The 115,343-nt window shown below is 49.9% G+C and carries 128 protein-coding genes and 3 pseudogenes (1 of these 131 only partly in view); 118 read left to right on the top strand and 13 right to left on the bottom strand.

Translation table 11 applies throughout. The features are described from left to right. Positions 1-111: 111 nt before the first annotated feature. The 14 genes from INF30_RS02555 (at position 112) to INF30_RS02490 (ending at position 16,943) form a co-directional block, all read left to right on the top strand. Positions 112-354, top strand: a complete 243-nt coding sequence (locus INF30_RS02555) for a hypothetical protein (protein WP_076777298.1) — start codon at positions 112-114, stop codon at positions 352-354. A gap of 153 nt (positions 355-507) precedes the next feature. After that, positions 508-1,407: a tyrosine-type recombinase/integrase gene (locus tag INF30_RS02550; RefSeq protein WP_226394132.1), complete on the top strand. Its 900-nt coding sequence runs from the start codon at positions 508-510 to the stop codon at positions 1,405-1,407. Between the two features lie 85 nt (positions 1,408-1,492). After that, on the top strand, positions 1,493-2,515 hold the full coding sequence (gene plsX / locus INF30_RS02545) for a phosphate acyltransferase PlsX (RefSeq protein WP_076777300.1): 1,023 nt from the start codon (positions 1,493-1,495) through the stop codon (positions 2,513-2,515). Positions 2,516-2,546: 31 nt separating this feature from the next. Next, entirely contained in the window at positions 2,547-2,777 is a 231-nt protein-coding gene (gene acpP, locus INF30_RS02540) for an acyl carrier protein (protein WP_033124620.1), read from the top strand. A 51-nt stretch (positions 2,778-2,828) separates the two neighbouring features. Continuing rightward, positions 2,829-3,524, top strand: a complete 696-nt coding sequence (gene rnc, locus INF30_RS02535; protein WP_076780815.1) for a ribonuclease III — start codon at positions 2,829-2,831, stop codon at positions 3,522-3,524. 7 nt (positions 3,525-3,531) lie between these two features. Then, positions 3,532-7,113 carry a chromosome segregation protein SMC gene (gene smc, locus INF30_RS02530; RefSeq protein ID WP_226394131.1) on the top strand — a complete coding sequence of 1,194 codons (3,582 nt, stop codon included), beginning with the start codon at positions 3,532-3,534 and terminating at the stop codon, positions 7,111-7,113. A gap of 15 nt (positions 7,114-7,128) precedes the next feature. After that, positions 7,129-8,070 carry a signal recognition particle-docking protein FtsY gene (ftsY, locus tag INF30_RS02525; protein WP_076777302.1) on the top strand — a complete coding sequence of 314 codons (942 nt, stop codon included), beginning with the start codon at positions 7,129-7,131 and terminating at the stop codon, positions 8,068-8,070. A gap of 30 nt (positions 8,071-8,100) precedes the next feature. Further along, a complete protein-coding gene (gene ilvA, locus INF30_RS02520; protein WP_076777303.1) occupies positions 8,101-9,321 on the top strand; it encodes a threonine ammonia-lyase in 1,221 nt (406 codons plus the stop codon). Positions 9,322-9,486: 165 nt separating this feature from the next. Further along, positions 9,487-10,890 carry a beta/alpha barrel domain-containing protein gene (locus tag INF30_RS02515; protein WP_076777304.1) on the top strand — a complete coding sequence of 468 codons (1,404 nt, stop codon included), beginning with the start codon at positions 9,487-9,489 and terminating at the stop codon, positions 10,888-10,890. Positions 10,891-10,895: 5 nt separating this feature from the next. Further along, positions 10,896-11,564 (top strand): GntR family transcriptional regulator, encoded by a 669-nt coding sequence (locus INF30_RS02510; RefSeq protein WP_226394130.1) that lies wholly within the window; start codon positions 10,896-10,898, stop codon positions 11,562-11,564. Between the two features lie 60 nt (positions 11,565-11,624). Then, positions 11,625-12,824, top strand: a complete 1,200-nt coding sequence (locus INF30_RS02505) for an NADP-dependent isocitrate dehydrogenase (RefSeq protein ID WP_226394129.1) — start codon at positions 11,625-11,627, stop codon at positions 12,822-12,824. Between the two features lie 205 nt (positions 12,825-13,029). Beyond that, complete coding sequence (locus INF30_RS02500) at positions 13,030-13,920, top strand: substrate-binding domain-containing protein (protein ID WP_226394128.1); 891 nt, start codon at positions 13,030-13,032, stop codon at positions 13,918-13,920. 14 nt (positions 13,921-13,934) lie between these two features. Next, positions 13,935-16,007 (top strand): polyphosphate kinase 1, encoded by a 2,073-nt coding sequence (gene ppk1, locus INF30_RS02495; RefSeq protein WP_226394127.1) that lies wholly within the window; start codon positions 13,935-13,937, stop codon positions 16,005-16,007. Positions 16,008-16,031: 24 nt separating this feature from the next. Then, the gene (locus INF30_RS02490) at positions 16,032-16,943 is read left to right on the top strand and encodes a magnesium transporter CorA family protein (RefSeq protein ID WP_226394126.1); all 912 of its coding nucleotides are present in this window, start codon (positions 16,032-16,034) and stop codon (positions 16,941-16,943) included. A gap of 36 nt (positions 16,944-16,979) precedes the next feature. Here the strand turns inward: INF30_RS02490 and abc-f are convergent, their stop codons facing one another. Continuing rightward, entirely contained in the window at positions 16,980-18,899 is a 1,920-nt protein-coding gene (abc-f, locus tag INF30_RS02485; RefSeq protein WP_226394125.1) for a ribosomal protection-like ABC-F family protein, read from the bottom strand. Between the two features lie 185 nt (positions 18,900-19,084). Here abc-f and INF30_RS02480 point away from each other — a divergent pair, with 185 nt between their 5' ends. The 51 genes from INF30_RS02480 to INF30_RS02230 all read left to right on the top strand — a co-directional run bounded on the left by INF30_RS02480 (position 19,085) and on the right by INF30_RS02230 (position 59,673). Further along, positions 19,085-19,738, top strand: coding sequence for a redox-sensing transcriptional repressor Rex (locus INF30_RS02480; protein ID WP_226394124.1), 654 nt, complete (start codon positions 19,085-19,087; stop codon positions 19,736-19,738). 134 nt (positions 19,739-19,872) lie between these two features. Further along, positions 19,873-21,369 (top strand): NAD(P)H-hydrate dehydratase, encoded by a 1,497-nt coding sequence (locus tag INF30_RS02475; protein WP_226394123.1) that lies wholly within the window; start codon positions 19,873-19,875, stop codon positions 21,367-21,369. A 3-nt stretch (positions 21,370-21,372) separates the two neighbouring features. Beyond that, positions 21,373-22,542: an alanine racemase gene (alr, locus tag INF30_RS02470; RefSeq protein WP_226394122.1), complete on the top strand. Its 1,170-nt coding sequence runs from the start codon at positions 21,373-21,375 to the stop codon at positions 22,540-22,542. A gap of 80 nt (positions 22,543-22,622) precedes the next feature. Further along, positions 22,623-22,970: a type II toxin-antitoxin system PemK/MazF family toxin gene (locus tag INF30_RS02465; RefSeq protein ID WP_076777313.1), complete on the top strand. Its 348-nt coding sequence runs from the start codon at positions 22,623-22,625 to the stop codon at positions 22,968-22,970. Between the two features lie 30 nt (positions 22,971-23,000). Further along, positions 23,001-23,801: a hemolysin family protein gene (locus INF30_RS02460; protein ID WP_226394121.1), complete on the top strand. Its 801-nt coding sequence runs from the start codon at positions 23,001-23,003 to the stop codon at positions 23,799-23,801. A 47-nt stretch (positions 23,802-23,848) separates the two neighbouring features. Next, positions 23,849-24,580, top strand: a complete 732-nt coding sequence (locus tag INF30_RS02455) for a YebC/PmpR family DNA-binding transcriptional regulator (protein ID WP_076777315.1) — start codon at positions 23,849-23,851, stop codon at positions 24,578-24,580. Positions 24,581-24,592: 12 nt separating this feature from the next. Further along, positions 24,593-25,357, top strand: a complete 765-nt coding sequence (locus tag INF30_RS02450; protein ID WP_226394120.1) for a CFI-box-CTERM domain-containing protein — start codon at positions 24,593-24,595, stop codon at positions 25,355-25,357. A 22-nt stretch (positions 25,358-25,379) separates the two neighbouring features. Continuing rightward, positions 25,380-26,660, top strand: a complete 1,281-nt coding sequence (locus INF30_RS02445) for an O-acetylhomoserine aminocarboxypropyltransferase/cysteine synthase family protein (RefSeq protein ID WP_076777316.1) — start codon at positions 25,380-25,382, stop codon at positions 26,658-26,660. Between the two features lie 53 nt (positions 26,661-26,713). Further along, positions 26,714-27,442 (top strand): ClpP family protease, encoded by a 729-nt coding sequence (locus INF30_RS02440; RefSeq protein WP_076777317.1) that lies wholly within the window; start codon positions 26,714-26,716, stop codon positions 27,440-27,442. Positions 27,443-27,608: 166 nt separating this feature from the next. Continuing rightward, on the top strand, positions 27,609-30,104 hold the full coding sequence (locus INF30_RS02435) for an FtsK/SpoIIIE family DNA translocase (protein WP_226394119.1): 2,496 nt from the start codon (positions 27,609-27,611) through the stop codon (positions 30,102-30,104). 55 nt (positions 30,105-30,159) lie between these two features. Beyond that, positions 30,160-31,830, top strand: coding sequence for a formate--tetrahydrofolate ligase (locus tag INF30_RS02430; protein WP_076777319.1), 1,671 nt, complete (start codon positions 30,160-30,162; stop codon positions 31,828-31,830). A gap of 56 nt (positions 31,831-31,886) precedes the next feature. Then, a complete protein-coding gene (locus tag INF30_RS02425; protein WP_226394118.1) occupies positions 31,887-33,209 on the top strand; it encodes a chitobiase/beta-hexosaminidase C-terminal domain-containing protein in 1,323 nt (440 codons plus the stop codon). Positions 33,210-33,308: 99 nt separating this feature from the next. After that, positions 33,309-34,322, top strand: a complete 1,014-nt coding sequence (locus tag INF30_RS02420; protein WP_076777321.1) for a GH25 family lysozyme — start codon at positions 33,309-33,311, stop codon at positions 34,320-34,322. A gap of 322 nt (positions 34,323-34,644) precedes the next feature. Continuing rightward, positions 34,645-35,682: a recombinase RecA gene (gene recA / locus INF30_RS02415; protein ID WP_226394117.1), complete on the top strand. Its 1,038-nt coding sequence runs from the start codon at positions 34,645-34,647 to the stop codon at positions 35,680-35,682. A 3-nt stretch (positions 35,683-35,685) separates the two neighbouring features. Next, positions 35,686-36,303: a regulatory protein RecX gene (locus INF30_RS02410; protein WP_226394116.1), complete on the top strand. Its 618-nt coding sequence runs from the start codon at positions 35,686-35,688 to the stop codon at positions 36,301-36,303. A gap of 72 nt (positions 36,304-36,375) precedes the next feature. Beyond that, the gene (gene rny, locus INF30_RS02405) at positions 36,376-37,929 is read left to right on the top strand and encodes a ribonuclease Y (RefSeq protein WP_076777324.1); all 1,554 of its coding nucleotides are present in this window, start codon (positions 36,376-36,378) and stop codon (positions 37,927-37,929) included. Between the two features lie 91 nt (positions 37,930-38,020). Then, a complete protein-coding gene (locus INF30_RS02400) occupies positions 38,021-38,563 on the top strand; it encodes an NUDIX domain-containing protein (protein ID WP_076777325.1) in 543 nt (180 codons plus the stop codon). 66 nt (positions 38,564-38,629) lie between these two features. Continuing rightward, a complete protein-coding gene (locus INF30_RS02395) occupies positions 38,630-39,172 on the top strand; it encodes a stage II sporulation protein M (protein ID WP_226394115.1) in 543 nt (180 codons plus the stop codon). 53 nt (positions 39,173-39,225) lie between these two features. After that, positions 39,226-39,963: a tyrosine-type recombinase/integrase gene (locus INF30_RS02390; RefSeq protein WP_076777327.1), complete on the top strand. Its 738-nt coding sequence runs from the start codon at positions 39,226-39,228 to the stop codon at positions 39,961-39,963. Between the two features lie 192 nt (positions 39,964-40,155). Continuing rightward, complete coding sequence (locus INF30_RS02385) at positions 40,156-41,337, top strand: iron-containing alcohol dehydrogenase (RefSeq protein WP_226394114.1); 1,182 nt, start codon at positions 40,156-40,158, stop codon at positions 41,335-41,337. Between the two features lie 159 nt (positions 41,338-41,496). Continuing rightward, entirely contained in the window at positions 41,497-42,384 is an 888-nt protein-coding gene (locus INF30_RS02380) for a sulfide/dihydroorotate dehydrogenase-like FAD/NAD-binding protein (RefSeq protein ID WP_226394113.1), read from the top strand. Continuing rightward, a complete protein-coding gene (gene gltA / locus INF30_RS02375) occupies positions 42,384-43,772 on the top strand; it encodes an NADPH-dependent glutamate synthase (protein WP_226394112.1) in 1,389 nt (462 codons plus the stop codon). Before INF30_RS02380 ends, gltA begins: the two co-directional genes overlap by 1 nt. 132 nt (positions 43,773-43,904) lie before the next feature. Next, positions 43,905-44,384, top strand: a complete 480-nt coding sequence (rlmH, locus tag INF30_RS02370; RefSeq protein ID WP_076777331.1) for a 23S rRNA (pseudouridine(1915)-N(3))-methyltransferase RlmH — start codon at positions 43,905-43,907, stop codon at positions 44,382-44,384. A gap of 186 nt (positions 44,385-44,570) precedes the next feature. Further along, positions 44,571-45,080, top strand: a complete 510-nt coding sequence (locus INF30_RS02365) for a GNAT family N-acetyltransferase (protein WP_226394111.1) — start codon at positions 44,571-44,573, stop codon at positions 45,078-45,080. A gap of 52 nt (positions 45,081-45,132) precedes the next feature. Then, positions 45,133-45,585 (top strand): DUF3990 domain-containing protein, encoded by a 453-nt coding sequence (locus tag INF30_RS02360; protein ID WP_226394110.1) that lies wholly within the window; start codon positions 45,133-45,135, stop codon positions 45,583-45,585. Beyond that, complete coding sequence (locus INF30_RS02355) at positions 45,582-46,052, top strand: hypothetical protein (protein ID WP_076777334.1); 471 nt, start codon at positions 45,582-45,584, stop codon at positions 46,050-46,052. Before INF30_RS02360 ends, INF30_RS02355 begins: the two co-directional genes overlap by 4 nt. A 185-nt stretch (positions 46,053-46,237) precedes the next feature. Then, positions 46,238-46,432: a hypothetical protein gene (locus tag INF30_RS02350; protein WP_226394109.1), complete on the top strand. Its 195-nt coding sequence runs from the start codon at positions 46,238-46,240 to the stop codon at positions 46,430-46,432. A gap of 239 nt (positions 46,433-46,671) precedes the next feature. Next, positions 46,672-47,256, top strand: coding sequence for a GNAT family N-acetyltransferase (locus tag INF30_RS02345; protein WP_226394108.1), 585 nt, complete (start codon positions 46,672-46,674; stop codon positions 47,254-47,256). Between the two features lie 35 nt (positions 47,257-47,291). Then, complete coding sequence (locus tag INF30_RS02340) at positions 47,292-47,675, top strand: GNAT family N-acetyltransferase (protein ID WP_226394107.1); 384 nt, start codon at positions 47,292-47,294, stop codon at positions 47,673-47,675. Between the two features lie 3 nt (positions 47,676-47,678). Continuing rightward, a complete protein-coding gene (locus tag INF30_RS02335) occupies positions 47,679-48,137 on the top strand; it encodes a dihydrofolate reductase family protein (RefSeq protein ID WP_408639744.1) in 459 nt (152 codons plus the stop codon). Beyond that, a complete protein-coding gene (locus INF30_RS02330; protein WP_330601209.1) occupies positions 48,115-48,381 on the top strand; it encodes a GyrI-like domain-containing protein in 267 nt (88 codons plus the stop codon). The genes INF30_RS02335 and INF30_RS02330 overlap by 23 nt, the downstream gene beginning before the upstream one ends. A gap of 40 nt (positions 48,382-48,421) precedes the next feature. Beyond that, on the top strand, positions 48,422-49,822 hold the full coding sequence (locus tag INF30_RS02325) for an MATE family efflux transporter (protein WP_226394106.1): 1,401 nt from the start codon (positions 48,422-48,424) through the stop codon (positions 49,820-49,822). A gap of 67 nt (positions 49,823-49,889) precedes the next feature. Further along, positions 49,890-50,300: a hypothetical protein gene (locus tag INF30_RS02320; RefSeq protein WP_226394105.1), complete on the top strand. Its 411-nt coding sequence runs from the start codon at positions 49,890-49,892 to the stop codon at positions 50,298-50,300. A 20-nt stretch (positions 50,301-50,320) separates the two neighbouring features. After that, positions 50,321-50,677, top strand: a complete 357-nt coding sequence (locus INF30_RS02315) for a DUF4299 domain-containing protein (protein ID WP_226394104.1) — start codon at positions 50,321-50,323, stop codon at positions 50,675-50,677. Positions 50,678-50,813: 136 nt separating this feature from the next. Further along, entirely contained in the window at positions 50,814-51,092 is a 279-nt protein-coding gene (locus INF30_RS02310; protein ID WP_070088316.1) for a hypothetical protein, read from the top strand. A gap of 22 nt (positions 51,093-51,114) precedes the next feature. Next, positions 51,115-51,567, top strand: a complete 453-nt coding sequence (locus INF30_RS02305; protein WP_226394103.1) for a GNAT family N-acetyltransferase — start codon at positions 51,115-51,117, stop codon at positions 51,565-51,567. Positions 51,568-51,649: 82 nt separating this feature from the next. Beyond that, positions 51,650-52,207, top strand: a complete 558-nt coding sequence (locus INF30_RS02300; RefSeq protein WP_226394102.1) for a hypothetical protein — start codon at positions 51,650-51,652, stop codon at positions 52,205-52,207. Positions 52,208-52,334: 127 nt separating this feature from the next. After that, a complete protein-coding gene (locus INF30_RS02295; RefSeq protein ID WP_226394101.1) occupies positions 52,335-53,060 on the top strand; it encodes an AAA family ATPase in 726 nt (241 codons plus the stop codon). 38 nt (positions 53,061-53,098) lie between these two features. Then, positions 53,099-53,287, top strand: coding sequence for a DUF6019 family protein (locus INF30_RS02290; RefSeq protein WP_076777336.1), 189 nt, complete (start codon positions 53,099-53,101; stop codon positions 53,285-53,287). Beyond that, positions 53,280-53,612, top strand: coding sequence for a DUF3795 domain-containing protein (locus tag INF30_RS02285; RefSeq protein ID WP_226394100.1), 333 nt, complete (start codon positions 53,280-53,282; stop codon positions 53,610-53,612). The genes INF30_RS02290 and INF30_RS02285 overlap by 8 nt, the downstream gene beginning before the upstream one ends. Positions 53,613-53,648: 36 nt before the next feature. Next, positions 53,649-54,356: a GNAT family N-acetyltransferase gene (locus INF30_RS02280; RefSeq protein ID WP_076780825.1), complete on the top strand. Its 708-nt coding sequence runs from the start codon at positions 53,649-53,651 to the stop codon at positions 54,354-54,356. Positions 54,357-54,395: 39 nt separating this feature from the next. Further along, positions 54,396-54,770, top strand: coding sequence for a DUF3795 domain-containing protein (locus tag INF30_RS02275; protein ID WP_226394099.1), 375 nt, complete (start codon positions 54,396-54,398; stop codon positions 54,768-54,770). Positions 54,771-55,242: 472 nt separating this feature from the next. Then, complete coding sequence (locus tag INF30_RS02270) at positions 55,243-55,725, top strand: GNAT family N-acetyltransferase (protein WP_226394098.1); 483 nt, start codon at positions 55,243-55,245, stop codon at positions 55,723-55,725. Positions 55,726-55,959: 234 nt separating this feature from the next. Further along, a complete protein-coding gene (locus INF30_RS02265) occupies positions 55,960-56,286 on the top strand; it encodes a hypothetical protein (RefSeq protein ID WP_226394097.1) in 327 nt (108 codons plus the stop codon). A gap of 130 nt (positions 56,287-56,416) precedes the next feature. Further along, positions 56,417-56,521 carry a helix-turn-helix transcriptional regulator gene (locus INF30_RS02260; protein ID WP_083582498.1) on the top strand — a complete coding sequence of 35 codons (105 nt, stop codon included), beginning with the start codon at positions 56,417-56,419 and terminating at the stop codon, positions 56,519-56,521. A gap of 132 nt (positions 56,522-56,653) precedes the next feature. Further along, a complete protein-coding gene (locus INF30_RS02255) occupies positions 56,654-57,097 on the top strand; it encodes a hypothetical protein (RefSeq protein ID WP_226394096.1) in 444 nt (147 codons plus the stop codon). Positions 57,098-57,170: 73 nt separating this feature from the next. Next, complete coding sequence (locus INF30_RS02250; protein WP_226394095.1) at positions 57,171-57,878, top strand: hypothetical protein; 708 nt, start codon at positions 57,171-57,173, stop codon at positions 57,876-57,878. A 29-nt stretch (positions 57,879-57,907) separates the two neighbouring features. Then, complete coding sequence (locus INF30_RS02245) at positions 57,908-58,183, top strand: aminoglycoside 6-adenylyltransferase (protein WP_226394094.1); 276 nt, start codon at positions 57,908-57,910, stop codon at positions 58,181-58,183. Next, on the top strand, positions 58,176-58,478 hold the full coding sequence (locus tag INF30_RS02240) for an aminoglycoside 6-adenylyltransferase (RefSeq protein ID WP_264176826.1): 303 nt from the start codon (positions 58,176-58,178) through the stop codon (positions 58,476-58,478). The genes INF30_RS02245 and INF30_RS02240 overlap by 8 nt, the downstream gene beginning before the upstream one ends. Positions 58,479-58,516: 38 nt before the next feature. Then, on the top strand, positions 58,517-58,669 hold the full coding sequence (locus INF30_RS02235) for a hypothetical protein (protein WP_226394093.1): 153 nt from the start codon (positions 58,517-58,519) through the stop codon (positions 58,667-58,669). A gap of 26 nt (positions 58,670-58,695) precedes the next feature. Continuing rightward, the gene (locus INF30_RS02230) at positions 58,696-59,673 is read left to right on the top strand and encodes an AAA family ATPase (protein WP_226394092.1); all 978 of its coding nucleotides are present in this window, start codon (positions 58,696-58,698) and stop codon (positions 59,671-59,673) included. An 85-nt stretch (positions 59,674-59,758) separates the two neighbouring features. Here INF30_RS02230 and INF30_RS02225 read toward each other — a convergent pair whose 3' ends face one another. The 3 genes from INF30_RS02225 to istA form a co-directional block, all read right to left on the bottom strand. Further along, positions 59,759-60,295 carry an FKBP-type peptidyl-prolyl cis-trans isomerase gene (locus tag INF30_RS02225; RefSeq protein WP_226394091.1) on the bottom strand — a complete coding sequence of 179 codons (537 nt, stop codon included), beginning with the start codon at positions 60,293-60,295 and terminating at the stop codon, positions 59,759-59,761. A 308-nt stretch (positions 60,296-60,603) separates the two neighbouring features. Then, positions 60,604-61,407: an ATP-binding protein gene (locus INF30_RS02220; RefSeq protein ID WP_076776416.1), complete on the bottom strand. Its 804-nt coding sequence runs from the start codon at positions 61,405-61,407 to the stop codon at positions 60,604-60,606. Next, on the bottom strand, positions 61,400-62,719 hold the full coding sequence (istA, locus tag INF30_RS02215) for an IS21 family transposase (RefSeq protein WP_226394090.1): 1,320 nt from the start codon (positions 62,717-62,719) through the stop codon (positions 61,400-61,402). Before istA ends, INF30_RS02220 begins: the two co-directional genes overlap by 8 nt. A gap of 339 nt (positions 62,720-63,058) precedes the next feature. On the opposite strand from istA, the gene INF30_RS02210 reads away from it, so the two are divergent. The 23 genes and pseudogenes from INF30_RS02210 (at position 63,059) to INF30_RS02100 (ending at position 80,118) form a co-directional block, all read left to right on the top strand. Further along, entirely contained in the window at positions 63,059-63,457 is a 399-nt protein-coding gene (locus INF30_RS02210; protein ID WP_226394089.1) for an RNHCP domain-containing protein, read from the top strand. After that, positions 63,441-63,851: an RNHCP domain-containing protein gene (locus INF30_RS02205; protein WP_087173878.1), complete on the top strand. Its 411-nt coding sequence runs from the start codon at positions 63,441-63,443 to the stop codon at positions 63,849-63,851. Before INF30_RS02210 ends, INF30_RS02205 begins: the two co-directional genes overlap by 17 nt. Before the next feature lie 99 nt (positions 63,852-63,950). After that, a complete protein-coding gene (locus INF30_RS02200; protein ID WP_226394088.1) occupies positions 63,951-64,691 on the top strand; it encodes an HAD family hydrolase in 741 nt (246 codons plus the stop codon). Positions 64,692-64,709: 18 nt separating this feature from the next. Next, positions 64,710-65,381 (top strand): annotated as a pseudogene (locus tag INF30_RS02195) (formate/nitrite transporter family protein); the annotation flags it as partial. Between the two features lie 47 nt (positions 65,382-65,428). Beyond that, positions 65,429-66,445 carry an aldo/keto reductase gene (locus INF30_RS02190; protein WP_226394086.1) on the top strand — a complete coding sequence of 339 codons (1,017 nt, stop codon included), beginning with the start codon at positions 65,429-65,431 and terminating at the stop codon, positions 66,443-66,445. A gap of 23 nt (positions 66,446-66,468) precedes the next feature. After that, entirely contained in the window at positions 66,469-66,846 is a 378-nt protein-coding gene (locus INF30_RS02185) for a DUF5655 domain-containing protein (protein WP_226394085.1), read from the top strand. 171 nt (positions 66,847-67,017) lie between these two features. Continuing rightward, the gene (locus tag INF30_RS02180) at positions 67,018-68,181 is read left to right on the top strand and encodes an iron-containing alcohol dehydrogenase (RefSeq protein ID WP_226394084.1); all 1,164 of its coding nucleotides are present in this window, start codon (positions 67,018-67,020) and stop codon (positions 68,179-68,181) included. A gap of 115 nt (positions 68,182-68,296) precedes the next feature. After that, positions 68,297-68,731, top strand: coding sequence for a GNAT family N-acetyltransferase (locus tag INF30_RS02175; protein WP_226394083.1), 435 nt, complete (start codon positions 68,297-68,299; stop codon positions 68,729-68,731). Beyond that, on the top strand, positions 68,731-69,147 hold the full coding sequence (locus tag INF30_RS02170) for a pyridoxamine 5'-phosphate oxidase family protein (protein WP_076780828.1): 417 nt from the start codon (positions 68,731-68,733) through the stop codon (positions 69,145-69,147). The genes INF30_RS02175 and INF30_RS02170 overlap by 1 nt, the downstream gene beginning before the upstream one ends. A 236-nt stretch (positions 69,148-69,383) precedes the next feature. Then, positions 69,384-69,874: pseudogene (locus INF30_RS02165) on the top strand (hydrolase). A 30-nt stretch (positions 69,875-69,904) separates the two neighbouring features. After that, positions 69,905-71,962, top strand: a complete 2,058-nt coding sequence (locus INF30_RS02160) for a HelD family protein (protein WP_226394082.1) — start codon at positions 69,905-69,907, stop codon at positions 71,960-71,962. Between the two features lie 76 nt (positions 71,963-72,038). Further along, on the top strand, positions 72,039-72,578 hold the full coding sequence (locus tag INF30_RS02155; protein ID WP_226394081.1) for a DUF4854 domain-containing protein: 540 nt from the start codon (positions 72,039-72,041) through the stop codon (positions 72,576-72,578). Positions 72,579-72,616: 38 nt separating this feature from the next. After that, positions 72,617-73,216, top strand: a complete 600-nt coding sequence (locus INF30_RS02150; RefSeq protein WP_076780830.1) for an HD domain-containing protein — start codon at positions 72,617-72,619, stop codon at positions 73,214-73,216. 2 nt (positions 73,217-73,218) lie between these two features. After that, a complete protein-coding gene (locus tag INF30_RS02145; RefSeq protein WP_076777356.1) occupies positions 73,219-73,821 on the top strand; it encodes a flavin reductase in 603 nt (200 codons plus the stop codon). Between the two features lie 73 nt (positions 73,822-73,894). Beyond that, on the top strand, positions 73,895-74,182 hold the full coding sequence (locus tag INF30_RS02140; RefSeq protein ID WP_076777357.1) for a YabP/YqfC family sporulation protein: 288 nt from the start codon (positions 73,895-73,897) through the stop codon (positions 74,180-74,182). A gap of 19 nt (positions 74,183-74,201) precedes the next feature. Beyond that, a complete protein-coding gene (locus INF30_RS02135) occupies positions 74,202-75,482 on the top strand; it encodes a sporulation protein YqfD (RefSeq protein WP_226394080.1) in 1,281 nt (426 codons plus the stop codon). Further along, entirely contained in the window at positions 75,469-76,467 is a 999-nt protein-coding gene (locus tag INF30_RS02130) for a PhoH family protein (protein WP_076777358.1), read from the top strand. Before INF30_RS02135 ends, INF30_RS02130 begins: the two co-directional genes overlap by 14 nt. Further along, complete coding sequence (gene ybeY, locus INF30_RS02125) at positions 76,468-76,962, top strand: rRNA maturation RNase YbeY (protein ID WP_226394079.1); 495 nt, start codon at positions 76,468-76,470, stop codon at positions 76,960-76,962. A 21-nt stretch (positions 76,963-76,983) separates the two neighbouring features. Then, positions 76,984-78,645, top strand: a complete 1,662-nt coding sequence (locus tag INF30_RS02120; RefSeq protein ID WP_226394078.1) for a putative polysaccharide biosynthesis protein — start codon at positions 76,984-76,986, stop codon at positions 78,643-78,645. 61 nt (positions 78,646-78,706) lie between these two features. Beyond that, positions 78,707-79,093 carry a hypothetical protein gene (locus INF30_RS02115; RefSeq protein WP_076777361.1) on the top strand — a complete coding sequence of 129 codons (387 nt, stop codon included), beginning with the start codon at positions 78,707-78,709 and terminating at the stop codon, positions 79,091-79,093. 47 nt (positions 79,094-79,140) lie between these two features. Continuing rightward, a complete protein-coding gene (locus INF30_RS02110; RefSeq protein WP_076777362.1) occupies positions 79,141-79,362 on the top strand; it encodes a DUF896 domain-containing protein in 222 nt (73 codons plus the stop codon). Next, the gene (locus INF30_RS02105; protein WP_226394077.1) at positions 79,340-79,900 is read left to right on the top strand and encodes a 5-formyltetrahydrofolate cyclo-ligase; all 561 of its coding nucleotides are present in this window, start codon (positions 79,340-79,342) and stop codon (positions 79,898-79,900) included. Before INF30_RS02110 ends, INF30_RS02105 begins: the two co-directional genes overlap by 23 nt. Positions 79,901-79,935: 35 nt before the next feature. Next, entirely contained in the window at positions 79,936-80,118 is a 183-nt protein-coding gene (locus INF30_RS02100) for a DUF4250 domain-containing protein (RefSeq protein ID WP_076780834.1), read from the top strand. A 59-nt stretch (positions 80,119-80,177) separates the two neighbouring features. On the opposite strand, the gene INF30_RS02095 is transcribed toward INF30_RS02100, so the two are convergent. Continuing rightward, complete coding sequence (locus INF30_RS02095; protein ID WP_226394189.1) at positions 80,178-80,396, bottom strand: hypothetical protein; 219 nt, start codon at positions 80,394-80,396, stop codon at positions 80,178-80,180. Continuing rightward, positions 80,327-80,482 (bottom strand): annotated as a pseudogene (locus INF30_RS14830) (alanine/glycine:cation symporter family protein); the annotation flags it as partial. The pseudogene INF30_RS14830 and the gene INF30_RS02095, both read right to left, overlap by 70 nt. A gap of 257 nt (positions 80,483-80,739) precedes the next feature. Between INF30_RS14830 and miaB the strand changes: the two are divergent. The 21 genes from miaB (at position 80,740) to INF30_RS01985 (ending at position 103,498) form a co-directional block, all read left to right on the top strand. Continuing rightward, positions 80,740-82,194, top strand: coding sequence for a tRNA (N6-isopentenyl adenosine(37)-C2)-methylthiotransferase MiaB (gene miaB, locus INF30_RS02085; RefSeq protein ID WP_076777365.1), 1,455 nt, complete (start codon positions 80,740-80,742; stop codon positions 82,192-82,194). A gap of 70 nt (positions 82,195-82,264) precedes the next feature. Beyond that, on the top strand, positions 82,265-82,693 hold the full coding sequence (locus tag INF30_RS02080) for a putative ABC transporter permease (protein ID WP_076777366.1): 429 nt from the start codon (positions 82,265-82,267) through the stop codon (positions 82,691-82,693). Positions 82,694-82,775: 82 nt separating this feature from the next. Further along, entirely contained in the window at positions 82,776-85,421 is a 2,646-nt protein-coding gene (mutS, locus tag INF30_RS02075) for a DNA mismatch repair protein MutS (RefSeq protein ID WP_226394076.1), read from the top strand. Between the two features lies 1 nt (position 85,422). Further along, on the top strand, positions 85,423-87,423 hold the full coding sequence (mutL, locus tag INF30_RS02070; protein ID WP_226394075.1) for a DNA mismatch repair endonuclease MutL: 2,001 nt from the start codon (positions 85,423-85,425) through the stop codon (positions 87,421-87,423). Beyond that, the gene (gene miaA / locus INF30_RS02065) at positions 87,423-88,403 is read left to right on the top strand and encodes a tRNA (adenosine(37)-N6)-dimethylallyltransferase MiaA (RefSeq protein WP_226394074.1); all 981 of its coding nucleotides are present in this window, start codon (positions 87,423-87,425) and stop codon (positions 88,401-88,403) included. Before mutL ends, miaA begins: the two co-directional genes overlap by 1 nt. Continuing rightward, positions 88,367-88,678: a hypothetical protein gene (locus INF30_RS02060; protein ID WP_226394073.1), complete on the top strand. Its 312-nt coding sequence runs from the start codon at positions 88,367-88,369 to the stop codon at positions 88,676-88,678. The genes miaA and INF30_RS02060 overlap by 37 nt, the downstream gene beginning before the upstream one ends. 53 nt (positions 88,679-88,731) lie before the next feature. Beyond that, positions 88,732-90,021, top strand: a complete 1,290-nt coding sequence (locus INF30_RS02055; protein WP_226394072.1) for a methionine gamma-lyase family protein — start codon at positions 88,732-88,734, stop codon at positions 90,019-90,021. After that, on the top strand, positions 90,018-91,277 hold the full coding sequence (locus tag INF30_RS02050; RefSeq protein WP_226394071.1) for a BaiN/RdsA family NAD(P)/FAD-dependent oxidoreductase: 1,260 nt from the start codon (positions 90,018-90,020) through the stop codon (positions 91,275-91,277). Before INF30_RS02055 ends, INF30_RS02050 begins: the two co-directional genes overlap by 4 nt. A 14-nt stretch (positions 91,278-91,291) precedes the next feature. After that, a complete protein-coding gene (locus tag INF30_RS02045) occupies positions 91,292-92,947 on the top strand; it encodes an NAD(P)/FAD-dependent oxidoreductase (RefSeq protein ID WP_226394070.1) in 1,656 nt (551 codons plus the stop codon). A gap of 101 nt (positions 92,948-93,048) precedes the next feature. After that, positions 93,049-93,309, top strand: a complete 261-nt coding sequence (locus tag INF30_RS02040; protein WP_076777373.1) for a DUF4321 domain-containing protein — start codon at positions 93,049-93,051, stop codon at positions 93,307-93,309. A gap of 38 nt (positions 93,310-93,347) precedes the next feature. After that, positions 93,348-94,055 (top strand): RadC family protein, encoded by a 708-nt coding sequence (gene radC, locus INF30_RS02035; RefSeq protein WP_226394069.1) that lies wholly within the window; start codon positions 93,348-93,350, stop codon positions 94,053-94,055. Between the two features lie 8 nt (positions 94,056-94,063). Further along, entirely contained in the window at positions 94,064-95,086 is a 1,023-nt protein-coding gene (locus INF30_RS02030; RefSeq protein WP_076777375.1) for a rod shape-determining protein, read from the top strand. A 1-nt stretch (position 95,087) separates the two neighbouring features. Continuing rightward, the gene (gene mreC, locus INF30_RS02025) at positions 95,088-95,966 is read left to right on the top strand and encodes a rod shape-determining protein MreC (protein ID WP_076777376.1); all 879 of its coding nucleotides are present in this window, start codon (positions 95,088-95,090) and stop codon (positions 95,964-95,966) included. Between the two features lie 3 nt (positions 95,967-95,969). Next, positions 95,970-96,488 carry a rod shape-determining protein MreD gene (gene mreD, locus INF30_RS02020; RefSeq protein WP_076777377.1) on the top strand — a complete coding sequence of 173 codons (519 nt, stop codon included), beginning with the start codon at positions 95,970-95,972 and terminating at the stop codon, positions 96,486-96,488. A 1-nt stretch (position 96,489) separates the two neighbouring features. Next, a complete protein-coding gene (locus tag INF30_RS02015; RefSeq protein ID WP_408639746.1) occupies positions 96,490-99,366 on the top strand; it encodes a penicillin-binding transpeptidase domain-containing protein in 2,877 nt (958 codons plus the stop codon). 30 nt (positions 99,367-99,396) lie between these two features. After that, complete coding sequence (locus INF30_RS02010; RefSeq protein WP_226394067.1) at positions 99,397-99,987, top strand: septum site-determining protein MinC; 591 nt, start codon at positions 99,397-99,399, stop codon at positions 99,985-99,987. Next, entirely contained in the window at positions 99,969-100,760 is a 792-nt protein-coding gene (gene minD / locus INF30_RS02005; RefSeq protein ID WP_226394066.1) for a septum site-determining protein MinD, read from the top strand. The genes INF30_RS02010 and minD overlap by 19 nt, the downstream gene beginning before the upstream one ends. A gap of 15 nt (positions 100,761-100,775) precedes the next feature. Next, positions 100,776-100,988, top strand: a complete 213-nt coding sequence (locus tag INF30_RS02000) for a cell division topological specificity factor MinE (RefSeq protein WP_076777380.1) — start codon at positions 100,776-100,778, stop codon at positions 100,986-100,988. Continuing rightward, positions 100,985-102,127, top strand: coding sequence for an FtsW/RodA/SpoVE family cell cycle protein (locus INF30_RS01995; RefSeq protein WP_226394065.1), 1,143 nt, complete (start codon positions 100,985-100,987; stop codon positions 102,125-102,127). The genes INF30_RS02000 and INF30_RS01995 overlap by 4 nt, the downstream gene beginning before the upstream one ends. A gap of 17 nt (positions 102,128-102,144) precedes the next feature. Then, positions 102,145-102,540, top strand: coding sequence for a methylglyoxal synthase (locus INF30_RS01990; RefSeq protein WP_226394064.1), 396 nt, complete (start codon positions 102,145-102,147; stop codon positions 102,538-102,540). Further along, positions 102,524-103,498 (top strand): D-alanyl-D-alanine carboxypeptidase family protein, encoded by a 975-nt coding sequence (locus INF30_RS01985; RefSeq protein ID WP_226394063.1) that lies wholly within the window; start codon positions 102,524-102,526, stop codon positions 103,496-103,498. The genes INF30_RS01990 and INF30_RS01985 overlap by 17 nt, the downstream gene beginning before the upstream one ends. Positions 103,499-103,623: 125 nt before the next feature. Here INF30_RS01985 and INF30_RS01980 read toward each other — a convergent pair whose 3' ends face one another. After that, on the bottom strand, positions 103,624-103,836 hold the full coding sequence (locus INF30_RS01980) for a DUF378 domain-containing protein (protein ID WP_076777383.1): 213 nt from the start codon (positions 103,834-103,836) through the stop codon (positions 103,624-103,626). 61 nt (positions 103,837-103,897) lie between these two features. On the opposite strand from INF30_RS01980, the gene INF30_RS01975 reads away from it, so the two are divergent. The 8 genes from INF30_RS01975 to INF30_RS01940 all read left to right on the top strand — a co-directional run bounded on the left by INF30_RS01975 (position 103,898) and on the right by INF30_RS01940 (position 110,580). Further along, positions 103,898-104,842, top strand: a complete 945-nt coding sequence (locus tag INF30_RS01975; RefSeq protein ID WP_226394062.1) for a TIGR01212 family radical SAM protein — start codon at positions 103,898-103,900, stop codon at positions 104,840-104,842. A gap of 16 nt (positions 104,843-104,858) precedes the next feature. Then, positions 104,859-106,250: an HlyD family efflux transporter periplasmic adaptor subunit gene (locus INF30_RS01970; RefSeq protein WP_226394061.1), complete on the top strand. Its 1,392-nt coding sequence runs from the start codon at positions 104,859-104,861 to the stop codon at positions 106,248-106,250. Between the two features lie 17 nt (positions 106,251-106,267). After that, positions 106,268-106,963, top strand: coding sequence for a YggS family pyridoxal phosphate-dependent enzyme (locus INF30_RS01965; protein ID WP_226394060.1), 696 nt, complete (start codon positions 106,268-106,270; stop codon positions 106,961-106,963). 30 nt (positions 106,964-106,993) lie between these two features. Next, complete coding sequence (locus INF30_RS01960; RefSeq protein WP_226394059.1) at positions 106,994-107,599, top strand: cell division protein SepF; 606 nt, start codon at positions 106,994-106,996, stop codon at positions 107,597-107,599. Positions 107,600-107,616: 17 nt separating this feature from the next. Further along, positions 107,617-108,372, top strand: coding sequence for a YlmH family RNA-binding protein (locus tag INF30_RS01955; RefSeq protein ID WP_226394058.1), 756 nt, complete (start codon positions 107,617-107,619; stop codon positions 108,370-108,372). 24 nt (positions 108,373-108,396) lie between these two features. Beyond that, complete coding sequence (gene lspA / locus INF30_RS01950; protein ID WP_076777389.1) at positions 108,397-108,915, top strand: signal peptidase II; 519 nt, start codon at positions 108,397-108,399, stop codon at positions 108,913-108,915. Then, complete coding sequence (locus tag INF30_RS01945; RefSeq protein ID WP_226394057.1) at positions 108,887-109,807, top strand: RluA family pseudouridine synthase; 921 nt, start codon at positions 108,887-108,889, stop codon at positions 109,805-109,807. The genes lspA and INF30_RS01945 overlap by 29 nt, the downstream gene beginning before the upstream one ends. Positions 109,808-109,935: 128 nt before the next feature. After that, positions 109,936-110,580 (top strand): cytidylate kinase-like family protein, encoded by a 645-nt coding sequence (locus INF30_RS01940; protein ID WP_076777391.1) that lies wholly within the window; start codon positions 109,936-109,938, stop codon positions 110,578-110,580. A 94-nt stretch (positions 110,581-110,674) separates the two neighbouring features. On the opposite strand, the gene INF30_RS01935 is transcribed toward INF30_RS01940, so the two are convergent. The 3 genes from INF30_RS01935 to INF30_RS01925 all read right to left on the bottom strand — a co-directional run bounded on the left by INF30_RS01935 (position 110,675) and on the right by INF30_RS01925 (position 113,223). Further along, on the bottom strand, positions 110,675-111,409 hold the full coding sequence (locus INF30_RS01935) for a tRNA lysidine(34) synthetase (RefSeq protein WP_076777392.1): 735 nt from the start codon (positions 111,407-111,409) through the stop codon (positions 110,675-110,677). 68 nt (positions 111,410-111,477) lie between these two features. Further along, on the bottom strand, positions 111,478-112,539 hold the full coding sequence (locus INF30_RS01930; RefSeq protein WP_226394056.1) for a tyrosine-type recombinase/integrase: 1,062 nt from the start codon (positions 112,537-112,539) through the stop codon (positions 111,478-111,480). Between the two features lie 315 nt (positions 112,540-112,854). Then, the gene (locus INF30_RS01925) at positions 112,855-113,223 is read right to left on the bottom strand and encodes a LysM peptidoglycan-binding domain-containing protein (protein WP_076777394.1); all 369 of its coding nucleotides are present in this window, start codon (positions 113,221-113,223) and stop codon (positions 112,855-112,857) included. 253 nt (positions 113,224-113,476) lie between these two features. Here INF30_RS01925 and lexA point away from each other — a divergent pair, with 253 nt between their 5' ends. After that, a complete protein-coding gene (gene lexA, locus INF30_RS01920; protein WP_226394055.1) occupies positions 113,477-114,091 on the top strand; it encodes a transcriptional repressor LexA in 615 nt (204 codons plus the stop codon). A 134-nt stretch (positions 114,092-114,225) separates the two neighbouring features. Here lexA and INF30_RS01915 read toward each other — a convergent pair whose 3' ends face one another. From INF30_RS01915 to yqeK, 3 genes are all read right to left on the bottom strand, one after another. Then, the gene (locus tag INF30_RS01915) at positions 114,226-114,414 is read right to left on the bottom strand and encodes a hypothetical protein (protein WP_226394054.1); all 189 of its coding nucleotides are present in this window, start codon (positions 114,412-114,414) and stop codon (positions 114,226-114,228) included. 172 nt (positions 114,415-114,586) lie between these two features. After that, positions 114,587-114,943, bottom strand: a complete 357-nt coding sequence (gene rsfS / locus INF30_RS01910; protein WP_226394053.1) for a ribosome silencing factor — start codon at positions 114,941-114,943, stop codon at positions 114,587-114,589. Then, a protein-coding gene (gene yqeK / locus INF30_RS01905; protein WP_076777401.1) for a bis(5'-nucleosyl)-tetraphosphatase (symmetrical) YqeK crosses the window boundary here: on the bottom strand, positions 114,940-115,343 show its 3' portion. Its footprint extends 193 nt past the window's final position; the window shows 404 of its 597 coding nt (coding positions 194-597); the start codon falls outside the window, past its right edge — the gene reads right to left on this strand; the stop codon is at positions 114,940-114,942. The genes rsfS and yqeK overlap by 4 nt, the downstream gene beginning before the upstream one ends.

The raw sequence follows: 115,343 nt of genomic DNA, 5'->3' as shown, positions 1-115,343 counted from the left end.
AAAATTGAGGCGCTAAATTGTTTGAAATTCCATGAAAATAGTGTATAATAAAATCAGAATATGTGAAAATTCTAACCTACGGCAAAAGCAAGAAAGAAAGAGGGTTCCATCATGGGAAGATATTATCGATTAACTAAAAAGATCTCAGATGAGATGGCGCAGGAAATCCTGAGAGAGCTGCAGGAGCTCGAAAATGTAAAAAGTGTAAGTTTTTCAGAGGACCTTTCATTGCTGAAGGTTGAGACAAAGAACGGACTGTTCCCTGAAGTTATGAACCGGGCAGTAAATATCTGCCGGCGCATAGGCGGGGGATGTGATCTGAGTTTTGCCGGATTTGCCTACGCAGGGGCATAGAGGATCACGCGCCAGAAACAGATGAAACCGAAATAAGATTGCGCCTGGTGCGCAATCTGTTTTATAACCAAAATGTTATAGTATGAAGTATACTTATAACATATAGGTGGGTTCCGCTTCGCGGAAAATGCAGACAAGGCGGGAGGACAGGACATGGACAGTGTTTACTTATCTGAAAAGACAAAATCCATTCTGTGGCCCGATTTTGCGGCTCACTTTAAGAGCAGCACAAGCTGGGCTTCCTACTGGAGCGACCTGTGTGAATTTGCTCAGATTGTAGAGAAAGATATCACCCGGGCCGGTGCGGAGGATGTGCGCAGATATTATCAGATCATGACGGAGAAGGTGAAACGGGGAGAACTGCAGCCGGGAACCCCGGCAAAGAAGTTCCGGGAGCTCCACTCTTTTTCGGACTTTATCTGCAGAGAGAGGGAGAGATACGGGCTGCCGGATTCTTTTGCGGATCATTTCTACGGTTATCTGCCGTTTCTTTCTAAGCAGGAAAAGTATGCCCGGGTCATGCCTGTGGAGGATGTGGACCGCCTGCTGAAGGCAGCGGAGAAAGACCGGATGGCTTACACTATCTTTGTGCTCATGTACAGGGTGGGACTTTCCTCCACGGAGATCTGTGATCTGGAGACAGAGGATATAGGAATCTATGAAAACGGCGCCTATGTCACGCCCCGGGAGCGGCAGAGCGGTGTGTTTATTCCTGAGGACGCGATGGCTGTACTGGAGAGCTATATGGGGCAGAGGGAGGAGAGGCCTACACTCTTTTATAACAGAAGGGGAAATCCTCTGAACACGATGTATATTTCCAGGATGATGAAAAAGTATACGGCTCTTGCCTGCATACCGGCTTACAGCAGCCAGATGCTGCGAAATACATGCGCCTACAATCTTTTTTCCTACAAGGCCAGCCCGGGACAGGTGGCGGCCCAGATGGGGGTCACAGACACCCATGTGAAGAGGTACAGGAAACTGGCGTATAAGGAGGAGCTTTCCCGGGCTGCCGGAAATCTTGTGAAAATCCATGTGGAGAGACCGCTCTAGCTCTTTTGCTGTTCCCGCAAACAAAATATTGATTTTTGGGATAATGTCTAGTAGAATATTTCTAGTAGTTATGGAGGAAAGAAAAATGGCAGAACTTACAAAAATTGCCCTTGACGCCATGGGCGGCGACAACGCCCCGGTGGAGATGGTCAAAGGCGCGGTTGATGCGGTTTCCAGAGAGAAGAGCATCAAGGTTTATGTCGTAGGACAGGAAGAAGTTGTCAGGAAAGAGCTGGAAAAATATACGTATGATAAGGACAGGATAGAGATCGTGGGCGCCACAGAGGTCATTGAGACAGCGGAGCCTCCGGTCAACGCCATCCGGAAAAAGAAAGACTCATCTATCGTGGTGGGTATGAAGATGGTCAGATCCGGGGAGGCCGATGCCTTTGTGTCTGCCGGAAGTTCAGGAGCCATCCTTGTAGGGGGCCAGACCATTGTGGGCAGGATCAAGGGCGTGGAGAGACCGCCTCTTGCACCGCTCATTCCCACAGAGAAGGGTGTCTCTCTTTTGATCGACTGCGGGGCAAACGTGGACGCACGTCCCTCCCATCTGGTCCAGTTCGCCAAGATGGGTTCCATTTATATGGAACATGTGATGGGCGTGAAGAACCCCAAAGTGGCGATCGTCAATATAGGAGCCGAGGAGGAGAAGGGCAATGCCCTTGTGAAAGAGACATTTCCTCTCCTGAAAGAGGCGAAGGGCATCAACTTTACCGGAAGCATTGAGGCAAGGGAGATCCCCCACGGCCAGGCGGACGTCATTGTCTGCGAGGCCTTTGCCGGGAATATCATCCTGAAACTGTTCGAGGGTGTGGGAGCGGTGCTGATCAGCAAGGTCAAGGAAGGCATGATGAGCAGCCTTCGCAGCAAGATCGGAGCCCTGCTCGTGAAGCCGGCCCTCAAGGAGACATTGAAAGGTTTTGACACAAGCGAGTACGGCGGCGCTCCGCTGCTGGGACTGAAAGGTCTTGTGGTGAAGACCCACGGAAGCTCCAAGGCCAGGGAGGTATCCAATTCCATCCTTCAGTGCCTGACTTTCCGGGAACAGAGGATCAACGAGAAGATCCAGGAGTGTATTCAGGCGGATGACTCGTCCGATGAATAGATATAAAGCAATATAAAAGGAGATGAAAAAAATGGAATTTGAGAAATTACAGGAAATTATAGCTGACGTACTTAATGTGAACGCAGATGAGATCACAATGGAGACAAAGTTTGTAGATGACCTGGGAGCGGACTCTCTGGATATCTTCCAGATTATCATGGGGATTGAGGAAGCATTCGATATCGAGATCGACAATGATGACGCAGAGAAGATCGTGACAGTAGGAGATGCTGTAGAGCAGATCAAAAATGCAACAAACTAGCAGAAAGGAGAAAAAGCCCGGATGCGGGCTTTTTCTTTTATGAGGGTTTATATGAGTCGAAAACTAAAAGAACTGGAAGAGCAGATCGGCTATACATTTCAGGATCCCAGGCTGCTCCGCCGGGCTATGATGCACAGCTCCTATGTGAATGAGAAGCATCTGCCCAAGTACGAGTGCAACGAGCGGCTGGAATTCCTGGGAGACGCTGTGCTGGAGCTGGTGTCCAGTGAATTTTTATTCCATGAAAATGAGAAAATGCCGGAGGGAGAGCTGACCAAGACAAGGGCGGCCATGGTCTGTGAGCAGGCGCTGGCTTTCTGTGCCCGCCAGATCCGTCTCGGAGAGTATCTTCTGCTGGGAAAAGGCGAGGATATGACAGGAGGCAGAAAGAGGGATTCCGTCACATCGGACGCCATGGAAGCACTGATCGGGGCCATCTACTCAGACGGTGGTTTTGCTAGTGCAAAAGAGTTTATACACAGGTTTGTGCTGAATGACCTGGAGAACAAGAAACTCTTTTACGATAGCAAGACTATCCTTCAGGAGCTGGTACAGGCTGCGTTTGACCAGCCTGTGGCCTATGAGCTCACCGGCGAAGAGGGGCCGGACCACGACAAGACCTTCCACGTGGAGGTGCACATCGGCGCGGATGTCTACGGCGCCGGGAGCGGAAGGACCAAGAAGGCAGCCGAGCAGGAGGCGGCTTACAGGACGATCCTGATCCTGCACAAAAGGAATATAAAGTAGGTGTTACATGTATTTAAAAAGTATAGAGATACAGGGCTTTAAATCTTTTGCAAACAAGATCGTATTTGATTTTCATAACGGGATCACCGGGATCGTGGGCCCAAACGGCAGCGGCAAGAGCAATGTGGCAGACGCTGTGCGCTGGGTCTTAGGAGAGCAGCGCGTCAAGCAGCTGCGGGGCGGCAGCATGCAGGATGTCATCTTCTCTGGCACAGAGAACAGAAGGCCTCTGAGCTACGCCTCTGTGGCCATCACGCTTGACAACTCTGACCATCAGCTTTCTGTGGATTACGAGGAGGTCACTGTCACGAGAAAGCTGTACCGTTCCGGCGAGAGTGAGTATCTGCTCAACGGCAGTCCCTGCCGCCTGAAGGATATCAATGAGCTGTTCTACGACACTGGTATTGGCAAGGAGGGCTACTCCATCATCGGACAGGGACAGATCGACAAGATCCTGAGCGGCAAGCCGGAGGACAGAAGGGAGCTCTTCGACGAGGCGGCGGGCATCGTGAAATTTAAGCGGAGAAAAAACATGTCTGTCAAAAAGCTGGAGGATGAGAGGCAGAATCTTCTCCGTGTCAATGATATCCTCTCCGAGCTGGAGAGACAGATCGGGCCTTTGAAGAAGCAGGCCGAGGTGGCAAGAGAGTACCTGCAGAAGAAGGAACAGCTGAAGACCTTTGACATCAACATGTTCCTTCTGGAGACCGAGCGGTTAAAAGAGCAGATCGCAGAGACAGAGGACAAGCTGTCCGTCTCCCGTGAGGAGCTCCAGGAAGCGGACGCTTCATATGGAGCCATGAAGGAGGAGTACGAGGCCATCGAGGCGCAGGTAGACGAGATCGACGACTCGATTGAGAAGGCTAAAAGCCAGCGGGCGGAGACCAACCTCCTGAAACAGCAGCTGGAGAACCAGATCGAGCTTCTGAAGGAGCAGATCAACAGTGCCCGCATGACGGACGAACATTTTGGACAGCGCTATCAGACGATCCAGAATGAGATCCGTGAGAGAAAGGATCAGCTTCTCCTGTTCCAGAAGGAGAAGGAAGAAATCGCAGGAGAACTGCGGGAGAAATCCGCTGCCAGGGAACAGGCAAGAGACCTGCTCATCGAGGTGCAGAGCCGCATTGCGGGACTGACGGACCAGGTGGAGAAAAACAAGAATGATATAATTGAAATTCTCAACAACAGAGCTTCCACCCAGGCTAAGATCCAGCGCTACGACACCATGATGGAGCAGATCCAGGTGCGCAGGTCCCAGATGAACCAGCGGCTCATCAAGGCCCGCAGTGAGGCGGAAGAAGAGCAGAAGAACGCTAGGGAGCACAGTGCCCGCCTGGAGGAGATCTCTGACACGATCCGCAGCCTGACCGAGAAAAATAAAGAGTACGAGCAGAAGATAGAGAGACTGCAAAAAGAGCTGTCCAGCCAGACAGAGAAGCTGCGGGTGGGCCAGACAGCCTACCACAGGGAGGAGTCCCGGCTGGAGTCACTGAAAAATATCACAGAGCGGTATGACGGATACGGCGGCAGTATCCGAAGAGTCATGGAGCAGAGGGAAAAGGAGAAGGGCATCCTGGGCGTGGTGGCGGATATCATCAAGGTGGACAAAGAGTATGAGATAGCCATTGAGACCGCGCTTGGAGGCAGCATCCAGAACATCGTCACCGACACGGAGGAGACGGCGAAAAGGATGATCGATTTCCTCAAGAGAAACCGGTACGGCAGAGCCACCTTCCTTCCCCTGACCGGCATTGGCGGAGGCCGCGGGATGTCCAGGCCGGAGGCGCTGCAGGAGAAGGGCGTTGTGGGTCTTGCCAACACCCTGGTCAAGGTGGAAGAACAGTACCGGGGCCTGGCAGAGAATCTGCTTGGCCGGACCATTGTTGTGGACAATATCGACCACGGCATTGCCATTGCACGGAAATACAGGCAGACGCTGCGACTGGTTACCCTGGAAGGCGAACTGCTGAACCCCGGAGGCTCCATGACAGGAGGCGCTTTTAAAAACTCCAGCAACCTGTTAAGCCGGAGGCGGGAGATCGAGGAATTTGAGAAGACGGTCCGCCATCTGAAAAAGGAGATGGAGGAGATGGAGGCATCGGCAGCCAGTCTCCGCCGGGAGCGAGCTGCCTGCTATGAGGCTATAGATGAGATCCAGCAGAAGCTGCAGAAGGCCTATGTCATCCAGAACACGGCGAAGATCAATCTGGATCAGTGCCAGGAGCGGATACAGGTTTCCATGGAGACATCCCAGGCTATCCAGCGGGAGAACCAGGAGCTGGATCAGCAGATCACGGACATCAGCAATAACCAGGAGTCCATCACTGTGGAGCTGGATACTTCCACTGCCCTGGAGCAGGAGATCACCCGTAAGACCGAGGAAGACCAGAAACTTCTGGAGCAGGAAAAGGAAGAGGAACTTCGCTGCCAGAAGGCTTCCGAGGAGGTACAGCTGGCTTTTGCGGGTCTGGAACAGAAGCACACCTTTATCCTGGAAAATGAAGAACGTATCCAGGAGGAGATCGCCAAGTTCGAGGAAGAACAGCAGGAGCTGGGTGAGAACAAAGAGGATGCTTCCCGGGAGATCCAGGAGAAAGAGGAGCAGATCCAGAAAATTCGCCAGACGATAGAGGAATCCAAAGAGCTCTTCCAGGAGATCGAGGAGCAGATCCAGGAAAATGTGAAGCAGAGGGAAGAGCTGAGCCAGAGGCATAAGTCCTTCCTTGGAAAGCGGGAGGAACTCTCCAGGCATATGGCAGATCTGGATAAGGAGATCTTCCGTCTGGAGAGCAGAAAAGAAGGCTACGAGGAGGCCTCGGAGAAGCAGATCAACTATATGTGGGAAGAGTATGAAATCACATACAGTCACGCTCTGGAGCTGCGGGACAAAAATCTCACAGACCTGGCCTACATGCGCCGGCAGATCCAGACACTCAAGAGCGATATCAAGGGGCTTGGCTCCGTCAATGTAAATGCTATTGAGGACTACAAAGACGTGTCCGAGAGGTATGAGTTCCTGAAGGGACAGCATGAAGATCTGGTGGAGGCGGAAGCCACCCTGGAGAAGATCATCGCGGAGCTGGACGAGGCCATGCGCAGGCAGTTCACCGAGCAGTTCGCAAGGATTGCCGGGGAGTTTGATAAAGTGTTCAAGGAGCTCTTCGGAGGCGGAAAGGGAACGCTGGAGCTGATGGAGGACGAGGATATCCTGGAGGCAGGCATCCGTATCATCGCCCAGCCGCCGGGAAAGAAGCTGCAGAATATGATGCAGCTCTCCGGTGGAGAGAAGGCGCTGACCGCTATTTCCCTCCTGTTTGCCATCCAGAATCTGAAGCCATCCCCCTTCTGTCTGCTGGATGAGATCGAGGCGGCGTTGGATGACTCCAATGTAACCCGTTTTGCCCAGTACCTCCACAAGCTGACGAAAAACACGCAGTTTATCGTCATCACCCACAGAAGAGGGACTATGACAGCGGCGGACAGGCTGTATGGTATCACCATGCAGGAGAAGGGTGTCTCCACCATGGTTTCTGTCAGTCTTCTGGAAAATGAGTTGAACGAGATGGAGAAGCAGCACCAAGAATAAAAAAGGAGCAGGATTATGGCAGAAGAGAAGGGATTTTTCAAAAGGCTCGTCTCGGGCCTTACAAAGACAAGAGATAATATTGTGTCCGGCATGGACAGCATTTTTCATGGATTTTCACACATTGATGAAGATTTCTATGAGGAGCTTGAGGAAGTCCTGATCATGGGAGATCTGGGAGTTCAGGCCACAGAAGATATACTGGACGATCTGCGGGAAAAGGTGAAGGAGCGACATATCAAGGAGCCCTCCGACTGCCGGCAGATCCTCATCGACAGCATCAAGGAGCAGATGGATGTGGGAGAGACGGCCTACGAGTTCGAGGGCCGGACCTCCGTGGTTATGGTGGTAGGCGTCAACGGCGTGGGAAAGACAACCACCATAGGCAAGCTGGCAGGCAAGCTGCGGGCTCAGAACAAAAAAGTAATTCTGGCTGCGGCAGATACCTTCCGGGCTGCGGCGGGAGAGCAGCTGAAGGAGTGGGCAAACAGGGCTCAGGCAGAGCTCATCGGCGGGCAGGAAGGGTCCGACCCGGCTGCCGTGGTGTACGATGCAGTGCAGGCTGCGAAGGCCCGCCATGCAGATGTGCTGCTGTGTGACACAGCCGGCAGACTTCACAATAAAAAGAACCTGATGGAGGAGCTGCGGAAGATGAACCGGATCATTGACCGGGAGTACCCGGAGGCTTTCCGGGAGACTCTGGTGGTCCTTGATGCCACCACCGGCCAGAATGCGCTCCAGCAGGCCAAGGATTTCAAAGATGTGGCTGATATTACGGGCATTATCCTGACGAAGATGGACGGGACGGCCAAGGGCGGCATTGCCGTAGCCATCCAGGCGGAGCTTGGTATTCCGGTGAAGTACATTGGCGTCGGAGAGACCATAGAGGATCTGCAAAAATTTGATGCGGACACATTTGTAGATGCACTTTTTGCAGTTCCGGAGGAAAAAGAAGAATAAAATGAAGAAAAAGAAAGGCAGGAGATCATGATGGACAAATTGACACTGGAAAATTTTGAGCAGGCGAGTGAACTTGTAAAGAAGGTGACCCTCCCCACAGATCTTGTATACAGCGAGTACTTCAGTTCCCAGACAGGCGGCAAGGTATATCTGAAGCCGGAGAACATGCAGTATACAGGGGCGTACAAGGTAAGAGGTGCCTACTATAAGATCAGTACCATGACAGAAGAAGAGCGGGAGAAGGGGCTCATCACGGCTTCTGCCGGCAACCATGCCCAGGGCGTTGCTTTTGCGGCCCAGAAGTTCGGCTGCAAGGCTACGATCGTCATGCCCACAGTCACCCCTCTTATCAAAGTGAACCGCACAAAGAGCTATGGAGCGAACGTGATTCTCCACGGGGATGTGTACGATGACGCCTGTGCCTACGCGCTGAAGCTGGCAGAGGAGCAGGGGATGACGTTTGTGCATCCTTTCGATGATCTGGATGTGGCGACAGGACAGGGAACTATCGCTATGGAGATCGTGCAGGAGCTTCCTACCGTGGACTATATCCTGGCACCCATCGGCGGAGGCGGCCTGATCACAGGCGTAGCCACACTGGCTAAGATGCTCAATCCCAAGATCAAGGTGATCGGTGTGGAGCCTGCTGCTGCGGCCAGCATGAAGGCTGCTCTCGAGGCAGGAGAGCCTGTCACACTGCCAAGCGCCAACACCATTGCGGACGGCACGGCTGTGAAGCGGGTGGGCGACAAGGTGTTCCCCTATGTGAAGGAAAATGTGGATGACATTATCACAGTGGAGGACGACGATCTGGTCGGAGCTTTCCTGGATATGGTGGAGAACCACAAGATGGTCGTGGAGAATTCCGGTCTCCTTACGGTAGCAGCCCTCAAACAGCTGGATGTAAAAAAGAAAAAAGTAGTCTGCATCTTAAGCGGCGGCAACATGGATGTGATCACTATGTCCTCCATTGTCCAGCACGGACTGATCCAGAGAGACAGGATCTTCTCCATCTCCGTTCTCATGCCTGACAAGCCGGGCGAGCTTGTGCGGGTGGCCTCTGCTGTCGCGAATGCTCAGGGCAATGTGATCCGTCTGGAGCACAACCAGTTTGTCAGTACCAATCGAAATGCAGCCGTGGAGCTTCGTATTACGCTGGAGGCCTTTGGCACAGAGCACAAGAATCAGATCATGCAGGCTCTCAGAGACGTGGGATATGAGCCCAGGGAGATTGGGGCAAAGCTGTACTAAGAACACAAGTGAATCAGATCTGCGGATTTTCAGAATTTTGCGTATTACAGAGGCCGTCCTGCCGGGACGGCCTTTTTTATACGGAAAATTTCAGGTGGATTTTTTATTGACATGGTTTGTATAATTGTATACAATTATACGAGAAAAGAAAAGGAGATATGACACATGCAGGACAGGAAAGTTTACCTTGACGAACACACAAATCTGCTTCAGCTTGAGGAGCATATGTACCCACTGGTGGATGTGAAAGAACCCAATGTATTCAGAAATCTTTTTCACTATGACGAGGTGCCGAAGATCGCCTTCAACGACAGGATCGTACCCCACAGCATGCCGGATGAGATATGGATCACAGACACGACATTCCGGGATGGACAGCAGTCCCGGGCGCCTTACAGCACAAAGCAGATTGTAGATATTTACGATTATTTCCACAGACTGGGCGGACCCAACGGAAAGATCCGGCAGTGTGAATTTTTCCTGTACAGCAAGAAAGACAGGGACGCTGTATACCAGTGCATGGAGAAGGGATATCAGTTCCCGGAGATCACCAGCTGGATCCGGGCCAGCAAAAAGGATTTTGAACTTGTAAAAGAGATCGGCATGAAAGAGACAGGCATACTTGTCAGCTGCTCGGACTACCACATTTTTTACAAGCTGAAGATGACAAGAAAACAGGCTATGGAGCATTATCTTTCTGTTATCAGGGAATGCCTTGAGACCGGTGTCAGTCCCAGGTGTCATCTGGAAGATATTACCAGGTCGGATATTTATGGTTTTGTCATTCCGTTCTGCCTGGAGCTTATGAACCTGATGAAAGAGTACCAGATCCCGGTGAAGATCCGTGTCTGTGATACGATGGGCTACGGTGTCAACTACCCCGGCGCGGTGATCCCCAGGTCCATCCCGGGTATCATATACGGCCTCCGCGTCCATGCAGGTGTGCCAAGCGAGCTGATTGAGTTCCACGGACACAATGATTTTTACAAGGCAGTCAGCAATTCTTCCACAGCCTGGCTCTACGGGGCCTGCGGCGTAAACTGTTCCATCTTCGGCATTGGGGAGCGGACAGGGAACACGCCCCTGGAGGCCATGGTCTTTGAGTATGCCCAGCTGAGAGGGACACTGGACGGCATGGACACCACCGTCATCACCGAGCTGGCAGAGTACTATGAGAAGGAGATCGGCTACCACATTCCCTCGCGGACACCTTTTGTGGGCAAGAATTTCAATGTCACAAGGGCCGGGATCCACGCCGATGGACTGCTGAAAAACGAGGAGATCTACAATATATTTGACACAGATAAATTCCTGAACAGACCGCCGCTTGTAGCCGTGTCAAACACATCCGGGCTGGCGGGCATCGCCCACTGGATCAACACCTATTTCCATCTGCCCGAAGGAAGGCAGGTAGATAAGAATACCGAACTTGTAGCCATGGTGAAAGAGTGGGTGGATCAGGAATATGAGAGCGGCCGCGTCACTGTGCTGACAGACGAGGAACTTCTGGCAGTCATTGATGAGGCATGTAAAAAGACAGGCGTCAGACTGACGGCGCAGGAGGAGTAAAACAAATGGAAGAGTACCAGGACCAGTCCCTTCGGGGAAAAGTGTTCCGCAGGCTGCGGGAGGACATTCTATCCGGTGTGTACAAGGAAAATGAGGAACTCAAAGAGATAAGCATAGGGGAGGAGATGGGGGTCAGCCGGACTCCGGTGCGGGAGGCGCTGCGCCAGCTGGAGCTGGAAGGCCTTGTGTCCATCATTCCCAATAAAGGAGCCTATGTGACCGGCATTTCCCTGAAGGACGTGCACGATATCTATATGATCCGGTCTATGCTGGAGGGGCTCTGCGCCCGGTGGGCGACCAGGTATATCACAGAGGAGCAGATCGAGGAGTTGGAGGAGGTGATCCTTCTCTCCGAGTTCCATCTGAAGAAGAAAAGTACAGCGGGGAAAGACGGGGAGAAAGCCCAGCAGGTATCTGAGCTGGATGGAAAATTCCACAAAGTCTTGTATCACGCCTCCAATAGTCGTATACTGGAACATGTACTGTCGGATTTTCACAAATATGTGAAAATGGCGCGGACCATGTCTGTGGAGGAGAAGAGCCGGGCGGAGAAATCCATAGAAGAGCATCGGGCTATTCTGGAAGCCATCAAGGCAAGGGATGAGGAGCTGGCAGAGCGCCTGGCCAATGCGCATATTATGAAAGTCATGGAAAATCTTCATATAGAAGAGTAGATGAGCCAGTCAATTATTTTTAATGACGAAATAAACGAAAAAGAAAAGGAGAATGCGAACATGGAAAAGATCAAGATGACTACCCCAATCGTAGAGATGGACGGAGATGAGATGACCAGGATCCTCTGGAAGATGATAAAAGAACACCTTCTGAAGCCATTTATCGAGCTGAATACAGAGTACTACGACCTGGGCCTGGAGCACCGCAATGAGACCAATGACCAGGTGACGATTGACTCTGCAAATGCTACAAAGAAATATAAAGTGGCGGTAAAATGCGCCACGATCACGCCCAACGCGGCCCGCATGACAGAGTACGACCTGAAGGAAATGTGGAAGAGCCCCAACGGGACGATCCGCGCCATCCTGGATGGGACCGTGTTCCGCGCTCCCATCGTTGTAAAGGGGATCGAGCCCTGCGTGAAGAACTGGAAGAAGCCTATCACCATTGCAAGGCATGCCTACGGGGATGTGTACAAGGGAACCGAGATGAAGATACCGGGAGCCGGGAAGGTAGAACTTGTCTATACAGCAGAGGACGGCCACGAGGAGCGAGAACTTGTGCACAACTTTACAGGCGCAGGCATTGTGCAGGGTATGCACAATGTCAATGACTCTATCGCGAGCTTTGCCAGAAGCTGCTTTAACTATGCGCTGGATACAAAGCAGGATCTGTGGTTTGCCACAAAGGATACTATTTCCAAAAAGTACGACCACACTTTCAAGGATATTTTTCAGGAGATCTACGACAACGAGTATGCCGAGAAGTTTGAGAAAGCGGGCATCGTATATTTCTACACCCTTATCGACGATGCTGTGGCCCGTGTTATGAAGTCTGAGGGCGGCTACATCTGGGCCTGCAAGAACTATGACGGGGATGTTATGAGCGATATGGTGTCTTCCGCCTTCGGTTCCCTGGCTATGATGACTTCTGTTCTCGTATCCCCGGAAGGGTATTACGAGTACGAGGCGGCTCACGGAACCGTGCAGCGCCACTACTACAAGCACCTGAAGGGAGAGGAGACATCCACCAACTCCGTGGCCACCATCTTCGCGTGGACAGGTGCACTGAGAAAGCGCGGCGAGCTGGACGGCAACCAGGAACTTATGGCATTCGCCGACAAATTGGAGAAGGCTACTATCGACACCATTGAGGAAGGCAAGATGACAAAAGATCTGGCGCTGATCACCACTTTGGAAAATCCCACTGTGCTGAACAGTGAAGAATTTATTCTGGCAATTGCAGAAAAGCTGGCGTAATTTAATTTCGGACGTAATACTTTTTAAAAGTATTACGTCCGAAATTATTATAACTGGTGTGTAATTGTGTATGCCATCGGAAAGAATTGAACCTGCCGGCGTCAATTTTACATACATTTAACATAAATCCGGATTACAAATACACGAAAAACATTTATAATAGGGAAGAATATGTATTATAAAAAAGGACAGAGAAGGTATGAGAATGAAAAATTGGAGATGCCTCGCAGTGGCAGTCGGGGCAGCATGTTTTCTTGGCGCCTGCGGCAACAGTGAGCCGGCAAGCCCGGAGCAGGATAAGGAACTGGCTGACCTTGGCCAGATTACAGTAGTCACAAGAGAGAGCGGGTCCGGTACCCGCAGCAGTTTTGCCCAGGCTCTGGGGCTGGATGAAGAAGGCGTGGATGACAAGGATCACATCACAGAGACAGCACAGACGGTGACTTCCGGCGAAGAAGTGATCCAGGCTGTAGGAGAGGATAAAAGCTCTGTCGGTTATGTGAGCTGGGGGACAGACATTTCGGAAAGTGACAGCGTAAAGGAGCTGGCTGTGGACGGAGTGCCAGCAGAAGAGACGACCATCGAGAGCAGTCAGTATCCTCTGAGCCGCACGCTCTACCTTGCCGCTGCAGAGGATGGAAATGAGCTGAAAGAGGATTTTCTGACGTATGTGACTGGAAAAGGCCAGGAGATCGTGGGAGATTTCTTTGTGCCGGCAGAAGAGACGAAGGATGTGTTTCTGTCAGCACAGCCGTCCGGCACTTTGCGGATACACGGCTCTACCAGCCTGGCTCCGGCTATAGAGGCGCTGGCGGAAGCATATCAGGAGGCGAATCCTAACGCTGTCATTGAGGTGGAGGCGTCAGACTCCTCCCAGGGCATTACCGACGTGCTGACAGGCGTCTGCGACATGGCTATGGTTTCCAGAGATCTTTACCAGTATGAACAGGATGTGCTCCAGGCGGTTCCTGTGGCAAAGGACGGGATCCGTGTCATTGTGCAGGCGGACAATCCACTTGAGGACCTTACAGCGGACATGCTGGCGGCTATATACAGCGGAGACACTGCCAATTGGGCAGATACAAAAGAAGAATAATATAGGAGGAGACAATGGAAAAAGAGAAGGCAAAGAAACAGGTATTTATGAACAGGGAACTGTCCTGGCTGAAATTCAACGAGCGTGTGCTTGAGGAGGCGGAAGACGAGAGGGTGCCTCTCTGTGAGCGGCTCAGCTTTGCATCCATTTACCAGAGCAATCTGGACGAATTCTTCATGGTCCGGGTGGGCTCCCTGCAGGATCAGATGCTGCTGGGCAAAAAGATCCGGGACAATAAGACCCATATGACCTTAGACGAGCAAATCGACAACATATTGAAAAAAGTGCGGGAACTGAGCGGGAGAAGAGACAGGACTTATCACGCCCTGATGGAAAATCTGGAGTCCTACGGCGTGCGGCTGACAGACTTTAGCAAGCTTAGGGATGAAGAAAAAGACGGCCTGCTGAAATTTTTCCAGATGGAGATCGCTCCCCTTATCTCCCCCACTGTTGTGGGAAAAAGGCAGCCATTTCCGTTTCTGCGCAACAAGGAAATTTATGCAGTGGCCGTGCTGGAGACTAAAAACAAAAAACAGAGGCTGGGTATCATTCCGTGTACCAACACCATGGTGGAGAGACTGATCCCTGTGAGGGGGCAGGAGGGATGCTACATGCTTGCAGAGGAGCTGATCTTGCACTACATTCCCCGGGTGTTCAGCGGATATCAGATCAAGGCGAAATCTCTGATCCGGGTGACAAGAAACGCAGATATAGACGCGGACGCTCTCTATGATGAGGACCTGGATTACCGCGAGTTCATGGCGGACCTGATCAAGCGCAGAAAGAAACTCTCCCCTGTCCGTCTGGAGCTCTCTAGGGAGATGGACGGCGACGTGGTGGAGACTCTCTGCAAATATCTGGATCTGGACTCCACCCATGTATTCCGGAGCCAGGCTCCCCTGGATCTGTCTTTCCTTTTCCAGATCCAGGACATCCTGCGGAAGAACCCGGAACTCTTCTATGAGAAGAGGGTGCCTCAGAAATCCCCCTCTTTCCAGGAGGGAAGAAGCCTTATAGAGCAGATCAAAGAAGAGGACAAGATGCTTTCCTATCCCTACGAATCGATCCGGCCTTTCCTGCGGCTGCTGAATGAGGCTGCGGAGGATGAGAATGTCATCTCCATCAAGATGACGCTCTACCGCCTGGCAAAGCAGAGCAAGGTAGTGGAGGCCCTGATCGAGGCGGCAGAGAACGGAAAAGAAGTGGTTGTCCTTGTGGAGCTGCGTGCACGGTTTGATGAGGAAAACAATATCGAGTGGTCCAGACGCCTGGAGGAGGCCGGATGTCAGGTCATTTACGGCCTGGAGGGCTACAAGGTACACTCTAAACTCTGTCTCATCACAAGAAAAACAGAGGGACAGGTGGAATACATTACCCAGATCGGAACCGGAAACTACAACGAGAAAACCTCCCGTCTCTACACAGACCTGTCTCTTATGACAGCGAATGTGGACATTGGACTGGAGGCGTCGGCTGTGTTCCAGGCTCTCTCCAAGGGCGAAGTCGTGGAAAAATCGGACAAGCTCCTGGTGGCGCCCAAGTGTCTGCAGAACAGAGTGCTGGATATGATCGACGAGGAAATCAGGCTCGCGCAGAGCGGGGAGGAGGCTTACATCGGACTGAAGCTGAACTCGCTGACAGATAAAAAGATTATCGACAAACTCATCGAGGCCTCCTGCGCGGGCGTGAAGATCGACATGATCATCCGCGGCATTGCCTGCCTTATACCGGGCGTGGAGGAAAGTACAGAGAATATCCGGATCATCAGCATTGTGGGAAGATTTCTGGAGCATTCCAGGATCTACATCTTTGGCCGGGGCGAGAGGGCAAAGTACTACATTGCCTCCGCTGACTTTATGACAAGAAACACAGTCCGCAGAGTGGAAGTGGCAGCTCCTGTTCTGCAGGAGAATTTGAAAGAGCGGCTGCAGATGATCTTTGACACTATGCTGCATGACAACCAGAAGGCCAGAGAAGCCTGCAGTGACGGAGATTACAGGCATGTGGTTCCGCAGTCAGGCGAAGAGCTTTTGAATTCCCAGGAGTATTTTTACCAGGAGGCCTATGAGAAGGCGGGAAAAGTGTAACATAGAGAAAAGGTGTTGAGAGACATGATATGGAGACTTGGCGAGCGGCTGGAGGAGCTTGACCAGGGGGAGTGGGAGGCGGAGGGGTGCCCGGCCGTCTTCCTGACAGACTCCCGGAACGCCAGAAAAGTACTGGACCTGGCCGGGATCCAGTACGAAAATGACATCCAGCTGGGGCAGATCGGCTTCTGTAAGCTGGAGACACAGCAGGAGTGCCTGGTGGGAACCCTGTGTATTCCCAAGCTGCTGGACGTGCTTGGAAGCCGTTACCGGATCTATTTTTTCATCAATCAGGATCACGTAGTTCTTGTGGATGACGAGGACTTTTCCATGCGCCTGATCCGCAGGATCAAGAGAAAAAAGACTCATCAGGGTGAGACGAAAGAGAGATTTATCTACAATTATATTGCAGAGTTTATGAGCAGGGACCAGGAACTTCTCATGCAGTACGAGAAGACCCTGATGGGGATGGAGGAGGACGCCATGCAGGGGAAGATCGAGCGGTTCCAGCAGGAGCTGATGCCCATCAGGCGAAAACTTCTGAACCTGCGCAGCTACTACGATGAGATGATGGATATGGGGCGTGAGCTGGAGGAAAATGAAAATGGCTTTTTTGCCAAAAAGCAGCTCAAATACTTTGGAACACTGTCAGACCGGGCGGACCGCCTTATGAGCCGCACCTCCCACCTTCTGGAATACGCACAGCAGGTGAGGGATGTATATCAATCCCAGGTGGACGCAAGGCAGAACAGCAATATGCAGTTCCTGACTGTGCTATCCACCATTTTCTTTCCCCTGACGCTGATCACCGGCTGGTACGGCATGAACTTTCAGAACATGCCGGAGCTGAAAAATGGATATCCTGGTGTCATCGTGCTGAGTCTTATCGTCATTATCGTCTGCATCCTGATCTTCAAGAGAAAGAAAATATTGTAAACATGCACGTTCGCAAAAAAATGGGAGGAGCCTGCCTTACGCAAGTTCCTCCCATTTTTCATACAGCTCTTCCAGCTGGGCGGCTATGTCAGCCTTTTCCTGTGCCAGCTCCTGGCATTTTACAGAGTTGGTGTAGACTTCCTCCGTAGCCATGAGCTCGTCGATCTGTGCGTCACGCTCTTCCAGGCAGGTGATCCGCTCCTCGGTCTTTTTCAGATCATTCTGCCTTTTGCGTTCCCTGGCCTGTGCCTCTTTCTGTTCCTGCCAGCTTTGCTTGGCCTCGGATACAGGCTCAGCGGAGGCGGCTTTCCCTGCTTTCGCCGTGGCGGGGGAGGCATAGGCGGCGGTCAGCTCCTCCTTTTTTTCCAGATAGTAGTCGTAATTGCCGATATAGTTGACAAATTTGCGGTTTACAAGCTCCAGGATGCGGGTGGCAGTCTGGTTGATGAAGTACCGGTCATGGGACACATAGAGGACGGTGCCGGTATAATTGTTGAGCGCGTTTTCCAGTATCTCCTTTGAGGCGATGTCCAGATGGTTGGTGGGCTCGTCCAGGATCAGGAAATTGGCCTCTGAGAGCATCAGCTTTGCCAGGGACACACGGCCCCTCTCACCGCCGCTTAAGTCACCGATCCGCTTGAACACATCGTCCCCTGTAAAGAGGAAGGCGGCCAGCATATTGCGGATCTGGGTGCCCGTCAGGTCCGGGTAATCGTCGGAGATCTCCTCGAACACAGTCTTGTCCATGTGAAGGACATGGTGCTCCTGATCGTAGTAGCCCACATGGACATTGGCGCCCAGAGTAAAGTTGCCGCTGTCTGCGGGGAGCACATCGTTCAGGATTTTAAGAAGCGTGGTCTTTCCGGTTCCGTTGTCCCCGATAACGGCCACGTGCTCACCTCTGCGAACGTCAAAACTGATATCTGTAAAGAGAGTCTGGTCCGGAAAGGATTTGCTCAGATGCTCTACAGAAAGGACATCGTTTCCGCTGACACAGGAGGGCTCCAGTGTCAGATGGATGTCTGTTTTCAGTTCAGCCGGCTTCTCTATGCGCTCCATCTTGTCCAGCATTTTTTCACGGCTCTCTGCGCGCTTGATGGACTTTTCGCGATTAAAAGAGCGGAGCTTCTCGATAACAGCCTCCTGGTGCCGAATTTCCTGCTGCTGGTTCATGTATTCCTTAAGCCGGGCATCCCGGATCTGCTTTTTCTTTTCTGCATAGGCAGTATAATTCCCCAGGTAGGTGGAGAGCTGTCCCTGCTCGACCTCCACCACCTTTGTTACCACCCGGTTCAGAAAATAACGGTCGTGGGATACGATGAGCACGGCCCCGGGGTAATTCAGAAGATAGGTCTCCAGCCAGGAGATGGAATTTAAGTCCAGGTGGTTGGTGGGCTCGTCCAGGAGCAGCACATCCGGTCTGGTGAGAAGAAGTTTTCCCAGGGAGACCCGGGTCTTCTGGCCGCCGGAGAGTGTGTCTACATCCTTGGAAAAATCCTCCTCGCCAAAGCCCAGACCCTTGAGGACGCCGGTGATCTCACTCTCGTAGGCGTACCCGTTTTCCCGTTCAAATTGCTCCGTGAGGCGGTGATATGTGTTCAGTCTCTCTGTGAGGGCATCGCCCTGCAGGGAGGGAAGATCCGCCTCAATCTGCCGTATTTCTTTTTCAATGGCAATGATCTGGGCTTTGGCAGTCTTTACCTCCTCGTAGATGGTGTTCCCCCCTGTCAGATCCTGGTGCTGGGCCAGATAGCCCAGGGTACTACCCTTGGCCAGGGTGACCGTTCCACCGTCCAGGGGCAGTTCCCCCACGATCATTTTCAGGATAGTGGATTTTCCGGCCCCGTTGATGCCAACGAGAGCCGCCTTTTCGTGATCCTCGATATGGAAGGAGCCGTCCTTTACAATGACTTCTTCCCCAAATGATTTTTCTATATTGTGACATGCCAGTATCATGGTGTACCTCCTGTGTAAAAGCCGCGTATTTTACAGCATTATCTATTATATCGGGGAACCCGTGGCGTGTCAATTTCCAGAAGACGGAGGTTTCTGATTTGCAGAACTTTTAGGAACAATAAATTGACTTTATTGTAACAATTCTATATAATGAATCTGAGAAACTGAAATGGAAGGTGGATAAAGTGGAAGGCAGAGAAATTTCGCAGGCAGTCATACGTAGACTTCCAAGATATTACCGCTATTTAGGGGAGCTGCTGGAGAATGGCGTGGAGCGCATTTCCTCCAATGATCTCAGCAAGAAAATGCATGTGACAGCATCCCAGATACGGCAGGATCTGAACAACTTCGGCGGCTTCGGCCAGCAGGGGTATGGATATAATGTAAAATATCTCTACACAGAGATAGGTAAGATACTTGGCCTGGAGGAAGACCATGACATGGTCATTATCGGGGCAGGTAATCTTGGACATGCGCTGGCAAACTATGCAGCGTTCGAAAAACGAGGTTTTGTGCTCAGAGGTATCTTTGATGTGAACCCCACATTGAAAGGAATGACAATCCGTGGCGTTCCCATCCATATGATGGATGAGCTGGAAGCGTTTGTTACGGAAAACAATATAGAGATCGGCATCCTGACGATCCCGAAAACAAAGGCGATCGAGGTTGCCAACCAGCTGGTGGCGTACGGAGTAAAGGCAATATGGAACTTCGCACATACGGATCTCAATCTTCCGGATGATGTGATCGTTGAAAATGTCCACCTGTCAGAGAGCCTGATGAGGCTGTCCTACAATATCAGCAGATACAATGAGGAACAGAAAAAATCAGAGAAGTAACAGGACTTTGTGACGTGTAAAGCCGGCGTGTGTAAGGCAGGCCTTCTTTACACGTCTTTTGCGTTGCCGTAGGCCGCAAAGCCGGCAGCCGGGCGGCGTGTCCTGTTTACGCCATGGGGAAGGAAGGTGATTTTATGCTATTTTTGCCTGATGGAAGACAGATGAAAGCGGCGGACAGCTATACGATACGGGAAAAGAAGATCCCGTCGCTGATCCTGATGGAGCGGGCGGCCCGCACCTTTGTGGAGACCGTGATGGAGAGGAAACTGGATCTGTCCAACGTCTGTGTGGTGTGCGGCTCAGGAAACAACGGGGGCGACGGTTTTGCCATCGCAAGATTGCTGCTGGAAAAAGGCGGCTGCGTGACTGCAGTGATGGCCGGAAACCCGGACCACTGTACAGAGGAGACGCTGCGGCAGATGGAGCTTTTCAGAGAGGCCGGAGGGACGGTAGGAAACTCTTTTGAAGAGGGAGAATATAGTATACTGATAGATGCTGTATTCGGAGCAGGATTAAGCCGGCGTGTGGAGGGAGATTATCTGGCCTGCATAGAGGCCATGAACCGCTCCGGAGGCGTAAAGCTGGCGGTGGATGTGCCGTCAGGAGTTTCCACCACTACCGGAGAAGTAGCTACCAGCGCATTTAGAGCAGATCTGACAGTGAGTTTCCAGTGCGCAAAGCTGGGCTGCGTCCTCTACCCCGGGCGAGATTATGCCGGCGAGGTAACCGTGACAGATATCGGAGTCGACACTTCCGTGCTGGAGGGAGACAGGGAGGCTGCCTACGCGCTGGAGGAGAAGGATATAAAAACCATGCTCCCCAAGAGGCGGCCCAACTCCCACAAAGGGGATTACGGGAAAGCGCTGATCATAGCGGGCAGCCGTGGCATGGCAGGGGCCGCTTACCTGGCCGCTCTGGCAGCCTACAGGACCGGAGCCGGACTTGTGCAGATCTACACGCCTGAGGAGAACCGGACGATCCTGCAGACCCTGCTGCCGGAGGCCATCATCCGCTGCTATGACTTCTTTGATGAGAAGGAGCTGCTGCGGCTTTTGAACTGGGCTGATGTGGTCAACATCGGTTCTGGGCTGGGCACAAGTGATAAATCCCGGCGTATCCTGCAGACCACACTGGAAAATGTACAGGTTCCCTGCGTTGTGGATGCAGATGGCCTGAATCTGCTGGCGGAGCACAGCCGATATCTGAGCAGGCTGCCCCACGATCAATTTGTCTTTACTCCCCACATGAAGGAAATGTCCAGGATTGTGAAAAAACCTGTGGAGGAGCTGCAGAGGAACCGAATGGAGATCCTGACCCAGTTCACCGGAGAGGCCCGGATCACATGTGTGCTGAAGGACGCAAGGACCTGTATATGCAGGCAGGGAGAACATCCCTATGTGAACCTGTCCGGGAATGCTGCCATGGCAAAGGCCGGAAGCGGCGATGTGCTGGCAGGCGTGATCACAGGACTGATCGCCCAGGGGATGACCTGCTTTGATGGGGCAGTGCTGGGCGTGTACCTGCACGGACTTGCAGGGGAGGCGGCAAGGGAAGAAAAAGGAATATACAGTGTGCTGGCAAGAGATCTGGCAGACGCAGTAGGGACGGTATTGAAAAGACTGGAGGAATAGAGCATGAGGGAATACACCAGGATCTGTGCCAGGATCGACCTGGATGCGATCGAGTACAATCTGGAGATGATGAGAAGAAGGGTTCCCTCCGACACGAAGATGATCGGCGTCATCAAGATGGACGGCTACGGACACGGGGCGGCCCAGATCGCCAGATCCGTCATGGAGGAAAAGGATTATGTCTGGGGCTACGCGGCCGCTACACCGGATGAGGCCGCTCTGCTCCGAAAAAAAGGGATACAAAAGCCGATTCTTGTCCTTGGCTGTGCCTTCCCGGAGCAGAGGGATGAGATGATCCGCAAAGACATCCGCATGACATGCTACACCTGGGAGATGGCTCAGGACATTTCCGAGAGAGCGCAGAGACTTGAGAAGAATGCAGTGATCCATATCAAGCTGGACACAGGCATGTCCAGGCTCGGCTTCCTCATCAGCGAGGAGAGCGCCGATACCATCGCCCGGATCACGGAACTTCCAGGCATTGAAGCAGAAGGGATCTTCACACACTTTTCCAAAGCGGACGAGACAGACAAAACCTTTACAAAGAATCAGATAGAAAAATATCTGTGGATGAAAACACAGCTGGAGTCCAGGGGGATCCGCTTCCCATTCTGGCACTGCTCCAACAGCGCAGGCATTATCGATATGCCGGAGGCGGCCATGGACCTTGTCCGGGCAGGGATTTCCATGTACGGGATGTACCCCTCCGGGGAAGTGAAAAAGGAGCTGGTTCCCCTGAAGCCGGCCATGGAGCTGATCAGCCACGCGGCCCATGTAAAGTGGGTGGAGCCGGGGACGTATGTCAGCTATGGGGGAACCTATGTCACAGACAGGAGGACCAGGATCGTCACCGTGCCGGTGGGCTACGGGGACGGGTATCCCAGGAGCCTCTCCAACAAAGGATATGTGCTGATACACGGAAAGAAAGCCCCCATACTGGGCAGAGTGTGCATGGATCAGCTTATGGTGGATGCCACAGACATAGAAGACGTACAGTTTGGAGACCGCATCACGCTGGCGGGGGAAGAAGATGGAGTGCGCGTCTCTATCGATGAGCTGGCGGATCTGTCCGGCAGATTCAACTACGAGTTTGTGTGCAATATAGGGAAACGCGTGCCCAGGGAATATGTCCGGAACGGCCGGGTCATAGAGCAGATGGACTATTTTGAGTAGCGGCCGGGCACTCTTTGGAATACATCCGAGAAAGATGGAAATACTATCAGTATCTTTAGTAAATCGGAGTGTGACAAAAAGTGCAGGTAAAACGCGGTGATATTTATTATGCAGATCTGAGCCCTGTGGTGGGCTCTGAGCAGGGCGGGGTCCGCCCGGTGCTGATCATACAGAACAATATTGGGAACAGGCACAGCCCTACTGTCATCTGTGCCGCCATTACATCCCGCATGAACAAGGCAAAACTGCCCACCCATGTGGAGATCGATGCCAGCAGATACCGGATCGTCAAGAACTCGGTCATTTTGTTGGAACAGATCCGCACCATCGATAAGCGCAGGCTGAAGGATATGGTCTGCCATCTTGACAGGGAACTCATGGATAAAGTAGATGAAGCGCTGAAGATCAGCTTTGAGCTTCATACATAGACACAGTAAAGGAGCGATAGAGAAGAGATTATGGAAGAAGGAAGCTTGTTTCAGAGGATGAAACAGATGTTTCAGGAGGACGAGGGCCTGAAGGAAAAGCCTGAGCTGGACCAGGAGGCAACGGAGCTCATCCGGAACATTTTCCGGTATATGGATAAAGATGCCAGGGATATCATGACTCACAGAAGAGACATTGTGGCCATTGACGGGGAAGAGACACTGGAAGACGCACTGAAGTTTATGCTGGAGGAAAATCATTCCCGTTTCCCCATCTACCACGAAGATATCGATGAGATCATCGGTACCATGCATCTGCGGGAAGCTATGGTCTGCTACATGAATGAGGAGCTGCGGGACAAGCCGGTTAGTGAGCTGAAAGAGTACATACGCCCGGTCACTTTTATACCGGAGTCCAAGAGCATTGATACACTTTTTAAAGAAATGCAGGCCAAAAAGAAGCATTTGGTCATCGTGCTGGACGAGTACGGACAGACTTCAGGGCTCGTGGCCATGGAGGATATCCTGGAGGAGATCATGGGCAATATCCTGGACGAGTACGATGAGGAGGAGGAGACCATCATCAGACAGGCAGACGGCTCAGTGACGGCAAGCGGGTTTGCAGACCTGGAAGACCTGGAAGATATGCTGGGCATTTCTCTGGATACAGAGGAGTACGAAACTCTCAACGGCTTCCTGACCGGCCAGCTGGACCGGATCCCCGGGGAGGACGAGCACTGTGTGGTGGAGTTTGAAGGATACAGGTTTACCGTACTGAAGGTTGATAATAATGCCATCCAGTCAGTCAGGATTGAAAAAACGGGCGGGGAGTGATAAAATAGAAAAAGTGCGAATTATAGAAGATACAAGGAGAGAGAAAAATGTCAGGACATTCAAAATTTGCCAATATTAAGCATAAGAAAGAAAAAAATGATGCGGCAAAAGGGAAGATCTTTACAAAGATAGGGAAGGAACTTGTAGTGGCTATCAAGGAAGGCGGCAGCGCGGATCCGGCCAACAATAGCAGGCTGCGGGACGTGATCGCCAAGGCGAAGGCCAACAATATGCCCAACGATACCATTGAGAGAAATATCAAAAAGGCTGTAGGGGATGCAGATGCGTCCAACTACGAGCACATTACATATGAGGGATACGGCCCCGGCGGCACAGCCATCATCGTGGAGACGCTGACGGACAATAAAAACCGTACAGCCTCCAACGTAAAGAGTGCATTTACAAAGGGCAGCGGAAACGTGGGAACTCCCGGATGTGTGTCCTTTATGTTTGACAGGAAAGGACAGATCCTTGTGGCAAAAGAAGAGTACGAGGGAGATCCCGACGAGCTGATGATGCAGGCTCTGGATGCAGGCGCCGAGGACTTTGCCGAGGAAGAGGACAGCTATGAGATCATCACAGATCCAGATGATTTCAGCGGTGTGCGTCTTGCACTGGAAGAGGCGGGCATCCCCATGGCTCAGGCGGAAGTGACGATGATCCCTCAGACCTGGGTGGAACTGTCTGACGAGAAGGATATTCAGAACATCCAGAAGACACTGGATCTTCTGGACGATGATGACGATGTGCAGAATGTATACCATAACTGGGATATGTAGGCGGGATGTACTATGGAATTGGAAGCATTACAGCAGAAGTTAATTGATTTTTTTGTGGAGATGCAGGATTACCGTCAGTTTTTTAAGAGAAAGCTCTACGCAGACACCTTTAAGGAATGCTATGAGAAGCACAGAGGACTGGTGGCAGATATTGCTGAGGCTTGCGAGAAAGCTGACGATCAGGAAAAAGCGGTGGAGACACTGGCGGGTGCGATCCCCGATTATGCCCACGGACAGATCGAGAGCGTAAAGAGCAAAAATAAGAAGGAAGGACTGCAGATTGACTACAATATGACGATGGTCACATTTGTCATTCCTGTGCTGGATTACGCTAAAAATGTGTACTGTAGCAGAGTCATCGACCGGATGGTGGAGAGGTGGAATGAGCCTCCGGTGACCATGAAGATCAGCCGCTCCGACTTTGAGAGCCTACAAAGCGGCTTTAAGTCCCACCCCTGTTACATCACAACGGCTGTCTGCGCCAGCAGGAACCAGGGGGATAACTGCTATGAGCTGAACCTTCTGCGGGATTACAGAGACCACTATCTAAGCTCCACAGAAGAGGGAGAGCGGATCGTGGAGGAGTACTACAATGTGGCTCCTACCATTGTCAACCGCATCAACAGGCAGGAGGATGCGGCCCGGATATACGACGATATATACAGTTCTTATCTGCGACGCTGCATTGAGCTGATCCAGGCGGACGAGATGGAGGAGTGCAGGGAAGTGTATGCGTCCATGGTGGAGGATCTGGAAAAAAAATATTTGTTTTCATAGAAAAGCAGGAAAGGAAGGAAACATGAGCGATTACAGGATAGAGACAAAATGTATCCAGTCCGGATACACACCGAAGAACGGGGAGCCGAGAGTTCTTCCCATTTACCAGAGCACAACATTCAAATACGAGACAAGCGAGCAGATGGGAAGACTTTTTGACCTGGAGGAGTCAGGCTATTTCTACACACGACTCCAGAACCCCACCAACGACGCTGTGGCAGCCAAGATCTGCGACCTGGAAGGAGGATATGCGGGCATGCTGACCTCCTCCGGACAGGCGGCCAGCTTTTACGCTGTCATGAACATTGCCCAGCAGGGAGACCACATTGTGTGCGCTTCCGCCCTCTACGGAGGTACATACAACCTGTATGCCCACACTATCAAGAAGATGGGCGTGGAGGCGACCTTTGTAGACCCGGACTGCACCGAGGAGGAGCTGAACGCGGCGTTCCAGGACAACACAAAGGCGGTCTTTGGTGAGACTATCGCGAATCCTGCTCTTGTTGTCCTTGACATTGAGAAATTTGCAAAGGCAGCTCATGCCCACGGGGTACCGCTGATCGTGGACAATACATTTGCCACGCCCATCAACTGCAGGCCTTTTGAGTGGGGAGCTGACATTGTGACTCACTCCACCACAAAATACATGGACGGTCATGCTACCTGCGTGGGCGGAGCTATTATTGACAGCGGAAACTTTGACTGGGAGGCTCATGCAGAGAAGTTCCCGGGACTTACCACGCCCGACGAGACATACCACGGGATCGTATACACGCAGAAATTCGGAAAGGGTGCCTACATCACAAAGGCGACAGCCCAGCTCATGCGTGATCTGGGATCCATACAGTCTCCCCAGAATGCCTTCCTTCTGAACATCGGCCTGGAGACCCTGCATCTGCGTGTGCCCAGACACTGTGAGAATGCTCTGAAGGTGGCACGCTATCTGAAAGACCATGAAAAGGTAGACTGGGTACATTGCCCGTCCATGGAGGGAGATCCCTACTATGAGCTGGCACAGAAATACATGCCCGGCGGCACATGCGGTGTCCTCACCTTTGGACTGAAGGGCGGAAGAGCTGCTGCGGAGAAGATGATGGATCATCTGAAACTGGCAGCCATCGTGACCCATGTGGCTGATGCCAGGACCTGTGTCCTGCACCCGGCAAGCCATACCCACCGTCAGATGAATGACCAGGAGCTGCGGGAGGCAGGTGTGCAGCCTGAACTGATCCGCTTCAGCGTTGGAATCGAGAATGCAGAGGATATTATCGCCGATGTAGAGCAGGCGCTTGCCCAGATTTAATGCATAAAAACAGAAAGGCACTTCCATACTAATTATTATGGAGGTGCTTTTTTATGGAGATAAAAGGACAAAGCAGCGAGGCGGAGAAAACCCAGGAAGAGAAAAATGAAGAGATCAAAGAGATGGGCACCGTGGATCTGGAAGAGGGAGACGGGCAGGGGGGAGATCCCCACAGGATCAAGCTGATCACTATCATAGGGGAGATAGAAGGCCACGAGGCGGTGTCAGGGAACACCAAGGCGACAAAATATGAACATCTGCTACCCATGCTGGCGGAGATCGAGGACAGTCCCGGCATTGACGGGCTGCTCATCCTTTTGAATACACTGGGAGGAGACGTGGAAGCGGGGCTCTCCATTGCGGAGGTGATCGCCTCTTTGAGCAAGCCTACGGTCTCACTTGTGCTGGGAGGAAGCCATTCTATCGGCGGACCTTTGGCTGTCTCAGCGGACTACTCATTTATTGTGCCCAGCGGTACCATGATCATCCATCCGGTGCGCAGCAGCGGCATGTTTATCGGTGTCATGCAGAGTTTCCGAAATATGGAGAGGACGCAGGATCGGATCACAGGATTTCTGGCCAGGCACTCCCACATGAGCCAGGAGCGGATCGAGGAGCTGATGCTCAATTCCACTCAGCTTGTGAAGGATGTGGGGACTCTCCTGGAGGGGGAGGAGGCTGTACGCGAAGGCCTTATCGACGAGGTGGGGGGACTTTCCGACGCACTGGGGAAATTGCATGAAATGATAGATCTGAGAAGATCCGGCAGGGAAAAACCATGAAATTAGCTGATGACAGTTTTTTTTTGAAATGTTATACTAAGAATGTATATGCATATGATAGTCGGCCGCTTTGAAAAATGCGGCCCGGCTTTTTCTGCCGCAGGCATTGATAAGGGAGAGGCCTGCCGCAGAGTATACAGGTAAGAAACAACAAGGGGGAGAGAAAATGGCATCTAAGTCACGGACCGGAAGAAGAAAGAAGACAACGGGGAGAAAAAAGAATAATGTTCAGCAGAGCTTTGTGGCGGATGAGATCATTATCTGGCTGACGCTGGCAGCGAGCATCCTTCTTCTGCTCAGCATCTTCGGGCTTGGAGGGGCCGCAGGAGGGGCTGTATCCGCTGTCCTGTTTGATCTCTTTGGTTACAGTACATACCTTGTTCCATTCCTGCTGTTTGGAGCTGTGACCTTCGTCCTGTCCAACAGGGGGAATAAAGCGGCCTATGTAAAGACAGGCGCGGCCATCCTGCTGTTTGTCCTTATTACGACATTCCTGGAGCTGCTCCTGGAGGAAGGAGGATTCCTTGGCGGAGCGGTCACAGGCGTTCTTGTTCCAGCCATAGGGACGGCAGGCACTTATGTGGTGGACGTGATCCTGATGATCATCTGTGCTGTGATCATTACCGGAAAGTCAGCCCTCAAGGGCGTGAAGGAGAGAGGCGGACAGGCCTATGGAAGAGCCAGAGAAGACGCGGCCAGACGCAAGGAGCTGGCCCAGACAAGGCGGATGATCCGCCAGAAAGAGGCCCAGAGGGAGCTGGAGGAGGCTAAGAAAGAGGCAAAAGCCCTGGAGAAGGAAGAAAAGGAGAGCCTTCGCCGCAAAGACAGACATGTTTCCGGCGTCTCCTTTGACACGACTCTGGGAGAGAAAGGAAAGTCTCCCGATGTAAAAGAGATTACGCCCCCTGCCGGGGAGGATCTGTTTGCCCAGGAGGCGGCAGACATGGAGCTGCCCTTTGAGGAGACAAAAGAGGCAGTACAGGCGGAGGAACCGTCCTTTGTGATCAACCGGGCACAGATGCCTGAGGAGACTATTCGGGAAGAACAACCGGAGATCTCCGGGGAGACCGCTGCCGCAGAGGAGAAAAAGACCCGCAGGACTAAGATGGGGGCCGAGGCAGTGGCCATGGAGGCTGCCCAGGTAGGACAGATGGCCGCCGAGGCGGATGCGGCTCCGAAGAAGGAGTACAGGACGCCCCCCATCTCTCTTTTGACGAAAGGGAAGAATACAGGGGGAGACTCGGATGCTCATCTGCGGGAGACCGCCAGAAAGCTGCAGGAGACCCTTCACAATTTCGGCGTCAACGTGACCATCACCAATGTCAGCTGCGGCCCTGCGGTGACGCGCTATGAACTGCAGCCCGAGCAGGGGGTAAAGGTCAGCAAGATCGTGGGACTTACAGACGACATTAAGCTGAACCTGGCAGCGGCAGATATCCGGATCGAGGCGCCTATCCCCGGAAAAGCGGCGGTGGGCATCGAGGTGCCCAACAAGGAGAACGCGGTGGTGCACCTGAGGGACCTTCTTGAGTCAGGAGAATTTAAGAACAGCAAGTCCGCCATCGCCTTTGCGGCAGGGCGGGATATTGCCGGCAAGCCTGTGGTGGCGGACATTGCGAAGATGCCCCACCTTCTCGTGGCGGGAGCTACCGGTTCGGGAAAATCCGTCTGCATCAACACCATGATCATCAGTATCCTGTACAAGGCTTCCCCGGAGGATGTGAAGCTCATCATGATCGATCCCAAGGTGGTGGAGCTGAGCGTTTATAACGGCATTCCTCATCTTATGATCCCTGTGGTGACAGATCCCAAGAAGGCGGCCGGCGCTCTGAACTGGGCTGTGGCGGAGATGATGAAGCGCTATGAGCTTTTTGCAAAATACAATGTCAGGGATATCAAGGGATTTAACGAGAAGACGGAGAACATGACCCCGGAGGAGAGGGAAGGAAAGCCTGGAAAGCTGCCCCAGATCGTCATCATTGTGGACGAGCTGGCGGATCTTATGATGGTTGCGCCCGGGGAGGTGGAGGAAGCTATCTGCCGGCTGGCCCAGCTTGCCAGGGCGGCAGGCATTCACCTGGTAGTAGCTACCCAGAGGCCTTCAGTCAATGTTATCACCGGACTGATCAAGGCCAACATGCCCTCCCGGATTGCTTTCTCCGTGTCATCCGGAGTGGATTCACGGACTATCATTGACATGAATGGGGCGGAGAAGCTGCTGGGCAAGGGAGATATGCTCTTTTACCCATCCGGCTACCAGAAACCGGCTCGGGTTCAGGGAGCTTTTGTTTCCGACAAAGAAGTGCAGGCTGTGGTGGAATATTTGAAGAAACAGAACGGCGAGGCCTCCTACAGTGAGGAGATTGTCACGGAAGTCAATTCCACTGCCTCCAGCTTAGGGAGTGTTCCTTCCGGCGACGTTTCTGCCGGAGGAGACGGAAGAGACGCCTACTTTGCGGAGGCGGGAAGATTTATCATCGAAAAAGAAAAGGCTTCCATCGGCATGTTGCAGCGCATGTTCCGCATAGGTTTTAACCGGGCGGCCAGGATCATGGACCAGCTTTGTGAGGCCGGCGTGGTAGGGCCTGAGGAGGGGACAAAACCCCGGAAAGTGCTGATGTCCATGGAAGAATTTGAAGCCTACATAGAAGAAAACATGTGAGAAAAGACACAGTGTGTCTTTGAAAATAAAATACAAAAGGAAAGGAATGGATCGTATGAAATCAGATATTCAGATCGCGCAGGAAGCAGAAATGATGCACATCAAAGATGTGGCGGCCACCATCGGTATCCCGGAGGAGGACCTGGAGTTCTACGGAAAGTACAAAGCAAAACTCTCTGATGAACTCTGGGAAGAGATCAAGGACAGAAAGGACGGGAAGCTCGTCCTTGTGACCGCCATCAATCCCACTCCCGCCGGAGAGGGAAAGACGACCACTACCGTGGGACTGGGACAGGCCATGGCAAAGCTTGGCCGGAAAGCCATCATCGCCCTCAGAGAGCCTTCCCTTGGCCCCTGCTTTGGCATTAAGGGCGGAGCTGCCGGAGGCGGGTATGCCCAGGTGGTTCCCATGGAGGATCTGAACCTGCACTTTACAGGTGATTTCCATGCTATTACTTCTGCCAACAACCTGCTGGCCGCCCTCCTGGACAACCACATCCAGCAGGGAAATGAGCTGGGGATCGATCCGAGACAGGTTGTCTGGAAGAGGTGTCTGGACATGAACGACAGAAACCTCCGGAACATTGTCATCGGACTTGGCAGAAAAGCCGACGGTATGGTGAGGGAGGACCACTTTGTCATCACCGTTGCATCTGAGATCATGGCTATCCTCTGCCTGGCAGATGATATTAAGGACTTAAAAGAAAGGCTGGGAAGGATCATCGTAGCCTACAATTTCAAAGGGGAGCCTGTAACAGCAGATGATCTCCACGCCACAGGAGCCATGGCAGCGCTTCTGAAGGACGCCATTAAGCCCAATCTTATCCAGACTCTGGAGCACACACCGGCTCTTGTGCACGGCGGACCTTTCGCAAACATCGCCCACGGCTGTAACAGCGTGCGCGCCACACGGATGGCCCTGAAGCTGAGTGACATTACCATCACCGAAGCAGGCTTCGGTGCGGACCTTGGCGCTGAAAAATTCATGGATATCAAGTGCCGCATGGCAGGTTTTAAACCGGATGCAGTAGTTTTGGTTGCAACTGTCCGGGCTTTGAAGTATAATGGAGGAGTTGCAAAAGATCAGCTGTCCGGAGAGAATCTGGAAGCGCTTGCAAAAGGAATTGTAAATCTTGAGAAACATATAGAAAATGTACAGAAATATGATGTACCTGTCATTGTAACGCTCAACTCCTTTGTCACAGATACAGAGGAAGAGATTGCTTACGTTCGCCGCTTCTGCGAGGAGAGGGGATGCGAGTTTGCCCTGTCAGAAGTCTGGGAGAAAGGCGGAGAGGGCGGCATTGCCCTGGCGGAGAAGGTGCTGGAGACTCTGGAGAACAAAGAGAGCCATTTCCATACATTGTACGAAGATGATCTCTGTCTGAAGGCTAAGATCGAGACCATCGCAAGAGAGATCTACGGTGCAAGGGGAGTGGTCTATGACCCTGCGGCAGAAAAGCAGCTGGCTAAGATCGAGGGCATGGGATTTGGCAATCTCCCTGTCTGCATGGCGAAAAATCAGTACTCTCTGTCCGACGATGCCACAAGGCTGGGCCGTCCGGAAGACTTTGATATCCATATCAGAGAGGTCTATGTGAATGCCGGCGCGGGATTTGTGGTAGCCCTCACAGGAGCTGTCATGACTATGCCGGGCCTCCCGAGGGTACCTGCGGCCAACGGCATCGACGTATCAGAAGACGGGCACATTACAGGACTGTTTTAAGGAGAGATAAAAATGCCCCAGTGGGAAAGTAGTATAATAATAGGGGGTATCGCAAGATGAGGTGCACAAACTGCGGCTATGAGATACCGGACGGTGAGCTGTACTGTAAAAGATGCGGCAGGGAAATCCGCATCGTGCCGGACTATAATCCTCTTGACGATGTCCTTGCAGCTCAGGTAAAGGGAGGAATTGACGGAGGTGAGAGGCCTCTGGATGATTACGATTACGAGCAATCCTATACATCCGATCTGCGCAGGGGAGAGGCGCAGAGAGCGGAGCGAAGGAAAAAAGAGCAGACACGCAGCATGCGCCATACATCTGCCATGAGCGGAAAGACCGCCCGGACTTCTGGAACCGGGCGGGTTTCCCGCGGTACCGGTACCGCGGGAAAACGGGCTTCCCAGGGAACCGGGAATATGAATCCGGACCGGGAGAGACGGCGCCGGATGGCAGAAAAAAAGCGGGAAAAGAAAAAGAGACTGAGAAGAAAGATCATTATCGGGTTTATTATTTTGATCGCGGCGCTGGCCGTTGCGGTCTTTTTCCTGTACCGGAATTCCTATGCAGGACAGATCAGGCAGGGAAACCGGGCTTTCTCGGAAGGAAACTACGAGGAGGCGGAAAACTTTTTTAACCGTGCAGTGGACAAGGATCCGAAGCGGGGGGAGGCTTACACAGCTCTCTCCAAAGTGTATCTTGCCAGGGATGATGAGGACGGAGCTGAGGAGCTGTTTCTGAATGCCCTGGAGTCCTATCCGGACGAAGTGCCTGTCTACGAGGCGTGCATTGCTTTTTATGTAGATACAGAACAGCCGCAGGAGGTGTCTGCAATCCTGGAAGACGCCCCGGAGGATGTGCGGAGCGAGCTGAGCGAGTATGTCTCAGAAGGTCCGACGTTCAGCCTGGATGACAGCGAAGTGTTCGACGATGTACAGCAGCTGTCTCTGGAGTCTGACGGGGAAGCTATCTATTATACCACCGATGGCAGTGACCCGGACACATCCAGTCAGAAGTACTCAGAACCGATCCAGATCCCGGAAGGAACAACCACAGTGTCTGCTATCTCTGTAAATGCAGCCGGCATTCCCAGTCTTCCGGTGGTAAAAGAGTACACAGTGGAATTCCCTATAGAGGATGCGCCGGCAGTGACACCCTCCACGGGTCAGTACGAGCAGCAGACGCAGATCGTAATCCAGGTACCGGAGGGCTACACAGCCTACTATACGATGGACAAAAGTGATCCTACGGAAAAATCCACGAAGTATACAGGCCCCATTGACATGCCGGAGGGAAATACCATTTTCAAGGCAGTGCTGGTCAATGGCAAGGGAAGGCTGACAGGTGTTACAACAAGAAATTATGAGCTGGTGCTGAACTAGTATCTGACGGCGGGGGCAGACAGACTGCCTCCGCTATATTTGTCAAAAACAGGCGAAACTGCATAAAATAATGTGACGAAATAAAAAAGAGCTGATCAGATGAGCATGAAAGGTATCGATATCAGCAACCACCAGGCAGGCATCGACCTTGCCAGGGTTCCGTTTGACTTTGTGATCTGCAAGGCCACGGAAGGGACCGGCTTTGTGGACAGATACTGTGATGGATTTATACAGACAGCGCTTGGATTGGGAAGAAAGACAGGTGTGTATCACTACGCCACGGGAAAAAGCTCCGGCAGGGAAGAGGCAGCTTACTTCTACAGACAGATCAAAGGCTATGTGGGAACGTCTCTTTTGGCTTTGGACTGGGAGGGGAGAGCCGTGGAGAGAGGGCCCGCCTATGCGCTGGAGTTTCTGGACTCTCTCAGGGAACTGACAGGAGTCAAGGCGCTGATCTATATGAGTAAAAGCGTGTGCAGGACATACGACTGGAGCGCCGTAGCCGGCGGAGACTATGGACTGTGGTGCGCCCAGTATGCAGACAGTGATCCTACAGGATATCAGGAATCCCCCTGGACAGATGAGAAGGGAATGGGCGCCTTCCCTGCAATGGCAGTCTATCAGTACAGCTCCACGGGAAGACTGGATGGATATAGCGGCAATCTGGATCTGAACATTGCCTACATGGATGAGGCGGCCTGGGATCGGTATGCCAGTCCGGGCAAAGCCGGCGGGGAGCCGTCCGTTCCCCCGGCAGTAAAACCGGGGAATGCGGGAAAACTGAAAGTAGATGGCTCTTTCGGGCCGGCTACAGTCCGGAGGACACAGGAGTACTTTGGGACAGTGGCAGACGGAATTGTGAGTTTTCAGCCAATGTCCAACAAAAAGTACCTTCATTCTGCCTATGAGGGATGCTGGCAGTTTCTGAAGACAGGTTATGGCCCCGGCTCAGAGATGGTCCGGGACATGCAGAGAGCATTCGGCGCGGCCGTGGACGGCTGGGCCGGACGGGATACGGTCCTTCATATGCAGGCCTTTCTGGGTGTTGCCCGAGATGGCAGTATGGGGCCGAAGACGGTTTCCGCCTGGCAGTCCTGGCTGAATTCTCATTAAAAGCGGCGGAGGAATATACCTCCGCTGTCTGCCTTCTGGCTTTAAAAATAGAGTTGACATATAGGGAAATCTTGTGATATACTCAGTTTACAGATCAGCCGGAAATTCATTCCGGCAGTATATCTTATTTCTGACCGGCAGTGCACTGCTGCGTCTTCTGCGCGTGATCGCGCGGCATAATTCCGGAGCTCCACAGAACAGAGAATAAGACAGACGGAAGAAAAAGAAAATGTCAAAACTTTATTGACATTTGGGGGTAACTATAATACTATATTGTACATAGGAGCGAACATCCGTTCGTGTTGATAAGGAGAAAGAGATTATGGCAAGTGAAGATAAGAAGAAGGCACTGGATGCCGCTATAGCAAAACTTGAAAAAGATTTTGGGAAAGGCACGGTCATGAAGCTGGGCGATCCGAAGGCCCAGGTCCATGTGGAGACCATACCGACAGGCTCTCTGAGCCTGGATCTCGCGCTGGGGCTTGGCGGTGTGCCCAGAGGCCGTGTGGTTGAGGTGTACGGACCGGAGTCCAGTGGTAAGACCACCGTGGCTCTGCATATGATCGCGGAAGTGCAGAAGCGGGGAGGCATAGCAGGTTTCATTGATGCGGAGCATGCCCTTGATCCGGTGTACGCAAAGAATATTGGCGTGGATATTGATGAACTTTATATTTCCCAGCCGGACAGCGGTGACCAGGCACTGGAAATTGCAGAGACCATGGTCCGCTCCGGAGCTATGGATATCATTGTCATTGACTCTGTGGCCGCTCTTGTGCCCAGACAGGAGATAGAGGGAGATATGGGAGACAGCCATGTTGGCCTGCAGGCGAGACTTATGTCCCAGGCGCTGAGAAAGCTGACTCCTGTCATCAGCAAGTCCAACTGTGTGGTGATCTTTATCAACCAGCTCAGGGAGAAAGTTGGCGTTATGTTTGGCAATCCGGAGACCACGACAGGCGGACGCGCGCTGAAGTTCTACGCTTCCGTCCGCATGGATGTGAGAAGGACCGAGACTCTGAAGCAGGGCGGAGAGATCGTAGGAAACCACGTGCGCGTGAAGATCGTGAAGAACAAGATCGCACCTCCCTTCAAAGAGGCAGAGTTTGATATCATGTTCGGAAAAGGAATTTCCCGGGAGGGAGACATACTGGATCTTGCCACAGGCATTAACCTTGTCAGCAAGAGCGGTGCCTGGTATGCCTACAATGGGGATAAGATCGGACAGGGAAGAGAGAATGCCAAGAGTTATCTGACGGAGCATCCGGAGGTGATGGCTGAGCTGGAGGCGAAAGTGAGGGCTTACTATCATATCGACGGAAGTGAAGAAGAGACTGCGGAGAGCTCTGAGGCAGAGGAATAGAAGATGACAGTCACACAGATAGAAGCCATGTTCGGATCGAAATCCAAATACAGAGTGTATCTTGACGGACAGCCCGCCTTTGTTTTATACAAAGGCGAGCTGTCCCGCTATCATATACGGGAAGGATATCCCCTGGGAGAAAAAGAGTACGGGGATATCCGTGACATGCTCATAAAACGTGCCCGTATGCGGGCTATGAAGCTTTTGGAGATGTCGGACCGCTCGGAGGAAGCGCTGCGAAAGAAGCTGACAGACGGCGGATACCCGGAGGAGATCGTAGAAAATGCCCTTTCCTATGTGAAGTCTTTCGGCTATGTGGATGACAGCCGTCTGGCGGACCATATCGTGGCCAGCCGCAAAGGACAGAAGAGCAGGGCGGAGCTGCAGGCCTTCCTCCTCAGAAAGGGACTTTCCAGGGAACAGGCGCAGGAGGCGCTTGAAAAGTCCTATACACAGGACGACGCAAAGGAGGCGATCCGGCGTTTGGCGGAGAAAAAGCACTATGATCCGGAGCGTTCAACACCCCAGGAAAAGCAGAAAATATGCGCCTATCTTGTGCGCAAAGGCTTCCGCTATGAGGACGTCCGTCAAGTGATACAAGTTTCTGACTGGAATGCTTGACATCTTTGTGAAAACAGTATAAAATTTAACTGTTGTATTTGTACAATGAAAATTTAATAAGGAGGTGCTCCTGTGCCGAATGTTATAATCATTGCTGTGGCTGTGGTTCTCGTGATAGCAGCAGCGGTTATCAGTCATTTTGTGACAGTCTCCAATCTGAAGAACAATGCAGAGTCAAAGATTGGAAGTGCGGAGACAAAGGCTCGCGAGATCATTGATGACGCGGTCAAGACAGCAGAGGCCAAGAAAAAGGAATCCCTCTTGGAAATTAAGGAAGAATCTATCAGAACAAAGAATGAGCTCGAGAAAGAAACAAAAGAAAGAAGAGCAGAGTTACAGCGTTATGAAAAGAGAGTCCTCTCCAAGGAGGAGGCTTTGGACAAAAGGTCCGATGCCATGGAGAAACGAGAAGCAGGGTTTACAGCAAAGGAAGAACAGCTCAAAGCTCGCGAAGCGAAAGTAGAGGAGCTGAGCAGACAAAGAGTACAGGAACTAGAAAGAATCTCAGGACTAACCTCCGAACAGGCAAAAGAATATCTGTTAAAAACTGTTGAAGAAGATGTTAAACATGACACTGCGAAAATGATCAAAGAGTTGGAAGCGCAGGCAAAAGAGGAGGCGGACAAGAAGGCGAAAGAATACGTTGTCACCGCCATCCAGAGATGCGCTGCTGATCATGTGGCAGAAACTACGATTTCAGTCGTGCAGCTCCCCAGTGACGAGATGAAAGGGCGGATCATCGGACGTGAAGGAAGAAATATCCGTACTTTGGAAACACTCACCGGTGTAGAGCTGATCATTGACGATACACCCGAAGCGGTTGTATTATCCGGGTTCGATCCGATCAGACGTGAAGTTGCAAGGATCGCACTGGAAAAGCTGATCGTGGACGGGCGTATTCATCCGGCAAGAATTGAGGAGATGGTGGAGAAGGCCCAGAAAGAAGTAGAAGCAGTGATCCGTGAGGAAGGAGAGGCGGCGGCGCTTGAAGTCGGTGTACACGGAATCCATCCGGAACTGATACGGCTTCTGGGAAGAATGAAATTCCGGACCAGCTATGGACAGAATGCGCTGAAACATTCTATAGAAGTTGCGCAGCTGTCAGGGCTTCTCGCAGGGGAGATCGGACTGGATGTCCGCCTTGCGAAGCGGGCAGGGCTTTTACATGATATTGGCAAATCCATTGACCACGATGTGGAAGGATCACACATTCAGATCGGTGTTGAACTGTGCAGAAAGTACAAAGAATCACCGACCGTTATCAATGCAGTGGAAGCACATCACGGCGATGTTGAGCCGGAATCCCTGATCGCATGTATTGTCCAGGCGGCAGACACGATCTCTGCGGCAAGACCGGGTGCGAGAAGAGAGACGATTGAGACATACACAAACAGGTTAAAACAATTAGAAGATATCAGCAACCAGTTCAAGGGTGTTGAAAAATCTTTTGCTATTCAGGCAGGTAGAGAGATTCGTATTATGGTAGTTCCAGAGCAAGTATCTGATGCAGATATGGTATTACTGGCTAGGGATATTTCCAAGCAGATTGAATATGAGCTGGAATATCCGGGGCAGATAAAGGTGAATGTTATCCGGGAATCCAGGGTGACAGATTACGCCAAATAAATGTAAACCGAAAGCAGAAGACCAGCCTTAAAAGGCTGGTCTTTTTTTGCGGAAGATCTGATGAAAGCAGTAAAAGCGAAAGGAGAAAAGTATGAGTAATGAGATAACAAGAATAGATCGAAAACTGGCATATGAGGGAGCCGTGATCAATGTCTACCAGGATACAGTCCAGTTCCCGGACGGGCACACGGCCAAATGGGACTATATCCATCATGACGGCGCAGCGGCAGTGATACCTGTACTTTCGGACGGGAGGATACTGATGGTAAAACAGTACAGAAATGCGCTTGACAGATATACGCTGGAGATTCCTGCCGGAAAACTGGACGATCCCCATGAAGAGGGGATTGTCTGTGCCTCCAGGGAGCTGGAGGAGGAGACCGGATACCGGTGTGAGCACCTGGAGCCTCTGCTTGTGCTTCGGACAACCGTGGCGTTCTGCAATGAGAGGATAGAGGTCTTTGCAGCCAGAGATCTGATCCCTTCAAAGCAGCACCTGGACGAGGATGAATTTATAGATCTGCAGGCCTGCACGCTGGCAGAGCTGAAAGAGAAAATATTCGCAGGAGAGATACAGGACTCAAAGACAGTGGCAGCTATTCTCGCATATGCGGTAAAGTACAATAAAGAGTAGGACAGAGGGCATATTTCTTCCTCCCGGGCATATAATGAAATATCTTTGCGACAGGAGGAAGGAAGAGTGGGTATGCGCGGTCACGGGAGGATATTCCTGTTTTTATGTCTGACAGGTTTTGTGGCAGGGATCCTGTACGCCAACATGGGGGCGCGGGATTACATACTGGCAATAGGAATATTCAGTGATTATTTCCTGGAACAGTACGCCCAGGCGGAAATCCAGACTCAGGACTATTTCTGGTATATACTGTCAGTCCGCACCGGGTTGCTGGCGGTCATCGCGCTATTGGGTCAGATGAAGAGGATACGCAGGTGGATCGTGTCTGCAGCATTGGTCTGGACAGGCTTCCTCGGCGGCCTCTTTTTCACAGCAGCAGTGATCAAGCTGGGCCCGATGGGGATCGTGTTCTGCCTGGCAGCCATACTTCCGCAGGCCTTATTTTATATAGCGGGGTACGGGATTGTCCTCTGGTATTTTTACTCCTATCCGGGCTCAGCATGGAATTCTACTAAAACCATAGGTACTATTCTGACGATTGGAGTTGGAATTATATCGGAAAGTTATTTAACTCCGATTTTTCTGAAAATATTTCTAAAAACAATTTGATTTTTTTGTTATTTCTTCGTATAATTTAGAGTATACGATGGGAGATAAAAAGTATGGAAAAAATAGTATTAGAGTATGTAGAGTATTTAAAAGAAGTGAAGGGAATTTCTCTGAACACGGAGATGGCATACAGGCGTGACCTTATGAAGCTTGTCCGTTACCTCGACTCGCAGGGAATTCATGAAGTGGGGCAGATTACTGCTACAAATCTAAATTCCTATATGCTTCACATGGAGAAGCAGAAGCTCACCAATACGACCATATCGAGAAACGTAGCTTCGATCAAGGGATTTTTTAACTATCTGTTTAAGAAAAAATATATAAAAGAAGACGTATCAGAGGGGCTGACCAGTCCGAAGATTGAGCGCAGAGAGCCCAAGAGTGCCACAAAGGAAGACGTGGAGAAGGTTCTTGCTGTTCCCAACGGGAAGACGCCCAAGCTTCTGCGGGACAAGGCTATGATCGAACTGCTGTATTCCACAGGTATCATGGTGGAAGAGCTCGTAAGTCTTAAGATACAGGATGTGAATCTGGAGATGGGGTATCTGCAGTGTCATTTCCCTGGAAACCAGAACGCATATCCGATCGACAAACAGGCACTGAAGGCTATGAAAGCGTATTTGAAAAATGGACGCGAGCCTCTGCTGAAGGGACATGGATCAGATGTGCTCTTCCCCAATATCAGCGGCAGGAAGATGAGCCGTCAGGGATTCTGGAAGATTCTGAAGGGGTATGCAGCCAAGGCTGGTATTGAGGGGACAATTACTCCCAGTATGCTCCGTCATTCTTAATAAAAGCAAACAAGAAAGTTCTTGTAAAGGACCGGCAGTCGGCAGACGGCCGGTCTTGTTATATGTATGTGAAAAAAATGAAAATATGTGTGAAACCTGTTGCATGTGCGCAAGAATAGAGTTATAATATTGATAAATAATTAACAAAGCTGGATCAAAACAGCAAATCACAGAAAAGGAGATGCAGGAACAATGAGCAGATTTTGTTTACCAAGAGACATTTATCACGGAAAGGGAAGCCTGGAGGAACTGAAAAACCTGAAAGGCAAAAAAGCGATCCTTGTAGTGGGAGGCGGTTCCATGAAGCGTCAGGGTTTTTTGGATAAAGCGGTCAATTATCTGAAGGAAGCCGGTATGGAAGTTCAGACATTTGAAGGCGTGGAGCCGGATCCGTCTGTTGAGACTGTTATGAAAGGTGCAGAGGCAATGAGAGCTTTTGAGCCGGACTGGATCGTTGCCATGGGCGGAGGATCACCCATTGACGCTGCAAAAGCCATGTGGGCTTTCTATGAGTATCCGGATACAACTTTCGAGGATCTCTGCGTTCCCTTTAACTTCCCGGAACTGAGACAGAAAGCAAAATTTGCAGCTATCCCCTCTACATCAGGAACGGCTACAGAGGTGACAGCATTTTCCGTTATCACAAACTATCAGACTGGTGTGAAGTACCCGCTGGCTGACTTCAATATCACACCGGATATCGCCATTGTTGATCCGGATCTGGTAGCCGGACTTCCGGTAAAACAGGTTGCATACACAGGTATGGACGCGCTGACACATGCCATCGAGGCATATGTGTCCACACTCCACGGACCGTTTACTGATCCTCTTGCACTGCAGGCGATTGAGATGGTGCTGGATTATCTGCCTGCATCCTACAACTGCAACATGGAGGCGAGAGAGCAGATGCACTATGCACAGTGCCTGGCCGGAATGGCATTTTCCAATGCACTCCTCGGCATTGTTCACTCTATGGCACACAAGACAGGGGCTGCCTTCTCCACAGGACATATTCCGCACGGCTGCGCAAACGCTATCTATCTGCCCTACGTGATCAAGTACAACGCAAAGGATGCGACAGCGGCCAAGAGATATGCAGAGATCGCCCGGAGAATGGGACTGCCGGGAACATCTGAGAAAGCGCTCATCAACAGTCTGTGTGAGAAAATCGATGAGTTCAATGTCAGACTAAACATTCCGAAGACGCTGAAAGAGTTCGGCATCAATGAAGATGAGTTCAAAGAGAAAGTTGCGAATATTGCAGAGCTGGCTGTGGGCGATGCATGTACAGGTTCCAATCCGCGTGCCATTGATCCGGCTGCCATGGAGAAACTGCTCACATGTACATATTATGGAACAGAAGTTGACTTCTAAAATAATTTTACAGCAGCTATACAAGATCATGCGGACGGGCGCCCTCCAAAAGGCGCCTGTCTCATTTTAAATTATTAAAACAAAATAAGGGATAAATCATTGCTATTTCTCCATATTTGGATTATTATAAAATAAGTTTGATGATTAGGAGGATGCGAGATGTATAAGATACGGAAAGCTGAAAAACTGGCTGATAAGATCTATCTTATGGATGTAGAGGCGCCGCGTGTCGCAAGGCACTGTGAGCCAGGGCAGTTTGTGATAGTGAAATTGGATGAAAAGGGAGAAAGAATTCCTCTGACGATCTGCGACTATGACAGAGAGGAAGGGACCATCACCATTGTATTCCAGACGGTTGGTGCATCTACAGAGAAATTTGCAGCTCTGAAGGCAGGGGATGCTTTTCAGGACTTCACAGGACCCCTCGGATGTCCCTCTGAATTAGTCCATGAAGATATAGAGAGCCTGAAGCAGAAAAAGATCCTCTTTGTGGGAGGCGGCGTGGGTTCTGCCCCTGTCTATCCCCAGGTAAAATGGCTGAAAGAGCATGGTGTTGACGCAGATGTCATCATCGGAGCCAAGACAAAAGATATGCTCATTCTGGAAGATGAGATGAAGGCTGTGTCCGGGAATTACTATCCATGTACAGATGACGGCACATATGGACATGCAGGCATGGTCACAAGCATGATCGAGGAGCTGGTAAATGGAGGCAATAAGTATGACCTCTGTGTTGCCATCGGACCGGTGATCATGATGAAATTCACTTGTCTGCTCACAAAGAAACTGGAGATCCCGACTGTTGTCAGCATGAATCCCATCATGGTAGACGGAACAGGAATGTGCGGCGCCTGTCGTCTTCACGTGGGCGATGAGATCAAATTTGCCTGTGTAGATGGTCCGGAGTTTGATGGACATCTTGTGAATTTTGACGAGGCCATGAAGAGACAGCAGATGTACAAGACCCAGGAGGGCCGTGCGATGCTGAAATTGCAGGAAGGCGATACCCATCATGGCGGATGCGGCAACTGTGGAGGTGACGAATAATGGCTGATATGTTTAAAAGAGTTCCTGTCAGAGAGCAGGATGCGAAAGTAAGGGCGACAAACTTTGAGGAAGTATGTTACGGATATAATAAAGAAGAGGCAATGGAGGAAGCAGCTCGCTGCCTCAACTGTAAGAACGCAAAGTGTATCCAGGGATGTCCGGTATCTATCAATATCCCGGGATTTATCTCAAAGGTAAAAGACGGCGATATTGAGGGCGCATACAAGGTGATCGGTGAGTCCTCTGCCCTGCCGGCGATCTGTGGACGTGTATGTCCGCAGGAGTCCCAGTGCGAGTGCAAATGTGTCAGGGGCATTAAGGGAGATCCCGTCTCCATCGGAAAGCTGGAGCGTTTTGTGGCTGACTATGCCCTTGAAAATGATATCAAGCCCCAGAAAGCCGAGAAGATGAACGGACATAAAGTAGCTGTCATCGGTTCCGGCCCGTCAGGTCTTACCTGCGCCGGCGATCTTGCCAAGCTGGGATATGAGGTGACTGTATTTGAAGCTCTCCATGAGCTTGGAGGCGTGCTTGTGTACGGCATTCCTGAGTTCCGTCTTCCAAAAGAAAAGGTTGTGAAGAAAGAGATCGAGAAAGTAAAAGAGTTGGGCGTTAAGTTTGAGACAAATGTTGTGATCGGAAAATCCACAACAATTGACCAGCTGATGGAAGAAGAGAATTTCGAGGCTGTATTTATCGGTTCCGGAGCAGGACTTCCCATGTTCATGGGTATTCCCGGAGAGACAGCCAACGGCGTGTTCTCAGCCAATGAGTACCTGACAAGAAGCAACCTGATGAAGGCGTTTGACGATTCTTACGATACACCCATCGCGGCCGGCAAGAAAGTGGCTGTTGTGGGCGGTGGAAACGTGGCTATGGATGCAGCCAGGACAGCGCTTCGCCTGGGTGCTGAAGTACATGTTATATACCGCAGGAGCGAGGCAGAACTTCCGGCCAGAGTAGAGGAAGTTCACCACGCAAAAGAAGAGGGCGTTATCTTTAACCTGCTGACAAATCCAAAAGAAATCCTCGTAGATGAAAACGGCTGGGTAAAAGGCATGAAAGTAATCAAGATGGAGCTTGGTGAGCCGGATGCATCTGGAAGACGCCGCCCCATCGAGATTCCGGGATCCGAATACGAGATTGAGGTAGATACAGTGATCATGTCTCTTGGAACATCTCCGAATCCGCTGATCGCTTCTACTACAGAGGGGCTGGAGACAAACAGGAGAAAATGTATCGTGGCTGAGGAAGAGAACGGACAGACTTCCAAAGCCTGTGTATTTGCCGGCGGAGATGCAGTGACAGGAGCAGCCACAGTTATCCTTGCCATGGGCGCAGGAAAAGCAGGAGCCAAAGGTATCCACGAGCTGCTGTCGCAGAAATAAAACGTAAAAGGCAGTATAAGAAAAGAGCTGATCGGGAGAGGGATCGGGTTTGTACCGGGCCTCTCCCTTTTGTATATACTGGATTTCAGGTGTTGTCCCGGAAAGTCAGGCGCTTAAGGAGGAACAGAGCAGATGAAGATCACATTGATCACAGTGGGGAAAATAAAAGAAAAATATCTGAAGGATGCCATTGCTGAATACAGCAAGCGCCTTAGCCGATATTGTAAGCTGGAGATCATTGAGGTGGCAGATGAGAAGACACCGGATCAGGCCAGCGAGACTGTAGAGGAAGGGATCAGGGCAAAAGAAGGAGAGCGGATCCTGAAGTACATAAAAGATGACATGTATGTGGTCACTCTGGAGATTAGCGGCAAGATGCTCTCCTCCGAGGAGCTGGCAGAGAAGATCAACTCCCTTGGACTTGCAGGAAAGAGCAGCATAGCCTTTGTGATCGGCGGCTCCATAGGCCTGGGAAAAGAAGTGCTGTCAAGGTCCGACTATGCACTCAGTTTTTCAAAAATGACATTCCCGCATCAGCTTATGCGGGTGATCCTGCTGGAGCAGGTGTATCGGAGTTACAGGATCATCAGTGGATCACCATATCACAAATAAATGCGGTTTTTTCGCAGTTGGGTGCGATATGGCATGAGGTAATGGATAATTTATAAATGATTTGGAAAGAGAGTGGACAGATGATGTTCCGCTCTTTTTGTATGGGTAAGAAAGACAATGACAGGGAAATAAACGAATGGTATAATGAAGTAAACTGGGACGACAGATTGGAATTTGAGAAGATAAATGATATTAGAAACAGAACGTTTATATTTGAGAGAAATGAACCAAAATGATTTTGGAGATTTAGCGGAAATTTTACAAAATCCCAAAGTTATGTACGCTTACGAACATGATTTTTCAGACAATGATGTGCAAGAGTGGCTTGACCGACAAATAGAAAGATATAAAAAATACAGTTTTGGATTATGGGCGGTTACATTAAAAAATACTGATGAGATGATAGGACAGGCTGGTCTAACCATACAACCCTATAAGGGCATAGAGGTTTTAGAAATCGGATATTTGTTAAAAGAAAACTTTTGGCATAAGGGATATGCAAGTGAAGCGGCGAGTGGCTGTAAAAAATATGCTTTTGAACGATTAAACAGGGATAAGGTATATTCTATTATCAAATCAGATAACTATTCTTCTATGAAAGTAGCGGAAAGTATTGGTATGAAAAAAGAAGATGAATTTGTCACACAATACTACAATGGCGATATGCGCCATTTTCTGTATTCTGTTCACAGATAAAATCCAGCTTGTTAAACAGATAAATCCTAACTTGTAAAGGAGTAAAAAGTATATGATTTTATATCATGGAAGCAATGTTATAGTCCAAGAACCGCAGATATTGGGAAATGGTTTTTACAAAGATTTTGGATACGGTTTTTGCTGTACAATTTTAGAAAAGCAGGCAAAACGCTGGGCTTTGACAAAACGAAGAAAGCATATTGTGAATTTTTATGAATATTTACCTGATAAGGACCTGAACATAAAAAAGTTTAGTGAGATGACAGAGGAGTGGCTGCAATTTGTTGTAAACTGTCGGCTCGGTTTAAAACATGATTATGACATTGTTGAGGGACCAATGGCGGATGATACAATCTGGGATTATGTTGAGGATTATATGACTGAACGAATTTCGAAAGAGGCTTTCTGGGAACTGGTTAAGTTTAAGTATCCGACACATCAGATTGTATTCTGTACAGAGAAGGCATTACAGACTATCAAATTTGAAGGGAGTTATTCGCTATGACAAACAAATTTTTCCCGGAAGAGCAGATAACCGAGAATGATCTTTATTTTCTATGTTATATGATAGAACGTGTTGCAAGGAAATTGCATCAGAAAAACAAATATGTTGTTAATTCTATAACGAAAGATGAGTGGGTGCGTCTGATCAGCCTGGCTAATGTACTCCATTGTGAGAATCCTCTGAAAATTGAAGATGAATGGATTGAAGAGTATAAGCTGGTAAAAGGAAATTTTGATATAACGAATGTGGATTTGGAACTGGTAGACGAGATCCCATCAGAAACACAGATGGGGAAAGTATATACAAGACTGATTCTGTCAACGCTACAGCCGGAGGAAGACTATATTGATGGAATGATCCGAGTATATAATGATGAAATATGTGACACGATTGATAATTACAACAGCAGTGCATATTATGAACCGTCTTATGTAATAACAAGAGCCTATAATAATGGAGGATTTTAAAGAGCAGATGATCGCATTTGGAAGTGATATGGTGTGAGATAGTAAGGCATGTAAAGTATTTGGAAAGAGAGTGGACAGATGGTGTTCCGCTCTCTTTTCGTAGGAAAATGTTAGAAGAACTTATGAAAAAATCAGTTTAGCAAACTAGACAAAAGCAAATAGAATTTTGTGAAGGATGATATGAAGTGAACTATGATAAAAGATTTTCTGATAAGGCGATCAATTATTTGGAGAGAGTGAAAAAAACAGGAATAGAGAATAGACAAGAATTAGACGAATTATCCCGTCAAGCATATTCTGATTATAGGGGCGGGATGCTTTCTGAAAAAGAATATGGCAGTATATATGCGCATCTTATGGAATACCGATATCCAAGGTGACAGGGCCATTTTCGCTTAATGCAGAGGAAGAAGAATTATATCGATGGAATATTCGGGTGTACAATGATGAAATATAATAAGTAGGGATTGGCGTATTTATATGGATTTGGAAGAGAGTGGACAGGTGAAGTTCCACTCCCTTTTTGTATGAGTCAGAAATAAAATGACAGGGAAATACAGAGAGTGTTATAATAAGCTAAAGTGGCTTGACAACTCGGAAATTGTTGAGGTAAGACTGTATGAATACGCCTACATTGGAAACAGAGCGTTTGATTTTAAGAAAATTTACCAGACAAGATATGGAAGCGTTATATCTAATCCTCAAAGACGAGGAAGTGAATAAGTTTCTGCCGTGGTATCCTGTAAAAAATATAGAGGAGACAGAGAAATTTTATGAAGAAAGATATGCTTTAAAATATACACAGCCGCAAGGCTACGCATATGCTATCTGCCTGAAAGAAGATAATTTCCCAATAGGTTATATCAAAGTTGATATGGAAGAACACCATGACTTTGGTTATGGGTTGCGCAAGGAGTTTTGGCACAGGGGGATTGTTACAGAAGCAGGAAAAGCCGTTGTGGAACAGGTGAAAAAAGACGGGCTGCCATACATTACAGCAACCCATGACAGAAACAATCCGAGAAGCGGAAACGTCATGAAAAAAGTTGGCATGAAATACTGCTATTCCTATGAAGAACAATGGCAGCCTAAAGATTTTCTTGTCATATTCAGAATGTATCAGCTTAACTTTAATGACAACACAGATTTTGTATATAAAAAATATTGGGATGAATCGGATAATCACTTTGTCGAGATACTATGAACCGATAAATCCTAATCTGCGGAGGTAAAGATCATTTGAAAATAGTTCAAATAAAAGAACGGAGTCCTGTATTGATACAAAAATTATTAGATGTATTTAAGCAGTATGTTCCACAAGCCTTGAAAGATGTTCCTGTTCTTGTGATCGCAGAAAACGATAATGGAAATCCAATAGGGTTCATGGGCATTGCAGATAAAATGCTTGAAATGCTATTTGTTTCAAACGAATACAGAGGACAAGGGGCCGGGAAACAGTTACTGCAATATGGCATGGAAAATTATTCAATAAATGAACTGTCTGTAAATGAACAGAATCCTCTTGCGATAGGATTTTATGAATATATGGGGTTTGAAGTTTATAAACGAACAGAGTTGGACGAGCAGGGGAATCCGTATCCATTATTATATATGAGGAATTAAGATATGAGAAAGGTTAGTTTATTTATTGCAATGAGCCTTGATGGATATATTGCGGATAGCGAAGGTGGTGTCAGCTGGCTGACGGGGCAGGGCGACGATAGTGAAAATATTGATTCGTATTCTGAATTTGTAAAGGATATAGATACAATCTTAATGGGGAGAAATACGTATCATCAGCTTATCACCGAGCTTTCTCCTGATGTGTGGGTATATGACGATTTTATAACTTATGTGATTACGCATGGAGAGGACGCTTCTTCTGAAAAAATTATATTTACAAATGAAAATCCTGGTGACTTAATAAAAAAATTAAAGAAACAACGCGGAAAAGGAATTTGGATTTGCGGCGGAGCTGATATTGTTCAGCAGTTGGTGAACGAGAATTTGATTGATATTTACTATATTACTGTAATTCCAACCATTCGGAGAATTAACTCATTTGATAGGCGTTTTGACAACTAAAAATGACATTGGCAGTAATCTGGACACATCCCCTGTCAAAGCGTATACGTGGGCGGTTTTTCCGAATGAAGGTCCGTTCCCGTTTACTTTGCAGGATACAATGGCAAGGATCTATTCCGAATGGTTCTTGACATCAGATTATGAACTTGCAGAGTCGTTGTCTTTCTCATTTACGAAAATGGATGAAGAAAAACCTGACTATGCATACAGTGAAATCTGGGTTCCGGTCATAAAAAAGGAATGATCGTTGGTCATTTGGAAAACGCTAAGGAGATGATACAATAATGCACGAAAATGAAAAGATACAGTTATTTGAGAGCGCCCCCATTCCCAGGGCGGTGGCAAAGCTTGCCGTCCCGATGATCTTCAGCTCTCTTGTTATGGTGCTCTACAATATGGCGGACACCTATTTTGTGGGAATGATGAATGATCCGGTGGAGAATGCGGCGGTATCTCTTGCCTCGCCGGTGCTGCTGGCATTTAATGCGGTAAACAATCTCTTCGGTGTAGGCACATCCAGTATGATGAGCCGGGCACTGGGAAGAAAAGACTATAAGACGGTGTCGGAGAGTTCGGCTTTTGGTTTTTATTGCTCCCTTATAAGCGGCGTGCTCTTCGGACTACTGTGCGGTCTGCTGAACAGCCCGCTTCTGACGCTTATTGGGGCAGATAAGACGACCTGGGCGGCAACGCAGGGATATATGTTCTGGGCGGTATATCTGGGGGCTGCGCCTGCCATCCTCAATGTGGTCATGGCTTATCTGGTGCGCTCCGAGGGTGCAGCGATGCATGCCAGTATCGGGACGATGAGCGGCTGTATCCTCAATATTATCTTAGACCCGATCTTCATACTTCCGTGGGGGCTGAACATGGGAGCGGCAGGCGCGGGCCTTGCCACATTCCTTTCTAACTGTATGGCGTGCCTGTATTTCTTCGTACTTCTCTATGTGAAGCGGGGAAACACATTTGTCTGTATCGATCCGAGAAAGTTCCGTCTGAAAAAGAGGATTATTATTGAAGTGTGCGGTGTCGGTATTCCGGCTTCGATCCAGAATCTCCTGAATGTGACGGGCATGACGATACTCAATAACTTTACGTCTGTCTACGGCGCAGATGCGGTTGCGGCAATGGGGATTGCGTACAAGGTCTACATGGTCCCGATGCAGGTGGCGCTCGGTTTCTCGCAGGGAATCATGCCTCTGATAAGTTATACATTTGCCGCGGGGAGAATCAGGAGAATGAAGGATACCATTCTGTTTGCCCTGAAACTTATCGTGCCGGTACTGGCAGTGGTGACGATCGGATACTATGCAGGATCGGATGCGCTCATTGGACTGTTTATGAAGAATGAGACAATCATAGCGTACGGATCGACGTTCCTGAGAGGGTTCTGTCTGGGTATTGTATTCCTGAGTATTGATTTTCTGGCAGTCGGTGTGTTCCAGGCACTGGGACTTGGCAGGTACGCGCTTATATTTGCGATTATGAGAAAAGTCGTATTGGAGATCCCTGCCCTGATCATACTGAACCGGCTGTTCCCGCTCTACGGACTTGCCTATGCGCAGTTTGTGGCGGAACTGATCTTGAGCATCTGTGCAGTTGTGATGCTGAGGCATATCTTTAAAAAGTACGGAGAGAAAAAGAATGGTAATAAAAAAGACCGGACGGTAGACTGTAATTTGTAAGAACAGGAGACTTATTTATGAATTTAACAGGAGTTTTGGCGGGACTTAAGTATGCTGTATTCCTGTTATGATTGCATTTTTATCGCTCGTAATTAATGCCCCGTTCTCAAAAAGGGCAGAAAAGGCCAATACTCCGGACGGAGCAACTGGCTATGTGATGGCACGGGCAGATTATGATGGTAACTTCTATTGGACGCATGACTCTAAAAAATATGAGTATGCACTTGAAGATTACGGTTTATCTCCTGAGAATTATGAATTCGGCGATGAAGTAAAAGTGTATGTAAATGATGCACAGGATATTATTAAAGTGACTGAAGAAGAGGATTCCAATATTAGAAATATAGAAGTTGGCGTCGGGGGGATTGGTGCTATTTTAGTTCCGGTTTTACTCATTCTCTGTGTTTATATGCCAATAGCATATCACACCTTTGGAAAACCATGGATAAAGTTTTATAGAGAATTTAAAAACAGGTGAATTGGAAGGGAGGTAAAGTAATGGGATTATTTGATAAGTTAAAAGGGAAAAAAGAGAGCGTCGATTGGAGTGATGCTTATAACGCCACACCAAAATTCTATGGAAAACCTGATGGTAGTCCGTTTGGCGCAATAGCTTTAACTGAGGGCACTAAAACAGCATTACCTAAAAATCCACAGTCAGAGTATAAAGTTGATGGAAAGCCGGTAGCGGAGTGGAAGCTGGTGCTTGTTAGTACATCTAAAGATACAATTATAGGTGATGCCGATTATTTTGTAGCTTTGAAAAAAGTCGAACAGTATTCACTTGATACAAATAAAAACGCAATATTGGTTAAAGAACTTTCTTTAGTAGAATTGGAAAGTTTAAAAGGATAAAGGTATCTGCCGATCCTGATATAAGGAGGAAAGGAAAATGGCAATAGATAATGCGAATGTTATTGATGGCATAGCGATAGATCAAAATAGAAGCACATCTTAGTTAAAAAATCTTGATTTGAAAGGAATGTTGCATATGGATTTTCCTTTTTATGATGCACCTGATACAGCCACGATAATCTGCTGCCATATTATAGACGATGACGAACCCATTTTATATGTATCACATGATGAAGATGATGGGATGTGGCAATTCTTGTGTGGTTCAAGACATGATATAGATGAAGCGAGAGTGGTATCTCTAAAAGAAGTGTTCGATTTAGACAATTCTGTAGGTGTTCTTAAAGACATGCCATGTGGTTATTATGCAGAAAGAAGAACACAAAATGATAATTGGCTTGTAAAGAAGCGATAAATCCTGATTTACGGAGGACACTATGAAAGAATATACCTACGTTACTTTAAGACAAAAGCCGGAATTAAAAGAAAAAGCGGCTGCATGGTTTCATGAGAAATGGAAAGTGCCGCAAGAGGCTTATCTTGAGTGTATGGAAGCCTATCTTAATTATGAAACAGAATACGGTTGGTATCTTTGTTTAGACAGAGAGTGCATTGTAGGCGGCCTTGGCGTGATTGAAAATGATTTTCATGACAGGAAAGACCTTAAGCCAAATGTATGTGCGGTATATACGGAAAAGGAATATCGTTGTCAAGGGATCGCAGGACAACTGCTGGATATAGTTGTGAAAGATATGAAGTCTAAAGGAATTACTCCAATCTATTTGATTACAGATCATGAGAGTTTTTATGAAAGATACGGCTGGGAATTTCTGTGTATGGTTCAAGGGGACAATGAGCTTAATATGACAAGAATGTATATTCACAGATAAATTTCGGTTATCAAGGAGTTAAGTAGAGCAAAAGTCCTAAGTTGCAGAGCAGAAAAGTGGAATTTGTAGTGGGGCAAATAATATGATATTACACAATGATATATGTAGTATAAATATCTCCATAGATACAACATACACTGTTGAGTCAACGGATAATAAACCATATGATTTGGTGATAAATCCAAGGCACTTAAAACATAGTGATATGTATAAGGTTTTTTCTATACAAATAGATTTGTTCAGCAAAGCAATCAGCATTGCATTGATAGGCGATTTTTATAGCTATGACAAAGATTGTGCTGTGCTTGAGGATAAAATTTTAACCATCTTACAAAATGACGCTATTGTTCAGTTGAATATAAATGATGGTACTATGATAAAGTTCAAAGAATTTGATTGTTTTGGCTGTAATTATGGAATATACAGAGTACAGAACGGTTATATCGTTTATGGAGAAATAGAAATAACCATGTTAGACTTTAATTTCAATAAGAAATGGTCATTTTCGGGTAAAGATATATTTGTATCTATGTCAGATAAAAAGGCATTTGAGTTATGTGAGAACTCAATTAAGCTACATGATTTTGAAGGAAATTTTTATGAAATTGATTTTTCAGGAAAGTTGATAAGTAAAGTGTAATATATAGACAAATCCTAACTTGTCGAATGGAAAATACCAATTTATCTGCACACAAGATTACATTGATATTGATCCTTTATATTTGCATGAACTGGAAATTTCGTTTTCCAGGAGAGAAGGTGGCTCGATGAATAATCAGTTTATACAAAGGGTAATTTTCAATTGGGATAAAATTGATAACAACAGTTACTTGAAGAAAATAGAAGCGTTTAAGGGAATTGAGAGGCTTGATTTTAATAAGCCGGTTACTTTTTTTGTTGGAGAAAATGGCAGTGGTAAATCAACATTACTGGAAGCCCTTGCTGTAGCCTATGGATTTAATCCAGAAGGCGGAACAAAGAATTATGTTTTTTCTACACATGATACGCACTCAGAATTGTATGATGCAATAACCATTTCCAGAGGATACAGGAAAGAAAAATGGGGCTATTTCCTTAGAGCTGAAAGTTTCTATAATGTTGCAACGCAGGAAGAGGAATATGCTGATATAAGTCATCCCTCAGCTAAATATCACAAAATGTCACATGGAGAGAGTTTCCTGGCACTAGCGCAGAATAATCTGCGGGCAAATGGTTTATATCTTTTTGATGAGCCGGAAGCAGCATTGTCTCCTCAGAGACAGCTTACATTGTTAATGGAAATACATAGGTGCGCAAAGGAAGGGGCACAGTTTTTTATAGTTACGCATTCCCCCATTCTATTAGGGATACCCGATGCCGATATATACAGTTTTGAAAATGGAAGAATACATTTATGTGAGTACGAGGAAACAGAAAGTTATCAAGTTACAGAAATGTTCATAAACAATAGACTTTTATTACTGGACAGACTATTAAAGAGGGACAGCTTATAAAGAATCAGAAAACCTGGAATTGTGGAGGATAAATCAAAATGTTTCAAGAATTAGGAATTAGTGCCGGTACAGCAATCATTGTACTGATTGCATTATATTTTGTTATTAAATGGGCTGTAAAAAATGGAATAAAAGAAGCTTATAAAAATATAACAGGTAAAAAGCTATCAGAAGATTTACAACTTGAAGCACTACTGAAAAAAGAGAATGGTGAAGACAATGAATAAAATGATTGCATATTGTGGACTGAATTGTGAAAACTGTGATGCATATCTTGCGACAATTAATGATGACCAGGAGTTGCGAATAAAAACGGCAAAGCAATGGGCTGAATTGAATCATGCACCTATTCTTCCCGAACATATTAACTGCCAGGGGTGTCGTGTCGACGGAGCGAAAACTGTATTTTGTGATAGTATGTGCGGCGTTCGTCAGTGTGCATTGAAAAAGGGCGTTGCTACTTGTGGCGACTGTCTGGATTTAGAAAGCTGTCCTACTGTTGGAGCGATCCTGGAGAACAATCCGGCTGCTTTGAAGAATTTGAAAGAATGAATGAAGCAAAGTCTTTGGACAGGGAGTGGACAGAAGATGCGGCGACAGGATATCAGAGAGACAGTTTATAGATATATTGCGGAACAAATGAATTGCAGCATGCAGGATTTACATACGGGTGAAACGGTTTTTATTGAGGATGCTACGAAACCAGAGAAGTATATAAAAATTCTCAGTGTTGGAGATACAGATATTATTACGTTGTCTTCAGATATGTTTTCTGATGGAAAGAGGCACCTTGACGGAAAAAGCCGGGATGAGCTATATGAAAGTCATTATGTGTTTGGTCAGACACTTTATTATGTCCCGGATATGAACCAGATGGAACGATTGCCTTTTATTGAAGGCTATACGTATGAATTAGTCGTTGCCGATGAAATACGGAAACTATATGGGATAAAAGGATTTGATAATTCACTGTCATTCGATGAAAATGGCAATACTTCGACATGCATTGTTCTCTACGCTAAGAAAGATAAGGATATTATTGCATTAGCAGGGGCGTCCTATGTAAATAGCGAACTGCGGGAAGTTGGAATTGATGTTAAGAAGGAGTTTCGAGGGAAAAAACTGGCTTCTCTATTGGTACGTAATCTGACTGTTGAAATATTGAAACAAGGGAAAATACCGTTTTACAGTGCTTCAGTAACCAATATCGCATCACAGGCAGTTGCCATCCGAAGCGGTTATATGCCTTTATGGACGGATACATTTGGTGTTCGGGATATTTCATTTTGCAAATAGCAGGAATAAAAGTTTAGATCTGAAATGGAGAGGTGTTTTATGAGACGAGAGTTAGGAATTGCCCGCTGTGGCCTTGCCTGTTGTTTGTGCTCTGAAAATGAGACGTGTGCCGGCTGCGATTCGGGTGAATGTCCGGATAAGGAGTGGTGTGAAAACAGGAAATGTTCAATTTCTAAAGGGATTGAGCATTGTTATGAGTGCAAGGATAAATGCACAAAAGGCTTGTTAAGTAAAATAAAACCATTTGTATTCACAGAATTTGCCAGAAGGTATGGAGAGGATTACCTTTTGGACTGTCTTGAAAGGAATGAGAAAAATGGAGTGATTTATCACCGCGAAGGCATAAATGGTGATTATGACGATTTCGATGACGTGGACGCGCTGATAGAATATATAAAAACCGGACATAGATAGATCTGGAATTGCTTTTGTATGGACAAAGGCAGGTAACAGCTTTTGATCAGAAGGGGAATTATGGAATTGATTCAAATTATCATTCTTGTACTAATTATATATATTCCAGTAATTGTATTGATTTCACTCATACGTGCACTTTTTAGTACCAGGAAAGGGAAGGCATATGCCAAAGAAAAATTTAAGGATATTTTCCTGCATTTTTTCCTGGAACTATTAAATCCGTTTAACTGGTTTTTATAAGACACTCTAAAGTCGCATTAGTAATATGTTTCGGTTTGATTATTTTAGCTGTGGTAAATGGGATGACGGGATTTATAAATTCTACGATTTCACTTGGCGGCACAGCCGTCTGTGTTATCGGATTTTCTATGGCGATATTTGCGATTATAGTATTAGAAAAAGAAAGAACAAAAAAGAAACACAGATAAATTCTGGTTCGGCAAACCGAAAAAACACAGGAGAGACGGTTATGGGAATAAAAATAGTATCTGCTTACGATCGGGCTGAAGAAGTAAGAAGATTATTTGAAGAATATACGGATATGCTGGTTGAAAATGATCCTTCCTTCCAGGAATACCTGGATATCCAGAATTACAGTGAAGAAATGGAACATTTGGAGAAAAAATACGGTCTGCCGGATGGAAGATTATATCTGGCTTATTGTGATGAAGAATTAGCCGGTTGTATCGGACTTAGAAAAATGGATAGTCAGAATTGTGAAATGAAACGCCTCTATGTAAGACCTGCATTCAGAGGACGAAAAATCGGCAATCTGTTAGTTGAGAAGATCATAGATGATGCGAAGAAAATCGGGTATTCGTACATGTTATTAGATACACTTCCGTTTTTGAAAAGTGCAATACATATGTACAAGAAATATGGCTTTTATGAGATAAACAGCTATAATGACAGCCCTATGAATACTTCCATATATATGAAACTTAATTTATGAATCCTAATTTATAGAGGGGTTGAAAATGGCAGATGATATTCAAAAGTGTTTAGAGATATACCAAGAGCAACTCAATAATGGCTATATACGAATGGCATAAGCAACTTTGACAAAGTATGTTCAGAGCTAAAAGCAAATTTCCCCAAAGCGTATACGATTTAGCGATAAAGAAAATATGACCCAAAATGTCATTAATCGCGCAGGATCGGGATCTTGAGGATTGGAGGAGTGGTTATGAATAATGGAATATATTTCATCATCATGTGGTCAGCAGCCGTACTGTTTATACTCATTGGTATTTATGCCATGAACAGGAAAAAGCCCATGTGGCTTTGGGGCGGCGTTCAAATTCCTGAATCAAAGATAAAGGATGTAAAAGCCTATAATCATGCAATAGGTAAGATGTGGTGTGTATGTGCCATCCCCCTGTTTATAGGCGGGATGATTGCGTTCTTTTCACCAGCTTATTCTGTTTTGATCTTTGCGCTGACCTGTACTGTGGGCATCGCTCTGGTTGTCTGGAGATATCATAAAATAGAAGAAACATATTTTGTAAGCTGAGTTGGAATGAATTGCCTTATTTGTATTACTGTCAAAGGATTTTGACAGCATTTATACTGGTATGTCAACAAAATTTGATTGATATATAACATCACTTTAATTATGATTTGGATACCAGGAGATGAAAAAGATGGAGCTTGGTAAACAGATAAAAAAATATCGGGCGGAAGTAAATCTGTCACAGGAAGAACTGTCAGAAAGAGTTTCTGTATCAAGGCAGACCATTTCAAATTAGGAGAATGAAAATGACAGGGGAATAATCAGATGATATAATAGAGAAAAGTAGTCCGCACCATTATTAGATGCAGATGAGAAAGTCGTTATTACAAAATATACATTTATTATACGCCGGAAGGTGGTGTGGAATATGATGCGTCAGAATTTTAAGGATTGGGCAGACCGGGAGTTTGGCTATCCGATTCCACAAGAATATCTCTCTTTTTTAGAGAAGGGTGAGCCTGAGCCAGCAGGAAGAAAATACTATGTCACTGATGAAGGGAATGCGCTGGAAATATCAGAATGGTTCACGCCGGACAACATACCGGTAATATATAAAAACTGCCGGGAGGAAAAAATGATAGAGGCGTATCAGCTGCCTGTGCTGGAGAGCTGTGGCTGCACTGTTGTACTAAGCTGCAATTCTGACAAAGACACGTATGGACATGTTCTGCTGAGGACTTCCACAGGATACTATGATGAAAGCATCAATGAAAATATTTATGAGGAACCGGAATTTGTTGCGGAGAACTTTACAGTCATTATATGCAATCTGAAGGATGCCGAAGAATTGGAAGAAATGGGGCTTTTATGATCAGACAGCGTTAAGAGCGGGGACTGTGAAAGTCTGTTCATGGCAGAGAATGCCTTTGAGGGGCGGGTGTAAGTTGAAAGTTACAGGTACGAAGGGATACGTGCAAATTGAAGATGATAATGGAAACATTGCAAGGTTTGACGGGGAAGCCTGCCTTGGGAGCTTTTATGCATACGCTGATTCTGTCCGTTGGATCCGACATGCGGGAGAGGCGACGGATCAGGACAGGCTTGATCTGATCTATAAAGCTACCCGGTATGGAAAGAACTGTGGTAAAAAAGTACTCTTTTTTGATGATGGCGGCAAAGTCCTGTTTGAAACGAAACTCGGACTGAAAACGGAAGTATACTGGTCAAAAACCTATTATGTCATTGTGGCTGTGGCAGTTTTCTCTCTTATTTTTCCGGTGGTGCTGATTACCGTGCTGGATATTGCAAGTCTGATGTTTTCTATAGTATTCGCCAGTGTATCTGTTCTGCTGGCCAGCCCGTTTCTTGCCTGGGGATTCCGGATATGGCGGTTCCGGGTAACAACTGAGGGTGCCATTGTAACTGTCAGACCCACAGCAGGAAGAGAATACACCTTCCATGTGGATGAAGTGACCAGGATCATCCGGAAGACCAGGATAGATTCCGGCTGGGAGACAATAAAAAAGATCAAAGTTTACACAAAAACCAGACATATGTCACTAAATGATAATATGACAGGAATCGAGGATATGGACGCATACTTTTTGCGGCATACCGATCCGGATAAAATCATTACGAAGAGAAGGAAATGACAGATGAGCTGTAAGTGAGGAAAGAACATATGCGCACAGAGAAAGAAATGTTTCATATCATTATCAACACTGCCAGGTCCGACGACCGTGTGCTGGCGGCGTATCTGAAAGGATCAAGGGCAAACCCCAATGCTCCCAGGGACATTTATCAGGATTTTGATATTATGTATGTGGTGAAGGAGACGGAAAGTTTCCGCGCGGATCTGTCGTGGATGGATCCCTTTGGCAAGGTCATTCTGAAGCAGGAGCAGGATGATGTGTTTGGATACGGAGACCGTTTATGCGCAGCCCCACCATATGCTTGAAATTATGCTGGGGTGGTATATAGGGAGCAGGACAGACTATTCGGTCTTCTGCGGCAAGCAGAATAAATATTTTAAACGGTATCTTCCGGAAACGATCTACCGGCTATACCAGCAGACGTTCCCTGACAGCAGCTATGCGCATTTCTGGAAGTCCATGGACGCTTCCTGCCGTCTGTTTCGCGAAACGGCAGTTCTGGTGGCAGAGAGTCTTGGCGTGGTATATCCGGAGGAGTACGAGCAGGGATTCATAACCTATGTGAAAGCAGTGTCCGGCGGCTCCGGAGCAGACTGCTGACCGGATGGACCTGTAAAGAGAATATAGGAGATTGCACGATGAAGAAAATGGATGAAAACAAAAATTCTGACAGCGGCATTGCAATTGGGATCAGTCTGGGCCTTGTTTTCGGGCTGCTGACAGACAATCTAGCACTGGGGCTTGCGCTTGGAGTTGCATTTGGATGCGTGATAAGCGGGAAAAAAGAATGAAAAGATAAAATAAAGGAGGGGCGGATATGAATTACTATGACAGTGATCTGCAGCGTCTGCAGCAGAAGATCATGGAGAAAAAGAGGCTGGATGCAAAATATGCAGATCTTCTGGAACAGCAGAAAGAACTGGAAGAGCGGACTGCGGAGCTTGAAAAGATCATGCTGGACGAGCAGGAGGATGTGGACAGGCTGAACGGGAGAAGCCTGGCGGCATTCTTTTACAGGGTTTCCGGCAGGGCGGAAGGGAAGCTTTCCAAAGAAGAGGAGGAGGCCCGGGCTGCTGCCTTGAAATTTGATGCGGCATATGGCGAGCTGCAGGCGGTAAAGGCGGATATTGATCATTGCGAAAGAGCTCTCTCCCAGATTCAGAAGGCCAGGGAAGAGTATGACCGGCTGCTGGAAGAAAAAAAGAAACAGATCAAAAAGCGAGGAGACGGTGCAGCGGCCAGGATCCTGGAGCTGGAGCAGCGGCTTGCGTTCCTGGAAAACCAGCAAAGAGAAGTGAGGGAGGCTCTGGAAGCAGGACAGAAGGCTTACGACATTGCGGAGCAGGTGGTGGATAAACTGGAGCATGTAAAGGGATGGAGTACAGTTGACCTGATCGGAGGGAGTATTCTGACAGATGTTGTGAAATACAACGGGCTGAATGAGATACAGGAAATGACAAAGGAACTCCAGGGAGCCCTGCGGGGCTTTCGGACAGAACTGGCTGACGTGAAAGAGGAGATTTCCGGAGATATCCAGATAAATCTGGGAGGTTTCCTCACCTTTGCCGACTACTTCTTTGACGGTCTCCTTGTTGACTGGGTCGTCCACGACAAAATCAAAGAAGGGCTGGACCGGGCACGCCGGACCAGAGGACGGATTGGGAATGCCATGGATAGCCTTATTCGGGTGATGGAGGCTTGTGGTGCCAGGCAGGAGAACCTGGCACAGAAACTGGAGCAGGTTGTGCTGCATGCGGGTGAGCAGGAGAAAAGCACCCTGCCAGAGCAGCCATAAAGAAGGAGTTCGTCAAAAGCAGGATATAAAAGCCATATACCAGGCATAGGAAAATACGGTGGTATATGGCTTTTAAAAAGTGTGATTATTCGTAAATCCCGTTGACAGTCACCGTGAACACAGCAGCCTTTCCGTTCAGATCCTCTACGCCGTAGTCCTCGGGGAAGGTGACATTGACTTCCACTGTGTCGCCCGGATGGGCACCGATGAGCTGGTCTTCAAAGCCGTCAATGTAGGAGCCGGAGCCGATCACCAGGTCTGTGCCTGCGCCGTCTGTGCTTCCGCCTTCAAATTCCACACCGTCCACCGTTCCCACATAGTCAATGTTGACTGTGTCACCATTCTCTACAGTGAGTGATGTGTCAGTTGAGTAGGAGGTGCTGCCCGTCTCATCGCTGCTGGTGTCCGCTGTGTCTGTGCCGGAAGTGTCTTCTGCGGTTGTGCCGGAAGATGAGTCATCCCCGGATGAGCGGGAAGATAGGGCGATGGCTGCAATGAGAAGGATGACGGCAAGGCAGGGAACTGCTATGGTGAGAAATTTTTTGAGCTTGCGTATGCGTTCTTTTTTGCGGCGTTCCTGTGCTCTGCGCTGCTGTGCCATTTTTCGATTTTCTTTTTTCATTGTGTACTCTTACCTCGTTTCGTTAAAAATGTCTTTTATTATTTTACAGGGAAAATATGATCAATCTGTGATTTCCGGGAGGAAAATAAGAAAAATCAGGGCTTGTGCGTGGAGGAGCGCTGTGCTATGATGGAAAAAGCAAAATAAAGGAGGTGGCTTGATGTCGGCTATTCGCTAATAAAAAGGACAACGGATTTTGTCTCATCTATATTGTTAGCGTCGGGCGATTTTCGCCATTCAGAGTCGGATTAAAAACGCCAATCTCAGTCAATTTAAAATCGCCAATGCATCATGTATGTTATTAACAGTTACGCATTTTTATACTCCGTATGTTTTGCGATACCAGCCTCAAGACCAAGTGTTTCCAGCTTGCGTCCCCGGTAACTGTCACCTTTGATCATAAATACAGTGGCGTCATCAAAAACCCGGTCTAAAGAACAAAGCAGCGTATCATCTTCGCTGAAATATTCGCCCCACTGGTTTGGTGTTTTGTTGCTGGTAAAAATCATGGTGCTGGGACCATCTTTATTATAGCGGCGGTCAATCACATCAAAGAACATACGGGTGTTCTCTTTATCGAACACACACCTGCCAATCTCATCAATGATCAGGCAGGAAGGCTTTACCAGCCCGTTGATGACAGCCCCCTCCCGGCCGTGTTTCCTTGCATCCGTCAACTTTTGGTTGAGTTCGCTTGCCCTTAAGAAATAAGTCTTATATCCTTTCAGGCAGCATTCCCGCCCAAAAGCCATGGCCAGATGAGTTTTGCCTACACCCTGCGGCCCAATAAATGCCAGATTTTTTCCTGCATACAGAGCGGACAGAGAAGAGAGGTTCTTCAGTGACTGCACATGCTTTCCATGGAGCCGGCTGAAATCAAATCTTTCAAAGGTTTTCGGCTCATTCATAGGAAGCTTGCTCAGTTTTAGCATTGTGTGGACCATGGAGTCATATTTTTTCTGCTCCAGGTATTCAAAAACTCCGCAGACTGCCTCCAGAGCTTCCGGCGTAAGTTCTTTTTCATCGGCATAGTTGGCCAGTTCTGCTGTATAAAGATCGATCTTCAGTGCCTTTGCACTGGACTGGATTCTTTCAAGTATTGATTCATTCATCCCACAGGCCCTCCTCAAAGTTGAATTTTTCAAATCCGGAGTGCTGTTTGGGTGGCTCTATCTGAAAGATCCGGGTTTTGACTGGCATTGATGGGACTTCTTCCGGCTGTTCTGTCACATACTGATCCCGGCAGAAACTGTCTCTTCTCATCCAGGTAACATCATGGGTGGTCAGGACTTTGCTGAGATCGGATGCGTAGATATAGAGGGTAAAGGAATCTCTCCGGATCCTGCAGGTCTTCTGGGTGTACCAGTACGGGACGCCGAAGCGCCGCCCTTCATAATGGACAAATCCATCGAAAGAAATTTTTCTTTCCGGACAGAGATAGAAAGCAAGTGCCTGTGTTTTTGTTAATACGGAAGCAACAGCCATGCAGTCTTCCTGATGCTTTTCACAGGGGATACAGTCCACCGCTTTATGGTATATGCAGTTCTGGCGGTTGCACCATCCGATGGCTTCCAGATTTAATTCGGTAATCGTGCCAAAAACTCTGCCAGCAAGGAAGTTATCTTTTACGAAGCGGATCAGGCGCTCCACCTTTCCTTTGGTGAAAGGATGCCTTGGTTTACAGAGCTTCGTCTGGAAACCGATCGTTTCCATGAACACTTTATAATCTTTCTGCCAGATAGGATGTCCCTCTGGATCACGCCGGATCACGACACTTTTCATGTTGTCTGTCAGTATATAGTGCGGGATTCCCATATAAGTAAAAGCATGGATCATCCCTATGAAAAGATTTTCCTGTCTGGCATTGGGGAAGAATTCAATGTATCTTTCCCCGCAATGATGGCAGATCATAGCAAAACATGCGACCTTATAGGAAGCATCGGTATTTGTATCTACCTGGACAAAGCCCCAGTCCATCTGATAGGATTCCCCAGGGGAAGTTTGATATCTGCGTCCCCGGTTCCCCTGAGGGGCAACGAGCTGACGCTTGGGCGGGACAAGATCCCGGTGATCAGCGATATAAGTTTTTACGGTTGTTAACCCACCGGTATATCCAGCTTCCTGCAGCCGCTCAAAGCATACAGAAGAATTCGTGACGCCTTTTCGGAGCAGTCCGTCAATAATGCCGCTATATCCGGTCAGAACCGTAGCTGTTGCTTTTTGTCCTGTCCTCCCATGTGGCGTAACAATAAAGTTATTTTCTTTTAAGTGCCTTAGCCTGGATCTGCTGAGCCCGGTTCGGCGTTCCAGTTCTGCAAGATTAATTTTGGCAAGGTTGAAATTTTCGCCTTGTTCCTGCTTTATTTCGTTGATTGCTTGTGTTATGATTTTTTGTAAGTCATTACATGTAGCATCTTCGTGCATAAATCCTCCTTTTCTGATGCATTGGCTTATCATCAGTATAAGAGGATGAAGACCTGTATGTAATGGCTTTTTTACTTTGACTAGGATTGGCTATTTTAGCCTGACACTAGATGGTTATTTTAACCCGACGCTAATAATATTATGGAGATGGGTTTATTTGTTGTATCTGTCTGCGGATAGTGGCATCAGGCTGGCTTTTGATTAAAAGGCAGTTCTATTTACTGTGGAAAAGTAAAGTCTGATACAGAACAGGACAGATATGCGGATAACCCGGATGGAAGGGTTGTCCTTTTTTGTGGTCATAAAAGATGCAGAATATAAGATCAGAGGAGAAAGATCATGAAAGAAGAAAAAGAATACAGATGTCCTTGCTGTGGCTGGATATCAGACTTACAGGATAAAGAACCCTGGCCGGATCACTGCCCCAACTGCCTGTCAGGCATACACAGTGCAGACGAGGAGGGAGAGCCATGCGGCGGTATACTGGAGCCGGTGGGGATCTGGGTGAGAGAGAACGATGCCTGGGAGATCGTGGAGAGATGCCGGTTTTGCGGAGAGATGACCACTGTGGAGATGTCGGAGAAAGACAATCTCATAAAAGTGATGTCCATTGCCTCCAGACCTCTGTCCTCACCGCCTTTTCCCATTGAGAGGCTGGAAGAGCTGACAAGGATCATGGGCGGACGAGGAGAGCTCAGAAGAAGAGAAGGAGAAAAGAAAAATGAACAGAGAAAATAAAAAGCGAAAATATGACAAGAAATATTTCCGGACGCATCCCTGTATGGATCCTTTTACGTGCAAGGTGTGCGGGTGGCCGGTCGTGCCTGCGGGAGCTGGAAGCAGCCACAGAAATCACTGTCCCAACTGCCTGTACAGTCTGCATCTGGACAGGGAGCCGGGAGACCGGGCATCAGACTGTCACGGGCGGATGGAGCCCATAGGCGTGTGGGTCAGAAAGAATGGAGAGTGGGCCATCATACACCGCTGTCTGCGCTGCGGAAAGATCGGATCAAACCGCATTGCGGCAGATGATAATCCTATGAAGCTTATGGCGCTTGCCATGCGGCCCTTTGGGAGCAGCGCTGTCTCACGGGAAGAGATCCGGGATATGACAGTATCCATGGAAAGCTAGGCAGCGGATCCGGGAAAAAAGATAATTGCGTGAGAGTGATATTGTCTATCCCGTGAATTGAGGGTATAATAAATAAGACAAAACGAGAGGAGCCTTAAGATGTACGAGACCTGTATTTTTGACCTGTATGGTACGCTGGTGGATATACACACAGACGAAAAGAAAGAAGAACTGTGGAAAAAACTGGCTCTCTTCTATGCGTTTTACGGAGCTTTCTACACGCCTGGGGAGCTGCGGGAGGCTTACGGCAGGCTGACAGAAGAGCTGAGCGCAGGAAAACGAGGAGTCAGAAAAGATGCCCATGAGGTGTTCCCGGAGATACAGATCGAGGATGTCTTTGAGGCTCTGTTCCGCGTAAAGGGCGTGCAGGCAGATGAGCCCCTTGTGAGACATGCGGGACAGTTTTTCCGCATCCTTTCCATGGACCGCCTGCGGCTCTATGAGGGAACAAAAGAGATGCTACAGGCTCTGCGGGAACATGGGAAGAAGATATACCTTCTGTCAAATGCCCAGAAGATTTTTACAGAGTATGAGATGCAGGCCCTGGGACTCACTCCCTTTTTTGACGGCATTTTTATCTCGTCGGAGCAGGGCTGCAAGAAGCCGGACCTGGCTTTTTATGAGACACTTCTTTCTGCCTGCGGCATTGCCAGAGAGACAGCGGTTATGACGGGAAATGACGGGACCTGCGACATAGAGGGAGCGAAACGGGCCGGGCTTGCCACGGTCTACGTGCGGACCGAGATATCTCCGGACGAGCCTTTGCCAGAGGCAGACTATATTCTGGAGCAGATGGATATGATAAAGCTTAAAGATATCCTTCTTGGACAGAAGAACTGACAGGAAAAGAAAACAAAAGAGGAAAATAAGATGAAAGAAAAATGGATGAATAGTGTCATGGCGGGTGTGTTCATTTCCATGGGCGCCATGACCTATCTTGCAATCCCCAATACATTGGTGAGCAGTCTCTTTTTTGCGGTGGGCATCCTCCTTGTCCTTAATCTTCACAACATGCTTGTGACAAGGGTCTGCCCTCTGCTGGTGTATGACGGGAGATATGGCTGGGGAGATGTGGCCATTGCCTGGGCGGGAAACGGCATCGGGACGCTGGCTGTGGCGGCCGCTGTGCAGGGGACGAGATTTAAGGAGACCATCCGGGAACCCCTTGCCAGGATCAGCGAGACAAAACTCCAGGACGGGCCTTTGAGTCTGTTTATTCTGGCTGTGTTCTGCGGCTTCTTTGTGGCCTTTGCCGTTCTCATCGGCGCCAGGTATGAAAACGGCTCTTTTGCCCAGATCTTCTATGTGTGGCTTTTTATCACCGCCTTTGTATTCTGCGGGTTTGAGCATATTGTGGCAGACATGTTTTACCTGTCCTGCTGCTGGCTCCAGTTCGGGATCAATGGACTGGAGGCCTTGAAGGTACTGGCCTTTGTCACGGCAGGAAATCTGGCCGGCGGCATGTTTATCGCCTGGGCGGTCCGCAGCCTGGATCAGAGAAAGGGCAGCGGCGGTTCAGAGAGAAAATAAAAGACAGCAAAAGATAAACATACAAAATGAAACGGAGGAAACAGAGCATGGACAAAGTGATTTTAGGAAAGACAGGGATTGAAGTAAACAAGAATGGTTTCGGGGCGCTGCCTATTCAGCGCATTAGTAAAAAAGATGCAGTCTACCTGCTGCAGAAAGCGTTTTATAATGGCATCAATTATTTTGACACTGCCAGGGCCTACTCTGACAGCGAGGAAAAGATGGGGGCTGCCTTTGAGTACACAAGGGACAAAATCATCATCAGCACAAAGACAGCGGCCCAGACAGCAGAGGATATGTGGAAGGATCTGGACGAAAGTCTTACAAAGCTGAAAACAGACTACATAGACATCTATCAGTTCCACAATCCGTCCTTCTGCCCGAAGCCGGGAGATGAGTCCGGCCTTTACGATGCGGCCATGGAGGCGAAAAAGCAGGGAAAGATTCGTCACATTGGTATCACAAACCACCGGATCGCTGTGGTGAAGGAGGCGATAGAGTCCGGACTCTATGAGACGATGCAGTTCCCCTTCTCCTACCTGGCGGCGGATGCGGATCTGGAGATCGTGGAAGCCTGCAGGGAGGCGGACATGGGATTTATCGCCATGAAAGGTCTTGCCGGGGGACTGATCCACAATTCAGCCTGTGCCTACGCCTACATGGCTCAGCCGCAGTTTGCACATGTGGCGCCGATCTGGGGTGTGCAAAGAGAGTCGGAGCTGGACGAGTTCCTCTCCTATCAGGTCTGTCCGCCGCAGCTTGACGGTGAGCTTCTTGCGGAGATCGAGAAGGACAAAGAGCAGCTCTCCGGTGATTTCTGCCGCGGCTGCGGGTACTGTATGCCCTGTCCGGCAGGGATTGAGATCAACAACTGCGCCAGAATGAGTCTGATGCTGCGCCGTGCTCCCCAGGAGGGATGGCTTTCCGAGGAGTGGCAGGAAAAGATGAAGCTGATCAAGAACTGCCTCCACTGCGGCCAGTGCATGAGCAAATGTCCTTACGGACTGAACACGCCGGAACTTCTGGCAAAGAACTATGAGGATTACAAGACATTTCTGAAGTAAGAGATGGAGCAGGAGAGATAAAAATGGATGACAAATTGCTGCGGTTTTTTGATCAGATGCCGGAGGCTCTTCCCCTGTATCAGAAGTTTGAAAGAGAGGTTCTCTCCCGGGTGGAAGACGTGCACATCAAAGTGCAGAAGACGCAGATCACCTACAGCAACAGGCATGTCTTTGCCTGTGTCTCCTTTGCAAAAGTAAGAAAGGCAAAGGAGCGGCCGCCAGTCTACATTGTGGTCACCTTTGGGTTGGCATACAAAAAAGAGTCTCCCCGCATCGACATTGCGACAGAGCCTTATCCGAACCGGTGGACCCACCATGTGCTCGTATCCCGTGAGGAGGAGATCGACGGGGAGCTGCTGGGCTGGGTGGAAGAGGCGGCCGCCTTCTCCGCGGCGAAGTGACAGGGAAGATTTTTAAGACAGAGTCTTGACAGATGGAAGAAAAGCTATCTATAATAGGCTCATTGAGAAATGAATATGGAAATATGGCAAGGGAGCTGTGAGATGATATCACGGCTCCTTTTCTGTTTTTACATTTTTCAGAATGAGACACAGAAAGGATGGAGAGCTATCATGAGGAGAACATTCAGCCATTATCTCCCGGTCAATCTGATCTTCGGGACCGGTAAGGCAGAAGTACTGGGAGAGGAGGTAGCAAGATACGGGAAAAGGGTCATGGTCGTGACGGGGAGAGGCAGCACAAAGAAATCCGGGCTGCTGGACCGGGCAAAGGCACTGCTGGAAAAAGAGGGGCTAGAAGTGACGGTATTTGACGAGGCGGAACCCAATCCCCTTGCGTCCACTGCTATGAGAGGGGCCGCCATTGCCAGGGAGAAGGGATGTGATGTGGTCGTGGGCCTGGGAGGGGGAAGCATCATGGACTGCAGCAAGGCGGTGGCCTTCTCGGCCTGCAATGAGGACCCTGTTTTTGATTATATCTACGGCACAAAGAAAGGGAGCGGGGCCCTGCCCCTTGTCCTTGTGCCCACCACCTGCGGAACAGGCAGCGAGGGAAACTGCTTTGCCGTGCTCACAGACGACGGGACGAGGGACAAAAAGTCTCTGCGGGATAATGCAGTCATCGCCAGGGCGTCCATCGTTGACCCGGAGCTGATGACGACTATGCCGGCCCGCGTTCTGGCATCCGTTGGATATGACGCCTTGTGCCATTGTATGGAGGCCTATATGAGCAAAATCTGCGATCCTATCACGGAAATCATAGCGCTGGAGGGCATCCGGCTCATCGGCGCAAATCTGGTGAAAATCTACGAAGAGAAGAAAAAGGGGCTCACAGACCTTACTGTCATGGACATGGATGCCTGGAGCGCTGTATGCCTTGCCAGCACATACGGCGGCATGGTGATCAACCAGGCCGGAGTGACCGCTCCCCACGGGCTGGAGCATCCGGCCAGCGGCATGCGCAATATCACCCACGGCAGAGGCCTGGCAGCCCTCACTCCGGTCATCTACAGGCGCACCATAGAGGCAGCCCCGGAGAAATTTGCCGTCATTTCAAAATGTCTGGGAGGCAGGGATGAAAAGGACTGTGTGGATGTCATCGAGGCGCTCCTTTGTCGTCTGGACCTGCGGACCACCCTGTCGGCGGAGGGGGTCCTTGCGGAGGATGTGGAATGGATGACCCAAAATGCCTTCAAGGTCTCTGCGGCCGGCCTCCAGAACCACCCCAAGGTGTTCACAGAGGAGGAAGTGTCCCGGATCTACCTGGAAGCCCTGTAAAGGCAGAATGGTATAAGGAGTAGAAACACTTATAGGATAGTTGAGAAATTCTCTCTGATACAGTATAATATGGCATCAGAGAGGATTTTTTGAGTGCGGAGTGGGTGAAGAGAGGATGGTCAGAAAATTTGAGGAGAGGGACCTAGAAGCGGTCATGGAGCTTTGGCTCGCGGGCAATCTGCAGGCCCACAGCTTTATCCCGGAGCAGTACTGGAAGGACGTGGAGGAGTTTGTTAGAAGCCTGCTGCCAGGCGCGGCCCTCTATGTGTACGAGGGGGAGACAGACTGCCCGGACGGATTTATAGGTCTGAACGGGGATTATATAGAGGGTATTTTTGTGAGAAGTGAAAAGCGGTCAGGCGGTATCGGCACCGCCCTGCTGGACTTCGCTAAAAAAGGCCATAGCGCTCTCGCCCTTCGGGTATACCAGAAGAATGAAAGAGCAGTGGACTTTTATCTGAAAAACGGGTTCCGCATCCGGGAGGAGGGACTGGATGCGGATACCGGAGAAAGAGAGTATGAGATGGTGTGGAAAGGAGAAGGAAGATGATGAGGGATGCAGAAAAGACGATAGGAAATATGGCGGACAAGGCGGGCAACTGCTTTATAAGCTACGTGGACGGAGAGGGCTTTCCGGTGACAAAGGCCATGCTGAAGCCAAGGCAGAGGGAGGGGATCAGGACATTCTGGTTTTCCACAAACACATCCTCCAACAAGGTGAAATGCTTCCGGGATAACCCGAAGGCCAGCATCTACTTCATGGACAGGCGCTATTTCAGAGGCGCCAGCCTGTCCGGCACAGTGGAGGTACTGGAGGACCCGGAGGTGAAGGAGCGGCTCTGGCTGGAGGGAGACACGCTGTTTTACAAGGAGGGCGTGACGGACCCGGATTACTGTGTGCTCAAATTCACGGCAGAGAAGGGGCGCTACTACAGCAATATGAAGTCGGAGGACTTTGAAATCTGACGGGGAAGTCCACTTTAGAAAAGGCTGTCCATGGAGGACAGCCTTTTTGGGTTTTCAAAACAGATTGCTATGTGTGCCGGTAAAAATTAGTGTTTGCTATAAGACCACTTCTTCTGGTATTTATCCTTCTATCATTTACATGTAGAGTATAATATACATCTGGATACCAGCGTCAGCATCTGGTATAATAAAACTTAAACTCACCAGACTACACAGAAGAAAGGCAGGCAAGTATGATGAAGAGCAAGGTGACAAGAGAGGAAGCGCTGGAGCTTCTGAAAACATATAACAAGGAACCCTTCCACATCCAGCACGGACTGACTGTGGAGAAGGTGATGCGCTGGTATGCCCGCGAGCTGGGATACGGCGATGAGGAAGAATACTGGGGGAGGACATGATCCACTCCGTGTGTTCCCACGGATACGGCATTTGCTCGGATGAGGAGCCTGCCTGTGAGATGGAGAAGGTTCTCTTTGCCGCGGACGAGCTGACGGGCCTGATCTGGGCGGCGGCTCTGATGCGGCCTTCGAAGAGCGTAATGGACATGGAAGTGTCCAGTGTCAAAAAGAAGTTTAAAGACAAGCGTTTTGCAGCCGGATGCTCCAGGGATATCATCCGGCAAGGGGCGCAGATGCTCGGCTGGGAGCTGAATGATCTGTTCGGCAAGACCCTGCAGGCCATGCAGTCCTGCGAGAAGGAAATACAGGAAGAAATGGCAGGCATGTAAGGTAGACAAAGTAGAGGGAATAGAACATTTATGGATTATTGCTACACAGAAGGAATTTCCTTTTTAGAAAAGGTAACAGAAAAATTAAAAGAGAGGATAGAAAAGCTGGACCAGTCTATCCTGGCAGGGCAGAAAGACATTGAGAGTATGCATGACTACTACTGGGAGAACTATACTGAGATGGACCAGTACGGTTATGAGGATTATGACAATCAGCAGGCTCTTCTTAGTCAGACAAATGCCAATAATGAGCTGCTTCTTAAAAGAAGACGGTTCAGAAAGATGCTGGATTCTCCCTTTTTCGGGCGTGTTGATTTCGTCTATGACGGTGAGGAGGAGGCAGAAGTCTTTTATATCGGCATCGGGAATTTTGCCGAGGATACCGGTATGACACCTCTGATCTACGACTGGAGAGCGCCGGTCAGCGGGCTTTTCTACGACTATGACAAAGGCCCGGCCTCCTATCAGGCGCCTGCAGGTACCCTGGAGGGCGAGATCACTGCCAAGAGACAGTACAAGATCCGAAAAAGGAAGATGATCTACGCTTTTGAGAGCGACACAAAGATCGATGATGAGATATTGAAGACGGAGCTGGGTACAAACGGGGATATAATGCTGAAAAATATTGTCAGCACCATTCAGAAGGAGCAGAATGCGATCATCCGCAACACAAAGGACAAGATCCTGGCTATCCAGGGTGTGGCGGGCAGCGGCAAGACTTCTGTGGCTCTCCACAGGATCGCCTATCTTCTGTACCATGACAGGGAAAATCTGAAATCTTCGGATGTGCTGATCCTGTCCCCGAACAGCGTCTTTGCAGACTATATCTCCCATATTCTGCCGGAGCTGGGAGAGGAGCCGGTGCAGGAGATGAGCTTTGATCTGTTTGCCTACAAAGAACTGAAAGGCACCGCAGCTGACTGTGAAGACCGGTGGCATCATCTGGAGCGGACCATGAAATTCCCGGATGAGGAGAGGGAACGGATCTATAAAGAGAAGCAGTCAGAAGTGATGGCGGCTCAGATAGAGGGATTTCTCACACTTCTCGAGGACAGCCTGATGGACTTTAAGGATGTAGAATTTAAGGGACTGAAGAAAACGGAAAGTGAACTGATCCAGCTGTTTTACGTTAAGTTTCAGGATATTCCCCTGCTGAAAAGAATGGATGCGGTGATGGAGTATTTTGTGGATGAGTTTGAGACGCTCAGGGACCGGGATCTCTCCGATGAGGAGCGGGAGTATGTCCAGGAGAAATTTGACCGCATGTATGTGACAAAAGATATCTATACCATCTATAATTGGCTTATGGAAGACTGCGGATACCCCTGTCTTGCGGATGTCCCCTGTGAAAAGCGGGTCCTGGAGTACGAGGATGTCTTCCCCATGCTGTATCTCAAGTACAGGCTGATGGGACGAGGGAGCCACAGGCGGGTGAAGCATCTTGTCATTGATGAGATGCAGGATTACTCCTATATCCAGTATCTGATCCTGGCAGAGCTTTTTTCCTGCAGTATGACGATCCTGGGGGACAAGTTCCAGACCATGGATGATCATGTACAGGATGTGCTTCCTTTTCTGCCAAAAGTATTTGGAAGGAAAGTGCGGAAAATTGTTATGGACAAGAGCTACCGGAACACGGTGGAGATCGCCTCCTACGCTGCCGGCATTCATGGAAGCAAGGTGCCCGGACTGCTGGAACGCCACGGAAAAGAGGTGATGGAGGCCTCTTTTGAAAATATGGAACAGCTCCTTGAGAAAGTGGAGGAGAACCTGAAGATCAGCGGGGAGGACGGTTTTGAGACGGCTGCGGTGCTGGCCATGACCGAGGAGGAGGCCTGGGAGATCAGCCAGCTCCTGAAGAAACGAGGACTTCCGTTGTCCTATATTGACAGGGACAGCAGCGCCTTTAAGCCGGGGCTCACAGTGACTACCTTCTACTTGGCCAAGGGGCTGGAATTTGATCAGGTGTTTACTGTGTGGAATGAGAAGAAGGTAAACCCCCTTCTTACGCAGGCAAAGTATATCTGCGCAACACGAGCTCTCCACGAACTGTATATGTTTGGAGAAAATTCCGAATATTATCTTTAAAAACATACAATTTGTTGACAATATACCTCTTCTGCTATAAGATGAATACAAATATCTTTATGAGGAGGAACTGCATATGAGGAGGAAGAGCACAGGGAAGCTCCTGTGCGCGCTATTGGCTTTTGTACTGGTTTTTACGGCCGCAGGATGTGGGGCAGAAGATGAGGCGTCTGACAGGGCCAAGGCCCAGGCAGAGGAGGAAAAACGCCTGGCCGAAGAAGAGAGGGAAGCGGCCCAGGAGGCACAGAGAGCGGCAGAGCAGGAGGTTTACTATTTCTACGACAGCATGGAGGAGTATGCATCCTCGGATCTGGTGCAGAACATACTGAACAGCACGCTTGAGGAGTACAAAACAGATGAGATCGGTTTTGCCATCCGGGGGGAGGGCAACCGTCTGATCTACGAGTATACTTACAAGACCCTGACCATGACGGAAGAGATGACGCCTCTGCTGGAGGAGGAGCTGGAGAAACAGGCCGATGCGTTGCAGTCCGTGGCTGACTCCCTGAAGGATGTGGTCAACGTGGAGCAGCCCACCGTGGTGGTGCGGTACCTGGACATGAACGGGGCACAGATCGCTGCCCGGGAATACACGGCCCAGCAGGATCCCCAGTGACGGGAAATACGAAAGGACGAAAAGGAAGGGTGACAGCCATGGATCAGGAAAGAATCGAGAAGCAGTTCTCTTTTATCCGTGAGATCGACAGGGAGAAATTTATCGGAAGGCAGACGTATCTGTCAGACGGGGAGAGGAAGGAGAACGATGCGGAGCACGCCTGGCACATGGCCATTATGACCGTTCTCCTCTCGGAGTACGCCAATGAGAAGATCGATGTGCTCAGGACAGTGACTATGCTTCTCATACACGACATCGTGGAGATCGACGCGGGGGATACCTACGCTTACGACGAGGAGGGGAAGAAGACACAGAAGGAGAGGGAGCGAAAGGCTGCGGAGAGACTCTACGGTCTGTTGCCCTCTGATCAGGGAGAGAAGCTGAAAAGCCTGTGGGAGGAATTTGAGGCCTGCGCTACACCGGAGGCCAGGTTTGCCCGCTGCATGGACAACCTCCAACCCATGATGCTCAACGCTGTCACAGACGGGAAGGCCTGGGTGGAGCATCAGGTGGAGCTGTCTCAGATCCTGGGCAGGAATCAAAATACCCACACAGGTTCGGAAATACTTTGGGAATACGCCAGGAAGAATTGGATCGACCCCAATGTGGAGAAGGGAACGATCAAAGGAGGAAAATAAGTATGGATATGAAAGCAATGTTTCAATTGAGTTATGGCCTGTTTGTAGTGACTGCAAAAGAGGGAGAAAAGGACAATGGGTGTATCACCAACACGGCAGGACAGGTGACCACAACGCCGAATCGGATCACACTGGCTGTGAACAAGAACAACTATACCCACGACATGATCCTGCGCACAGGAGTCTTCAATGTGTCCATCCTGTCTGAGAAGGCAGTTTTTGACACGTTCCGCCATTTCGGTTTCCAGAGCGGCCGGGATGTGGACAAGTTCGCAGATTACGGATCGGCAAAGCGCTCTGCCAATGGACTGTACTACATCACAGAAGGCACGAATGCCTACCTCTCAGCAAAAGTGGTGGACACCATGGATCTGGGGACCCACACGCTGTTCCTGGCAGACGTTACAGACGGGGAGGTGCTTGATAGCGCTGCTTCAGCCACCTATGCCTACTATCACTCCAACATTAAGCCGGCACCTGCAAAGGAGGAAAAGAAAGGCTGGAGATGCAAGATCTGCGGCTATATCTACGAGGGAGATGTGCTGCCTGAGGACTTTATCTGTCCTGTCTGCAAGCACGGCGCCGCTGACTTTGAGAAGATCTGATCAGAGAGCAGCATATGCATATAGGATAAATGCCCCGCATAGATTAGGTATAAAGCTATGTGGGGCATTCGGCATGAAAAGAGAAGGAAAAGACGAGGATATGCTGCTTCGCAGCCGCATAGCAGGTGCGGCGGAAGTACCCAGGGAACTGCTTTTGTCCCTCCCGGTCCTCACAGCTACGGGCAGACAGGAGATCCGGGTGGAAAACTACCGGGGAATACAGGAATACACCCAGGAGCTGATCCGCATCAATACCAGGAGCGGTCAGATTCGCCTGACAGGGAAGCGCCTGTCCATAGAATACTACACTAACACAGAGATGAAGATCACCGGGCTGATCAACAGTATCGAATATAAATGAGAGATGGGAGGATGAACAGTTGATCTGGTCCATGATCCGATACATAAAGGGATATCTTCTGATCCGGGTGGAGGGATACTCACCAGAGCGGTTCCTGAACGCCTGCAGCCACAGAGGCATTGAACTGTGGGGGCTGCGCTCTGCTGGCGGCGCCTACGAGATGTACATGACACTGAAAGATTTCCGAAAGATCAAAGCTCTTTCAAAGAAGACCGGGACAAAGGTGAGGGTCAGGCGGCGGTATGGCCTACCTTTTTTTTTACACAGATACCGGAGGCGGAAGCTGTTCTTTGCAGGCGCCCTTCTTGCGGTGTGCCTTGTCTATATTCTCACCCTCTTTATATGGGAGATAGACATCAGAGGGAACTTAAGGAGGACGGATGAAGCGCTCCTCTCCTTTTTGCGCTCCAGGGATGTCTACTGTGGGATGACAGCAGGGAGCGTGGACTGCGACCAGATCGCAGATGACCTGCGGGGCGCATACGCAGATCTGGTGTGGGTCTCGGCTTCTGTGCACGGGACCAGGCTTGTCATACAGGTGAAGGAAAATGAACACTTATCGGCGCAGACAGGGGGCAAGGCCCAGGAAACAGAAGGAACGGACCTGGCCGCCACACAGGACTGCACCATTCTCTCCATTGTCACAAGACAGGGGACGCCGCTGGTCCATGAGGGGGACCAGGTGAAAAAAGGAGATCTTCTCGTAAATGGAAGGCTGGATCTGAAAAATGACGCGGGGGAAGTGACCGGATACAGGTACTGCCAGGCCCAGGCTGACATCACAGGAGAGTATCAGATCTCCTATGAGGACACCATGGAAAGAGAATTCGAGATACGAAGCTATCAGTATGAACGGAATAACCTGGTGCGGCAGGAAGAGCTCTTTTTGCGGGCGGGAGACAGAATTTTTTCTTTTGGGCGGCTGAAGAACAATTATCAGGAGTATGATTACTATGTAGAGGAGAGCCAGCTGACTGTAGGGGAGAATTTTTCCCTTCCGCTTTTCTGGGGAAGAAGGATGGCCGTTCCCTGCAGTGTCCGCCAGGAAAACTACACGGACAGTCAGTTGCAGCAGCTTTTGAGCAGGAGATTTGAGAAGGCCTGCCAGGACATAGAAAAAAAGGGACTGGAAATTATAGAGAATGATGTTAAAATATACACAGAGCAAAATGCGGCCTGTGCCCGGGGCACACTGACTGTGAGAGGGCCTGTGGCGGGGGAAGTCCCCACGCAGATCCTTCCGGAGCCCCAGGTTAAAGACCAGACAGAAAGGGAAGACCAGACGAATGGGAATGAATGAACTGACCATCGATATTCCGGCTGAGTATCAGATGCATGTATTCGGCCAGTTTGACAGCTTTGCAAAAAAGATCGAGCGCACACTTCACGTGACGCTGATCCCCAGGGGAGACACAGTGAAGATCCTGGGGGAAGAAGGGCAGGCCCAGAAGGCCAGGAGCGTTCTGGCGCAGCTGACCGAGCTTGCACGTAGAGGCAATGAGATCCGGGAGCAGAATGTGGACTACACCCTCTCCCTTGCCATGGAGGATCAGGAGGATCAGGTGCTGGAGATAGACAGAGACATGATCTGCCATACCCTCCAGGGCAAGCCCATCAAGCCCAAGACTCTCGGACAGAAAAAATATGTGGATGCCATCCGTCAGAAGATGATCGTCTTTGGCCTGGGACCGGCGGGAACGGGAAAGACTTATCTGGCCATGGCTATGGCCATTACGGCATTTAAAAATAATGAGGTGGGTCGGATCATACTGACCCGGCCGGCCATTGAGGCGGGAGAGAAGCTGGGCTTTCTGCCCGGAGATCTCCAGAGCAAGATTGATCCTTACCTGCGCCCCCTCTACGATGCCCTGTATCAGATCATGGGGGCGGAGAGTTTCCTGAAGAATTCAGAGAAAGGGCTCATCGAGGTAGCGCCTCTTGCCTATATGAGAGGCCGGACGCTGGACAATGCCTTTATCATACTGGATGAGGCCCAGAACACCACGCCCGCCCAGATGAAGATGTTCCTGACCCGCATCGGCTTTGGATCCAAGGTGGTGATCACCGGGGATGCCACACAGAAAGACCTGCCGTCCGGCCAGGTTTCAGGGCTGGACGTGGCCGTCAATGTGGTGAAGAATATTGACGATATCAGCATCTGCCATCTGACCAGCAGGGATGTGGTGCGCCATCCCCTTGTTCAGAGGATCGTCAAGGCTTACGAGGAGTATGAGGCAAAAGCGGAGTCTAAAAAGAGCAGAGGAAGAGACAGAAGGAGAAAATAAATGTCACTTTATTTTGAAGAGGAAGGGGCGGTAAAACTGCCTCTTCCCTGTGAAGAACTGGCTGGCAAAGTTATTGAGGCGGCCCTGGACTATGTGGGGTGTCCCTACGAGGCGCAGGTGAACCTGCTCCTCACCACAAATGAGCAGATCCATGAGATGAACCGGCAGTTTCGGGGAATCGACAGACCCACGGACGTGCTCTCTTTCCCTATGTTGGAGTACGCAGAGCCTGGAGACTTTGATTTCCTTGAAGAGAGAGAGGACTGCTTTGATCCCGAAAGCGGAGAGCTTGTCCTGGGTGATATTGTAATCTCCAAGGAGAAAGTGCTGGAGCAGGCGGAGGCTTTCGGCCACTCAGCGGAGAGAGAATATGCTTTCTTAATCGCCCATTCTGTGTTACACTTAACTGGATATGACCATATCGAGGAGCAGGAGCGGCTCGTTATGGAACAGAAGCAGAGGGATATTCTGGAACAACTCCAGATTTTACGATAGGAAAAGATATGGAGCAATATTATGTCTAAGAAAAAAGGAACGAACTTTCTGGCACAGGGGACGATACTTGCCGCAGCCGCCATGATCACCAAGGTGGTGGGGCTTGCCTACCGCATCCCCCTGACCAATATCATGGGCAGCGAGGGGAACGGATACTACGGCGTCGTTTTCCAGGTGTACAGCCTTGCGTTGATGCTCACCTCCTACAGCCTTCCTATGGCCGTGTCCAAGCTGGTGTCCGCCAGAGTGGCCGTGGGACAGTATAAGAACGCTTACCGGGTGTTCCAGGGGGCGATGGTGTTTGCCCTGGCAGCCGGCGGCATCGTGACTGCCATTGTGTTTTTTGGTGCCGGATTTATCTCCACGGATATACTGAAGATGGGCATGAGCGTCTATGCTCTGCGCGTGTTGGCGCCCTGCATCCTGATCGTTGCGTTCCTGGGAGTCCTGCGGGGATTTTTCCAGGGCTACGGTACCATGATCCCCACGGCTGTCTCCCAGGTGATCGAGCAGCTGATGAATGCCATTGTCAGCGTTGTAGGTGCCTACCTTCTCATGCAGACAGGCCGGGCTATGGCAAGCGGCGAGGAGAAGGAAATGTACGGCGCTGCCTTTGCCGCTGCCGGAGGAACGCTGGGAACGGTTATCGGCGCATTGACCGCACTGTTGTTTCTGCTGTTCGTGTTTGCGGCTTACAAGACAAGGCTGAAGAAGCAGATGAGAAGAGACAGGACCAGGAGGCTGGAGACGAGGGGGCAGGTGTACAAAGTACTCCTCTGTACCATCGCTCCTGTCATACTCAGTGCCACAGTTTACAACATCAGCAACATTGTGGATCAGACCATGTTTTCCAACATCATGTCCGCCCAGGGGATGGCAGAGAGAGAGTACTCCTCCCTTCTGGGTATGCTGAACGGGCAGTATGACACATTGACCAACATCCCCCTGAGTGTGTCAAGCGCCCTGGCTTCCTCCTTCATTCCCAGCCTGGTGGCTACCATCCAGACCGGGAACCGGAAGCAGATCCACAGCAAGATCAATATGGTCTCACGTTTTAACATGATGATTGCGATCCCCTGCGCAGCTGGATTTATTTCCCTGGCAGGTCCCCTTCTGGACCTTTTGTATTTTACCCAGGATAATGCGATTCCGGCACTCATGCTGAGGATCGGAGGCATCTCTGTGGTGTTTTTCTGCCTGTCTACTGTGACGAACGCAGCGCTTCAGGGACTGGATGAGATGAGCAAACCTGTGAAGAATGCGGCTATCTCCCTGGTGATCCATGTGGCGTCCCTGTTCATCATGCTGGTTGTCTTTAAGTGGGGAATTTATTCTATTCCTGTCAGCAAGATCATATTTGCTGCGTCCATCTGTATCCTGAATGCCCACGACCTGCGGGAGACCTGCGGATATGTGCAGGAGCAGAGGCAGACGTTTGTGATACCGGCCATTGCGTCTGTGATCATGAGTATTGTTGCCCTTCTTGTGCATCTTCTGGGTGTGCTGTTCATTGGCGAGATGCCGGCCACTGTGCTGGCGGTGATCGCGGCAGTTATAGCTTACGGCATCAGTCTGGTAGGACTTGGAGGCATTACAGAAGAGGAGATCCTGGCGGCACCTAAGGGAGCCACTCTTGTTTCTATATGCAGGAAACTGCATCTGATCAGGGGAAGATACCGCTAAGGGCGGTGTATAAGTTGTGGAAAATCTGCCGATACTTTACTAAAAAAAAGGAGTTGTCCTTATGAAGAGAAAGTTGAGTATCGGTTTTTTCACTGCCACTCTGGCAGCCTTTATCATTCTGGCCGCGGCCTATCATTTTACCTATGAGAGAGCGGTGGAGCGGGCCCGGGAGGAAGTGGCCCTCGCCGGACAGGAGGAAGAAGAGGAGGAGCAGCAGAGCGGACAGACTGTGACCACAGAGGGAGACGCGGTAAAGGAGGACGCTTACTATCTGATGGAAGTCAATGGATATGTAGTGGTTTTCCTGAGTGACAAAAAGACGGCTTACGATTACACGAGCATTGAAGTTTCCTCCCTTCCAGCTACAGTGCAAAATGAAGTCAAAAACGGAAAGTATATTGAGAGCACAGAGCTTCTCTACAGCTTTCTTGAGAATTACACGAGCTAGGAGCAGGCCGCTCCAAAATTTACAAAAATATACATGAGGAAGAAAAAATGGATGAAAACAAGATAAAGCGGATCAATGAACTCTACCATAAATCCAAGGCAGAAGGGCTGACTGACGCGGAGAAGAAAGAGCAGCAGCTTTTGCGTCAGGAGTATATCGCATCTGTCAGGGAAAATCTGAGAGGACAGCTGAACAACATATCCATACAGGAAAAAGACGGCTCTGTCACGGATCTCGGAAAGAAATATGGAAGAAAAAAAGGAAATTAGAAAGCGTATCCTGGGTCTAAGGGAGGAGATGGACTGCCTAAACTGGTGGGAAAAGACAGCGGCTATCTTTCATAAAGTGACTGCCTATCCCTGGTTTCAGGAGGCAAATACCATCTATTGCTATGTGGATTTCCGAAATGAGGTCGGGACAGCAGATCTCATGGAAAAGGCCTGGGAAATGGGAAAGTCTGTAGCTGTGCCAAAGACCGACGGGGAGAGAATGGATTTTTACTATATCCGTTCTCTGCAGGAGACGGCTCCGGGAAATTTCGGTGTCAGGGAGCCGGATCCGAGGAAGTGCCGGATGGCGGATGGAAAAGAGGGGCTTTTGATCCTGCCGGGCAGCGCCTTTGATGTGAAGGGATACAGGATAGGCTACGGAAAAGGCTACTATGACAGGTATCTGCAGCTCCACCCGGAGCTTTTGCCCATGGCTGTTGCCTTTGATTTCCAGGTGCTGGAGGGGATTCCCCATGAGGCCCATGACAGAAGGGCGCAGGTGATCGTCACAGACAAAAGAATGATCGAGAACAGATGAGACATACAGAAAATGAAAAAGGAGAGACAGGACAGATGATGAAGAAACTTCCGGGAGATCCGGTGCTGATGCTTGGTGTGGTAAATACAAAGCTGCGGGATTTTTACAGAGATCTGGACGACCTGTGCGACGACATGCAGGTGGATAAGGCGGAGATCACAAAAGCCCTGAAAGGGATTGATTACGAATATGACAGATCCAGAAATCAGTTTATATAAGAAAAGTCAAAGAAAAGCCACTGTTCAGGATAAGTCTGAACAGTGGTTTTTCTCATCGCTTATTTTTTGTGTTTCTGCTCGTTCTGTTTAACCAGCTTCAGCACTGTTCCGGACAACAGGAACAGGGCGATCAAGTTCCCGTATAAGCCCCATCCGAGGATGGTGGAAAAGGCGAAGCAGCACATGGCGATGGCAGTAAGGACAGATACCCATCCGCCGTAAGTATGGAATACCCGAATTTTCGGATCTGGATAAAACCTGTCCGGAAGCTCAGCCACAGGCCGACTCCGATAATGCATACCATTGCGGGAACACCCCAGACAAAACTGTTCACCGCATCATTTACCTGTACAATAACATCCATATTCCTTTTCCCCTGTTTTCTTTCTTTTTTGTGACTATAGTCACTTTTTTCTTATCATATCCCAGTTTTTTGTGCATAACAAGCAAATATATTTCTTTGACAGCAAAGATATTTTTTTCACAGATATAGAATAAAAACAGTGGCTGACTATTTGAGGAGGATTTCCTGTTGCCTGCCATGGTACTGCATGATATAATTCTTAGACGGCGAAATGCCGTCAGCGTAACAATAGTTTTGACTTTGAGGTGATCAGATAAATGATAGAAAACGAAAAATGGAACAGAATATTTAGTGAACCCGTGGAGGAAGCACCTGCTGATGAACCTGAACGGCAGTATTATTTTGTCAAGAAATGTCGTCAGTATGTAGAGAGATTTAAAGAGGAACATGGACATGCGCCCCGCTATAAAATCGTTACCTTCGGCTGCCAGATGAATGCCAGGGACTCGGAGAAGCTGGAGGGTATCCTGCAGGAAGTGGGATATACAGAGGGGCCGGATGAGGAACAGGCAGATTTTGTCATCTACAATACATGTACCGTGCGGGAGAACGCCAACCAGAGAGTATACGGAAGGCTTGGTCAGCTGGGACACGCGAAAAAAGAGAATCCCCATATGATGATTGCTCTTTGCGGCTGTATGATGCAGGAGCCCCAGGTGGTGGAGAAGCTGAAGAAGAGTTACCGGTTCGTGGACATTATCTTCGGCACGCACAATATCTACAAATTTGCGGAGCTGATCGCTACCCGGATGGAGTCGGACCGAATGGTCATTGATATCTGGAAGGACACGGACAGGATCGTGGAGGATCTGCCTGTGGCGAGAAAATATCCGTTCAAGTCCGGTGTCAATATCATGTTCGGGTGCAACAATTTCTGCAGTTACTGCATTGTTCCCTATGTCCGCGGGCGGGAGAGGAGCCGGGATCCCAGAGCCATCATCCGGGAGGTGGAACGCCTGGCTGCCGACGGTGTAGTGGAGATCATGCTCCTTGGGCAGAACGTGAACTCCTACGGAAAGACGCTGGAGCATCCCATGACATTTGCACAGCTTCTTGAGGAGGTGGAGAAGGTGGAGGGGATCGAGCGGATCCGCTTTATGACTTCCCATCCGAAGGATCTGTCTGACGAGCTCATAGAAGTCATGGGAAGATCAAAGAAGATCTGCCGGCATCTCCATCTGCCGGTGCAGTCGGGAAGCAGCCGGATCCTGCAGAAGATGAACCGCCGGTATACAAAGGAGCAGTATCTGAACCTTGTGGACAAAATACGGGCTGCGGTGCCGGACATCTCTCTTACAACGGATATTATTGTGGGATTTCCGGGAGAGACGGAGGAAGACTTCCAGGAGACGCTGGATGTGGTGCGCAAAGTGAGGTATGACAGCGCCTTTACTTTTATCTACTCAAAGAGGACAGGAACGCCCGCAGCAGCCATGGAGGAGCAGGTTCCCCAGGATGTGGTGAAGGATCGTTTTGACAGGCTTCTCAAGGAAGTGCAGGAGATAGCCGGGGAGGTGTGCGGCGTTCACCAGGGAACCGTGCAGGAGGTGCTGGTGGAGTCGGTCAACGACCATGATCCATCCCTTATGACCGGGCGCATGAGCAACAATCTTCTGGTCCACTTCCCGGGAGATGAACAGCTGATCGGGAAGCTGGTGCAGGTCCGCCTGGAAGACTGCAGAGGATTTTACTATCTGGGACATATGGTGTAAAATGCCATTTATAATTTGGACAGGAAACGCTCACACTATATAGGAGACTATACAGTGAGGGCGTTTTTTAATGGAAAAATACAGGAAAAAAATTTGTGAATATCTGCTGATCTGGCTTGTGGGAGGGTGCCTTTACTACACCTTTGAGGTGGTCTTCCGGGGATTCTCCCACTGGAGCATGTTTGTTCTGGGAGGAATCTGCATGTGTTTTTGTGCCTGGCAGGGGAGTGTGCGGGAGTGGAGAGATCCCATGTGGATGCAGATGTTAAGATGCATGGTCTTTATCACATCCTGTGAATTTATCACAGGAATCATTGTCAATAAGTGGATGGGATGGCATGTATGGGATTACACCGGGATGCCCCTGCAGCTCTTTGGTCAGATCTGTGTGCCCTTTATGCTTCTCTTTTCTGCGCTGAGCGCAGTAGGTATTTACCTGGGAGGAATGATCCTGTGGAGGATATTTGGCGAGAAAAAACCGCATTTTTTCCTGATTTAATTTGTCGGGGAAATATGCTATACTAACTATGTATGCCTGCGGGTGTGCGCACCAAAGATAAGAACAGCAAAGGAGAACTTACATGGCTGAATTAACCCCCATGATGCAGCAGTACGTGGATACGAAGAAACAATATAAAGACTGCATCCTGTTTTATAGATTGGGAGATTTTTATGAGATGTTTTTTGAGGATGCCATCACAGCATCCCGGGAACTGGAGATCACGCTGACAGGAAAGAACTGCGGCCTGGAAGAGAGAGCGCCCATGTGCGGCGTGCCCTATCATGCAGTGGACAGTTACCTGAGCCGCCTGGTCAAGAAGGGATACAAAGTGGCTATCTGTGAGCAGATGGAGGACCCGGCCACAGCCAAGGGCCTGGTCAAAAGAGAAGTAGTGCGGATCGTCACGCCGGGGACCACAGTGGATCCCCAGGCCCTGGACGAGACGAAAAACAATTATATCATGTGTGTGGCCTACATTGGAGACACTTACGGCGTCTCTGTGGCTGATGTGACAACAGGAGAGTACTTTGTGACGGAGATCGGGGACAGCAGCATGCTCTTTGATGAGATCACCCATCTGATGCCCTCGGAGCTGATCTGCAATGAGGCATTTTACATGAGCGGCATGGACCTGGATGATCTGAAGGAACGGCTGGGGATCACGATCTATGCCCTGGATGCCTGGTACTTTGACGATGCTATCTGCCGCAGGACACTGGAGGAGCATTTTAAGGTGAGCTCTATGGAGAGCCTTGGAATCGGGGATTTTGACTGCGGAGTCATCGGCGCCGGCGCTCTCCTTGTCTATCTGAAGGAGACACAGAAGACGGACCTTGCCCAGCTCTCTCATCTGACCCGGTATGTGACGGGAAAATATATGGTCCTGGACAGTTCCACCAGGAGGAATCTTGAACTCAGTGAGACGCTGCGGGAAAAGCAGAAGAGAGGCTCTTTTCTGTGGGTGCTGGACAAGACCAAGACGGCCATGGGCGCCAGGATGCTGCGCAAGCAGCTGGAGCAGCCGCTCATAGACAAAAAGCAGATCGAGAAGCGGCTGGACGCGGTGGAGGAGCTGAAGGACAATGCCATCTGCAGGGAGGAGATCCGGGAGTATCTCACGCCGGTCTACGATCTGGAGAGACTTCTCAGCAAGATCACCTACAAGTCCGCTAACCCAAGAGACCTGACCGCCTTTTACAGTTCCCTCTCCATGCTGCCCCACATCCGGTGTATTCTGGAGGATCTTAAGGCGCCTTTGCTGCAGGAGATCCTGGAGGAGATGGATGCCCTGGAGGATATCTGTGACCTGATCGGAAGAGCCATCTGCGAGGAACCGCCTCTTGCCATGAAAGAGGGCGGCATCATCCGGGAAGGCTACAGCGAGGAAGTGGACAGACTGCGAAATGCAAAGACCGAGGGGAAGGACTGGCTGGCCAAGCTGGAGGAGGAAGAGCGGGAGAAGACAGGCATCAAAAACCTGCGGATCAAATTCAACAAAGTGTTCGGGTACTATCTGGAAGTGACTAACTCTTTTAAAAATCTGGTTCCCGACTACTACACGCGTAAGCAGACCCTGGCCAATGCAGAGCGCTATATCACACCCCGTCTCAAGGAGCTGGAGGATACGATCCTGGGGGCGGAAGACAAACTGTACGCCCTGGAGTATGAGCTGTACTGTGAAGTCCGGGACACTGTGGGAAAAGAAGTGGTGCGCATCCAGAATACGGCAAAGGCGGTGGCCCAGCTTGACATGTTGGCTTCCCTGGCTGTGGTGGCAGAGAGAAACCGGTACGTGCGCCCCAAGATCAATGAGAAGGGTGTCATCAATATCAAAGACGGGCGGCATCCGGTGGTGGAAAAGATGATCCCGGGCGATATGTTCATTGCCAACGATACATATCTGGACGACAAAAAGGACAGGATCTCCATCATCACCGGGCCCAATATGGCCGGAAAATCCACCTACATGCGGCAGACAGCCCTCATTGTGCTGATGGCCCAGGTGGGCTCTTTTGTGCCGGCTGCCAGCGCGGATATCGGGATCGTGGACCGGATCTTTACCCGAGTGGGCGCTTCCGATGACCTGGCTTCCGGCCAGAGCACCTTCATGGTGGAGATGACGGAGGTGGCCAATATCCTCCGGAACGCGACGCGCCACAGCCTCCTCATCCTGGATGAGATCGGGAGAGGCACCAGCACCTTCGACGGACTGAGCATTGCCTGGGCTGTGGTGGAGCACATCAGCAACACCAAGCTGCTGGGAGCCAAGACGCTGTTCGCCACCCACTACCATGAGCTGACAGAGCTGGAGGGCAAGATCGACAATGTGCATAATTACTGCATCGCGGTGAAAGAGAAGGGGGACGACATTGTCTTCCTGCGAAAGATCGTGAAAGGAGGCGCGGACAGAAGCTACGGCATACAGGTAGCCAAGCTGGCCGGCGTGCCGGATCCAGTCATAGAGCGGGCTAAGGAGATCGCGGAGGAGCTGTCCTACGCGGATATCACGACAAGGGTGAAAGATATTGCGTCGGCGGGCAAGGAGACGAAGAAGAAGGCAAAGAAGTACGATGAGGTGGATCTGGCCCAAATGTCCCTCTTTGACACGGTCAGAGATGACGATGTACTGGAGGAGATCAAGAATCTGGATGTCAGCCATCTCACCCCTATCGACGCGTTGAATACGCTGTATCAGCTGCAGAATAAATTGAAGAACAGGTGGTAATATGAGCAGAATACAGGTTTTAGACCAGGTAACCATAGACAAGATCGCAGCCGGGGAAGTGATCGAGCGGCCGGCTTCCATTGTAAAGGAACTCATGGAGAATGCCATAGACGCAGGAGCCACCTCCATCACAGTTGAGATCAAAGACGGAGGTATCTCTTTTATCCGGGTGACGGACAACGGCTGCGGCATTGAGCTGGAGGACATCCCGTCCGCCTTTCTCCGGCACTCTACCAGCAAGATCCGCTCTGCGGAAGATCTGTCCCATATCTCTTCCCTGGGATTCAGAGGGGAGGCTCTCTCCAGCATTGCGGCTGTGGCTCAGGTGGAACTGATCACAAAGACAAAGGACAGTACCTTTGGCGCCTCTTACAGGATCGAGGGGGGCAAGGGAGGGCATCCGGAGGAGACCGGGGCGCCGGACGGCACCACCTTCCTTGTGCGGCAGCTCTTCTACAATACGCCGGCCAGGCGCAAGTTCCTGAAGACGCCTATGACAGAGGCCAGCCATGTGGGAGATCTGGTCACTAGGCTCTCCCTGTCCCATCCGGAGATCTCTTTCCAGTTCCGCAACAACGGACAGTCCAAACTGCACACTTCCGGAAACGGAAGGCTCCGGGATGTGATCTACCACGTGTACGGCCGGGAGATCGCCTCCCATCTGCTGGAAGTGGAATATGAGGGCAGAGGCATCCGCATCACCGGCTGTATCGGGGAGCCTGTGGTCTCCAGAGGGAACCGGAATTTTGAAAATTATTTTATCAATGGCAGATATGTGAAGAGCAGTGTGATCTCGAAGGCTATTGAAGATGCCTACAAGGATTTTCAGATGCAGCATAAGTACCCCTTTACGGTTCTGCATATTCAGGTAGACACGGAGATCGTGGATGTAAATGTGCACCCAACTAAGATGGAAGTTCGCTTCCAGAATCAGCAGGAAATGTACAACTGTGTCTGCGAGGCCATTGCACGGTCTCTTCGTCATGATGAGCTGATCCCCCAGATTGATCTGCCTGATCCTCCGGAGATGACAAAGACCATTGCCCAAAACACGGCAGAAAATATAGAAAAACAGAGCGTACTCTTTAAAAAACAGCCTGAAAGCAGCGGGCAGAACGTGCAGACTCAGCCGGCGCAGCCGGACCGGGAACCGCGAAAAGATCTGGACTATTTTATGAAGAAAATGAGAGAGAGAGTTCTCTCCTATCACCAGCAGAATGGGGCAGCAGAGGTAAAGGAGCAGGGGCAGATCCGCGAGACGGAGGCGGCCCGGGATCGGATCAGAGAAGCGGTAAATTACCGGGTGGAGATTGAAAAAACAGAGCACGTTCCAGAAATAACTAAGGAGCAAAAAGAAAAAACAGAGCACGCTCCAAAACAGCTTGATCTTTTTGAGGAGAAGCTGCTCAGTCCACAGGCGGCCTCTCAGTACCGGATCATCGGGCAGATCTTTGAGACGTACTGGCTGGTGGAGTTCAAGGACAATCTCTATATTATCGATCAGCACGCTGCCCATGAGCGCGTCCTCTATGAGAAGACACTGGCCGGGATGAAGACAAGAGACTTCACGTCCCAGATCATCAGTCCGCCCATTATCCTGAACCTGACTATGCAGGAAGCGCAGCTTCTCAATACATATATGGATCAGTTTACAAGGATCGGCTTTGAGATCGAAGAGTTCGGTCAGGACTCTTACGCTGTGCGGGCAGTGCCGGACAATCTTTTCAGTATTGCCAAAAGAGATCTTCTCATGGAGATGATTGACAGCTTATCGGATGAGATTTATACTGGACTGGCGCCGGACATCATTGACGAGAAGATCGCATCCATGTCCTGTAAGGCGGCGGTGAAGGGAAATATGAGACTTTCCTCCAGGGAGGTGGAGACTCTCATAGGAGAACTCCTTCAGCTTGAGAATCCCTACCACTGTCCCCATGGACGGCCTACGATCATTGCTATGAGCAGGCGCGAACTGGAAAAGAAATTCAAGAGGATCGTGTGATGAAACAGCCACTTATCGTGTTGACAGGCCCCACTGCTGTGGGCAAGACAAAAGCGTCCATCTGCCTTGCGAAGAGGATCGGCGGTGAGATCATTTCCGCCGACTCCATGCAGGTGTACCGCCATATGGATATCGGCTCCGCCAAGATCCGCCCTGAGGAGATGGAGGGGGTTCCCCACTATCTGGTGGATGTGCTGGAGCCTTCAGAAGAGTTCAATGTGGTGAAATTCCAGGCCATGGCCAGGGACGCGGTGGAGAAGATCTGCGCAAACGGGCACATCCCTATTGTGGTGGGGGGCACGGGATTTTACATACAGGCTCTCCTGTACGACATCGACTTTACGGACGGGGGAGAGGATGAGAGCTGCCGCAGAGAGCTGGAGGCCTTTGCCCGTGAGCAGGGCGCAGCTGCGCTTCACGCCCGGCTGGCACAGGTGGATGAGGCGTCTGCGAAAGTGATCCACCCCAACAATGTAAAGCGGGTGATCCGGGCTCTGGAATTCTACTATCAGACAGGGGAGAAGATATCGGAGCACAATGAGCGGGAGAGGCAGCGCAGCTCCCCCTACAATTTTCGGTATTTTGTTCTGAACGATGACAGGAGCAGACTGTACCAGCGCATTGACAGGAGAGTGGACCAGATGATGGAGGCGGGACTTGTAGAAGAGGTGCGCCGCCTGAAAGAGATGGGGCTTCGCCCCGGTATGGTGTCCATGCAGGGGCTGGGCTACAAGGAGATACTGGATTACCTGGACGGCGGATGCAGCCTGGAGGAGGCTGTCTACAGGATCAAGCGGGATACGAGGCACTTTGCCAAGCGCCAGATCACCTGGTTTAAGAGGGAGAAAGACGTGATCTGGATCGACAAGCCTTTGTATGATTACGATGAAGAAAAAATAGTGGAGGCAATGCTTTCCCACATAACGGAGGGAGTAGAAGGGATATGTTTAGAGGATTATTCGGGGGCTCCAGATTTTTAAAAAAGATGAATCCGCTCATGGAGCTCTATTCATACAGCAAAAATTCAGAGAAGACATATAAGGAGCTGATGGCTTTAGAGCCCCTTGCCAGGACCAAGGGGGAGAAGGCCATGTTCAATCTGAACCGGGCAGGCCTTTTATATGATATGTACAAATACGAGGAGGCGGCGGACGTGATGAGGGAGATCCCGTCCATCAACCCGGAGTTTGACGCCCAGTGCGCCCAGATGAAGACCCGTATCATGGCGGCGATAACAAGGGGCGAGCACCGCTAGACGGCTGGCGCGGGCAGGATTATAAACAGAAATGTAAAGAAGGAGAAAGATAAATGCAGGATGAACAGATCACCCGGATGTACGAACAGCTGGGAATATCCAAGGACGTGTACAGATTTGGAACGCAGATAGAGGAGAAGCTTAGAGACAGATTTGAGGCTATTGACCGGACAGCTGAGTACAACCAGCTGAAAGTGATCCATGCGATGCAGGAGAACCGGGTGAGCGAGGGATGTTTCCACTACACCAGCGGCTACGGCTATGACGATATGGGAAGAGAGACGCTGGAGAAGGTATACGCCAGCGTGTTCCATACAGAGAGTGCCCTGGTGCGTCCTCAGATCGCCTGCGGCACCCACGCCCTGGCTATAGCACTCGGGGCCAATCTGCGTCCGGGGGACGAGCTTCTCTCTCCGGTAGGAAAGCCCTATGACACCCTGGAAGAAGTCATTGGCATCCGCCCCTCCTCAGGATCCCTGGCGGAGTATGGCGTGACCTACAGGCAGGTGGACCTTTTGGAGGACGGTACCTTTGACTACGAAAATATTGAAAAGGCCATAAATGAAAAGACCAAGCTGGTGACGATCCAGCGGTCCAAGGGATACCAGACCCGCCCCAGCTTTTCTGTGGCGCAGATCGGAGAGCTGATCGCCTTTGTGAAGAAGATCCGCCCGGATGTGATCTGTATGGTGGACAACTGCTACGGTGAATTTGTGGAGCTGCAGGAGCCAAGCGATGTGGGAGCAGACATGGTGGTGGGCTCTCTGATCAAAAATCCGGGCGGCGGCCTGGCGCCCATCGGCGGGTATATTGCAGGGCGGGAGGATCTCATTGAGAACTGTGCCTACCGTCTTACATCCCCCGGCCTGGGCCGGGAGGTAGGTGCCTCTCTGGGGGTTATGCAGTCCTTCTATCAGGGACTTTTCCTGGCGCCCACTGTGGTAGCCAGCGCTCTGAAGGGAGCTATCCTGGCTGCCAATATCTATGAGACGTGCGGCTTTAAAGTAGTGCCGGATGGAAAGGAGAGCCGCCACGATATCATCCAGGCGGTGGAGCTTGGCACACCGGAGGGCGTCATCGCCTTCTGCCAGGGGATCCAGGCGGCTGCCCCGGTGGATTCCTATGTGACGCCGGAGCCCTGGGCTATGCCGGGGTATGACAGCGACGTAATCATGGCGGCAGGTGCTTTTGTGCAGGGCTCCTCCATCGAGCTCTCGGCGGACGCACCCATCAAACCGCCCTATGCAGTCTACTTCCAGGGGGGACTTACCTGGCCCCACGCAAAGCTGGGTATCCTGATGTCCCTGGAATACCTGGTGCGGAAAGGGCTGGTCACTCTATGAGAATACTGATCGCAGGAGGCGGGGCGTCCGGCATGACTGCTGCCATAGCGGCAGCCAGGCAGGGCGCCCGGGTGACGATACTGGAGAAAAAAGAGATGCCCGGCAAAAAGATCCTCTCTACGGGGAACGGGCGGTGCAATCTCACGAATATGGATATGAAGGCAGTGTATTTCCGGGGCGGAGACAGCAGGATTGTGGAAGAGGTTCTTGCAAAGTTCGGTCCGGAGGATACGCTGCGCTTTTTTGAGGGGCTGGGACTTCTGACTAAGACAAGGGGAACCCTTGTCTACCCGGCCAGCGACCAGGCTGCCGCTGTGCGGGAGGCACTGTCCATGGAGCTGAAGCGGCTGGGGGTGGAGGTCTGCACCGGCATGACAGTAGAAAGAGCCGAGGCGGGAAGAGAGGGGGTTCGGCTGCTGGCTTCCGGGGCGGAGGGACGCCGCTCCTTTTCCGGCGATGCCCTGATCCTGGCTGCCGGAGGCAAGGCGGCGCCGGCTCTTGGTTCTGACGGCAGCGGCTACGCCCTGGCAAAATCCCTGGGACACACGGTCATCCGTCCCCTCCCGGCCCTGGTGCAGCTTAAGTCTGACGAGGGCTTTACAGGAAAGCTGGCGGGCGTCCGGACAGACGCCTCCGTCAGTCTGTATGTGGCGGGAGAGAAAGTCTGTTCCGATGCGGGGGAGGTGCAGTTTACCGACTATGGCATCTCCGGTATCCCGGTCTTCCAGGTGAGCCGCTTTGCGGCCAAAGCCCTGGAACAGAAAAGAGAGGTCTGGGTTGTCCTTGATCTCTTGCCCGGGATGACAGAAGAGGAAGTGCTGGCTCTTCTGGCCGGGAGGAAGCCTGTTTTTGCAGACAATACGGCGGAGGAGTTTCTGCATGGACTGCTGCACAGGAAGCTGGCTCCGGTGCTGCTGACAGGAAGCCGCATCCGCTGGAAAGAGAAGATGGAGCATGTGGACGGGGAAGCTTTGGAACGTCTTGCGCAGACCTGCAAGCATTTCCGGATCCGGATCACAGGCACCAACTCCTTCGACCAGGCCCAGGTGTGCGCCGGCGGGGTGCCACTGTCAGAAATCAGAGGGGACACTATGGAATCCCGGGTGACCCGGGGACTTTTCTTTGCGGGAGAGATACTGGATGTGGATGGCATGTGCGGCGGGTACAACCTGCAGTGGGCCTGGGCCACAGGCTGGCTGGCCGGCAGAGCGGCCGCCGGAGCAAAGAGACCGAAGAAAGAACAGAAAAAGAGATAGATCAGGAGGCGGCGATGATACGTATTCAACAGCTGAAACTGCACACGGGACATTCAGAAGCACAGCTTGAAGAGAAGATCCGAAAAACTCTGCGGATCAGGGAGGGGGAGAACTTCTCTTATCGGATCGTGAGGCGCTCCCTGGACGCCAGGAAGAAGCCGGAGCTTTTCTATGTGTACACGGTGGATGTGTCCACAAAGGGGGAGAAGGCTCTTCTGCGGAAGAACCGGAACAAACATGTCCAGGAGAGCAGAGAAGTCAGATACAGCTTTCCGGAGCCCGGATCTGAGAAGATGCACTGCCGGCCTGTGGTGGCGGGCTTTGGGCCGGCCGGACTTTTTGCTGCCTATATGCTGGCTCTCCACGGTTACCGTCCGGTGGTGGTGGAGAGAGGGATGGATGCCCTGCAGCGGAAAAAAGATGTGGAGACATTCTGGGAGACAGGCGTCCTGGACGTCCGCTCCAATGTCCAGTTCGGGGAGGGCGGAGCCGGCACATTCTCCGACGGAAAGCTGAATACGCTTGTAAAAGACAAATATGGAAGAAATCGGAAGGTCCTGGAGATCCTGTGTGACCACGGGGCGCCGGAGGAGATCGCCTACGATGCGAAACCTCACATTGGGACGGATCTTCTGATCCAGGTGGTCACCCGGATGCGGGAGGAGATCATAAGGATGGGAGGGCAGGTGTGTTTTCACACCCAGCTTGTATCGGCAGAACCGGCTGCCCCGTTAGGCCGTGATGCAGAAGAGGGGTCCCTGTCTCTGGTCCTTGAGGACACGCTGACAGGAAAGAGGAGGGAGGAGACGACCCAGGCTCTGATCCTGGCCATTGGCCACAGTGCCCGGGACACCTTCGCCATGCTCCGTGACAGAGGGGTTCCCATGGAGGCCAAATCCTTCGCGGTGGGTGTCCGGGCCGAACATCCTCAGTCCATGATCGACGCGGATCAGTATGGGACGAAGGAGGGAGCGGACCGCCCCGACGGACTGCCTGCTGCCGCCTACAAGCTGACCTGCCAGCTTCCTGAGGGGCGGGGTGTCTACACCTTCTGCATGTGTCCCGGGGGCTACGTGGTGAACGCTTCCTCTGAGGAGGGAAGGGTGGCTGTGAACGGCATGAGCTACCACGACCGGGCCGGACGAAACGCCAACAGCGCTGTCATTGTCACAGTGACACCGGAGGACTTCGGCGGGGAAGACCCGCTGGCGGGCGTGGAGTTCCAGAGAAAACTGGAGGAGAGAGCCTGCCAGGCGGGCCAAGGGAAAGTGCCGGTGCAGCTCTTTGGTGATTTCTGCCGCGGGAAGATCTCGGAGCGGATCGGGGAGGTGAAGCCCCAGATCAAGGGAGGCTTTTCTTTTGGAGATGTCCGGGGGATCTTCCCGGAGGAGATAGGCGATGCCATTGAAAGGGGCATCCGGGAGTTCGGGAGGAAGCTGCCCGGCTATGACCGGGAGGACGCGGTCCTCTCCGGCGTGGAGAGCCGCACCTCCTCCCCGGTGCGGATCCTTCGGGATGAAGGACTGGAGAGCAGCCTGCGCGGACTCTATCCCTGCGGCGAGGGCGCAGGCTATGCGGGCGGTATTATGTCGGCTGCTATGGACGGCATGAAGGTGGCTGAAGCTGTCGCCAGAAAATACCGTCCCTTCGACAAAGACGCGAATGATTAAGAAATTTTTAATGGAATGAGTCTATACACTTTTTTTGAAATATGATAGAATATATTGAGTTTTTGAAAGAAAACTTAAGAATGATGTGAGGTGGAGTACATATGAGAGGAGCAGGCAATAAAAATTCCTGGGCCTTATTTCTGCTTATTCTGGCAGGAATTGTCCTGGGAGGTTTTATCGGCATGCTGGCACAGGATACAGGGGCTTTGAGCTGGCTTAACTACGGACAGACATTCGGTCTGGATGAACCGGTTGTGCTGAATCTGGGCATACTTGTCATTACCTTCGGACTGTCTGTAAGAATTACAATAGCCAGTATTATCGGAATGGTTCTGGCAATCATAATCTATCGCTTCCTGTAACAAGGACTCTTCGGGAGTGTTATAGGTGTCTGCAAAAGATGACTCAGAAAAACACAAATACAATGAAAGATCTCCTGGAGTCTGAACGTCCGTATGAGAAGTGCGAGCGGCTGGGAGAAAAGAATTTAAGTGACGCAGAACTTCTGGCCGTCATATTGAGGACCGGGACAAAAGGAGAAAATGTCCTGGAAATATGCCGCCGTATCCTGACGGCAGGGGGCGGCAGCCTTGATGCACTGCACGGGTTTACGAGGGAAAAGTTTCAGAAGATAAGAGGAGTAGGCCGGGTGAAATCCATCCAGCTCATCTGTCTTATGGAGCTGGCCAGAAGGCTGGCAAAGGAGACGGCGCTGAAGGAGCTGAATTTTTCCTCCCCCGCATCGGTGGCCAGGTACTATATGGAAGACATGCGCCACCTTAGTCAGGAGCATATGAAGCTCCTGATGCTGAATACAAAATCTGCACTGATCGGGGAGAGAGACGTGTACAAGGGGACGGTGAACGCCTCCTTAGTCAACCCCAGGGAGATTTTTGTGGAGGCTCTTCAGAGAGAGGCAGTGTCCATTATCCTGCTGCATAATCATCCCAGCGGCGATCCGGCTCCAAGCGGGGCAGATCTGGCCGCCACGGAGAGGATCCGGCAGGCAGGAGATTTAATTGGCATAGAACTGTTAGATCATATCATTATTGGGAATAATTGTTATATCAGCTTCCGGGAAGAGGGGCTGCTATACACGAAAGGATAAGGTCAAAAATGGCACGAAATATATACGGGCTTGATCTCGGCTCCTATGAGATCAAAGTATATGATAAAAAGAAAGATACAATCTGGAAGGAAAAGGATGTCATTGCCATAGCGAATAAAAAAGAAGTGTTTGCTGTGGGGGACGAGGCTTTTGAAATGTATGAGAAGGCGCCGGCCAACATACAGGTGGTGTTTCCCATGAAACACGGGGTTATCTCCAAGTTTGACCACATGCAGTACCTTCTGCAGGGGCTTCTGAAAAAAGATAGAGGCTTTGCACGGGGAGCGGAGTATGTGATCGCTGTCCCTACAGATGTTACGGAGGTGGAGAAAAAAGCCTTTTTTGACCTGGTGATCCACTCCACAGCCAGAGCGCGGGAAGTTAACATCGTGGAGCGGGGCATTGCAGACGCGGTGGGCCTGAACCTGGATGTGCAGAACACAAAGGGACTGTTTATCGTCAATATGGGCGGTGAGACCACGGAGCTGTCCGTGCTGGCCGGGGGAGGTATCGTGCTGAACCGTCTCCTCAAGGTGGGTGGCATCACCCTGGACCATGCCGTATCCCAGCTGGTCCGCTACAACCATGACTTCCTGATTGGCAGAGTTACGGCGGAGGTCCTGCGCAAGAGGTTCGGTGTGTTTGGCGAGAACAACACCGCCTCCATGAAAGTGGCGGGCCGGGACCTGATCACGGGAGTGCCCCAGCAAAGGGAGATCGCCATCAGCCTTGTCAGAGCTGCTGTGAAGGAGCCGCTGGAAGAGTGTGTGCGGGGAATCGAATCCCTGCTTGACAGAACTCCGCCGGAAGTACGCAAGGCCATTTACAAGAACGGCATCTTTCTTACAGGCGGTCTGGCCAACCTGCCAGGACTTGAGGTCTATATGGAAGAGATGACAGGCATCCGGGTGCGGACAGCCATTGATCCGGATATCTGCGCTGTGACCGGACTGAAGCAGATCATTCAGTCCAAAGAACTGAAAAAACTGGCATATTCCATGCTGGATGAAAACTATAGGTGGATGAGATAGTATGAAGATCAAAAATCAAAATACCCTTCCAAGTAAATATGTTCTCCTTATACTTGTGATCGTGTGCGGGATCCTTCTGGGGGCGGAGCGCTTTATGGACGGGGGCGGTCCCTTAAGCTGGGTCGCCAACTATACCATTGTCCCCATGCAGAAGGGGATCAGCTACGTGGGCACCTGGATGAGTGATCTGACAGACAACTTTGCCACTCTCAGTGACCTGAGGAAGGAGAACGAGCAGCTGCAGGAGAGAGTGGATCAGCTGACAATAGACAATACGAGACTGAACCAGGAGCAGTATGAGCTGGAGCGCCTTCAGGAACTCTACAAGCTGGATCAGAATTACGGCGACTATGAAAAAGTGGGCGCCCATGTGATCGCAAATAACGGAACCAACTGGTTCAATTCTTTTACAATAGACAAGGGCAGCGAGGACGGCATACGCAAAGATATGAATGTCCTTGCCGGAAGCGGGCTTGCAGGCATTGTGACGGAAGTGGGGCCCAACTACGCCCAGGTGCGCGCAGTCATTGACGATGAGAGCAACATCAGCGGCATGGTGCTGTCCACCTCGGATCTGTGTATCGTGCGGGGAGACCTGACACTGATGGAGGACGGACGGATCCGCTTTGAAAATCTGCCCAACAATGACAACGAGATCCAGGTGGGAGAGCAGGTAGTGACCTCCCATATCAGCTCCACCTATCTCCAGGGGCTGTTTATCGGATATATATCAGAGATCAATGTGGACTCCAACAATCTGACCCGCTCGGGCTATATCACTCCCGCGGTTGATTTCAGCAACCTGCAGGAAGTGCTTGTCATCACAACGACAAAGGAGGATCTGACCCAGACAGACGAAGCGGAGAACGGAGGGGAGTAGCCTATGAAGAGAAAGATCATCACAGCCTGTTTTATCATCGTGTGTTTTCTTCTGCAGGCTACAGTATTCTCCAAACTTCAGTTTGCTTCCATAAGGCCCAACCTGATGATCATCCTGACATCCGCCTTCGGGTTTATGCGGGGCAGGAAGACGGGGATGGCAGTAGGCTTTTCCTGCGGCCTTCTGATGGATGTGTTCTGGGGAGGCGTGCTTGGTTTTTACACGCTGATCTTTACTGTGATCGGATATCTCAACGGCAGTTTCAAGCGTCTGTTTTTTGATGAGGATATTAAACTTCCGCTGGGGCTGATCGCGGGAAGCGAGCTGGCATACGGGCTGATCGTCTATGTCTGCTTTTTTATGATGCAGGGGGATTTCCGTTTTGGATACTATCTGATACATGTGATCATGCCGGAACTTGTGTACACGATCCTGGTGACAATCGTGCTGTATCAGATCATACTTCACGTGAACCGTAAACTAGAGGCCGAAGAACAAAGGAGTGCAAGCAGATTTGTATAGTATTTGGGAACGTATTAAATCAGGAATTTACGAACTGTTCCAGCGAAGGGCAGTCGTAACAGCCATTGTTTTCTGCATCATGTTCTCTATTCTGGTGGGAAGACTTTTTCAGCTCCAGATTGTGAACGGGCAGTCTTATCTGGAGGACTATACGCTCCAGATACAGAAGACGCGGACCATTCAGGGAACCCGCGGAAATATCTACGACAGAAACGGGACTCTTTTAGCCTACAATGAGCTGGCTTACTCGGTCACCATCGAGGACAACGGAGTGTATGACACGACAGCTGAGAAAAACAAGGCTCTGAACGACGAGATCACACAGATCATAGAGATCGTGGAGGGCAACGGGGACTCCGTGATCAGCGATTTCAGTATCGTGCTTGACGGGAGCGGCGAGTACCAGTTTTCCATGACCGACGAGACCCAGCGGCTCCGGTTTGTGGCGGACGTGTTTGGCGAGCGGTACATTGATGGGCTGGATGAGGAGCAGCGCGGTATGTCCGCCGGGGAGATCATAGACTACCTGTGTACCGATGAGACCTACGGATACGGGATCGACCAGGACAAGCTGGAGAGATCCCAGGTATTGAAGATGGTGAACATCCGCTATGCCATCGGGCTTAACAGCTTCCAGAAATATATCCCCACCACCGTGGCGGAGGATGTCAGCGACGAGACAGTGGCTGAGATCATGGAACATCTGGACGAGCTGCAGGGCGTGGACATCGAGGAAGAGTCTCTTCGGAGATACACAGACAGCAAGTATTTTGCCAACCTCATCGGATATACAGGGCAGATCTCCCAGGAGGAGTACAATGCCCTCAGCGAGGAGGAGCAGGAGAACTACGATCTGACAGACACAGTGGGTAAATCCGGTCTGGAACAGATCCTGGACAGCACCCTTCAGGGGGACAAAGGAGAGGTCAAGCTCTATGTGAACAGCGTGGGGCGGGTGATCGACACGGTAGGAGAGACAGAGCCGAAAGCCGGCGACGATGTGTATCTGACCATAGACGCGAACCTCCAAAAGGCCGCCTACGACATCCTGGAGCAGGAGCTGGCCGGTATACTTCTGTCCCGCATGCAGAATATACTGGACTATGACCGCACCCAGTCAGAGGACGCGGCGGATGTTATCGTGGCAAGCGGGGACGCCTACAATGCTTTTATAGAAAACGATATCGTGGACATGAGCCACTTTTCAGCGGAGGATGCAGGCAGCGCCGAACAGTCGGTGTACGGGAAATTTGCTCCCTACAAGGAGCAGGTGATCAGCCAGCTGACTTCCATCATGCAGGATGGGAACGCCTCTGCTTACCGGGATATGAGCAGAGAATGGCAGGCTTATCTGTCCCACATTGTCAATGACGTGCTGACAGGGGACAACGGTGTGATCATGAGTGACGCCATTGACACAAGCGATGAGACCTACCAGCAGTGGAGGAACGAGGAGACCATCAACATCTACACATACCTCAATTACGCTATCTCCCAGAACTGGGTGGATGCGTCAAAGCTGCAGGACTATCTCTCCTCGGAGGGGAACTACTCAGACTCATCGGAAGTGTACAATGCCATGATCTCCTATGTGACGGATCGGCTTCGGAACAGTACGGACTTTGACAAGCTGGTTTACCAGTATATGATCAAAGCCGGAACTGTGACAGGGAGAGAGCTTTGCATGATCCTGTATGAGCAGGGGGTACTCCCTATGGATGAGACCCAGTACAACAATCTGGCATCCGGCGCCACAGGAGCCTACGATTTCCTGCGCAGCAAGATACAGTCTCTGGAGATCACGCCGGGACAGCTTGGACTGGAGCCCTGCAGGGGATCTGTAGTCATCACAGACACGGACAGCGGGGACGTGCTGGCCTGCGTCTCTTACCCGGGATACGACAATAACCGTCTGGCCAATACCATGGACAGCGATTACTATAATGAATTGAACACCAGTACTTCGCAGCCTTTCTACAACAGTGCCACACAGGAGACAACGGCTCCGGGATCTACCTACAAGCCGCTGGTCGCTGTTGCCGGCCTGACAGAAGGTGTCATCGATACAGGAACGACCGTGTACTGTGACGGAACCTACGATGTCATCAGTCCGGAAGTACACTGCTGGGTATACCCGGCAAGCCACGGTACCATGAATGTGGTCAGTGGTATCACGAACTCCTGTAATGAATTTTTTAACAATATCGGCTATCAGCTTGGCATGCAGACTGACGGAACCTACTCCAGCGACTACGGCCTGGAGAGACTGTCAAAATATGCGCAGATGTTCGGTCTGAATGAGACAAGCGGCCTGGAGATACCGGAGATGGATCCGAAGATTTCGGATGAGGACTCTGTTCGATCTGCGATGGGACAGGGCACCAACAATTACACCACAAGTCAGCTGGCACGATATATCACTGCTGTGGCAAATGAGGGCACTCTGTATGAACTGACTCTTCTCGACCGGGTGGAGAACGTGGACGGAGAAGTGGTGGAAGAGTACCAGAACGGGGAGGCCCGGACGATAGAGGGCGTTTCCCAGTCTACCTGGGATGCAGTCCACGCCGGTATGGAGGGCGTGGTGCAGAACAGTTCTGTATTTACAGAGATCAACGCCAGCTCGCTGAGCGTGTCGGGAAAGACCGGTACCGCACAGCAGAGCACGACCCACGCGGACCACGGACTGTTCGTGGGCTTTGCCCCCAGCGACAATCCGGAGGTGGCCATGGCCATCCGAATCGCAAACGGGTACAGTTCCACCTATGCATCAGAGGTGGGAAGCAATATATTCCAGTACTACTACCAGATAACGGATCCTGCGCAGCTCATTACAGGACAGGCTGCACAGATCGCAGTCAATACTTCCGGAGACTAAATAAACAAAGCTGGGAGATGGCAGAGTATTTTGAAAGACCATGTCGTGATCAAGGGCAGTAAATACGGCCTGGCAGTTTATCTGGACGACAATGTTCCATTTGATGAGCTGCTGGAAGAGATAGAAAGTAAATTCAGGGCGGCCGCCCGCTTCTTTGAGGGAGGCGAGATGGCGGTCAGCCTGGAAAACCGTATTCTTACAAAAGAGCAGGAGCGAAGGATTGTGGATGCAATTTCTGGCTCCGCCGGGATACAGATCCTGTGTATACTGGATCATGACGAGAGGAACGAGAAAATATACCGAAGCGCCGTAGAACAGACGCAGGCCGAAATGCCCGGGCAGGACGGCCGTTTCTACAGGGGGACACTGAAGAGAAATCAGGTGCTGGAGTCAGAGGCCAGCATCGTGATCGTGGGAGATGTGGAGGAGGGAGCCACCGTTGTCTCAAAAGGAAGCATCGTGGTGATCGGTGCGCTGCTGGGCAGCGCCCAGGCCGGAGCATCCGGCAGGACGGATGTTTTTGTGGCAGCCCTTCACATGAGCCCGGAAAAACTGCGCATAGGCGGCAGAAAAGTGAAACCAGTAATAGGAGGAAGTTATTCATGGGCGAAGTTATTGTAATCACATCGGGAAAAGGCGGTGTCGGAAAGACGACAACTACCGCGAACATCGGGGCAGGTCTTTCAATGTTGGACAAGAAGGTCATTATCATTGACACGGACCTGGGTCTTCGGAATCTGGACGTTGTCATGGGACTGGAAAATTTTATTGTATATAATCTTGTAGATGTTATAGAAGGAAAGTGCAGGCTGAAGCAGGCGCTGATACGGGACAAGCGGTATGAGAATCTCTATCTGCTCCCGTCAGCCCAGACAAAGGACAAGACGGCTGTGTCTCCCGGACAGATGAAAAAACTCACATCAGAGCTGAAGGAGACCTATGACTACATCCTTCTGGACTGCCCGGCGGGGATCGAGCAGGGATTTCAGAATGCCATAGCCGGGGCGGACAGGGCGGTGGTCGTCACCACGCCGGAAGTTTCGGCGATCCGGGATGCGGACCGCATTGTGGGGCTTTTGGAGGCAGAAAAGATCCAGAAGATCGATCTGATCATTAACCGGATCCGCATGGACATGGTCAGACGGGGAGACATGATGTCTGTGGATGACGTGACGGAGATCCTCTCCATTCCGCTGATCGGTGCCATCCCCGACGACGAGCAGGTAGTCATCGGCACGAACCAGGGGGAGCCTGTCATATCTATGGAATCAAAAGCCGGCGAGGCTTACAGAAATATATGCAGGCGGATCACAGGTGAGGAGGTCTCCTTTCTTGACCTGGAGTCAGGAACCGGGATCTGGTCGAGACTGACGCATATTTTCCATAAAAATTAAGGAGGCATCGGGAGTATGGCAAGACGTTCTTCTGTGCGGATCGCAAAGGACAGGCTGAAGGTGCTGGTCGTATCCGACCGCATGAAATGCAAGCCGGAGGCCTACGAGAGGATCAGCCACGAGCTTTACCAGGTTCTTGCAAAATATATTGAGATTACACCCGAAGAATTTGAAGTTTCCTACAGCAGAACACATGTACATATCAGACTTACAGGAGAAAAGCAGTGAAATTTTTAAAGATAACAAAACCTTACAGATTAAAAGACTATAAATTTTCCCTTGTGATCCTTGTGCTGGCCATTTCCTGCCTTGGCGTTCTTGTCATAGGCAGCGCTAACGAGGCCTACCAGGGAAGGCAGATCACGGGTCTTGTGCTGGCTATCATCCTCATGGTGGTAGTCTCCCTGATCGACTACGTGTGGATTGCCAATTTTTATTGGATCCTGTACCTGTTGTCGGTGGGCATGCTGGCACTGGTGCTGGTGATCGGTGAGACGGTAAACGGGGCAAAGAGATGGATCGATGTGGGATTTACAAACTTCCAGCCATCGGAGCTGGCGAAGATTCTTCTGATCATCTTCTTCGCCAGGTTTATCATGAAGCATGAGGAGGACTTAAGCAGCAGACGGACGATCCTGAAAGCGGTGGTGCTGATACTGATCCCGCTGGCCCTGATCTACGAGGAGCCGAACCTGTCCACCACGATCTGTACGGCGGTCCTGTTCTGCGTGCTCATGTATGTGGGCGGACTCTCCTACAAATTCATCGGGACCGTGCTTTTGATCACCGTGCCGGTGGCTGTCATCCTGCTGAGCCTTGTGGTGCAGCCGGATCAGAATATCCTGGACGATTACCAGCAGAAACGTATCCTGGCCTGGCTGAACCCGGAAGAGTATGCCAGCGACGAGGCATACCAGCAGAACAACTCGGTCATGGCCATCGGATCGGGACAGCTGACGGGAAAGGGACTCAACAATAACACCACCACATCGGTAAAAAACGGAAACTTCATCCTGGAGCCCCAGACGGATTTCATCTTTGCCATTGTGGGTGAGGAATTAGGTTTTGTTGGATGCTGTATTGTTATTGCATTGCTGTTGCTGATAGTGATACAATGTATATTAATAGGGATAAGGGCCCAGGACACGACGGGCAGGATTATATGCTGCGGAGTGGGAGCTCTTATCGGAATCCAGTCATTTATTAATATTGCGGTTGCCACCCAGATATTCCCAAATACAGGTATACCGCTGCCGTTTGTAAGCTACGGCCTTACATCCCTCTGGAGCATGTACCTGGGAATCGGACTTGTGCTCAACGTGGGACTGCAGCCGAAGAAATATCAGGATAAGCTAAATACACTTTAGTGAGGAGGATGCATTGTATGAATATTGGCCTGATCGCACATGATTCCAAGAAGACCCTGATGCAGAATTTCTGCATTGCATACAGGGGGATTCTGAGCAAACACAACCTGTTTGCTACCGGCACTACCGGGCGTCTTATTGAGGAAGTGACGAACCTCTCGGTCCATAAATACCTGGCAGGACCGCTGGGAGGGAAACAGCAGCTGGGAGCCCAGATCGCACAGAACGATATAGATGCTCTTATTTTTCTCAGGGATCCCCAGTCCCCCAAGCCTAATGAGCCTGAGGTGAACGACGTGATCCGGCTGTGCGATATGCACAATATTCCCATGGCGACAAATCTCGCCACGGCTGAGATCATAGTTCTTGCAATTGACAGAGGAGATTTGGATTGGCGTGAAATGTACAGGTAAAAAGATCGTGCTGACAGGGAGTCTTTGCGCCCTTCTGTTGGCAGTGACAGGCTGCGGGGCAAATGATGCAGTCCTGTCCTACGAAAAAGAAAACTACAGTAAAAATATTTATCAGGCAGAACTTTTTGCCGAGGATCTGTGCGTGTCTGCTGAGGATGTCTCACTGGAAGGATTTGACGGGGACAGCTCCCTCCACGCGATGGGACTTTTCAATGTCACAGACGGAGAGGTTATCTACGGGCAGGATCTGTTTACAAGGCTTTACCCTGCCAGCACCACAAAGATACTGACAGCCCTTGTGGCTATCAAAAACAGTAATTTGGACGACGTTGTCACGGTGAGCAGCGCTGCATCGGCATCCAGCTTTTCCTGGGATGCCTCCATCGCCGGCCTTCAGACCGGGGATCAGCTCACCCTGCGGGACCTCCTCTACGGGCTCATGCTTCCCTCCGGCAATGACAGCGCGGTGGCCATTGCGGAGTATGTGGGCGGCACAGAGGAGAATTTTATGGAGATGGTTAATGAGGAGGCACAGAACCTGATGGCCACCGGGACTCACTTTGTGACGCCAAACGGTCTTCATGATGAGGACCACTACACCACGGCTTACGATATGTATCTCATCTTTAACGAGGCTGTCAAGTACGATGAATTTGTGGATATCATCAGCGCTGACTCCTACACGGCACAGATTACCGGTGCCGACGGAGCGGTCAGGTCTGTTACCTGGGAGCCCACCAGCTTCTACGCGAGAGGAGAGGCGGCGCTTCCCACGGGGGCTACGGTCATCGGCGGAAAGACAGGCTACACAGGGGAGGCCGGGAATTGTCTCGTCCTTCTTGACCAGGCGGCAGGCGGGGATTACTACATCTCGATCGTTATGGGAGCGGCAGACAAACCTCTTCTCTATCAGGATATGACAGCGCTGATCGATCAGATCCCGTCCCTGGAGGGATGAGATGACAGATAAGCGTTAAAAAAGCGCCTGCGCATATAATAAGAGGGAGGGGCATCCGGTGTTGTATACCAGGATACCCCTCCCGACATGTTTTCATGTGTACCCGGCGCAGAGCCGGATCTTTATCAGACCTGCGTGTCGGATGCATTTCGTATTCTTCCAAAAAAGCTGATCGCATACAGGCCGCAGAGCCCTACCAGCGTGTAGATGATCCTTGAGAGCCAGGTCAGGTTCCCGAAGAGAAAGGCTACAAGATCAAAACGGAAAATACCTATCAGAAGCCAGTTGACGGCACCGATGATCACGAGTGCCAGTGAGATATTGTCAAACCATTTCATGAAAGTTCCTCCTTTATTCATGAGATAGTGCTAGTATACCCGGAAAGGATTTTTAAAATTCATGTCAGAGAAAAAATTATACTTTCCCTACTCAGAATATTTAAAAAAAATCTATGGCGAAAAAGTCTATAAGCTCCCTGTCAATATTCCCGTCACCTGTCCAAACCGGGTTAACGGGGGAAGAGGCTGTACTTTCTGCGCAGAGGCCGGGACGGGATTTGAGGCGCTGTCTCCGGCGGTGCCTGTGAGAGAGCAGCTCCGCCAGACAAGGGAGAAGATTGAGAAGAAATACAACGCCCACAAATTCATCGCGTATTTCCAGAACTATACCAATACATTTCTGCCACTGGAGGATTTTTCAGCTTATGTAGAGGAAGCGGCAGTGGAGAGGGACATTGTGGAGATCGACATCTCCACCAGACCGGACTGTGTCTCCGGGGAGTACCTGGAGGTGCTGGATCGGCTGCGTGCGAAGCGTGGAACCGGCATCTGTCTGGAACTGGGGTTGCAGACGGTCAATTACCATACCCTGAAAAGGATGAACCGGGGGCATTCCCTGGCGGAGTTTATAGACGCGGTCCTGCAGACCAAGGCATACGGATTTCAGGTCTGCGCGCATGTGATTCTGAACTATCCAGGAGACGGAATGGAAGATGCGGTGGAGACAGCCAGGATCCTCTCGGCGCTGCGGGTTGATATGGTCAAGATACACTCCCTCTATATCGCAAAAAACACAGTGTTGTGCGAAGCTTATGAAAATGGTACAATATCTCTGTGTTCCAAGGAGGAGTATATGGATCGACTCATTGCATTTCTGTGCTGGCTCAGCCCGGATATTGCTGTGGAGCGCCTGTTCGGCCGTGTGCCGGAAAGAGATGCGGTGTTCTGCAACTGGGGGACCAGCTGGTGGAAGCTGAGGGATGAGGCGGAAAATGAAATGCGAAAAAGGGACGCCTGGCAGGGAAAGTATTTTCACTATCTTGGCGGAGCGGCTTTGAAGAAATGACACAGGAGGCATCATTTTGTCTGGAAAAGAACAGGGAAATATTCAGGTTTACCGGAAAAAATGGAATTTCAATATAGGAATCATTATTTTTGGAATTATTTTTATCTATCTTGTTGTTACCATACTTACATACACCACAGCGAAACACGTCTCCGCCTATGAAGTGCGTGAGGGTTCCATCTTCAGGGATAATGCCTACACAGGTCTTGTCCTGAGAGAGGAGACGGTGGTAAATGCAGAGGCGGATGGATACATTAACTATTTTGTGCCGGAGGGAAGCAAAGTCGGGAAAAAGACGAACGTGTACAGCCTCTCCTCACAGAAGCTGGATCTTTCTTCCGGGCAGGCAACAGAGGAGGAACAGCAGCAGTCTGTATCAGCGGAAGAGCGGCAGATGATCCTCCAACAGACCCAGAGTTTCAGCGAGAATTTTCAGAACAGCAGGTTCGAGGAGACCTACACGTTCAAGGAATCTGTGGAGAATGTCCTCTCCAGCAGTTCCTCCCAGAGCAAGCAGTCCCAGCTGACCAGCTTGATCCAGAGCGGCGCGGAAGGCGTGACAGCCTACTCTGCGGCGGACGATGGGATCGTTGTCTACTCTGTGGACGGCTATGAAGGGATCACGGCGGAGCAGGTGACAGCGGACATGCTCTCCAGGGCCGACTATAAAAGCACAGAGTTTACGGACAACACAAAGGTCAAGGCGGGAGATGCGGCTTACAAACTTGTGACAGGTGAGGAGTGGACAGTCGTCATTGTCCTGAATGAGGAGATGGCCCAGGAGCTGGCAGATACCTCGTCTGTTCAGGTGCGTTTCTCAAAAGACAGTGAGACGGCCACAGGAAGCCTTTCTATTTACAATACAGAGGATAAGGATGTGAATCTTGGATTCATCACGTTCAATGAGTCCATGGTGAGGTATGTGGGAGAGCGATTCCTGGACATCCAGCTGGTGCTGGAGGATGAGTCCGGGCTGAAGATCCCCAAATCGTCTGTGGTGGAGCAGGAGTTCTACACCGTTCCCCAGGACTACATTACCCAGGGAGGAGACAGCAGCCAGTCCGGTGTTCTTGTGCAGACTGATGCGAATACCACGACATTTGAGGAGGCAAAGGTGTACTACAGGGACAATGAGACCGGCATGGTCTATCTGAACGCAGATGCCTTTGAGGAGGGCACTGTCCTTGTTAAACCCGACTCCAGCGAGACATACAGCATGAGCGAAAAGGGAACGCTGCACGGCGTGTTTAATATCAACAAAGGCTATGCGGAGTTTAAGCAGGTGCAGATTCTCAGTGAAAATGAAGAGTATTACATTGTAGAGTCCGGCAGTGACTACGGACTTACTAATTATGACCATATAGCGCTGGATGGCAGCGAGATCCGTGAAGATGAAATCATATTTTAAAAGGAGCTGATACAGTCATGTTGCAGGAGAATTTTAAGCAGGTGGAAGCAAATATCCGAAAGGCCTGTGAGCGGGCAGGGAGAGATCCGAAGGAGGTGACCCTGATCGCTGTGAGTAAGACAAAACCTGTGGAGATGCTGCGAGAAGCCTATGATTTCGGCACAAGAGTCTTTGGCGAGAACAAGGTGCAGGAGATCGTGGAGAAATATGACGCTCTCCCGAAAGATATACACTGGCATATGATCGGTCATCTTCAGAGGAATAAAGTCAAATATATTATTGACAAGGTGGATCTGATCCACTCGGTGGACTCTGTGCGCCTGGCTGAGACCATTGAGAAGGAAGCCGGGAAACACGGGATCACTGCCAGGATCCTGCTGGAAGTAAATGTGGCCGAGGAGGAGAGTAAATTCGGCTTGAAAGTAGATGAAGTGGAGAAAACCATAGAAGAAATTGCCAAATTTCCTCATATAAAAGTGTGCGGACTGATGACAATTGCTCCTTTTGTGGATGATCCGGAAGAAAATCGCCTATATTTTCGCCGTTTGCGCAACTTATCTGTTGACATAGGAGCAAAAAAAGTTGATAATGTTACTATGAGTATTCTCTCGATGGGCATGACCAATGATTACGAGGTAGCGGTCGAAGAGGGCGCGACGATGGTTCGTGTTGGAACAGGTTTGTTTGGTGCGCGCAATTATGCTCAGTGTTAAAGATAACGTAAGATAGGAGAATTTGAAAAAATGGGAGTATTAGATAAGTTTCTTGACATTATGAAATTGAGCGATGATGATGACGATTACGAGAACGACGATTTCTTTGATGATGACTACGATGATGACGACTATGAGGACAGATCGTCAAAGAAAAGCGGCATTCTCTCCAAGTTCAATAGAGGAAAAGATAGCGGCCGTGACCGCGATGACGGCTATGATGACTACGATGACGATTATGATGAGAGATCGGCAAGACCGTCTTCTTCCAGAGCTTCCCACCAGCCGGCAGGAAGCAGCAAAGTCACACCCATGCGCCAGCCCTCTTCCAGAAGGCAGGCACCGAACATGGAAGTGTGCGTGATCAAGCCCTCCTCTGTAGAGGATGCAAGAGAGATCACAGAGACACTCCTGAGCGGACGCACAGTCATCCTGAACCTGGAAGGCCTGGATCTTGAAGTGGCCCAGAGGATCATTGACTTTACATCCGGTGCTACGTTTGCCATCAATGGGAATCTGCAGAAGATCTCCAACTACATATTCCTTGTGACACCGACCAACGTGGATATTTCCGGGGACCTGCAGGACCTGCTGGGAACGTCTTTTGACGCGTCATCCATGCGGACAAGATTTTAGAGGGCGTCTGACGGAACATGAACAAAGAAGAAGTAATGCTTCAGAAGCGTCTGATCGAACTGTCTAATCTTTCATACAAAAGGGATATTGTCACTTTCTCAGATTTTTTGAATTTGAATGAACTGAACATACTGCACACAACCCCCAAAGATCTCTTTCCTTCCAGGTATGAGACATATGGGGGTTATGAGCCTGCGGAGCGTCAGATGGTTGCATTTCTGCCTGATGCTCTTTATTATGATTATCAGTATCCTATTTCTGTGCTTCGGATCAGCCCGGCAAACAGAAAATTTGCTGAGGAGCTCACCCACAGAGATTTTCTGGGCGGGATCCTGCATCTGGGAATAGAGAGGAGCTGTCTGGGGGATCTGCTGGTTGAGGACAGTGTCTGCCATGTGTTTGTGACAGATACGATGGCTGATTTTATCTGTGAGCAGCTCACAAGGATCCGCCATACAGTGGTAAAGACGGAGAAGATTGATGGAGAGTCTTTCTCCTTCACGCCGCGTCTGGAGACAGTGAAGGGAACAGTAGCGTCGGTCCGTCTGGACACGGTCCTTTCTGTCGCTTTTCCTCTGTCCAGGAGCCGTATGACAGGGCTTGTGGAAGGCGGAAAAGTGTTTGTCAATGGAAAGCTGATCACCTCCAACGGATACCGCCTGAAGGAGGGAGATATTATTTCCGTGCGGGGCATGGGAAAGCTGGTATACCAGGGAGTCCTCTCGGAGACCAAGAAAGGACGCCAGTACATCCAGGTGGGGAAATATATTTAGAAAAGCGGAGGCTTGCGTAAAACAATGACATCTGTGTCAGAAAAAACGGCAAAACATTACATCACAGCGTTTATAATTGCATTGGCAGGTGTGATCCTGGACCAGTTGAGCAAATATATGGCTGTCCATTTTCTGCAAGGGACGGATGGGATCGATCTGATCCCCGGCGTCTTCCGGCTGACCTATCTGGAGAACAGGGGAGCGGCCTTCGGTGTACTGCAGGGACAGCAGTGGTTCTTCTACATCATTACAGCTGTGATCCTGGTGGTGGTGGTCCTGGCCTATGTGCGCATTCCTGCCGGACGTAAATTTCTTCCCTTACAGATCTGTGCTGTGTTTATCGTCTCCGGAGCCCTGGGAAACCTGATCGACCGGGTGCGGCTCGGCTATGTGGTTGATTTCTTTTATTTTGAGCTGATCGATTTCCCGGTATTCAATGTGGCAGATATCTTTGTGACTGTGTCTGCCGTACTTTTGGCAGTGCTCCTGCTGCTGTATTATAAGGAGGAAGATCTTGAACAGATTTTTCACAGTGGAAAATGATGAGGGGGTAAGGATCGACAAGTATCTCTCTTTGGAGATGCCGGATCTGTCCCGCTCACATATCCAGAAACTGATCAAAGACAATCTGATAGAAGTCAATGGAAAGCCTGTAAAAGCCAATTACAGGCTTTGTTTTGATGACAGTATAAAAGTGACTGTCCCCGAGCTGAAAGAGCCGGAAATAGCCGCTGAGGACATTCCTCTAGACATCCTGTACGAGGATGAGGACATCATCATTGTCAACAAGCCAAAGGGCATGGTAGTGCATCCGGCGCCTGGTCACTACAGCGGGACCCTTGTGAATGCACTGATGTTCCACTGCGGTGACAATCTGTCCGGCATCAACGGCGTTATCCGACCCGGCATTGTCCACCGCATTGACATGGATACCACCGGTTCTCTGATCGTGTGTAAAAATGACAGCGCCCATCAGAGCCTGTCAGAGCAGCTGAAGGAGCACTCCATCAGGCGGATCTACGCAGCCATTGTCCACGGCAATATCAAGGAGGAGCAGGGGACAGTGGACGCCCCCATCGGCAGGCATCCCACAGACCGGAAGAAGATGAGTACCAAAGCTAAAAATGCAAGGAGAGCTGTCACGCACTACAAAGTCCTGGAGCGATTTGGTGACTATACGTATATCCAGTGTGAGTTGGAGACAGGGCGCACACACCAGATCCGGGTCCACATGTCTTCCATCGGTCATCCTCTCCTGGGCGACACGGTCTACGGCCCGGCAAAATGTCCGTTTAAGGGGCTGCAGGGGCAGACGCTGCATGCCAGAACGCTGGGTATCGTACATCCCCGCACCGGAGAGTATCTGGAGGTGGAGGCTCCTCTTCCGGCATATTTTGTGAAACTATTGGAGAGACTTAGAAAAAACAACCTATAATTTTCGTAAAATTCTATACATTTCCGGCAAATTGTTGTATAATGCTTAATAAATAAAAAAGCATCCATACATTAGTACTTAATTCTAAGTGTGTACTGACAGGATCAACAAGAAGGAGCGTGGGTAGTATGGAAAAGACCAATACGATTATTACGATAGGGAGAGAATTTGGAAGCGCTGGCCGCGAGATCGGATATAAGATCGCCAAAGATTTTGGGATCAAGCTGTACGATAAGGAGATGCTGAACCGGGCAGCCAAGGAGAGCGGCATCTGCGAGGAACTGTTTGAAGCGCACGATGAAAAGCCCACCAACAGTTTTCTTTATTCTCTTGTCATGGATACGTATTCCCTTGGATATTCTTCGGGAGGTTATACGGATATGCCGATCAACCACAAAGTCTTCCTGGCGCAGTTTGACGCTATCAAGAAGATTGCCAGCGAGGGTCCCTGTATTTTGGTGGGCCGCTGTGCAGACTACGCGCTGGAAGAGTTTGACAATGTGCTGACTGTCTTCATACACGCAAAGATGGAGGCAAGGATACGCAGGATCGCCAGGATCTATAACCTGACAGATGCCAAGGCAAAAGAGATGATCCAGAAGACAGACAAACAGCGTTCCAGCTACTACAATTATTATACAAATAAGAAATGGTCTGATGCGGAGAGCTACGATATCTGCCTGGACAGCTCCGTGCTGGGTATAGACGGTACGGCGGAAGCCATTAAACATCTTGTGGCCATCAAAGAGAGCGATCGGGAGAAGAAACTGTAATTACAGTTTGTAGAAAAAATATGTAAGAAAAGAACGCCGTCCATGCGAAAAGCATTGGGCGGCGTTCTTTAAAAAAGTCTGAGACAAAAAGCTCTTAACGTGTGTGAATGATCCGCTCTGGCCAGCCCTGGATATTCCCGTTCAGGATAGCTGTAAACATCCGCTGTTTTGCTCCGGGATGCTCCTGGTTCAGCTGGCGGACCAGCTCCTTGGCGTACTGGCGCTTGGTGTAGCCGTCGATGGGACAGCGGCTTTTCACCACAGGGAGATCATACTTATTTTTAAAACCGATCACATCGGCCTCGTCCACAAACATGATGGGACGAATGACAGTCAGATCCATCCGGTCCAGATATGTGCGCGGAGAGAAAGAGTAGAAGCGCCCTTCGAAGATAAGAGAGAGGAGCATGGTCTCGATGATGTCATCTCTGTGATGGGCGTAGGCCACTTTGTTGCAGCCCATCTCTTTTACCGCCTGATTGAGCGCGCCTTTTCGCATTTTGGCACAAAGGGAGCAGGGATTGCTCTCTTTGCGTTCTTCGAAGAGAATGTGGGCGATATCTGTCTTCACAATGCGGTAAGGAACTTCCAGCTCTTCGCAGAGTTTTTTAACAGGAGTAAAGTCACACTTTTCATAGCCCAGATCTACGGTGATGGCGCTGAGCTCAAAGTGGTTCGGATAAAAACGCCTCAGGCCATGGAGCGCATAGAGGAGGGTGAGACTGTCCTTTCCTCCGGAGATGCCCACCGCAATATGGTCCCCCGCATTGATCATCTGGTATTCGTCTACTGCCTTTCGCGTGTAGCTCAACAACTGCTGTAATTTCATAATGATAAGTATATCCTTTCTCTTTTTGTACTGTCAATTTTCATAATTATTTTATGACTACTTAATGGCTATTTTTCACGCAGCCGCACTGCGGACGCTGCCTGCCGGCGTCTGTTTTCATCAATAGCTGCGTAATGCTTCCTGGTAGTATTTACATCTTTATGTCCAAGGACATCAGCCACAAGATAAATGTCACCGGTCTCTTTGTAGAGGGATGTACCGTAGGTACTGCGCAATTTGTGAGGGGTGATCTTCTTGCCCGGTGTTACCTGGCGGGCATATTTTTTCACCATATTCTCCACTGCCTGCACACCCATGCGCCGGCGCTGGGTGGAGAGGAAGAGGGCGTTCTCGTGACCGGGGAGAGGAGTAGCAGCCTTGCGGCTTCCCTCCATATATGTCCTGAGAGACTGTTCTACCTCCGGGCCAAAATAGACAACCATCTGATTGCCGCCCTTCCTTGTGATCGTAATACCATTGTTCTTAAAATCAACATCCAGCAGATCAAGCCCTACGCACTCAGAGACACGGATGCCGGTTCCCAAAAGGAGTGTCAGGATGGCCAGGTCTCTTTCCTTTGTCTTTTCATAATAGACTTTTGCCTGACCTGTCAGACTGTTTCCGCATGACTCGACATAATCAAGCAGGAGAGCCACCTCGTCCGGGTCAAGGCGGATGATCGCCTTTTCGTGCTGTTTTGGCATATCTACAAGAAGTGTCGGATTGTTGCTGATATACTGATGTTTGTGATAATAACCGTAAAAGCTTCGCAGGGCAGACATCTTTCTGGCAAGACCTTTTTCACCGTTGGTCATCAGTTCATCGTCGTCGCGCCTGTATACCTTCAGATACTCCAAGTATTCCTCAATGTCCACAGGCTCCAGGTTATCCAGATCAGAGACTTTGAACTGGTCCATGGAGTAATTTTTGTACACTGGATTGTTCTCCATCAGAAAGTGAAAAAAGACACGGATATCATAGGCATAATTCATGCGTGTACGGATAGATGAATGAGGTTCAATGGCCCGAAAGAAATCACGGGCAAACGGAGGCAGGGTCTTCAGTATCTCCCTGAGACGCAGCGTGTAGTCAATGACTGTCTGCTCATGGTAAGTCTTTGTATCTGCCATAATAGAAAAAACCTCCTTTTTATATAATCATTTATAATCCCACACAGAAATTATACTGGATACGGACATGTTTGTCTATATCTTTTGGAAAAATCGGTATTTTACGTATAGATATATTTCGGATACAAAAGATCCATATAAGGCACATATGACATACAGACAAAATGGACGGTATCCCCTCTGTCCCTTCTGCTGTTGCATGAACAGGAAGAAACATATTGAGATACCGTCCTTGGGTGAGTGTATAATTATATATAAAGCTTTAGAAAGCCTATATATCGTAAGATAAAAGATCTGAGTGCGGATCTTTGTTGTCTATTTGTATACTGTATCACAGTATACGATGGTGAGGTGATGATCTTCATGGATCAAATCGCCATTAAGTCCATTGATATCCTTGAGCTCCTGTACGTACTCCTGAACAGAAAGTCCGCACGCATCGGCGTATGTCTCGGCGATATCCCAGAGGGTGTCGCCGGCTTCAAGCTCAATGCTTTTATAATATTTATAAGTAGTCTCTGATACTTCTGAACGGTCCTGGGCCTGCACAAACCTCATCCCTTTAGCTGCCACAAATATGCTGCAGAACACTGCAATAAGAACGGCCGCTGTGACCAGGATCAGTTTTTCCCTGTATACTTCTCTTCTTCTTTTGCTTGCTGCGTGTAATCTGTGTGCGTTCATCTCATATTCCCCTCTTCTTCGTTAAATAAAATTTAACCCTCTTTTGTTTCGTTTCCCTTAAAAAGTGCACTTATACATTTCGAACATTCGTTCTCTCTGTGTCTCTGATTATATTATACGAACATTTGTTTGTCAATAGTTCGGGACAAAAAATCGAACATATTTTCTAAACATTTGTTTGCCTTTTGTAAATCTGTATGATAAAATGTTAATAGTAAATTTTTAAATGTACAGATTACAAGGGGGAAAACTTATGTCTCAGGGAAAGATCAGCCCGAAGCAGAAAGAAATATTGGAGTTTATAAAGGATCAGATCCTGACGAGAGGGTTTCCGCCGTCAGTGCGCGATATATGTGAGGCGGTTCATCTGAAATCCACCTCTTCTGTCCACTCTCACCTGGAGACATTGGAGAAGAACGGATATATCAGAAGAGACCCCACCAAGCCGAGGGCCATTGAGATCCTGGATGATACGTTTAATCTTACCAGGCGGGAAGTGACCAATGTACCACTTGTGGGACGTGTGGCAGCTGGGGAGCCTATTCTGGCTCAGGAGAATATTGAGAACTACTTCCCTATCCCGGTGGAGATGCTTCCGAATAACAATACATTTATGCTGACAGTAAAGGGAGAAAGCATGATCAACGCCGGTATCCTGGACGGGGATTACGTTCTTGTGGAGGAGCAGCATACTGCTTCAAACGGCGATATGGTTGTGGCGCTGATCGAGGATGGCGCGACGGTCAAGACTTTCTATAAAGAAGAAGGCATGATCCGCCTGCAGCCGGAGAATGACTTTATGGATCCCATCATCGTGAGGGATGTGCAGATCCTTGGAAAAGTGATTGGTGTGTTCAGGTTCTTCTAACTTTTCCTTTGAAATTATATTTTTTAATGAAAAATCTATACGGGAGGCAGCAAAAGCTGCCTCCCGTTGTTCTTTTCTGTCTTCTATTTTACTCCTACTTCTCCTTTTTTGCCTCTCCCTCCGGGAAGATGATCTTAAACACAAAGAAGAAGATAATCATGGACACCCCGCCGGTGATGATGGTCATCGTCAGTCCCGGTATCAGTATCTCCCAGTGTGCACCATCCGGTCATAACCTGGTTATCAAGCTCCCAGTTTCTCTCTACAAGCTCCCGCAGACATTCGTCCGGATTCAGCGCCGGTATGATAACGATCCGTTCCATCTAATCCCTTCTTTCATATGATTCTGCCATTTAGTCTAGCGGGCAGATCTAATAACTTCATATGGATTTGTTAAACATCTTTTAAACAATTCTGAAAAATATATTTAAGGGCAGCAAAAAAGACATCCCCCGCCCTGAAAGGCAGAAAGGATGTCCTTTTACAGTTGTGTATTTAGTTTGCCTGGAGGCTTTCCGGGTCGATCTCCTGGCCGTCGCTCCAGATGCGCTCCAGATTGTAGAAGGAGCGATTCTCGCTGTCGAAGACGTGGATGATCACATCGCCGTAATCCAGAAGCACCCAGGTGCCGTCCCGGCCTTCGCGCTGCTTCATGGCGTATCCGGCCAGATGCATCTTCTCTTCTACGTTGTCTACAAGGGCGTTCACCTGGCTGGAACTTCCGCCGTCCACAATGACGAAATAGTCAGCGATGACAGAGATGTCTGAGATCTTGATGATCCGGATATCCCGGCCCTTTTTCTCGTCCAGCGCCCGGTATGCGGTGAGCGCCATCATATCTGCATGGTTCATAGGCTTTCCTCCTCTTTTTTTCTGAGATATTTTTTATAATAATTGTAGGTCTTTTCTGTCGCCGGATCCACAGGAAGTCCCCTGCTCTGGAGATAGACAAGGGAGTCCCGAAGGAGAAGGTAGAGGCACTCGTCGATATCCTCAAAAGCCAGTCTCCTTGCCTCCGCCATATTGGGAAGCTCTGCCCGGTTCGGCTCAATATAATCCGCTATATAGATGATCTTGTCCAGAAGAGTCATCTCCGGCTTTCCGGTGGTGTGGCATGCAATGGCATTTAAAATGCTCCGATCTCCTATATGATATTTGCTTGCCGCCAGATAGGCTCCCAGCTTGGCGTGAAGAAGGGAGGGGTTGGCGTACTCAGCAGGGGAGATAAAAATATGATTCTTTTTACACATCC

Source organism: Claveliimonas monacensis (genome assembly GCF_014982975.1).
GTDB classification, from domain to species: domain Bacteria; phylum Bacillota; class Clostridia; order Lachnospirales; family Lachnospiraceae; genus Claveliimonas; species Claveliimonas monacensis.
Note: the sequence above shows the minus strand (reverse complement) of the source record. Positions and strands in the feature narration are given on the sequence as shown.

Coding starts and splice junctions, on each gene's coding strand:
- INF30_RS02555 (WP_076777298.1), top strand. CDS start 112: ATGGGAAGATATTATCGATTAACTAAAAAGATCTCAGATGAGATGGCG.
- INF30_RS02550 (WP_226394132.1), top strand. CDS start 508: ATGGACAGTGTTTACTTATCTGAAAAGACAAAATCCATTCTGTGGCCC.
- plsX (WP_076777300.1), top strand. CDS start 1,493: ATGGCAGAACTTACAAAAATTGCCCTTGACGCCATGGGCGGCGACAAC.
- acpP (WP_033124620.1), top strand. CDS start 2,547: ATGGAATTTGAGAAATTACAGGAAATTATAGCTGACGTACTTAATGTG.
- rnc (WP_076780815.1), top strand. CDS start 2,829: ATGAGTCGAAAACTAAAAGAACTGGAAGAGCAGATCGGCTATACATTT.
- smc (WP_226394131.1), top strand. CDS start 3,532: ATGTATTTAAAAAGTATAGAGATACAGGGCTTTAAATCTTTTGCAAAC.
- ftsY (WP_076777302.1), top strand. CDS start 7,129: ATGGCAGAAGAGAAGGGATTTTTCAAAAGGCTCGTCTCGGGCCTTACA.
- ilvA (WP_076777303.1), top strand. CDS start 8,101: ATGGACAAATTGACACTGGAAAATTTTGAGCAGGCGAGTGAACTTGTA.
- INF30_RS02515 (WP_076777304.1), top strand. CDS start 9,487: ATGCAGGACAGGAAAGTTTACCTTGACGAACACACAAATCTGCTTCAG.
- INF30_RS02510 (WP_226394130.1), top strand. CDS start 10,896: ATGGAAGAGTACCAGGACCAGTCCCTTCGGGGAAAAGTGTTCCGCAGG.
- INF30_RS02505 (WP_226394129.1), top strand. CDS start 11,625: ATGGAAAAGATCAAGATGACTACCCCAATCGTAGAGATGGACGGAGAT.
- INF30_RS02500 (WP_226394128.1), top strand. CDS start 13,030: ATGAAAAATTGGAGATGCCTCGCAGTGGCAGTCGGGGCAGCATGTTTT.
- ppk1 (WP_226394127.1), top strand. CDS start 13,935: ATGGAAAAAGAGAAGGCAAAGAAACAGGTATTTATGAACAGGGAACTG.
- INF30_RS02490 (WP_226394126.1), top strand. CDS start 16,032: ATGATATGGAGACTTGGCGAGCGGCTGGAGGAGCTTGACCAGGGGGAG.
- abc-f (WP_226394125.1), bottom strand. CDS start 18,899: ATGATACTGGCATGTCACAATATAGAAAAATCATTTGGGGAAGAAGTC.
- INF30_RS02475 (WP_226394123.1), top strand. CDS start 19,873: ATGCTATTTTTGCCTGATGGAAGACAGATGAAAGCGGCGGACAGCTAT.
- alr (WP_226394122.1), top strand. CDS start 21,373: ATGAGGGAATACACCAGGATCTGTGCCAGGATCGACCTGGATGCGATC.
- INF30_RS02460 (WP_226394121.1), top strand. CDS start 23,001: ATGGAAGAAGGAAGCTTGTTTCAGAGGATGAAACAGATGTTTCAGGAG.
- INF30_RS02455 (WP_076777315.1), top strand. CDS start 23,849: ATGTCAGGACATTCAAAATTTGCCAATATTAAGCATAAGAAAGAAAAA.
- INF30_RS02450 (WP_226394120.1), top strand. CDS start 24,593: ATGGAATTGGAAGCATTACAGCAGAAGTTAATTGATTTTTTTGTGGAG.
- INF30_RS02445 (WP_076777316.1), top strand. CDS start 25,380: ATGAGCGATTACAGGATAGAGACAAAATGTATCCAGTCCGGATACACA.
- INF30_RS02440 (WP_076777317.1), top strand. CDS start 26,714: ATGGAGATAAAAGGACAAAGCAGCGAGGCGGAGAAAACCCAGGAAGAG.
- INF30_RS02435 (WP_226394119.1), top strand. CDS start 27,609: ATGGCATCTAAGTCACGGACCGGAAGAAGAAAGAAGACAACGGGGAGA.
- INF30_RS02430 (WP_076777319.1), top strand. CDS start 30,160: ATGAAATCAGATATTCAGATCGCGCAGGAAGCAGAAATGATGCACATC.
- INF30_RS02425 (WP_226394118.1), top strand. CDS start 31,887: ATGAGGTGCACAAACTGCGGCTATGAGATACCGGACGGTGAGCTGTAC.
- INF30_RS02420 (WP_076777321.1), top strand. CDS start 33,309: ATGAGCATGAAAGGTATCGATATCAGCAACCACCAGGCAGGCATCGAC.
- recA (WP_226394117.1), top strand. CDS start 34,645: ATGGCAAGTGAAGATAAGAAGAAGGCACTGGATGCCGCTATAGCAAAA.
- INF30_RS02410 (WP_226394116.1), top strand. CDS start 35,686: ATGACAGTCACACAGATAGAAGCCATGTTCGGATCGAAATCCAAATAC.
- INF30_RS02400 (WP_076777325.1), top strand. CDS start 38,021: ATGAGTAATGAGATAACAAGAATAGATCGAAAACTGGCATATGAGGGA.
- INF30_RS02390 (WP_076777327.1), top strand. CDS start 39,226: ATGGAAAAAATAGTATTAGAGTATGTAGAGTATTTAAAAGAAGTGAAG.
- INF30_RS02385 (WP_226394114.1), top strand. CDS start 40,156: ATGAGCAGATTTTGTTTACCAAGAGACATTTATCACGGAAAGGGAAGC.
- INF30_RS02380 (WP_226394113.1), top strand. CDS start 41,497: ATGTATAAGATACGGAAAGCTGAAAAACTGGCTGATAAGATCTATCTT.
- gltA (WP_226394112.1), top strand. CDS start 42,384: ATGGCTGATATGTTTAAAAGAGTTCCTGTCAGAGAGCAGGATGCGAAA.
- rlmH (WP_076777331.1), top strand. CDS start 43,905: ATGAAGATCACATTGATCACAGTGGGGAAAATAAAAGAAAAATATCTG.
- INF30_RS02365 (WP_226394111.1), top strand. CDS start 44,571: ATGATATTAGAAACAGAACGTTTATATTTGAGAGAAATGAACCAAAAT.
- INF30_RS02360 (WP_226394110.1), top strand. CDS start 45,133: ATGATTTTATATCATGGAAGCAATGTTATAGTCCAAGAACCGCAGATA.
- INF30_RS02355 (WP_076777334.1), top strand. CDS start 45,582: ATGACAAACAAATTTTTCCCGGAAGAGCAGATAACCGAGAATGATCTT.
- INF30_RS02345 (WP_226394108.1), top strand. CDS start 46,672: ATGAATACGCCTACATTGGAAACAGAGCGTTTGATTTTAAGAAAATTT.
- INF30_RS02335 (WP_408639744.1), top strand. CDS start 47,679: ATGAGAAAGGTTAGTTTATTTATTGCAATGAGCCTTGATGGATATATT.
- INF30_RS02325 (WP_226394106.1), top strand. CDS start 48,422: ATGCACGAAAATGAAAAGATACAGTTATTTGAGAGCGCCCCCATTCCC.
- INF30_RS02320 (WP_226394105.1), top strand. CDS start 49,890: ATGATTGCATTTTTATCGCTCGTAATTAATGCCCCGTTCTCAAAAAGG.
- INF30_RS02315 (WP_226394104.1), top strand. CDS start 50,321: ATGGGATTATTTGATAAGTTAAAAGGGAAAAAAGAGAGCGTCGATTGG.
- INF30_RS02310 (WP_070088316.1), top strand. CDS start 50,814: ATGGATTTTCCTTTTTATGATGCACCTGATACAGCCACGATAATCTGC.
- INF30_RS02305 (WP_226394103.1), top strand. CDS start 51,115: ATGAAAGAATATACCTACGTTACTTTAAGACAAAAGCCGGAATTAAAA.
- INF30_RS02300 (WP_226394102.1), top strand. CDS start 51,650: ATGATATTACACAATGATATATGTAGTATAAATATCTCCATAGATACA.
- INF30_RS02295 (WP_226394101.1), top strand. CDS start 52,335: ATGAATAATCAGTTTATACAAAGGGTAATTTTCAATTGGGATAAAATT.
- INF30_RS02290 (WP_076777336.1), top strand. CDS start 53,099: ATGTTTCAAGAATTAGGAATTAGTGCCGGTACAGCAATCATTGTACTG.
- INF30_RS02285 (WP_226394100.1), top strand. CDS start 53,280: ATGAATAAAATGATTGCATATTGTGGACTGAATTGTGAAAACTGTGAT.
- INF30_RS02280 (WP_076780825.1), top strand. CDS start 53,649: ATGCGGCGACAGGATATCAGAGAGACAGTTTATAGATATATTGCGGAA.
- INF30_RS02275 (WP_226394099.1), top strand. CDS start 54,396: ATGAGACGAGAGTTAGGAATTGCCCGCTGTGGCCTTGCCTGTTGTTTG.
- INF30_RS02270 (WP_226394098.1), top strand. CDS start 55,243: ATGGGAATAAAAATAGTATCTGCTTACGATCGGGCTGAAGAAGTAAGA.
- INF30_RS02265 (WP_226394097.1), top strand. CDS start 55,960: ATGAATAATGGAATATATTTCATCATCATGTGGTCAGCAGCCGTACTG.
- INF30_RS02260 (WP_083582498.1), top strand. CDS start 56,417: ATGGAGCTTGGTAAACAGATAAAAAAATATCGGGCGGAAGTAAATCTG.
- INF30_RS02255 (WP_226394096.1), top strand. CDS start 56,654: ATGATGCGTCAGAATTTTAAGGATTGGGCAGACCGGGAGTTTGGCTAT.
- INF30_RS02245 (WP_226394094.1), top strand. CDS start 57,908: ATGCGCACAGAGAAAGAAATGTTTCATATCATTATCAACACTGCCAGG.
- INF30_RS02240 (WP_264176826.1), top strand. CDS start 58,176: ATGCTTGAAATTATGCTGGGGTGGTATATAGGGAGCAGGACAGACTAT.
- INF30_RS02235 (WP_226394093.1), top strand. CDS start 58,517: ATGAAGAAAATGGATGAAAACAAAAATTCTGACAGCGGCATTGCAATT.
- INF30_RS02230 (WP_226394092.1), top strand. CDS start 58,696: ATGAATTACTATGACAGTGATCTGCAGCGTCTGCAGCAGAAGATCATG.
- INF30_RS02225 (WP_226394091.1), bottom strand. CDS start 60,295: ATGAAAAAAGAAAATCGAAAAATGGCACAGCAGCGCAGAGCACAGGAA.
- INF30_RS02220 (WP_076776416.1), bottom strand. CDS start 61,407: ATGAATGAATCAATACTTGAAAGAATCCAGTCCAGTGCAAAGGCACTG.
- istA (WP_226394090.1), bottom strand. CDS start 62,719: ATGCACGAAGATGCTACATGTAATGACTTACAAAAAATCATAACACAA.
- INF30_RS02210 (WP_226394089.1), top strand. CDS start 63,059: ATGAAAGAAGAAAAAGAATACAGATGTCCTTGCTGTGGCTGGATATCA.
- INF30_RS02205 (WP_087173878.1), top strand. CDS start 63,441: ATGAACAGAGAAAATAAAAAGCGAAAATATGACAAGAAATATTTCCGG.
- INF30_RS02200 (WP_226394088.1), top strand. CDS start 63,951: ATGTACGAGACCTGTATTTTTGACCTGTATGGTACGCTGGTGGATATA.
- INF30_RS02190 (WP_226394086.1), top strand. CDS start 65,429: ATGGACAAAGTGATTTTAGGAAAGACAGGGATTGAAGTAAACAAGAAT.
- INF30_RS02185 (WP_226394085.1), top strand. CDS start 66,469: ATGGATGACAAATTGCTGCGGTTTTTTGATCAGATGCCGGAGGCTCTT.
- INF30_RS02180 (WP_226394084.1), top strand. CDS start 67,018: ATGAGGAGAACATTCAGCCATTATCTCCCGGTCAATCTGATCTTCGGG.
- INF30_RS02175 (WP_226394083.1), top strand. CDS start 68,297: ATGGTCAGAAAATTTGAGGAGAGGGACCTAGAAGCGGTCATGGAGCTT.
- INF30_RS02170 (WP_076780828.1), top strand. CDS start 68,731: ATGAGGGATGCAGAAAAGACGATAGGAAATATGGCGGACAAGGCGGGC.
- INF30_RS02160 (WP_226394082.1), top strand. CDS start 69,905: ATGGATTATTGCTACACAGAAGGAATTTCCTTTTTAGAAAAGGTAACA.
- INF30_RS02155 (WP_226394081.1), top strand. CDS start 72,039: ATGAGGAGGAAGAGCACAGGGAAGCTCCTGTGCGCGCTATTGGCTTTT.
- INF30_RS02150 (WP_076780830.1), top strand. CDS start 72,617: ATGGATCAGGAAAGAATCGAGAAGCAGTTCTCTTTTATCCGTGAGATC.
- INF30_RS02145 (WP_076777356.1), top strand. CDS start 73,219: ATGGATATGAAAGCAATGTTTCAATTGAGTTATGGCCTGTTTGTAGTG.
- INF30_RS02140 (WP_076777357.1), top strand. CDS start 73,895: ATGAAAAGAGAAGGAAAAGACGAGGATATGCTGCTTCGCAGCCGCATA.
- INF30_RS02130 (WP_076777358.1), top strand. CDS start 75,469: ATGGGAATGAATGAACTGACCATCGATATTCCGGCTGAGTATCAGATG.
- ybeY (WP_226394079.1), top strand. CDS start 76,468: ATGTCACTTTATTTTGAAGAGGAAGGGGCGGTAAAACTGCCTCTTCCC.
- INF30_RS02120 (WP_226394078.1), top strand. CDS start 76,984: ATGTCTAAGAAAAAAGGAACGAACTTTCTGGCACAGGGGACGATACTT.
- INF30_RS02115 (WP_076777361.1), top strand. CDS start 78,707: ATGAAGAGAAAGTTGAGTATCGGTTTTTTCACTGCCACTCTGGCAGCC.
- INF30_RS02110 (WP_076777362.1), top strand. CDS start 79,141: ATGGATGAAAACAAGATAAAGCGGATCAATGAACTCTACCATAAATCC.
- INF30_RS02105 (WP_226394077.1), top strand. CDS start 79,340: ATGGAAGAAAAAAAGGAAATTAGAAAGCGTATCCTGGGTCTAAGGGAG.
- INF30_RS02100 (WP_076780834.1), top strand. CDS start 79,936: ATGATGAAGAAACTTCCGGGAGATCCGGTGCTGATGCTTGGTGTGGTA.
- miaB (WP_076777365.1), top strand. CDS start 80,740: ATGATAGAAAACGAAAAATGGAACAGAATATTTAGTGAACCCGTGGAG.
- INF30_RS02080 (WP_076777366.1), top strand. CDS start 82,265: ATGGAAAAATACAGGAAAAAAATTTGTGAATATCTGCTGATCTGGCTT.
- mutS (WP_226394076.1), top strand. CDS start 82,776: ATGGCTGAATTAACCCCCATGATGCAGCAGTACGTGGATACGAAGAAA.
- mutL (WP_226394075.1), top strand. CDS start 85,423: ATGAGCAGAATACAGGTTTTAGACCAGGTAACCATAGACAAGATCGCA.
- miaA (WP_226394074.1), top strand. CDS start 87,423: ATGAAACAGCCACTTATCGTGTTGACAGGCCCCACTGCTGTGGGCAAG.
- INF30_RS02060 (WP_226394073.1), top strand. CDS start 88,367: ATGTTTAGAGGATTATTCGGGGGCTCCAGATTTTTAAAAAAGATGAAT.
- INF30_RS02055 (WP_226394072.1), top strand. CDS start 88,732: ATGCAGGATGAACAGATCACCCGGATGTACGAACAGCTGGGAATATCC.
- INF30_RS02050 (WP_226394071.1), top strand. CDS start 90,018: ATGAGAATACTGATCGCAGGAGGCGGGGCGTCCGGCATGACTGCTGCC.
- INF30_RS02045 (WP_226394070.1), top strand. CDS start 91,292: ATGATACGTATTCAACAGCTGAAACTGCACACGGGACATTCAGAAGCA.
- INF30_RS02040 (WP_076777373.1), top strand. CDS start 93,049: ATGAGAGGAGCAGGCAATAAAAATTCCTGGGCCTTATTTCTGCTTATT.
- radC (WP_226394069.1), top strand. CDS start 93,348: ATGACTCAGAAAAACACAAATACAATGAAAGATCTCCTGGAGTCTGAA.
- INF30_RS02030 (WP_076777375.1), top strand. CDS start 94,064: ATGGCACGAAATATATACGGGCTTGATCTCGGCTCCTATGAGATCAAA.
- mreC (WP_076777376.1), top strand. CDS start 95,088: ATGAAGATCAAAAATCAAAATACCCTTCCAAGTAAATATGTTCTCCTT.
- mreD (WP_076777377.1), top strand. CDS start 95,970: ATGAAGAGAAAGATCATCACAGCCTGTTTTATCATCGTGTGTTTTCTT.
- minD (WP_226394066.1), top strand. CDS start 99,969: ATGGGCGAAGTTATTGTAATCACATCGGGAAAAGGCGGTGTCGGAAAG.
- INF30_RS02000 (WP_076777380.1), top strand. CDS start 100,776: ATGGCAAGACGTTCTTCTGTGCGGATCGCAAAGGACAGGCTGAAGGTG.
- INF30_RS01990 (WP_226394064.1), top strand. CDS start 102,145: ATGAATATTGGCCTGATCGCACATGATTCCAAGAAGACCCTGATGCAG.
- INF30_RS01980 (WP_076777383.1), bottom strand. CDS start 103,836: ATGAAATGGTTTGACAATATCTCACTGGCACTCGTGATCATCGGTGCC.
- INF30_RS01975 (WP_226394062.1), top strand. CDS start 103,898: ATGTCAGAGAAAAAATTATACTTTCCCTACTCAGAATATTTAAAAAAA.
- INF30_RS01965 (WP_226394060.1), top strand. CDS start 106,268: ATGTTGCAGGAGAATTTTAAGCAGGTGGAAGCAAATATCCGAAAGGCC.
- INF30_RS01960 (WP_226394059.1), top strand. CDS start 106,994: ATGGGAGTATTAGATAAGTTTCTTGACATTATGAAATTGAGCGATGAT.
- INF30_RS01955 (WP_226394058.1), top strand. CDS start 107,617: ATGAACAAAGAAGAAGTAATGCTTCAGAAGCGTCTGATCGAACTGTCT.
- lspA (WP_076777389.1), top strand. CDS start 108,397: ATGACATCTGTGTCAGAAAAAACGGCAAAACATTACATCACAGCGTTT.
- INF30_RS01940 (WP_076777391.1), top strand. CDS start 109,936: ATGGAAAAGACCAATACGATTATTACGATAGGGAGAGAATTTGGAAGC.
- INF30_RS01935 (WP_076777392.1), bottom strand. CDS start 111,409: ATGAAATTACAGCAGTTGTTGAGCTACACGCGAAAGGCAGTAGACGAA.
- INF30_RS01930 (WP_226394056.1), bottom strand. CDS start 112,539: ATGGCAGATACAAAGACTTACCATGAGCAGACAGTCATTGACTACACG.
- INF30_RS01925 (WP_076777394.1), bottom strand. CDS start 113,223: ATGAACGCACACAGATTACACGCAGCAAGCAAAAGAAGAAGAGAAGTA.
- lexA (WP_226394055.1), top strand. CDS start 113,477: ATGTCTCAGGGAAAGATCAGCCCGAAGCAGAAAGAAATATTGGAGTTT.
- INF30_RS01915 (WP_226394054.1), bottom strand. CDS start 114,414: ATGGAACGGATCGTTATCATACCGGCGCTGAATCCGGACGAATGTCTG.
- rsfS (WP_226394053.1), bottom strand. CDS start 114,943: ATGAACCATGCAGATATGATGGCGCTCACCGCATACCGGGCGCTGGAC.